Annotated in this window: 92 protein-coding genes, 3 tRNA genes, 3 rRNA genes and 7 pseudogenes (2 of these 105 cut by a window edge); 53 read left to right on the top strand and 52 right to left on the bottom strand. The window is 57.4% G+C overall.

The window, feature by feature from the left end:
* The 7 genes from KP808_RS04540 to KP808_RS04510 form a co-directional block, all read right to left on the bottom strand.
* Positions 1–355, bottom strand: partial view of a glycosyltransferase family 2 protein gene (locus tag KP808_RS04540; protein ID WP_011167814.1) — the 5' portion only. The gene continues 608 nt to the left of window position 1, outside the view; only the first 355 of its 963 coding nucleotides appear in the window; it begins with the start codon at positions 353–355; the stop codon falls past the left edge of the window.
* A 26-nt stretch (positions 356–381) separates the two neighbouring features.
* Positions 382–1,197 (bottom strand): NAD-dependent epimerase/dehydratase family protein, encoded by an 816-nt coding sequence (locus KP808_RS04535; RefSeq protein WP_230017527.1) that lies wholly within the window; start codon positions 1,195–1,197, stop codon positions 382–384.
* A complete protein-coding gene (gene rfbG, locus KP808_RS04530) occupies positions 1,194–2,276 on the bottom strand; it encodes a CDP-glucose 4,6-dehydratase (protein WP_230017526.1) in 1,083 nt (360 codons plus the stop codon). Before rfbG ends, KP808_RS04535 begins: the two co-directional genes overlap by 4 nt.
* Positions 2,277–2,493: 217 nt before the next feature.
* Positions 2,494–5,019 (bottom strand): glycosyltransferase family 4 protein, encoded by a 2,526-nt coding sequence (locus KP808_RS04525; RefSeq protein WP_230017525.1) that lies wholly within the window; start codon positions 5,017–5,019, stop codon positions 2,494–2,496.
* Positions 5,019–6,575, bottom strand: coding sequence for a class I SAM-dependent methyltransferase (locus KP808_RS04520; protein ID WP_230017524.1), 1,557 nt, complete (start codon positions 6,573–6,575; stop codon positions 5,019–5,021). The genes KP808_RS04525 and KP808_RS04520 overlap by 1 nt, the downstream gene beginning before the upstream one ends.
* Positions 6,572–7,789 carry an ABC transporter ATP-binding protein gene (locus tag KP808_RS04515; RefSeq protein WP_054071294.1) on the bottom strand — a complete coding sequence of 406 codons (1,218 nt, stop codon included), beginning with the start codon at positions 7,787–7,789 and terminating at the stop codon, positions 6,572–6,574. Before KP808_RS04515 ends, KP808_RS04520 begins: the two co-directional genes overlap by 4 nt.
* Entirely contained in the window at positions 7,786–8,580 is a 795-nt protein-coding gene (locus KP808_RS04510) for an ABC transporter permease (protein ID WP_004663883.1), read from the bottom strand. The genes KP808_RS04515 and KP808_RS04510 overlap by 4 nt, the downstream gene beginning before the upstream one ends.
* A gap of 532 nt (positions 8,581–9,112) precedes the next feature.
* Between KP808_RS04510 and gmd the strand changes: the two genes are divergently transcribed.
* The 3 genes from gmd to KP808_RS04495 all read left to right on the top strand — a co-directional run bounded on the left by gmd (position 9,113) and on the right by KP808_RS04495 (position 12,268).
* Positions 9,113–10,144, top strand: coding sequence for a GDP-mannose 4,6-dehydratase (gmd, locus tag KP808_RS04505; protein ID WP_122281293.1), 1,032 nt, complete (start codon positions 9,113–9,115; stop codon positions 10,142–10,144).
* Entirely contained in the window at positions 10,144–11,040 is an 897-nt protein-coding gene (locus KP808_RS04500) for a GDP-mannose 4,6-dehydratase (RefSeq protein WP_122281292.1), read from the top strand. The genes gmd and KP808_RS04500 overlap by 1 nt, the downstream gene beginning before the upstream one ends.
* 115 nt (positions 11,041–11,155) lie before the next feature.
* Positions 11,156–12,268, top strand: coding sequence for a glycosyltransferase family 4 protein (locus tag KP808_RS04495; protein ID WP_122281291.1), 1,113 nt, complete (start codon positions 11,156–11,158; stop codon positions 12,266–12,268).
* Between the two features lie 64 nt (positions 12,269–12,332).
* Here the strand turns inward: KP808_RS04495 and KP808_RS26320 are convergent, their stop codons facing one another.
* The gene (locus tag KP808_RS26320) at positions 12,333–13,280 is read right to left on the bottom strand and encodes a methyl-accepting chemotaxis protein (RefSeq protein ID WP_456107282.1); all 948 of its coding nucleotides are present in this window, start codon (positions 13,278–13,280) and stop codon (positions 12,333–12,335) included.
* 1,448 nt (positions 13,281–14,728) lie between these two features.
* Here KP808_RS26320 and KP808_RS04485 point away from each other — a divergent pair.
* Positions 14,729–15,850, top strand: coding sequence for a J domain-containing protein (locus KP808_RS04485; RefSeq protein WP_230017522.1), 1,122 nt, complete (start codon positions 14,729–14,731; stop codon positions 15,848–15,850).
* A 117-nt stretch (positions 15,851–15,967) separates the two neighbouring features.
* Positions 15,968–16,044, top strand: a tRNA-Met gene (locus tag KP808_RS04480).
* Between the two features lie 218 nt (positions 16,045–16,262).
* Here KP808_RS04480 and KP808_RS04475 read toward each other — a convergent pair.
* Together KP808_RS04475 and KP808_RS04470 are read right to left on the bottom strand one after the other, a co-directional pair.
* Entirely contained in the window at positions 16,263–18,347 is a 2,085-nt protein-coding gene (locus KP808_RS04475) for a hybrid sensor histidine kinase/response regulator (RefSeq protein WP_230017521.1), read from the bottom strand.
* Positions 18,337–19,836 carry an ATPase domain-containing protein gene (locus tag KP808_RS04470; protein WP_230017520.1) on the bottom strand — a complete coding sequence of 500 codons (1,500 nt, stop codon included), beginning with the start codon at positions 19,834–19,836 and terminating at the stop codon, positions 18,337–18,339. The genes KP808_RS04475 and KP808_RS04470 overlap by 11 nt, the downstream gene beginning before the upstream one ends.
* A 300-nt stretch (positions 19,837–20,136) precedes the next feature.
* Here KP808_RS04470 and KP808_RS04465 point away from each other — a divergent pair, with 300 nt between their 5' ends.
* Positions 20,137–20,400: a hypothetical protein gene (locus KP808_RS04465; RefSeq protein ID WP_058400541.1), complete on the top strand. Its 264-nt coding sequence runs from the start codon at positions 20,137–20,139 to the stop codon at positions 20,398–20,400.
* Between the two features lie 151 nt (positions 20,401–20,551).
* Here the strand turns inward: KP808_RS04465 and KP808_RS26090 are convergent, their stop codons facing one another.
* Positions 20,552–21,340, bottom strand: a complete 789-nt coding sequence (locus KP808_RS26090; protein ID WP_371875228.1) for a methyl-accepting chemotaxis protein — start codon at positions 21,338–21,340, stop codon at positions 20,552–20,554.
* Between the two features lie 117 nt (positions 21,341–21,457).
* Positions 21,458–22,432, bottom strand: a pseudogene (locus KP808_RS26085) (cache domain-containing protein); the annotation flags it as partial.
* A 327-nt stretch (positions 22,433–22,759) separates the two neighbouring features.
* On the opposite strand from KP808_RS26085, the pseudogene KP808_RS26080 reads away from it, so the two are divergent.
* Together KP808_RS26080 and KP808_RS26075 are read left to right on the top strand one after the other, a co-directional pair.
* Positions 22,760–23,830: pseudogene (locus KP808_RS26080) on the top strand (methyl-accepting chemotaxis protein); the annotation flags it as partial.
* 39 nt (positions 23,831–23,869) lie between these two features.
* Positions 23,870–24,733, top strand: coding sequence for a methyl-accepting chemotaxis protein (locus KP808_RS26075; protein ID WP_371875227.1), 864 nt, complete (start codon positions 23,870–23,872; stop codon positions 24,731–24,733).
* A gap of 138 nt (positions 24,734–24,871) precedes the next feature.
* Here KP808_RS26075 and KP808_RS04450 read toward each other — a convergent pair whose 3' ends face one another.
* A complete protein-coding gene (locus tag KP808_RS04450; protein WP_122259017.1) occupies positions 24,872–25,636 on the bottom strand; it encodes an SDR family NAD(P)-dependent oxidoreductase in 765 nt (254 codons plus the stop codon).
* A gap of 464 nt (positions 25,637–26,100) precedes the next feature.
* Between KP808_RS04450 and KP808_RS04445 the strand changes: the two genes are divergently transcribed.
* The 8 genes from KP808_RS04445 (at position 26,101) to KP808_RS04410 (ending at position 34,205) form a co-directional block, all read left to right on the top strand.
* Positions 26,101–27,369, top strand: coding sequence for an OprD family porin (locus tag KP808_RS04445; protein ID WP_058400537.1), 1,269 nt, complete (start codon positions 26,101–26,103; stop codon positions 27,367–27,369).
* 191 nt (positions 27,370–27,560) lie between these two features.
* Positions 27,561–28,388, top strand: a complete 828-nt coding sequence (locus KP808_RS04440) for an NAD-dependent epimerase/dehydratase family protein (RefSeq protein ID WP_230017518.1) — start codon at positions 27,561–27,563, stop codon at positions 28,386–28,388.
* A 55-nt stretch (positions 28,389–28,443) separates the two neighbouring features.
* The gene (locus KP808_RS04435) at positions 28,444–29,343 is read left to right on the top strand and encodes a glucurono-1,5-lactonase (RefSeq protein ID WP_122281287.1); all 900 of its coding nucleotides are present in this window, start codon (positions 28,444–28,446) and stop codon (positions 29,341–29,343) included.
* Positions 29,344–29,399: 56 nt separating this feature from the next.
* Positions 29,400–30,425: a TRAP transporter substrate-binding protein gene (locus tag KP808_RS04430; protein ID WP_058400534.1), complete on the top strand. Its 1,026-nt coding sequence runs from the start codon at positions 29,400–29,402 to the stop codon at positions 30,423–30,425.
* Between the two features lie 61 nt (positions 30,426–30,486).
* The gene (locus KP808_RS04425) at positions 30,487–31,014 is read left to right on the top strand and encodes a TRAP transporter small permease (protein WP_058400533.1); all 528 of its coding nucleotides are present in this window, start codon (positions 30,487–30,489) and stop codon (positions 31,012–31,014) included.
* On the top strand, positions 31,015–32,295 hold the full coding sequence (locus KP808_RS04420; protein ID WP_122281286.1) for a TRAP transporter large permease: 1,281 nt from the start codon (positions 31,015–31,017) through the stop codon (positions 32,293–32,295). It begins immediately after the preceding gene.
* Positions 32,296–32,377: 82 nt separating this feature from the next.
* Positions 32,378–33,361, top strand: a complete 984-nt coding sequence (locus tag KP808_RS04415; RefSeq protein ID WP_230017517.1) for an EamA family transporter — start codon at positions 32,378–32,380, stop codon at positions 33,359–33,361.
* A complete protein-coding gene (locus KP808_RS04410; RefSeq protein ID WP_230017516.1) occupies positions 33,336–34,205 on the top strand; it encodes an aldose 1-epimerase in 870 nt (289 codons plus the stop codon). Before KP808_RS04415 ends, KP808_RS04410 begins: the two co-directional genes overlap by 26 nt.
* Before the next feature lie 33 nt (positions 34,206–34,238).
* Here KP808_RS04410 and KP808_RS04405 read toward each other — a convergent pair whose 3' ends face one another.
* Positions 34,239–34,808 (bottom strand): hypothetical protein, encoded by a 570-nt coding sequence (locus KP808_RS04405; protein ID WP_161936578.1) that lies wholly within the window; start codon positions 34,806–34,808, stop codon positions 34,239–34,241.
* Positions 34,809–35,142: 334 nt separating this feature from the next.
* Here KP808_RS04405 and KP808_RS04400 point away from each other — a divergent pair, with 334 nt between their 5' ends.
* Together KP808_RS04400 and KP808_RS04395 are read left to right on the top strand one after the other, a co-directional pair.
* Positions 35,143–35,652 (top strand): sigma-70 family RNA polymerase sigma factor, encoded by a 510-nt coding sequence (locus tag KP808_RS04400; RefSeq protein WP_031595881.1) that lies wholly within the window; start codon positions 35,143–35,145, stop codon positions 35,650–35,652.
* Between the two features lie 2 nt (positions 35,653–35,654).
* Complete coding sequence (locus KP808_RS04395) at positions 35,655–36,317, top strand: ChrR family anti-sigma-E factor (protein ID WP_058400528.1); 663 nt, start codon at positions 35,655–35,657, stop codon at positions 36,315–36,317.
* Between the two features lie 21 nt (positions 36,318–36,338).
* On the opposite strand, the gene aroA is transcribed toward KP808_RS04395, so the two are convergent.
* From aroA to KP808_RS04380, 3 genes are all read right to left on the bottom strand, one after another.
* Positions 36,339–37,595, bottom strand: a complete 1,257-nt coding sequence (gene aroA / locus KP808_RS04390) for a 3-phosphoshikimate 1-carboxyvinyltransferase (protein ID WP_004663868.1) — start codon at positions 37,593–37,595, stop codon at positions 36,339–36,341.
* A gap of 96 nt (positions 37,596–37,691) precedes the next feature.
* On the bottom strand, positions 37,692–38,174 hold the full coding sequence (locus KP808_RS04385) for a PAS domain-containing protein (protein WP_002556144.1): 483 nt from the start codon (positions 38,172–38,174) through the stop codon (positions 37,692–37,694).
* A gap of 3 nt (positions 38,175–38,177) precedes the next feature.
* Positions 38,178–39,182 (bottom strand): response regulator, encoded by a 1,005-nt coding sequence (locus KP808_RS04380; protein ID WP_122281282.1) that lies wholly within the window; start codon positions 39,180–39,182, stop codon positions 38,178–38,180.
* A 267-nt stretch (positions 39,183–39,449) separates the two neighbouring features.
* On the opposite strand from KP808_RS04380, the gene KP808_RS04375 reads away from it, so the two are divergent.
* The 4 genes from KP808_RS04375 to KP808_RS04360 all read left to right on the top strand — a co-directional run bounded on the left by KP808_RS04375 (position 39,450) and on the right by KP808_RS04360 (position 42,857).
* Positions 39,450–39,899, top strand: coding sequence for a DUF2384 domain-containing protein (locus KP808_RS04375; RefSeq protein ID WP_004663867.1), 450 nt, complete (start codon positions 39,450–39,452; stop codon positions 39,897–39,899).
* Positions 39,896–40,357 (top strand): RES family NAD+ phosphorylase, encoded by a 462-nt coding sequence (locus KP808_RS04370; protein WP_004655447.1) that lies wholly within the window; start codon positions 39,896–39,898, stop codon positions 40,355–40,357. The genes KP808_RS04375 and KP808_RS04370 overlap by 4 nt, the downstream gene beginning before the upstream one ends.
* A gap of 300 nt (positions 40,358–40,657) precedes the next feature.
* A complete protein-coding gene (locus KP808_RS04365) occupies positions 40,658–42,595 on the top strand; it encodes an S-type pyocin domain-containing protein (protein ID WP_230018801.1) in 1,938 nt (645 codons plus the stop codon).
* 1 nt (position 42,596) lies between these two features.
* A complete protein-coding gene (locus tag KP808_RS04360) occupies positions 42,597–42,857 on the top strand; it encodes an immunity protein (RefSeq protein ID WP_230017515.1) in 261 nt (86 codons plus the stop codon).
* 435 nt (positions 42,858–43,292) lie between these two features.
* Here the strand turns inward: KP808_RS04360 and mltA are convergent, their stop codons facing one another.
* The 6 genes from mltA to KP808_RS04330 all read right to left on the bottom strand — a co-directional run bounded on the left by mltA (position 43,293) and on the right by KP808_RS04330 (position 50,182).
* On the bottom strand, positions 43,293–44,495 hold the full coding sequence (gene mltA / locus KP808_RS04355; RefSeq protein ID WP_230017514.1) for a murein transglycosylase A: 1,203 nt from the start codon (positions 44,493–44,495) through the stop codon (positions 43,293–43,295).
* Positions 44,496–44,720: 225 nt separating this feature from the next.
* Positions 44,721–45,962, bottom strand: a complete 1,242-nt coding sequence (locus KP808_RS04350; RefSeq protein WP_230017513.1) for a phospholipase D-like domain-containing protein — start codon at positions 45,960–45,962, stop codon at positions 44,721–44,723.
* Positions 45,963–46,025: 63 nt separating this feature from the next.
* Positions 46,026–46,676, bottom strand: coding sequence for a MotA/TolQ/ExbB proton channel family protein (locus KP808_RS04345; RefSeq protein WP_057430520.1), 651 nt, complete (start codon positions 46,674–46,676; stop codon positions 46,026–46,028).
* Between the two features lie 25 nt (positions 46,677–46,701).
* The gene (locus tag KP808_RS04340) at positions 46,702–48,984 is read right to left on the bottom strand and encodes a TonB-dependent receptor (RefSeq protein WP_230017512.1); all 2,283 of its coding nucleotides are present in this window, start codon (positions 48,982–48,984) and stop codon (positions 46,702–46,704) included.
* Positions 48,985–49,004: 20 nt separating this feature from the next.
* The gene (locus tag KP808_RS04335; protein ID WP_230017511.1) at positions 49,005–49,772 is read right to left on the bottom strand and encodes an energy transducer TonB family protein; all 768 of its coding nucleotides are present in this window, start codon (positions 49,770–49,772) and stop codon (positions 49,005–49,007) included.
* A 2-nt stretch (positions 49,773–49,774) separates the two neighbouring features.
* Positions 49,775–50,182, bottom strand: coding sequence for an ExbD/TolR family protein (locus KP808_RS04330; RefSeq protein ID WP_002552107.1), 408 nt, complete (start codon positions 50,180–50,182; stop codon positions 49,775–49,777).
* Positions 50,183–50,370: 188 nt separating this feature from the next.
* On the opposite strand from KP808_RS04330, the gene KP808_RS04325 reads away from it, so the two are divergent.
* From KP808_RS04325 to ycaC, 3 genes are all read left to right on the top strand, one after another.
* The gene (locus KP808_RS04325) at positions 50,371–50,934 is read left to right on the top strand and encodes a GNAT family N-acetyltransferase (protein ID WP_230017510.1); all 564 of its coding nucleotides are present in this window, start codon (positions 50,371–50,373) and stop codon (positions 50,932–50,934) included.
* The gene (locus KP808_RS04320) at positions 50,931–52,502 is read left to right on the top strand and encodes an alkaline phosphatase D family protein (protein WP_230017509.1); all 1,572 of its coding nucleotides are present in this window, start codon (positions 50,931–50,933) and stop codon (positions 52,500–52,502) included. The genes KP808_RS04325 and KP808_RS04320 overlap by 4 nt, the downstream gene beginning before the upstream one ends.
* Before the next feature lie 155 nt (positions 52,503–52,657).
* Positions 52,658–53,284 carry an isochorismate family cysteine hydrolase YcaC gene (gene ycaC / locus KP808_RS04315; RefSeq protein ID WP_005746486.1) on the top strand — a complete coding sequence of 209 codons (627 nt, stop codon included), beginning with the start codon at positions 52,658–52,660 and terminating at the stop codon, positions 53,282–53,284.
* A gap of 10 nt (positions 53,285–53,294) precedes the next feature.
* Here the strand turns inward: ycaC and KP808_RS04310 are convergent, their stop codons facing one another.
* The 4 genes and pseudogenes from KP808_RS04310 to KP808_RS26065 all read right to left on the bottom strand — a co-directional run.
* Positions 53,295–54,155: an SH3 domain-containing protein gene (locus KP808_RS04310; RefSeq protein ID WP_230017508.1), complete on the bottom strand. Its 861-nt coding sequence runs from the start codon at positions 54,153–54,155 to the stop codon at positions 53,295–53,297.
* 25 nt (positions 54,156–54,180) lie between these two features.
* Positions 54,181–55,446 carry a hypothetical protein gene (locus tag KP808_RS04305; RefSeq protein WP_230017507.1) on the bottom strand — a complete coding sequence of 422 codons (1,266 nt, stop codon included), beginning with the start codon at positions 55,444–55,446 and terminating at the stop codon, positions 54,181–54,183.
* Between the two features lie 174 nt (positions 55,447–55,620).
* A pseudogene (locus KP808_RS26070) lies at positions 55,621–56,055 on the bottom strand (methyl-accepting chemotaxis protein); the annotation flags it as partial.
* Between the two features lie 162 nt (positions 56,056–56,217).
* Positions 56,218–56,844, bottom strand: a pseudogene (locus KP808_RS26065) (PAS domain-containing protein); the annotation flags it as partial.
* A gap of 389 nt (positions 56,845–57,233) precedes the next feature.
* Between KP808_RS26065 and KP808_RS04295 the strand changes: the two are divergent.
* Complete coding sequence (locus tag KP808_RS04295; protein WP_230017506.1) at positions 57,234–58,427, top strand: GGDEF domain-containing protein; 1,194 nt, start codon at positions 57,234–57,236, stop codon at positions 58,425–58,427.
* A gap of 83 nt (positions 58,428–58,510) precedes the next feature.
* Positions 58,511–58,948, top strand: coding sequence for a GNAT family N-acetyltransferase (locus KP808_RS04290; RefSeq protein ID WP_058400514.1), 438 nt, complete (start codon positions 58,511–58,513; stop codon positions 58,946–58,948).
* 8 nt (positions 58,949–58,956) lie between these two features.
* Here the strand turns inward: KP808_RS04290 and KP808_RS26060 are convergent.
* A pseudogene (locus KP808_RS26060) lies at positions 58,957–59,556 on the bottom strand (methyl-accepting chemotaxis protein); the annotation flags it as partial.
* 306 nt (positions 59,557–59,862) lie between these two features.
* Positions 59,863–60,597, bottom strand: a pseudogene (locus KP808_RS26055) (MCP four helix bundle domain-containing protein); the annotation flags it as partial.
* Between the two features lie 265 nt (positions 60,598–60,862).
* Between KP808_RS26055 and KP808_RS04280 the strand changes: the two are divergent.
* Positions 60,863–62,872: a metallophosphoesterase family protein gene (locus tag KP808_RS04280; RefSeq protein ID WP_058400512.1), complete on the top strand. Its 2,010-nt coding sequence runs from the start codon at positions 60,863–60,865 to the stop codon at positions 62,870–62,872.
* Positions 62,873–62,959: 87 nt separating this feature from the next.
* The gene (gene pcsA, locus KP808_RS04275) at positions 62,960–63,679 is read left to right on the top strand and encodes a phosphatidylcholine synthase (protein ID WP_003433808.1); all 720 of its coding nucleotides are present in this window, start codon (positions 62,960–62,962) and stop codon (positions 63,677–63,679) included.
* Positions 63,680–63,746: 67 nt separating this feature from the next.
* Here pcsA and KP808_RS04270 read toward each other — a convergent pair whose 3' ends face one another.
* The 3 genes from KP808_RS04270 to KP808_RS04260 all read right to left on the bottom strand — a co-directional run bounded on the left by KP808_RS04270 (position 63,747) and on the right by KP808_RS04260 (position 66,112).
* Positions 63,747–64,955, bottom strand: coding sequence for a sugar transporter (locus tag KP808_RS04270; protein WP_058408036.1), 1,209 nt, complete (start codon positions 64,953–64,955; stop codon positions 63,747–63,749).
* 269 nt (positions 64,956–65,224) lie between these two features.
* On the bottom strand, positions 65,225–65,659 hold the full coding sequence (locus KP808_RS04265) for a thiol-disulfide oxidoreductase DCC family protein (RefSeq protein ID WP_002552091.1): 435 nt from the start codon (positions 65,657–65,659) through the stop codon (positions 65,225–65,227).
* A 108-nt stretch (positions 65,660–65,767) separates the two neighbouring features.
* A complete protein-coding gene (locus KP808_RS04260; RefSeq protein ID WP_032613429.1) occupies positions 65,768–66,112 on the bottom strand; it encodes a zinc ribbon domain-containing protein YjdM in 345 nt (114 codons plus the stop codon).
* Between the two features lie 253 nt (positions 66,113–66,365).
* Here KP808_RS04260 and KP808_RS04255 point away from each other — a divergent pair, with 253 nt between their 5' ends.
* From KP808_RS04255 to KP808_RS26045, 4 genes and pseudogenes are all read left to right on the top strand, one after another.
* Entirely contained in the window at positions 66,366–68,387 is a 2,022-nt protein-coding gene (locus KP808_RS04255) for an acyltransferase family protein (protein WP_230017505.1), read from the top strand.
* A gap of 65 nt (positions 68,388–68,452) precedes the next feature.
* Complete coding sequence (locus KP808_RS04250; protein WP_122281331.1) at positions 68,453–69,112, top strand: HD domain-containing protein; 660 nt, start codon at positions 68,453–68,455, stop codon at positions 69,110–69,112.
* A 119-nt stretch (positions 69,113–69,231) separates the two neighbouring features.
* Positions 69,232–69,990 (top strand): annotated as a pseudogene (locus KP808_RS26050) (MCP four helix bundle domain-containing protein); the annotation flags it as partial.
* Between the two features lie 42 nt (positions 69,991–70,032).
* The gene (locus tag KP808_RS26045; RefSeq protein WP_407692675.1) at positions 70,033–70,896 is read left to right on the top strand and encodes a methyl-accepting chemotaxis protein; all 864 of its coding nucleotides are present in this window, start codon (positions 70,033–70,035) and stop codon (positions 70,894–70,896) included.
* Positions 70,897–70,967: 71 nt separating this feature from the next.
* Here KP808_RS26045 and can read toward each other — a convergent pair whose 3' ends face one another.
* The gene (gene can / locus KP808_RS04240) at positions 70,968–71,606 is read right to left on the bottom strand and encodes a carbonate dehydratase (protein ID WP_002552086.1); all 639 of its coding nucleotides are present in this window, start codon (positions 71,604–71,606) and stop codon (positions 70,968–70,970) included.
* Positions 71,607–71,776: 170 nt separating this feature from the next.
* Between can and KP808_RS04235 the strand changes: the two genes are divergently transcribed.
* Complete coding sequence (locus tag KP808_RS04235) at positions 71,777–72,184, top strand: serine kinase/phosphatase (protein ID WP_230017503.1); 408 nt, start codon at positions 71,777–71,779, stop codon at positions 72,182–72,184.
* 9 nt (positions 72,185–72,193) lie between these two features.
* Here KP808_RS04235 and rimI read toward each other — a convergent pair whose 3' ends face one another.
* On the bottom strand, positions 72,194–72,646 hold the full coding sequence (gene rimI / locus KP808_RS04230; protein ID WP_002552084.1) for a ribosomal protein S18-alanine N-acetyltransferase: 453 nt from the start codon (positions 72,644–72,646) through the stop codon (positions 72,194–72,196).
* Entirely contained in the window at positions 72,639–73,442 is an 804-nt protein-coding gene (locus KP808_RS04225; protein ID WP_230017502.1) for an energy transducer TonB, read from the bottom strand. The genes rimI and KP808_RS04225 overlap by 8 nt, the downstream gene beginning before the upstream one ends.
* A 144-nt stretch (positions 73,443–73,586) precedes the next feature.
* Here KP808_RS04225 and mksB point away from each other — a divergent pair, with 144 nt between their 5' ends.
* The 4 genes from mksB (at position 73,587) to KP808_RS04205 (ending at position 79,798) form a co-directional block, all read left to right on the top strand.
* Positions 73,587–74,864, top strand: a complete 1,278-nt coding sequence (mksB, locus tag KP808_RS04220; protein WP_002552082.1) for an Mks condensin complex protein MksB — start codon at positions 73,587–73,589, stop codon at positions 74,862–74,864.
* Positions 74,854–75,561 carry an Mks condensin complex protein MksE gene (gene mksE / locus KP808_RS04215; protein WP_002552081.1) on the top strand — a complete coding sequence of 236 codons (708 nt, stop codon included), beginning with the start codon at positions 74,854–74,856 and terminating at the stop codon, positions 75,559–75,561. Before mksB ends, mksE begins: the two co-directional genes overlap by 11 nt.
* Positions 75,558–78,377 (top strand): Mks condensin complex protein MksF, encoded by a 2,820-nt coding sequence (gene mksF / locus KP808_RS04210; protein ID WP_058400505.1) that lies wholly within the window; start codon positions 75,558–75,560, stop codon positions 78,375–78,377. The genes mksE and mksF overlap by 4 nt, the downstream gene beginning before the upstream one ends.
* Positions 78,378–78,550: 173 nt before the next feature.
* On the top strand, positions 78,551–79,798 hold the full coding sequence (locus KP808_RS04205) for a right-handed parallel beta-helix repeat-containing protein (protein WP_219170956.1): 1,248 nt from the start codon (positions 78,551–78,553) through the stop codon (positions 79,796–79,798).
* Positions 79,799–79,928: 130 nt separating this feature from the next.
* Here the strand turns inward: KP808_RS04205 and rrf are convergent.
* The 11 genes from rrf to KP808_RS04150 form a co-directional block, all read right to left on the bottom strand.
* Positions 79,929–80,044, bottom strand: a 5S ribosomal RNA gene (rrf, locus tag KP808_RS04200).
* A gap of 148 nt (positions 80,045–80,192) precedes the next feature.
* Positions 80,193–83,085 (bottom strand): 23S ribosomal RNA (locus KP808_RS04195).
* A 239-nt stretch (positions 83,086–83,324) separates the two neighbouring features.
* Positions 83,325–83,400, bottom strand: a tRNA-Ala gene (locus KP808_RS04190).
* A gap of 55 nt (positions 83,401–83,455) precedes the next feature.
* Positions 83,456–83,532 (bottom strand) — tRNA-Ile (locus tag KP808_RS04185).
* A gap of 83 nt (positions 83,533–83,615) precedes the next feature.
* Positions 83,616–85,154: ribosomal RNA gene (locus KP808_RS04180) — 16S ribosomal RNA — on the bottom strand.
* Together the 16S, 23S and 5S rRNA genes with 2 tRNA genes alongside form the textbook arrangement of a ribosomal RNA operon.
* Positions 85,155–85,652: 498 nt before the next feature.
* Entirely contained in the window at positions 85,653–86,285 is a 633-nt protein-coding gene (gene msrQ / locus KP808_RS04175) for a protein-methionine-sulfoxide reductase heme-binding subunit MsrQ (RefSeq protein ID WP_058408989.1), read from the bottom strand.
* Positions 86,285–87,298: a protein-methionine-sulfoxide reductase catalytic subunit MsrP gene (gene msrP / locus KP808_RS04170; RefSeq protein ID WP_058408990.1), complete on the bottom strand. Its 1,014-nt coding sequence runs from the start codon at positions 87,296–87,298 to the stop codon at positions 86,285–86,287. Before msrP ends, msrQ begins: the two co-directional genes overlap by 1 nt.
* Positions 87,299–87,361: 63 nt before the next feature.
* On the bottom strand, positions 87,362–88,213 hold the full coding sequence (pssA, locus tag KP808_RS04165) for a CDP-diacylglycerol--serine O-phosphatidyltransferase (RefSeq protein ID WP_019741330.1): 852 nt from the start codon (positions 88,211–88,213) through the stop codon (positions 87,362–87,364).
* A gap of 144 nt (positions 88,214–88,357) precedes the next feature.
* Positions 88,358–89,374, bottom strand: a complete 1,017-nt coding sequence (gene ilvC / locus KP808_RS04160; RefSeq protein WP_002552076.1) for a ketol-acid reductoisomerase — start codon at positions 89,372–89,374, stop codon at positions 88,358–88,360.
* A gap of 47 nt (positions 89,375–89,421) precedes the next feature.
* On the bottom strand, positions 89,422–89,913 hold the full coding sequence (gene ilvN, locus KP808_RS04155) for an acetolactate synthase small subunit (protein ID WP_002552075.1): 492 nt from the start codon (positions 89,911–89,913) through the stop codon (positions 89,422–89,424).
* Between the two features lie 2 nt (positions 89,914–89,915).
* Entirely contained in the window at positions 89,916–91,640 is a 1,725-nt protein-coding gene (locus KP808_RS04150) for an acetolactate synthase 3 large subunit (RefSeq protein WP_058400386.1), read from the bottom strand.
* Between the two features lie 397 nt (positions 91,641–92,037).
* On the opposite strand from KP808_RS04150, the gene KP808_RS04145 reads away from it, so the two are divergent.
* Complete coding sequence (locus tag KP808_RS04145; RefSeq protein ID WP_058400377.1) at positions 92,038–92,454, top strand: DUF4124 domain-containing protein; 417 nt, start codon at positions 92,038–92,040, stop codon at positions 92,452–92,454.
* A gap of 9 nt (positions 92,455–92,463) precedes the next feature.
* Here the strand turns inward: KP808_RS04145 and KP808_RS04140 are convergent, their stop codons facing one another.
* From KP808_RS04140 to mrcB, 3 genes are read right to left on the bottom strand one after another with little or no spacing between them, the layout of a single operon-like run.
* Positions 92,464–92,793, bottom strand: a complete 330-nt coding sequence (locus KP808_RS04140; protein ID WP_230017501.1) for a YqcC family protein — start codon at positions 92,791–92,793, stop codon at positions 92,464–92,466.
* Entirely contained in the window at positions 92,793–93,533 is a 741-nt protein-coding gene (locus KP808_RS04135; RefSeq protein ID WP_161936596.1) for a tetratricopeptide repeat protein, read from the bottom strand. The genes KP808_RS04140 and KP808_RS04135 overlap by 1 nt, the downstream gene beginning before the upstream one ends.
* A 17-nt stretch (positions 93,534–93,550) precedes the next feature.
* A complete protein-coding gene (mrcB, locus tag KP808_RS04130; RefSeq protein ID WP_058400374.1) occupies positions 93,551–95,872 on the bottom strand; it encodes a penicillin-binding protein 1B in 2,322 nt (773 codons plus the stop codon).
* A gap of 130 nt (positions 95,873–96,002) precedes the next feature.
* On the opposite strand from mrcB, the gene KP808_RS04125 reads away from it, so the two are divergent.
* Both KP808_RS04125 and KP808_RS04120 read left to right on the top strand, forming a co-directional pair.
* Positions 96,003–97,541, top strand: a complete 1,539-nt coding sequence (locus tag KP808_RS04125) for a bifunctional aminoglycoside phosphotransferase/ATP-binding protein (protein ID WP_230017500.1) — start codon at positions 96,003–96,005, stop codon at positions 97,539–97,541.
* Positions 97,542–97,642: 101 nt separating this feature from the next.
* Positions 97,643–97,987 (top strand): pentapeptide repeat-containing protein, encoded by a 345-nt coding sequence (locus tag KP808_RS04120; protein ID WP_002552068.1) that lies wholly within the window; start codon positions 97,643–97,645, stop codon positions 97,985–97,987.
* A 355-nt stretch (positions 97,988–98,342) separates the two neighbouring features.
* Here the strand turns inward: KP808_RS04120 and deoC are convergent, their stop codons facing one another.
* Positions 98,343–99,122: a deoxyribose-phosphate aldolase gene (gene deoC, locus KP808_RS04115; protein WP_230017499.1), complete on the bottom strand. Its 780-nt coding sequence runs from the start codon at positions 99,120–99,122 to the stop codon at positions 98,343–98,345.
* Positions 99,123–99,336: 214 nt separating this feature from the next.
* On the opposite strand from deoC, the gene KP808_RS04110 reads away from it, so the two are divergent.
* The gene (locus tag KP808_RS04110; RefSeq protein WP_080394953.1) at positions 99,337–99,675 is read left to right on the top strand and encodes a Rieske (2Fe-2S) protein; all 339 of its coding nucleotides are present in this window, start codon (positions 99,337–99,339) and stop codon (positions 99,673–99,675) included.
* Positions 99,676–99,695: 20 nt separating this feature from the next.
* Here the strand turns inward: KP808_RS04110 and sfsA are convergent, their stop codons facing one another.
* A complete protein-coding gene (sfsA, locus tag KP808_RS04105; protein ID WP_230017498.1) occupies positions 99,696–100,409 on the bottom strand; it encodes a DNA/RNA nuclease SfsA in 714 nt (237 codons plus the stop codon).
* Positions 100,409–101,581: a pyridoxal phosphate-dependent aminotransferase gene (locus tag KP808_RS04100; RefSeq protein ID WP_230017497.1), complete on the bottom strand. Its 1,173-nt coding sequence runs from the start codon at positions 101,579–101,581 to the stop codon at positions 100,409–100,411. The genes sfsA and KP808_RS04100 overlap by 1 nt, the downstream gene beginning before the upstream one ends.
* 349 nt (positions 101,582–101,930) lie before the next feature.
* Here KP808_RS04100 and dksA point away from each other — a divergent pair, with 349 nt between their 5' ends.
* The 11 genes from dksA to KP808_RS04045 form a co-directional block, all read left to right on the top strand.
* Positions 101,931–102,371 carry an RNA polymerase-binding protein DksA gene (gene dksA / locus KP808_RS04095; protein WP_002552063.1) on the top strand — a complete coding sequence of 147 codons (441 nt, stop codon included), beginning with the start codon at positions 101,931–101,933 and terminating at the stop codon, positions 102,369–102,371.
* 652 nt (positions 102,372–103,023) lie between these two features.
* On the top strand, positions 103,024–103,911 hold the full coding sequence (gene gluQRS / locus KP808_RS04090; protein WP_230018799.1) for a tRNA glutamyl-Q(34) synthetase GluQRS: 888 nt from the start codon (positions 103,024–103,026) through the stop codon (positions 103,909–103,911).
* A gap of 98 nt (positions 103,912–104,009) precedes the next feature.
* Positions 104,010–104,186 (top strand): hypothetical protein, encoded by a 177-nt coding sequence (locus KP808_RS04085; protein ID WP_002552060.1) that lies wholly within the window; start codon positions 104,010–104,012, stop codon positions 104,184–104,186.
* Positions 104,170–107,124, top strand: coding sequence for a sensor histidine kinase (locus KP808_RS04080; protein ID WP_230017496.1), 2,955 nt, complete (start codon positions 104,170–104,172; stop codon positions 107,122–107,124). The genes KP808_RS04085 and KP808_RS04080 overlap by 17 nt, the downstream gene beginning before the upstream one ends.
* A gap of 22 nt (positions 107,125–107,146) precedes the next feature.
* Positions 107,147–108,583 (top strand): sigma-54-dependent transcriptional regulator, encoded by a 1,437-nt coding sequence (locus KP808_RS04075; RefSeq protein WP_230017495.1) that lies wholly within the window; start codon positions 107,147–107,149, stop codon positions 108,581–108,583.
* A 699-nt stretch (positions 108,584–109,282) separates the two neighbouring features.
* Positions 109,283–110,686 carry a polynucleotide adenylyltransferase PcnB gene (locus tag KP808_RS04070; RefSeq protein WP_230017494.1) on the top strand — a complete coding sequence of 468 codons (1,404 nt, stop codon included), beginning with the start codon at positions 109,283–109,285 and terminating at the stop codon, positions 110,684–110,686.
* Positions 110,679–111,185: a 2-amino-4-hydroxy-6-hydroxymethyldihydropteridine diphosphokinase gene (folK, locus tag KP808_RS04065; protein ID WP_122281795.1), complete on the top strand. Its 507-nt coding sequence runs from the start codon at positions 110,679–110,681 to the stop codon at positions 111,183–111,185. Before KP808_RS04070 ends, folK begins: the two co-directional genes overlap by 8 nt.
* Before the next feature lie 227 nt (positions 111,186–111,412).
* On the top strand, positions 111,413–112,213 hold the full coding sequence (panB, locus tag KP808_RS04060) for a 3-methyl-2-oxobutanoate hydroxymethyltransferase (RefSeq protein ID WP_058400366.1): 801 nt from the start codon (positions 111,413–111,415) through the stop codon (positions 112,211–112,213).
* On the top strand, positions 112,210–113,061 hold the full coding sequence (gene panC / locus KP808_RS04055) for a pantoate--beta-alanine ligase (RefSeq protein ID WP_219170952.1): 852 nt from the start codon (positions 112,210–112,212) through the stop codon (positions 113,059–113,061). Before panB ends, panC begins: the two co-directional genes overlap by 4 nt.
* Before the next feature lie 253 nt (positions 113,062–113,314).
* Positions 113,315–114,979 carry a glucose-6-phosphate isomerase gene (gene pgi / locus KP808_RS04050; protein ID WP_004658628.1) on the top strand — a complete coding sequence of 555 codons (1,665 nt, stop codon included), beginning with the start codon at positions 113,315–113,317 and terminating at the stop codon, positions 114,977–114,979.
* A 204-nt stretch (positions 114,980–115,183) separates the two neighbouring features.
* Positions 115,184–115,343: the 5' end (the start) of an oxygenase MpaB family protein gene (locus KP808_RS04045; protein WP_230017493.1), read on the top strand. The gene runs 710 nt beyond the window's last position; 160 of the gene's 870 nt are visible here — the first part of the coding sequence; its start codon is at positions 115,184–115,186; its stop codon lies beyond the right edge, outside the window.

Genomic DNA, 115,343 nt, shown 5'->3' with positions numbered 1-115,343 from the left:
CTTCCTGCCAGCGAGCAAAAAACTCTTCGAGCATTTCCGGTGGGTCTTGAAGGTCGGCGTCAATCTGCATCACCGCATCGCCCTTGGTGTGCATATAATTGGCGAGAATAGAACGCTGAAAACCGTAGTTTCGAGAGAAACGAATGGCCTTGACCCTTGGATCTTTCGCAGCCAGCTCTGCCAGCATCATCCACGTGTTGTCATCGGAGTGATTATCTGAAAATACAAACTCCAGATCACACCGGTCTTTCATCCTGGTCGCAAGCGCGTCCAGCCGACTGTAAAGGGCTTCAATATTTCCCGACTCATTGAGCACCGGGATCGAGATTGATACCAAGGGGCGCTTGCCTGACATTAAATTTTCCATGACGAATTTTGCACTCAAGCGGTTATCTGTTTTTTCATATAATCAACTACCGACTCTGTGCTGTCGCGAAACACGAGGCCCTCTAGAACTTCAGGGCGCTCAAAGACGTGGCCAAAATTCTCTTGAGTCGGCTCAGGTAACGCACCGAGGCGAAGTAGATGAGTTTTGTCAAATGCCTTGAAAATCGCCTTGGCGAGGTCACCAAGGCTGACAGGCATGCCATGGCTTAACTCAATGATGCCCTCGACATGATTATCCACCAACGACTTGATGGCCACAGCATCGTCCATCACATGATGATACTCACGCAGTTGCCGACCTTGGGTCATCTCAAAAGGTGTGCCTGCACGCAGAGCACTCAATATCTGTCCGAGAAACATGAAAGGGCTTGGCTCGGCCAAACCGTAAAGTGTATGAATCCGGATATGAGCGGGCCTAAGGTCGCCACCCCCAACGCTTTCCACAAACTGACTCAACAACAGTTTGCTTTGTACATATGGATTGGAGGTCAGCGTTCGTTCCATTGCAGTTCCGAACGTGACAACCCTGACGCCTGCGGAAGCGACAGCGGTAATTATGTTGTGTGGCAGCCTGAAGTTTACGTCGTGCAACTGCTGAGCCGGTAGCCGAGGGTCAAGCAAACCGGAACAGATGTACACCACAGAACCAACCTTCGCACATTTCGAAAAATAGGTGGTAATAGCCGGTATTGAATCAGGCTCAGCCCATCGTTCATAGACAGCTCGATCAATACAGGTTACTTCATTCGCAGGATATTGCTCAGCGATTGCCTGCCCGAGTCGACCGCGGCTGCCTATGATGAAATTCATTCCTGAATGCCCGCTCGCCACCCATCGATTTGAGCGAGTGTGATTGCCCGGGCACTGCCAGGACGGGCGTAGAAATCCCGGTACCAGGAGGCCGTTTTCTCCACAACTTCTTCCGTGTTCCACACCGGAATCCAGTTCAGTTGATTTCTCGCGATTGAACTGTCCAGCGCCAATGCGCCTGCCTCAGGCAATGGGTTGTCCATGAACTCGAGATTCGGACGCTGCCAGTCAGCACTCATCAGTTCGAGCACATCTCTGACCGAATACTGCTTGAGCTCCTGAGGCCCGAGGTTCCAGGCTTTAGCAACACGGCCCGGGTTTTCAGATAGCAGCCCTGCAAGAATGACGAGATAACCGTGCACGAGTGCCAGAACATGCTGCCAGGGCCTTGTGGCATCAGGGTAACGAAGGGTCATGACCTGCCCTTCGTTCACAGCACGAACGAAGTCAGGAATAAGACGGTCTTCAGACCAATCCCCGCCGCCGATTATATTGCCGCCCCGTGCGGTAGCGATGGCAGGACCGAGCCCTTGAGAGAAGGGGTAGGAAGCGCCATAGCTCTGGATAATCATTTCCGCAGCGGCTTTGGATGCACTGTAAGGATCTTTGCCGCCCAGTGGGTCGTTTTCGCGGTACGGCCATGCCCATTCGTTGTTTTTATAGACTTTGTCTGTTGTGACACAGAGCACGCCGCGAACACTTTTTACCAGCCGAGCCGCTTCAAGAACGTGCGCAGTCCCTTGAGCGTTGACCATGAACGTCTGCACGGGCTCGCGGTAAGACTTGCGAACGAGGGGTTGAGCGGCGAGATGCAAGATCAAATCCGGCTGGAAGGCTTCGACAGCCTGCAGCAGCTTGTCAAAATCACAAATATCACCCAATACGCTGGTGACATCGTCTTCAAGACCTATCTCTTCAAAAAGAGAAGGTTTGGTCTCAGGCGCGAGCGAATAGCCTGCAACATGAGCACCGATAGACTTCAGCCAAAGACATGCCCATCCCCCGGTGAACCCGGTATGACCGGTGACTAAAACCTTTTTTCCGGCAAGGCTGTCTTCAAACTTGAGTTTTGCTGTCATTTTCCTACGCCATCGGTGTTGTGCGAATAACTTGCCTCTGATACGCGGTGATCAGAGGCATCAGCAATAAAATAAGCCAACAAGAATACATGGCTCTTGTAGCTTTGTGGAGATAAAGGGCCGGACAGCGAAACAATTGACCTTCTCCATCTGTCAGGCTCGCGACCGACCATCATACGCAAAAGCCTGAGCACCTTATGTTTTGTTGGCTGACGCTTTAGAGCGCATACTTTTCCATTTCACCGATAAGCTGCTGCGCACTGCCTTTCCATGTGAGCCAAGGCATTTCTCCAGATTGCGGATGTTGCTGCTGCTCGTACAGGCTCAGCCACTCCGTCAGACTGTCAGCGACATCCTGAGCACTCGCGCCGGTGAAGTACCAGGCAAACTCACCTGCCACCTCGCGGAACACAGGCAAATCTCTTGCAATAATCGGTAGCTTGTATTGCGCGGCTTCGATCAGCGGCAAACCAAAGCCTTCACCATATGAAGCGGCGATAAGGCAGTCGGTATGGTTGTAGAGATGCTCAAGATACTCATCACTTACACCGTCCAGCCAAAGCAGTTGCTTACCCAGCTGTTCATGACTCATCAACCTTGCCGCCAGATCATCTACCAGCCAGCCATGCTTGCCAACGATGATAAGGTTTGCCTTGATACCTGCGGCCCAGAGAAGCTCAAACGCATCCAGAGTCTGCGCATGCCCTTTGCGCGGCTCCAGTGTGCCTACCATCAGGAAATGCGGGGACGGCTCAAGCGATTCAATGCGAAGCGCCGGATTTTCCGGGAAACCTGTGGAAGGCATCGACTGATCAATGTCTGCACCAAGATGAAAGGCGCCGATGCGAAATGGACGAGTACGCGGGGGCGCATTGTGCTCCAGCCATTCGCGCAACTCGTCTGCGACGGCGTGGGAAATACACATCGCGCCGTCGTACTGGGCGACTGCGTGAATCCATTTGACATAATGCGCTTGCAGACTGTCCACAAAACAGTGTGGCAGTTGAAGAATCAGCAGATCGTAGACGACGAAGAAGATGTTTACGCCGTGAGCGCGCATCGTATCCAGATAAGTCTGCTTGTGAGGCAGCACGTCCATCAGCAAATCCAGGCACAGGTACGCATCACCTGCCCGGTAGCTGATCGTTTCGTCTTCTTCTGCTTCGCTGGCCTCTTTACCCAGAAACAATGTCGTGAACTGAGCCGCATAGCGGTAGAACGGTTCACCGGCCTTGGTGTAGACAGGTTTGATGACGTAGCCTTCTGGCGGGCAATTCAACCACTCAGCCAGGATACTGCGTACAACTCGCTGGATACCGCTTTTGCCGTCGTGCTTGCACAGTTCGGAGATATCAACAAACAACGTTGGTTTATCAGCCGGGCCCTGCAATGAAAAATCAATGGCTTTGGCAAGACGCGGTATGTCCAGCTCACCGGAGTTCAGATGTCCTGTTGCAGCCAATGCGTCGACCAGAGCCAATGCACTGTCTTTCTCTGAAGAAACTCTATCCACTGGACGTTTGAACGTCGCCAGAGACTGTTCAAATGCTTTAACGGAAGCAATGCCGGTGCGGTCCCATGAGAACTGCTCCGCGCGCTGCAAACCGTGCTTGGCCAAAGCGGTGCGAAACGAATCATCTGTCAGTACGACACGTATTTTGTCGGCAATCGCACTGACGTCGAACGGATCGAATGTTGCGTCTTCCCAACCGATGACTTCCGGCACGCTGGACGTATTGGCACCTATTACTGGAGCGCCGCACTTCATCGCCTCAAGCGGCGGAAGGCCGAAGCCTTCATGCCACGAAGCAAACACGTACAGCTGGCAGGAGCTGTACAACGCAACCAGCTCTGCATCCGTGATATAGCCAGTAAGCACTAGGTCGGTTCGGCTCAGGCCAAGCTCCTGGGCGAGCGCCAGGTAAGCATTGACATGAAACTCGGGCATCTTGCCGGCAAAAACCAGTTGAATATCGTCCTGCTCCGCTTTGACTTCGGCAAAAGCCCTGATCAATTGAGGTAGGTTCTTGCGATCATCAGCGCCGCCCGAATACAGCACGAACTTTTCTCGCAAGCCGAACTTTTTCTCAAGCGCAATACGCTCGTCGATACTCATTACGACCGGACGGAAAATATCGTCGGCGGCCGTAGAGACATTTACGACACGGGCTTTGTCCAACGGCAACAGCGACAATGCTTCTTCTCGAGCGAACTCGGAAATGGACAGCAGCAGACCGTAGTGTTTGAAGTCTTCCACCTTGTTCAGGTAGTGCTTTTTGTAAGCGGGGTTGCCATCCAGATATTGCTTGGGGCTGACCAAGGGGATCAGGTCATACAGTGTCGAACTAACCAGCGCTCTGTTGTCCAGCAGCGGGCTGCCGATGACCGCATCATCGCCATAACCCTCAACGGCGCTGGTCACATGCACTACGTCAGGCTCAAGGTCACTGATACAGGCTTGACGAATCTGCTGCGCCACTTCTCTTCTGGCATTGTTGGCTGGATCGTGGCTACCCACTGGTCCTTGGGCATACCACACCCGGATATGGCTTTGAGGAAGCAGTCCTGCGAAGGCGGCTCGAATATTTTCGATACTCTCGTCCAGCATGCCGTTGAGCACCAGATAAACTTCGTGGTCCCCACGGTTACGCACTATCCCCAACGCCAGAGAAAGACTGTAACGGCCAATGCCGCGGAATCGGCTTTCGGTTTGTGCGCCCTGCATGTCAATTACGATACGCATTATTTCTGGCCCTTCATGATGGCTTCCCTGAGGGCATTCTCGATCGTGCGGCCTCGCTGGGTCAGTGGTGCGTGATCAATCACGCCGTGCTGTAGATCACTGGCAACTGTTTCAGGCGCAGGGTTCAGAGTGGCCTGGTGCATGTTGCTCAGCTTGGAATGCAGCCATGGGTTGCATTTCAGGATCGCCAGAACCGGGCGTTCGATAAGGGGTCTGCGCGCAAGCCATAGGCGGGCGTGGGGCACACTGCGACGTAGTACCTGGCTGAAGGTCGACCGACTGGTACGGAATGGCCAATAGATAACACGGGCGGCGAAGCGCAATGGAGCAGTGATGCGCCAGGACGTGCTGCGGTGTATCGCTGTCAGTTGTTGCTCGTAAGCCGTAGCGCGAAGCCACCAATGGTGCGCATTGCCCAACGATGCGTTGAGTTGAGCATTAATATCGTCCAGGTGCGCCTGCGCATGTGCCTGGGCCTGTGCTTGCTCGACCTGCCCTTGGGTCAATGTGTGCTGCGTCAAATGCTCAAGCCGGATCTGGAGTTGCTCGATGACTGAAAATGCTTCATCAAGACGGGTTTCGGCCCCCTTCAGATTGCCGAGCGTGTTTTCCTGCAGCAATTGCACGGTGTGAAAACGCGACTCGGCCAGATCAGCGCGCAGACTCACTTCACTTAGTTGAGTCGTCATTTGAGCTAGCTGAATAGTCATTTGTGCGTAATTGTTATCGCTGCGCCCCCCAAGCTCATGAATAACAATTTCCAGCTGCTGGCTGTGCTGCTCTAGCTGCTCGAGCTTATTCAGCTCATTAAGCACCTGCTCATCATAACGCTTGGCAAGCGTGTCCAGTGCCAGGCCATAGTCGGTAGCAAAAGCGGCATCAAATTTTTCGAGATGATCATCTGCCGCTGCTTTTTGAGCGACTATCGCATAATCCGGGCTGGCACCGCCCAAGACATCCATTAAGCCAACCGACCCGCCGCCTGCCAATGCCGCAGGCTCATGCAAACGCATAAGTGTTGATCGACCGAACCCTGAAAATTCGATTAGAAAATCCAGTAGCAAGTGCGGGATAGGGCGTTCATGGGTAGGGTCAAGATAAAAATTCTGGGTGCCCACTACCACATTTTCTGCATTAGGCGTTTCCAGAATCAGCAATCCAGCGGGTTTCAGCACACGCAGCGCTTCGGCGACCAGCACCTTCAAATCATCGAAAGGGATATGTTCGGCAATATGAAAGCCTGACACGAGCGCCTGGCTTTCGTCTGGTAATTTTCTTAACGCACTCAGCGCGTCATCCAGCTCTACAGGTAGCCCCAGCTCGATACAAGCGTCCAGCATACCTTTGTCGAGATCAACGCCCAACGGTTTCAGGCCAACCTGAATCAATATCTCCAGCCATTCCCCACGGCCGCATCCAAGATCAAGAGCTCCGCAAGCCGGATAGAGCTGTTGGAGTGGTTTGATAAAGGGAAAATAAGCTTTCTGACGCTCGCGGATCAGTTCGCGTGAGCCACGGTGCCGATCTTCAAAAGCACGATAGAACGGAATGCTCATCGGCTGCACTCCACGACAGGTGGCAACCAGGCCATTCCGACAAACTCACTTTGTGAAATATTGACGACGTTGAACACGAGCGTTAAATCCACCCATTCATAGTTACGTGATAGATGACTGTCGGTTGTATGCAGTGCCACGGCAACCGAATACGAACCGGGCCCAAGATTAGCGGTGAAACTGAACGAGTAGTCCAGCGACTCACCCGCCTGTAAATCACTGACCTTGCAGCCCATGTGATGGGTATTGGTGCCATATACCGGCTGACCCAGGCGATCCTTGATCAGATAACCCACAACCAGCTCGGGTATTGCGCTATTTACCTGAGCGTTGATACGCAAGGAAACAGTCTCGCCAACGGAGACATATTCAATACGTTCGCCCGCAGCATTATGTAACGTGACAAGACCTATTGTGGCCTCGCCGCTGCCCGAACGGGTTTGCACCCCCCCCTCTTCCAGCTCTCGTGTCTGAACAGTGGAGTTCTCTTTTTCAGCGATCAGGGCATTGTAGAAGTCCATGACTTCTTCAGGCTTGCCGTCTTTTATGACGGTGCCTTTTTCAAGCAGGATAGCCCGATTGCACAAGGCCTGAATCGAGCCGCGGTCGTGCGAAACGATGAGCAGCGTCGTGCCCTGCTGCTGAAACTCGCGAATGCGATCAAAGCTTTTATGCTGGAAGTAGCTGTCGCCGACCGACAGAGCTTCGTCGACAATCAGGATTTCGGGCCTGATAGCAGTGGCTACAGCAAACGCCACACGCATTTGCATGCCGCTGGAGTAGGTGCGCACCGGCTCGTCGAAGTAGGTACCGATTTCGGCAAACGCTTCAATTTCCTTTATGACTTCATCAATACGGTCAGCATTGAAGCCCATCAGGCCCGCAGCGTGATACACGTTCTGACGACCGGTGAGGTCAGGGGTAAAGCCCATGCCCAGCTCAAGAATTGCAGCGATACGGCCATTGACCTGCACATTGCCTTCGGTTGGCTGCAATGTACCGGTAATCATTTTCAGCAGTGTTGATTTGCCTGCACCGTTTTGCCCGACAATACCGATGGCCTCACCGGCATGAATCGAGAAATTGACGTGTTTGAGGACCCAGTGTTCTTCCTTGGGTTTGGTGCTGATTCCGAACCAGCGACCAATACGCTGAAACTCGGAGGCGTAAACACGATAGGCCTTGCCCAGGTTCTTGACAGTCAACAGACTCATAGTACGTCCACCATTTCCGGTGCTGCACGGCGAAACATGAACAGCCCCAACAGCATCAGGCCAACGGCAACCGCAGCGGTTACAGCCATGCTTTGCAGATCAGGCGCTCGCGCGTAAACCAGAACATCGTGATAAGCACTGACGATCGGGAACATGGGATTGATGCCCATGACGCTTTTGAATTGCTCGGGAATGATGTTGAGCGGGTACACGATAGGGGTGAACCAGAACCAGACCTGCAAGAGAATCGGGATCACCTGGCCAACATCGCGCACAAATACGTTCAGGACGCCAAGGATCAGACCCAGGCCGACAGCCAAAGCAGTCACCACCAGAGTCAGCGGGATCAGCCAGAGCATCTGCCAGTGCGGCCATTGCCCCAGTGCAGCAAAGACCAGCAGTATCGCAGCGAACAGCAGGACATAATTGAGCAGGCATGAACCCGCGACAATCACCGGCAATGTGATGCGTGGAAAGCGCATCTTCTTCATCAAGTTGCCCTGGTCTATGAACAGCGTCAGGCAACGACCGATGATTTCCGAAAAATAGCTCCAGGCCAGCATACCGGCCATCAGGTAGACCGCGTACGCGTATTTGTTATCGATGCCGGGCAGTTTGGCAGCCAATACGTTGGACAGCACCAGCGCGTAGATCGCAACCTGTGCCAGCGGGTTGATGATCATCCACAGTCCGCCAAGGCGGCTACGGGAGAATCGTGCGGAAAACTCATTACGTATGGATGAAAAGACGAATCCCCGGTAACCCCAAAGGCTTCTGAACAGCTCCAACATTGATGACTCCTGAAAAGGGTGAAGTCGTGCTTACCCTGAGTGTTCCTGTTTCGTGCAGTTGACATGCAAGGTCCCGACGACAGTGCGCGGGGCGATGGTTTTACCTGACCACGAAACACAAAAAACAGAAAAAGGTTTCTGGGGGCGCACTATATCGCCTTCGCTGAAATAGTCACCGTTTAGTCTATAAATCGGCACCTTGCAGACGAATTATTCATGAACCCCGTCGCCCGAAAATGATGAAATCCATCTGGAAATCAGCCAATTGGAGAACACCCGCGCATCCACACCGTTATGAGTGGCGACGAATGGTCAGGGCAGGATAATTCCCTTTGGCCACGTTAATAATTACGGCAGGCGGTCGATACCAGAGGGTTGCGGTGTTCAAATTGGCATAATATCTGCCAGACAACCGGGTGCGGCAGTCGTCTACACGCTTGCTAACCTGTATCATCAGCCGCCTCGAATACAGCACAAGCCCCCCGTGAACAAGCTGGGGCACCCGATCTTTGATGGAGTTAAAAAATCTAGCATGAAAGCAATCATTACCGGCATTACTGGTCAAGACGGCGCTTACCTGGCTGAGCTGCTGCTCGAAAAAGGCTATACCGTTTACGGCACCTACCGCCGTACCAGCTCCGTCAATTTCTGGCGTATAGAAGAGCTCGGGATTCAGAACAACCCTAATCTGCATCTCGTCGAGTATGACCTGACTGACCTGTCTGCCAGCATTCGCTTGCTGCAAACCACTGGCGCTACTGAGGTCTACAACCTCGCGGCACAAAGCTTCGTGGGTGTGTCGTTCGAACAGCCGTTGACCACTGCCGAAATCACCGGCATTGGGGCGGTCAACCTGCTGGAAGCCATCCGTATCGTCAACACGAAGATCCGCTTCTATCAGGCCTCGACTTCCGAGATGTTCGGCAAGGTCCAGGAAATCCCGCAAGTAGAGAGCACTCCATTTTACCCACGCAGTCCGTATGGCGTCGCCAAGCTCTACGCTCACTGGATGACCATCAACTACCGCGAGTCGTACGACATCTTCGCCACCAGCGGCATCCTCTTCAACCACGAGTCACCACTTCGTGGCCGTGAGTTCGTTACCCGCAAGATCACCGATTCGGTTGCCAAGATCAAACTGGGCCTGATCGAGTCGTTCGAACTCGGCAACATGGACGCCAAGCGCGACTGGGGTTTTGCCAAGGAGTACGTCGAAGGTATGTGGCGCATGCTGCAGGCTGACGAGCCGGATACCTTTGTACTGGCGACCAACCGCACTGAAACCGTACGTGACTTCGTCAGCATGGCGTTCAAGGCCACTGGCGTGACCATCAAGTGGGAAGGCGAAGCCGAGTCGGAAAAAGGTATTTGTGAAGCGACTGGCAAAGTGCTGGTTTCGGTCAATCCGAAGTTCTACCGCCCTACCGAGGTGGAACTGCTGATCGGTAACCCTGCGAAAGCCAAGGACGTTCTGGGCTGGGAGCCCAAGACCAACCTGGAAGAACTGTGCCGCATGATGGTTGAAGCGGATCTGCGTCGAAATGAAAAAGGCTTTTCGTTCTGATGAGTATTGCCGGCAAGCGCGCCCTGATCACCGGAATCAACGGCTTCACGGGCCGCTTCATGGCGGCCGAGCTTGCCGCCCAGGGCTGTGAAGTCCTGGGTGTCGGCAGCCAGCCTTCCGACAGCCCTGGCTACTATCAAGTGGATCTGGCAGACGTGGCCGGTCTTCGCACGCTGCTGGCAGACACTCAGCCGGATATCGTTGTGCACCTTGCGGCGCTGGCATTCGTCGGGCATGGCGCAGCGGACGCGTTCTATCAGGTCAACCTGATAGGCACCCGCAACCTGCTTGAGGCCATTGATGCCTGCGGCAAGGTGCCTGACTGCGTGTTGCTGGCGAGCAGCGCCAATGTCTATGGCAATGCTTCATCCGGCATGCTGGATGAAACAACTCAGCCTGCGCCGGCCAATGACTACGCCGTGAGCAAACTGGCGATGGAATATATGGCCAGCCTTTGGCATGCCAAACTGCCCATCGTCATTGCCAGGCCGTTCAATTACACCGGCGTCGGGCAGGCAGAAAACTTTCTGCTGCCCAAGATCGTTTCGCACTTCACACGCAAGGCCAGCACTATCGAGCTGGGCAACCTTGATGTGTGGCGTGACTTCAGCGATGTGCGTGCGGTTGTCAGTGCCTACCGTGGCCTGCTGGAAGCCTGCCCGGTGGGACAGACGATCAACGTCAGTTCCGGTGTGACGCACTCGCTACGTGAGGTGATCGACATGTGCAGAGAGATCACTGGTCAGGATATAGACGTTCAGGTAAACCCTGCGTTTGTCCGGGCCAACGAGGTCAAAACCCTGTGTGGTAACAACGCTCGCCTGCGAGCGCTGGTCCACGACTGGGAGACCCCGCCGCTTCGCGAAACCCTTGGCTGGATGTTGCGTGCCGATTGAATCGTTGGCAGTTACAAAATAAGGCCTGTCTACCCGGTAGACAGGCCTTTCCTTTTTAAACACCCTTAAAGCCCGTGGTGAAAGACTCAGCACGCATGGCTGAATCAGGCAGACGATGATCAAGGTTCTTCACTTCTTCAAAACCTACTACCCGGACACGACAGGCGGGATAGAACAGGTCATTTTCCAGCTCGCACAAGGCTGCCGGGCTTTCGATGTGGAAAGTCAGGTGCTGACGCTAAGTCCGTCTCCCTCCCCCGCTCGCCTCCAGGTCGGCGACCATCAGGTCACGCGGGTGAAGGAGAACTTCAATCTGGCGTCTACCGGCTTTTCCGCCAGGGTCTTCAGTCAATTTAGGGAAATGGCCGCAGAGGCTGATCTGGTTCACTTTCATTTTCCGTGGCCATTGATGGATCTTGTGCATTTCGCCACTGGTCATGGCAGACCGACGGTGCTCAGTTATCACTCGGACATTATCAAGCAGCGCACATTGCTGAAGCTGTACGGCCCGCTGATGAACCAGTTTCTCAAGCGCATGGACCGCATTCTGGTGGCCTCGCCCAATTACTTGCGGACCAGCGAAACCCTGAAGCCTTTCGCTGACAAGACGGTGGTCGTTCCTTACGGGCTTGATCAGTCGGCGTATCCGCTGGTCCCGAGTCAGAAGCGAGTAGAATGGCAGCAGCGTGTGCCCGCCAGGTTCTTCCTGTTCGTCGGTGTGCTGCGTTATTACAAAGGCCTCCATACCTTGCTCAGTGCTCTGGAGGGCGTTGATTACCCGGTGGTTATTCTGGGTGGCGGGCCTCAGGAGGCAGAGCTCAAAGCGCAGGCCGAGAAGCTGCAGCTACGCAATGTGCTGTTTCTCGGCCGACTGGATGATGAAGACAAGGCGTGCCTGCTACAGATGTGTTACGCGCTGGTCTTCCCTTCCCACTTGCGCTCGGAAGCGTTCGGTATCTCGCTGCTTGAAGCGTCGATGTACGGCAAGCCGATGATCTCCTGCGAGATTGGCACGGGCACTACCTACGTGAACATTGACGAAGAAACCGGCCTGGCAGTACCACCAGAAAATCCGCTGGCCTTGAGCGAAGCGATGCGTCGCCTGTGGGAAGCCCCGGACGAAGCTTCAGGTTTCGGGGAAAACGCTTTTGCACGGTTCCAGCAGCTGTTCACTGCCGAGCGAATGTGCGCGTCAACCGTGCAGGTTTATCAAGACCTGCTGAAGTGAATGCCTCTCGCGCCATTCTATGAAAAGCCCCATCAATGGGGCTTTTCATTGATAGCGCGATGCATCACCCCAACCGGAACCGCGCTGTATTGTCATTCAACGCCCGACTGCCCTGGCTCAGGGTATCCGCCGCCTGATTGACCGCTCGCGCACCTTCGAGCAAACGCCCGGCTGCCTGATCGACCTGCTGGATGTTGCTGCTGACCTCGTCGGCGGTCGAGGCCTGCTCCTCCACCGCCGTCGATATTTGCGCCAGCGTATCGGCAACGCCCTGCACTGCCGTGGCGATTTCACCCAGACGAACACCCAGGCCGGTTACCGACTGCGCATCGTTGACGGCTTGCCCACAGGCGGCTTCCATCAGGTTCACCGCCTGAGTCACGGTGGAGCGCAAGCTGTCGACCGTCCCGGCGATCTGAGCGGTCGAGGCCTGCGTACGTTGCGACAGGCTGCGCACTTCATCAGCAACCACCGCGAACCCGCGCCCTTGCTCACCTGCCCGCGCCGCTTCGATCGCTGCGTTGAGCGCCAGCAGGTTGGTCTGCTCAGCGATACCGCGAATGGCGTCCACCACCGATTGAATCTGTTGCCCCTGCTCGCTGACCCGGCCCAGGGCAGCGGCGGTTTCGGTCAGGCGCTGATTGAGCTGCTGGATGCTGTCGGTGGTGCGCTGGCTGTCCTGGCTGCTTTGCTCGGCGATACGCCGGGTATGCCTTGCGCTTTCAGATGCCTGCTCACAGCTTCTGGCCACACCTTGAGAAGTAGCGGCCAGCTCGGTTGCTGCCGCAGCGATCTGGCTGATCTGCTGTTGCTGGTCTTCGACCTCGGTCAGCGTCCCGCTGGACTGGGCATTCAGCGTCAACACTGCATCGCCGACGCGTACGGTCTCCTGATTGACGCCCAGCAGGCTGGTACGCAGCTGCACAACCGCGACATTGAGCGCCCTGCTGATAGCGGCAAGCTCGTCACGCCCCTGCACAGCCACTTCGACACACAGATTGCCGTCACGCATGGATTCAGCCAGCGTGGTAATGCCGCTGGCGCTGTTACGAATCGAGGATTGCAGGCAGGCGAACAGATAGATAGCCATGATCACCAGAACACCGAAGATCACCGCCATCGGGATGAACTCCATATTGGAGGTTTCATGGTAGTAATCGAGGCGACCATTGAGCGCATCAAGCGACTGCCTGCGCAGATCCGCCGTACTGCCGGTCAGGGTGTCGATGCTTTTTTCAAACTCTTCCGGCTTGAGCTTGATGCTGCCGCCAAAAACCCCGTCATCAATGACCTTCAGTTCGGTTTCCAGCACTTGCTTGACCGCAGCGTACTTGTCGGCCCAAGGCTGCAACTGCTCGGGGAGTTTGGATAACAGCAGGCTAGCAGCCTTCTGCATCTGATCCTTGGAGTCATCGATACGACCGCGCAGATCGCGCATCTGCAAGCGGCTCTGCAGGCTGAACTGACCCGACGCCACCGACGTCTGGCCCACACTCGACAGGCGGCCGATACGCTCGATCAGATCCGGTACTTGCTGGGTGGAAAGCTGCATGAGCATGTAGGTTTCAAGCCACGGGTCGAGAATCAACCCGCTGTCCATTGCGATTTGCTCGCGCAGCGCCTGAACCAGGTTCAGCACCGTCGTGAAGCGCTCGTAACCATCGGGCCACCAGCCCACCGTACGCAATGACGCAGTGTCCAGACCGGTGACTGCCGCCTGAAGCGCCTTGAAACGGTTCATCGTGTCGGCAGGCGCGTTTTCCCGCTTCAATGCGGCATCAACGCCCTCCAGGGCTTTGGTGATACGCGGGATGCCTGCATCGACGTTGGCCATCGCAGCCTTCGCAGCCGGGGTCGGCTCGCGCAGAATGTCGGCAGCTTTCCAGCGTGCGGCATGGTCGCGCTGGGCAGCCAGTTCAATGTTCAGATCATCAAGCGCCAGCAACTGACGCACGCCCGATTGCTCTCCGGAAATGACATCGAGCTTGTTGCTGTACTCCTTGGTGATGACCCATGCGCTGCCCGCCAGCGGCAACATGAACAGCAGGAACAAGACCTGAAACTTGCGAGCAAAACCAAAATGTCCCATCAGGCGCATGCCTGGTGACAGAAGACTGTTCATGTCCTGCGACTCCCCGTGAACACCTGCCGGATCTGAGCAAACAGAGGCGATGCTTTTTTTAAAAAAACGCTAACAGCAAAATGCCATGTTCTTGTTTCAATGGCGATACGTGTCGCCTCACATTGGTACGAAAAGCACGGCCGATGATGGGTTTTCGTACCATATGGCGCAGCAATTGACGTATCACCGACACTGAAGCAAGAACCGGACCGTACACGAGGCTGGAAAGGTTCTTTCAGGGCAGCACAATATTCATCCCGAACAGGGCACTGGAAACGTAAACTTCGGCAAACCGATTGAACCTGTCCTAGCGGTCCCCTCGTCAAGGAGGTCTTGCCATGACCACAACGCCCGCCTCACCGCGTATCGTCGCGCAACCGTCCAGGCCTCAACTGAGCGCCGGTCAGAAGAAATTCAACACGTTGATGGAAAAGCTCGAAGCCAGGCGCAAACTTCTGCAGCAATGGCTCGTTATTTCAACAACATGCGAAAAGCTCTGGGTCGAAGAGCTGGTCCCGATGCTCAGCGAGCAGGCCGAAAACGAAATTACCAAGCTGCGCTTGCTCGACGTGGCCTTCGATCAGTTCCGTCTGAGCAAGAAAGACAGAGCCACGTTACTGGAGATCATCTGTGTCATGACCATGTCGCTCATGGGCGGCGAACACGATGAAGAACTGAAGCAGCTCTACTTCAAATACACCGGCAGCGATTACGACGAGGATGAGCGCCTGCAAAACCAGTTGCTCAAGTCCTCACTGGAAGAAGAGCTAGGCGTGGAACTGGGAGACGATGTCGACCTGAACTCCATAGATGATGTGACCCAGCACATTGAAGAGAAACTGCGCGAGCAGGCCGAACAGGCGCAAAGCACCCAAAAGCCGAAGAAACCCACTGCCAGCGAGATACGCCGTGAACAGGAAGAGGCAGAAGGCAGCCAGTCATTGCGCGAAATCTACCGCAAACTGGCCAGCGCACTGCACCCGGACCGCGAGCAGGATGCCGATGAGCGCGAGCGGAAAACGGCGCTCATGCAACGGGTCAACGAAGCGTACGAAAATGACAACCTGCTGGCGCTGCTGCAGATGCAAATGGAGATCGAGCAGATCGACCAGACGCATATCGATAACATCACCGACAAACGCCTGAAGCACTTCAACCGTATCCTGAGCGAACAACTCAGAGAGCTGGAAGACGAGATCCACGACCGCAAAATGCTGATCAGGGAACAATTCCTGATGGACCCCTATGAGGACATCAGGCCCAAGACGGTCAATGCAAAATGTGCGAAGCAGCTCAAGGCCATACGTGAACACCTCGACGACGCGCAGGATGAACTGGACGCACTGACTGACCCGAAAAGCCTTAAAGCCTGGCTCAGGGATCAGCGCGACATGGCAGAGATGCTGGAGCGGGTAGAAGAATTCGATGATCTGGAGCTGCTGGACACCCTGCTCCGGTAAAAGCCCGAAAAACGTGCCTTGCGCGAGGTCAGCCAGCTAACCGGTTGATCGCACGCAATTATTTTTCACAACAACGCTTGACACATATGCGTTCTCCGCGAATAATGCGCGCCACTTGGCTACATAGCTCAGTTGGTTAGAGCATAGCATTCATAATGCTGGGGTCCGGGGTTCAAGTCCCTGTGTAGCCACCAAGTACCGAATGACAGATTTCAACTGAAATCTGTCATTCAACAAGAAGCCCGCCTCGTGCGGGCTTTCTTGTTTCTGGCTTCCATCCGGGTCTACCCCCGACCATCGCTCCCGTGTATGCCCTCTCCAATGTTTCAATAAAAATTGAACCGGGAAGTGGGTAAAAGGTTAACGACACGGGGCATGTTCACCGAATGGCTACAAACGTATGCCGGAACGCCTACTCCAGAACCGCAATCGCATCGCCTTCCAGCATGCTCGCCACCCTGATGGCAAGCGACTCCAGTGTGAAGGGCTTCGTCAGGAGCTGCATATAGGGGCCGAGAAAGTCAGCCCTGGTCAACGCGCCCTCCGCGTAACCTGTCAGAAATAAAACCGGCAGGCGCGGCCTGAATTGTTGGAGAATTTCGGCCAGTTGACGACCGTTCATTCCTGGCAACCCGACATCCGTGAGCAGAAAGTCGACCTTTTCCAGGTCGTTGAAAACCCTCAAGGCCTCTTCGCCGTCACGTGCGACGTGAACCCGGTATCCAAGCTCCTCCAGAACTTCCTGGTTGATCAAGCGCACAGAGTCGTCATCTTCGACCAGAAGAATAACCTGGCCCTGCCCCGTGCTGAATTCCGGGGAAGTAAACGGTGGGTCCGATTCAACTTGCTTATGTTTGGGCAAGCAGATTGAAACGGTCGTTCCTATTCCGACGGTGCTTTCGATTGAAAGACGTCCATTGCTTTGATTGGCAAACCCATAAACCATCGATAGTCCCAAGCCTGTGCCTTGACCAATAGGCTTGGTTGTGAAGAAAGGCTCGGTTACCTTATCCAGCATATCCTTGGGAATACCATGCCCTGTATCGCGCACCTGCACGCACACATGCCGTAAAGGGTCGTCCTGATCGTCCTGTTCCACGCACGCAGCAATGGTTAACTCACCGCCATGCGGCATGGCGTCTCGCGCGTTGATCACCAAATTGAGTACGGCGTTTTCCAATTGGTTGGCGTCTGCAAAAATCCAGGGATCTTCGCGACTCAAATCGAACCTGATAATGATTTTTTCATTGACTGTTTTCTGCAGCAGATCAGCAAGAGCGTTGATGAGTTTATTGACCGACACCGCTTTTTCATCAAGGGACTGGCGTCGGGAGAACGCCAGCAATCTATGAGTGAGTGACGCGGCCCTTTGGGCTGAAACGAGTGCGGCGTCCATGAATCGCTCAACGCCCTCAAATCGCCCCCGGGCCATTCGGAGCTTGATCAGATCAAGCGAGCCGATCACCCCGGTCAGCATATTATTGAAGTCGTGAGCGATTCCGCCGGTCAATTGACCTACGGCTTCCATCTTCAAGGACTGTCGTAACTGCTCTTCGGCGCGGGCTCGCTCTTCACTCTCGGCCTTGAGCTGCTCAACCGCAGCGTTCAGCTCTTGCGTTCTGGCTTTGACTTGAACCTCTAGTTCTTCATTGAACCTGCGTAAATTCAGCTCAGCCTGTTTTTCGTCGTTGATATCGACGATGACGGAGGCCGCACCAATTATGTGGTGCTTTTCGTCATACAGAGGCACAGCACTGACACGCATCCATGACTCCCCACCTCCATCCTGGCGATGATAAAAGTCCACGCCGGTTGCCGCATCCCCTCTCAATGCCCTGGCACCAGGGAACATGACGGGCTCCAGGCGCTGACCTTGCGCATCGAGCCCTACCCAGCGTGCGGCACCATCTGGCTGCCTGGAAGGGATCACATTCTCCGGCACATATTGGCGATACAAAGGATTGCTTACCAGGGAGGTCCCTTGAGTGTCCATGAAGCACACTCCAACCGGGATGTTTTCGAGCAGGATCTGCAACCGGGTTCGTTCTTCAGCCAATTGAATGAGACTTTGGCGCATCTCGAACTGACGCTCACGTGCTCGCCAGGCTGCGGCGATCGCGCTCAATAACGAGGCCGAGCTGAGAGGGCGCTCCAGAACGATTACATGTCCTGCCGATTTTGGCAGCCTGCGCCTGGCCATCTCGGTGTCTCGCCCAGAACGCCCTTTATTCGACGCGAGCAAGATGACAGGGATCTCCGACCATCGCGGTTGCAGGTCCAAAGCGTTTCCGAAACTCAGCACATCCCCGGAAAGGCTCTCTTCCGTGAGTATCACCAGGCCGGTGCTTTCACCCAGGGCAATTGAAAGCGAGGTCAGGTCGTGGTGGGCTTGAACGGGGTAAATATCGCCGAGCAGTTTACCAAGGCTGATCGCATCGCCCTTGAACGGCGCCACAACCATCAGGGTCTTGCTTTCAGATAATTGTTCAGTCGCCACGCTTTCGCTCTTCCATCAGCGGAAGGTTGGCACCGAAATACTCTGGAGTACCCGTCAAGACGCCGCGAAAATCGACTAATGGTGCACCGACACGAATACCCTTGGAATCAATCCGGAGTTCGCGAATCGCGTCCTCATGGGCTCCGGTGCGGTGTTTCAGAACAGAGATGGCTTTGCGCAGACGCCCTTGCGCCTCGAAGAAGCGAATGAGGATGACTGAGTCCGCGACATAGGAAATATTCAGGTTGGTTGACATCGACCCTACCAGACCATGCTGAGGGTTGATCAAGAAAGTAACGACACCCAGTTGGCTCAGGTATGAAAGCAACTCGTGCATCTGCAAGATCAGTTGCTGTTCCTGCGGCATCGCCGCCATGTAGCCGTTAAGGCTATCAACAACGATCATGGTACTGCCGCGCTCTTCGACCTCTGTGCGAACCCGCCACGCAAATTCCCCGGGAGAAATCTCGGCAGGATCGATTTGTTGAATGAGCAACTGACCGCTCGATACATGGCGACTTAGCTCCATGCCCATGCTGTCCGCCCGGGAGATCAAAGTAGCGATGCGCTCATCGAATTCGTAGATGGTGCATTTTTCACCTCGTGCGCAGGCTGCCGCCAGATAGGCAAGGGTTACGGTGGTCTTTCCAGAGCCAGCAGGCCCTGTGACCAAGGTACTGGTTCCCCTGAGCGGGCCACCGACCAACAAGTCATCCAGTTCCTTCACGCCGCTAGGCACAGGCTCCGCTTTGAATGGGACATGGTGAGTGGCCGCAATCAACCTCGGATACACCTCCAACCCGCCTCTGCGAATCGTGAAGTCGTGAAAGCCTGCAACAAAGTCAACGCCTCGTAACTTTTGCACCTGAAGTCGCCTGCGGGCGGCACCGAAATCCAGCGTCAGCCTCTCAAGCGTGATCACTCCGTGGCATAAGCTGTGAAGATGGTTATCTCGTTCACCCGTGGAAGCCGTGAGATCGTCCACAAGCAGGACCGTGATGTCCCGACCTGCAAAATATTGCTTGAGCGCCAACACCTGGCGACGATAACGCAGAGGATCCTGAGCCAGGAGCCGCATCTCGGAAAGACTGTCGAAGACTAGCCGCCTGGGCTGAAGCTTATCGACTCGCTGCTGAATAAGCTTGATGGTATCACCCAGCTCCGCCTCCCACGGATGCAGGATAGACTGCTCGTACTCATCGCCCAGCACTTCCTCCGTTGAGGAAAACTCGAACAAATCAATGCCGTTTAATGACCAGCCATGTGAGTGAGCGACGCTTTCAAGCTCTTCGCTGGTTTCTGAAAGCGTGATGTACAAGACAGGCTCGCCGGCCTTGACCCCATCGAGCAAGAACTGGAGACCCAGCGTCGTCTTGCCTGCTCCAGGCGTGCCCTCGAGTAAATAAAGCCTGTTGTTTGGCAGACCACCTTTAAGGATCGAGTCAAATCCGGCATTGCCAGTTGAGACAATCGGGCGAGGTAGCTTCATTTTAGCCTCAAGGAATAATGTGAGAGCACGTGCAGGCCCTGCAGTATGGGGCTCCCCTCAAAGCTGCGCCATTGGCAGATGAACCTTTTTCAAAATAAATTGAACTTTAAGCGAAAAAAGATTTCGTCAATTAAAATCGATAGCTCTCGTGAATATGCAATGACGCTATATTCCGCAGTTTATTCGCACTGTCGGTGCTTAAGCTGGAAAGCTGAATCAGCGCATTCAACGTCGTCTGCCTGGTCTATGCTCGAAAATGATGGTTCATGAAGGGCCAGCATTTTTCACAAGGAGCAAAGCATGCGCAAACTCGTACTCTCAATGACTGCCGCTCTCTTCCTCGCTGGCGCTGTGGTGCCCGCGGCCTTTGCAGAGAGTGAGCTGGAAAAGGGCGTCCGACACGATAACCGTGAGCTGGATAAAGGTGTTGATCATGACGCCAAACAAGTGGACAAGGGCGTCAAGCACGATGCTGACGAGGTCGACAAAGGTGCAAAGCATGATGACAAGGAGCGTCACAAGGCTGACAAGCACGTCGATAAAGAGGTTAAAAAAGATCTGTAAAAAAAGCCTGCCACTGAGCAGGCTTTTATAGTCGGACGATGTGGGGCGGTTCAGCGAACCCGCTAAAACACTCACACTATCGCTTGCAGATTACCTGCCGCAAAAGCCGGGCCCCGTATAAAGGGCCCGGCCTCTGTCACTGGATGTACGGTCAGATCTTGAAGCTGTCGACCAGTTGCTTCAAACGACCTGCTTGTTGCGAAAGCGCAGCACAATCCTTGAGGGTTTCATTAAGATTGGCCACACCTTGCTGATTAAGTGTGTTGATCTGGTTGATATCGATATTGAGTGTTTCCACAACCGCGGTCTGCTCTTCCGTGGCCGCGGCAACTGACTGGTTCATGCCATCGATATCACCGATGCGGCGCGTTACATCGCGCAGACGACTGCCCGCCTGATTGGCAACTTCGACACTTTCCTGACTCGACACCTGGCTTTCGTTCATGTTGAGCACGGCATGCTGAGACCCTGTCTGCAGGCCGCCGATCATCTTGTGAATTTCATCGGCCGATGTCTGCGTGCGATGCGCAAGGTTGCGCACTTCGTCGGCCACCACGGCAAAACCGCGTCCGGCTTCACCCGCGCGGGCCGCTTCGATGGCAGCGTTGAGCGCCAGCAGGTTGGTTTGCTGGGAGATGCCTTTGATCACATCCAGAATGTGGCCGATGTTGTCGGTACTGGCGTTGAGCTGCTCGATCTGTGTGCACGAGTCACTGATTTTGGCGGACAACGTACTCATGGCGTGGATGGTTTTTTCGACCACCACCTGACCGTCTTCAGCCTGGGTGCGGGCCTCACTGGCCTGAATCGAAGCGTCCGAGGCGTTGCGAGCAATCTCCTGAGTGGCCGCACCCAGTTCGTTGATCGCAGCGGCAACGCTGTTGGTACGGGCGCTCTGCTCGTCAAAGCCGACGATTGAAGAGTTGGAGGAGTTGACCACTCGCTGCGACAGGTCATGCACCTGCAGCGTTGCGGAGGAGACTTCCGCAATGGACGCGTGCACGCGCTCCACGAACTGATTGAACGAGCCACCCAGCTCGGCGAACTCGTCCTTGCCCTGAATGCGCAGACGGCGGGTCAGATCACCCTCGCCCTGGGCGATGTCCTGCATCGCACGACCCATGTCGGTCAGCGGCCGCATCAGCGCACGGATCAGCAGGCTCAACAGCAAGGCAATCACGGCCACCGCAATCAGTACGGCGACCATCGCCGAGCTGCGGAACTGGCTCAACGGTGCATAAGCCTTGTCCTTGTCGATCGACAGACCAATGTACCAGTCGGCCGAAGGCAGCCCGGTGATCGGGGTAAACGACAGCAACCTCTGCTGACCATTGAGCGTGACCTCACGCAGGCGCGCGTCCAGGCTGAGGGGCTGGCCCGGGTAGACGTCCTTGAGGTTTTTCATCACCTGTTCCTTGTCCGGGCTGACAATGATCTGCCCGTCCCCGCTGACCAGAAAGGCGTAACCGAGCCCGCCGAACTCCACCGAGTTGATGATCTTGACCAGCGTGTCCAGGCTCAGGTCACCGCCAGCCACGCCAGTTATCTGGCCTGCAGTCTTGACCGGGCTGGCGATAGTCACCACCAGGCCGCCCACGGAAGCCAGATAAGGCGGACTGAGAATGGTTTTACCGGCGTCGACGGTGGACTTGTACCAGGGCCGCTGACGCGGATCGTAACCCGCCGGCATATCGACATTGGGCCGCTGGGTGAACGCACCTTTGCTGTCACCGACGTAGGTGAACTGAAAGGTCGACACCAGCGAAGACTGCGAAACCAGCCCGCTCAGATCGGAATTGACGCCCTGGAAGGCTACGTTCTGGGTGAGGTTTTCCAGCACCAGAATGCGTCCGCTCAGCCAGTTCTGCACGCTGCTGGCTGTCAACTGACCCGCCTGGCTCACCGAGGACTCAAGGTTCTGATTGATGGTGGTGCGTTGCAGGTAGTCGTTGTACAGGGTGAACAAGGCAAAGGCCAACACCACAACACCGGCCGCAGCCAGAAGAATTTTATGACGAAACTTCAAATTCATGACAAGGCATCTCAACGTGACGGGAAGAAGGTTCAGAGGCCAGAGCAACTTGCGACATAAAAATGTCACGCACTGCAAAAAGCAATGAACCTGAAGCGGATAAGGTTTCCACTGTCGCGAGCATAGACAATATTTTGCCGCACCCTATGAAAGGCGGCGCTCTATTTCAGTCTTTTCAGCGGTTCTTTATAGCGGTTCGTCTCCGCAGACGATAGGGCTTGAAAACGTATTTCAAGCGTCTTGAAACTTTCTCTTTTTTTTATTTCAGCTTGGCCAGCACCTGCCGATAGTGTCTGTATAACATACCCCGCCCCTGACCTGTATGCCATGCCTTTCAGGGGCTCTACTGCTTTTAAATGGCTGTTGTTGGAGAATTCAATGAGTAGCTGGTTTGCAAACATCAGCGTCAATATGAAACTGGCCCTCGGTTTCGGTCTAGTACTTGTTTTTACTGCGATTCTTGCGCTGACTGGCTGGACCAGCATGAGCGGACTGATCAATCGCAGCAACTGGATGAGTGACATTACTTCGCTCAACTCCCAGTTGACCAAACTGCGCGTTACCCGTCTGCAATACATGGTCGCTGACGGTGACGAGAAAGTCGCCGAAACCGTTCAGGTCTCGCTGGACGGCTTCAAGAACTATCAGCAAAAGCTGCTGACCTCGTTCAAAAGCCCCGAAAACGTAAAAATGCTTGAGCAACTGGGAGTGGTGATCGCTGACTACCAGAAGTCCCTGAACAACATGCGCGGCGGCTACAAGGCAAGCATTGTGGCGCGTGATGAGCTGGCCACGTATGCCGGCAAAAGCATTGATGTGTTTGAGCTGCTTCAGGCTGAAGTGAAAAAAATGGACCCTGCCGATGCCAATCGGTTCGAGCAATACCAGATCGTCACCGACGCAAAGGAAAACCTCAGGCTCGCGCGTTATGAGGTGCGTGGCTACACCACCAACCCTACGGCCGAAACTGAACAGACCGCCGTTGCAAGGCTGGATTCTGCCATCAAGGATCTGGATACGCTGAAAACGACGTTCAGCGGCACCCAGGCTGATCAGCTCAAGCAGCTGGAAACCTCGCTGGCCGCGTACCGAAAAGCCCTGCAGAGCTTCAAGGCCGCAACTGCCGACATCGCTCAGGCTCGCAAGGAGATGACCGTACAGGGCCAGGATATCGTCAAGATCAGCGAAGCCATGTACCAACTGCAACTGGATCGTCGTGATCAGGAAAGCGCACAGGCTCGCACCACGCAGATCACCTGTACGCTGCTGGCAATTATTCTGGGCATGATTGCAGCAGTGATCATCACCCGGCAGATTACCCGCCCCCTGCAGGAAACCCTGGCAGTGGTCGACCGTATTGCATCCGGCGACCTGACCCAGACTCTGGCAGTCACTCGTCGTGACGAGTTGGGCGTTCTGCAGCAAGGCATTCAACGCATGGGCAGCACCTTGCGCGAGCTGATTGGCGGTATCCGCGACAGCGTTGTGCAGATCGCCAGTGCTGCCGAAGAGCTGTCAGCGGTTACCGAGCAGACCAGCGCCGGCGTCAACAGCCAGAAAGTCGAAACCGACCAGGTGGCGACCGCCATGCATGAGATGTCGGCCACGGTTGCAGAAGTGGCGCGTAACGCCGAACAGGCTTCGCAGGCAGCGTCCAACGCCGACCGCGAAGCGCGCGACGGTGACAAGGTCGTGGGCGAAGCGATTGTGCAGATCGAGCGTCTGGCCAACGAAGTGGGTCGCTCGGCCGATGCCATGAACCAGCTGGAGCAGGAAAGCGACAAGATCGGCAAGGTCATGGACGTCATCAAGGCTGTGGCCGAACAAACCAACCTGCTGGCCCTTAACGCAGCCATCGAAGCGGCCCGCGCCGGGGAAGCCGGACGTGGTTTTGCCGTGGTTGCCGACGAAGTCCGCGGCCTGGCACAACGCACGCAGCAGTCCACAGTCGAGATTGAAACGCTGGTTGCAGCCCTGCAAAGCGGTACGCGTCAGGTTTCCAGCATCATGCTGAGCAGCCGCGAACTGACCGTCAGCAGCGTACAGCTCAGCCGTCAGGCAGGTACATCGCTGGGCAGCATCACCGAGACAGTCTCCAACATTCAGGCAATGAACCAGCAGATCGCTGCCGCAGCCGAAGAGCAGAGTGCTGTAGCCGAGGAAATCAGCCGCAGCATTATCAATGTCCGCGATGTGTCCGAGCAAACCGCCTCGGCCAGCGAAGAAACCGCTGCCTCCAGCGTCGAACTGGCACGCCTTGGCGGGCAGTTGCAGACGATGGTCAGCCACTTCCGGATCTGATATTCCGCAACAACCTTCAAGCCCGGCTTTTGCCGGGCTTGTTTGTTTCAGGCAGGTGTAAAAACAGGTTTGAATTCAACATAGCGAAGCAGCCCGGAACGTTTCCGGGCTGCGGGCATATGACCTTCGTCGACGGCATCAAGCCTGCGGCGGCTGTCCGTTGGACGCTGACAATCCGCCATCCACCGGCAAATTCACGCCAGTCACGAAGCGTGCGTCTTCACTTGCCAGAAAGGCGATGACATCGCCGACATCTTCAGCTTCGCCTGGACGCCCCAGCGGGATGCGCTCCATGAATTTGGCCATCAGTGCCTTGTCGCCGAGCATGTCTTCCGTCAGCTCGCTGCGAGTCAGTGACGGGCAGACGGCGTTGACACGCACACCGTCGGCACCGTGGTCCATCGCCAGCGCGCGGGTGAAATTGGTGATTGCACCTTTGGCCGCGTTGTAGAAGCTCATGCCCCAGTCGCCGCCCAGGCCGGAAACCGACGAGACGTTGATGATGTTGCCTTTACTGGCTATCAGCGCCGGCATGGCGGTACGGGTGCAATAGAACACGCCATCCAGGTCCACTGACATCAGTTCTTTCCAGTCGTCTACGCCCAACTCGGTCACTTTGCCGGACTTGACGATACCGGCGTTATTGACCAGCACATCCAGACGCCCAAAGTGTGTGGCGACTTCCTTGAACAGCGCTTCCACATCGCTTGGGTCCGCCACATCGGTAGCACGGACCAAATGCCCTTCGCCCGACAGTTGCGCGGCGACTTTGTCCAGCTTGTCGCGATTACGGCCTACCAGTACAACGCTTGCACCTTCCTGGGCAAAACGCTTGGCGGTAGCTTCGCCGATCCCGGAACCGGCCCCGGTCACGACAACAACTTTCTGGGTAAAACGATTCATGCAGCAGCTCCAAAAAAATAATGGGGTTATGAGGTGGACTGCCCGGTTGCACGCAGCGTTCAGTCAAAATCATTCACTGCTTTATGAGGGGTTAAAATCAGGTGAATCGGTAAACCTCGACTAACAGCGCGTTGACAAATCGAGACTGCGCTGCAAATATCACTGCGGTTGTACGACAACCTATAACGCCAAAAATAAAAACAAGACTGGGCCAACCATGAAAACTCTCGTCTGTACGTCTGCGCCACCGATTATCAAAGCCTCATCTATTCCGGCCGTTTCGCAGCACCCGACATCCTTTCAGATTCACAACATTCGCTGATACATGGCGAACGGTACTCGGCCGTCTGTCGGTCGAGGCCATGCCTGGCAACAGGCATCACGTAATCCTCAAAGGTGTCGGCTGCTGCTTGCGCGCGGCCAGAAAAGAGGACGGTTTCGATAAACGAGGGAGCAAAACAATAATGACATCTCACACTTCCCGCTCACGCATCCTGCTGGGTGTTGGCGGCATGGCACTGATTTTCCCGATGCTCGGCATGGCAGAAGGGTTCGTCGACGATACCAAAGCCACACTTACGCTGCGTAATGCGTACTTCAACCGCAACTTCACCAACCCGGCCTTTCCCAACAGCGCAGCGCCGCAGAACAAAGCCGAGGAATGGACACAAAGCTTCATTCTCGACGCCAAGTCGGGCTTCACCCAGGGCGTGGTCGGTTTCGGGGTTGACGTGCTGGGCCTGTATTCGCTCAAGCTCGATGGCGGCAAAGGCACCGGGGGCACTCAGTTGCTACCGATCCACAGCGACGGTCGCCCGGCCGATGATTTCGGCCGTCTGGGCGTTGCAGGCAAAGCGCGGGTTTCCAAAACCGAACTGAAAGTCGGCGAATGGATGCCGGTGCTGCCGATTCTGCGCTCCGATGACGGTCGTTCGTTGCCGCAGACGTTCCGCGGTGGTCAGGTGACGTCCAAGGAGATCGACGGCCTGACGCTGTATGGCGGGCAATTCCGTGGCAATAGCCCGCGCAACGATGCCAGCATGGAAGACATGTCGATGAACGGACGAGGCGCGTTCACGTCCGATCGCTTCAACTTCGGCGGTGGCGAGTATGTCTTCAACGACAAGCGCACTCAGGTCGGTGTCTGGTACTCGGAGCTGCAGGACATCTATCAGCAGCAGTTTTTCAACCTGCTGCATAGCCAACCGCTCGGCGACTGGACCCTGGGGGCTAACCTGGGTTACTTCATCGGCAAGGAAGACGGAAACAAACTGGCCGGCGACCTCGACAACAAGACCGCCTACGCACTGCTCTCGGCCCGCTATGGCGGCAGCACGTTCTATGTCGGCCTGCAAAAGCTCACCGGCGATACCGCATGGATGCGCGTCAACGGCACCAGCGGTGGCACGCTGGCCAACGACAGTTATAACTCCAGCTACGACAATGCCAGGGAAAAGTCCTGGCAGTTGCGCCATGACTATAACTTCGCGGTGCTCGGCGTACCCGGCCTGACCCTGATGAACCGCTATATCAGCGGCGACAATGTGCATACCGGCAACATCACCGACGGCAAGGAATGGGGACGGGAGTCTGAACTGGCGTATACCGTACAAAGCGGTGCGCTCAAGAACCTGAACGTCAAATGGCGCAACTCCAGCCTGCGTCGCGACTTCAGCACCAACGAGTTCGACGAGAACCGCGTGTTCATCAGCTACCCTATTTCGCTGCTGTGAAACCTGTGGCAAAGCCTGCCTGAAAGCTCGTCTGCAGGGGCAGGTTTTGCCTTGTTACAAATGTGTTCGCACAGGCGGGCATACAGGTCGTTTTTATACTTTGGCCGCGTTGACAATCAGCGTATGCGGTGCCGATAATTCGGCAAGTCATACGACAACAGATGACAAAAATAACAATCGGGACTTTTCTCATGGCATCGGCTCATACCACTCAAATTCCCTTCAATCGCCTCCTGCTGACCGGCGCGGCAGGTGGCCTGGGCAAGGTATTGCGCGAAACACTGCGCCCTTACACAAAAGTGCTGCGACTGTCCGACATTGTCGAGATGGTACCGGCAGTCGACGACAGTGAAGAAGTTCAGGTCTGCGATCTGGCCGACAAGAACGCCGTGCACCAACTGGTCGAAGGCGTCGACGCGATCGTGCACTTCGGCGGTGTGTCAGTCGAACGCCCCTTCGAGGAGATCCTCGGTGCCAACATCTGCGGTGTGTTCCACATCTACGAAGCGGCCCGTCGTCATGGCGTAAAACGCGTGATCTTCGCCAGCTCCAACCACGTAATCGGTTTCTACAAGCAGACCGAGACCATCGACGCACACTCCCCTCGCCGCCCGGACAGCTACTACGGTCTGTCCAAGTCATACGGCGAAGACATGGCCAGCTTCTACTTCGATCGCTACGGCATCGAAACCGTCAGCATCCGCATCGGCTCGTCGTTTCCTGAACCGCAGAACCGTCGAATGATGAGCACCTGGCTGAGCTATGGCGACCTGACCCAGTTGATCGAGCGCTCCCTGTACGCGCCAGACGTTGGCCATACCGTGGTCTACGGTGTTTCGGACAACAAAACCGTATGGTGGGACAACCGCTTCGCCAGCAAACTGGACTACGCCCCCAAGGACAGCTCGGAAGTTTTCCGCGCCAAGGTTGAAGCCCAGCCGGAGCCTGCGGCCGACGACCCGGCGATGGTTTATCAGGGCGGTGCGTTTGTGGCCTCAGGCCCCTTCGGCGATCAATAAACAGCCCCTACCTGTTGAAGAACTCTGCTTGCAGACGTTGGAGATACGACCTGTCATGGATGCCGAACTGATTGTCGATGCACAAAACGCCACAGGCGAAAGCCCGGTCTGGAGCGCACGTGACCAGGCGTTGTACTGGGTAGATATTCCGAAAGGCACGCTGCAGCGCTGGAGTTTCGCCGACGGCAGCATACGCACCTGGAAAGCGCCGCAGATGCTGGCCTGCATCGCGGCCGACAGCCGCGGCGGCTGGATAGCCGGGATGGAAGACGGCATTTATCATCTGCAGCCCATAGAAGACGGCAACCAGAAAAACGGCAGCCTGATCAGTACTCTTCTGGCTAGCGTCGAACACGCACAGACAGGCATGCGCTTCAACGATGGCCGATGCGACCGGCAAGGACGCTTCTGGGCCGGCACCATGCTGATGGACATGGCAGCAGGCGCAGTGGTAGGTGCGATGTATCGCTACAGCGCCGGGCAGAAGACACTCGATGCCCATTTAAAGGACTTCATTGTCCCCAACGGCCTGGCGTTCAGCCCGGACGGCAAGACCATGTACCTGTCCGACTCGCATCCCAGCGTGCAGAAGATCTGGGCTTTCGATTACGACACTGATAGCGGTACGCCGCACAACCGTCGCCTGTTCGTGGACATGAACCACCACCTGGGCCGCCCCGACGGTGCAGCAATCGACACCGATGGCTGCTACTGGATCTGCGGCAACGACGCGGGCCTGATCCACCGTTTTACGCCCAACGGCAAACTCGACCGCTCGCTGGTCGTGCCGGTCAAAAAACCGGCCATGTGCGCCTTTGGCGGCCCCGATCTCGAGACCTTGTTCGTAACGTCCATTCGCCCGGGTGGCGATATCAGCGACCAGCCATTCGCCGGTGGTCTGTTCGCTTTGCGCCCTGGTGTCAAAGGCCTGGAGGAACCCGTGTTTCAGGGCTGACAGTGCCCACCGAAAATCCCATAGCTCGACCAAAAATAACAACATCGGAGATATCCATGGATTTCAAACGCAAGCTTCTCATCGCTGCACTTCCGTTGGCCTTCTGCGTGTCAGGCATGGCCCAGGCAGAAGTCAAAATCAAGTTCGCCGAGGTTCACCCCGCAGGCTACGCGCCGGTCGTGGCGGAGCAGAACATGGGCAAGAAACTCGAAGAACAGTCCAAGGGCGAGATCAGTTTCAAGATGTACGCGGGTGGCGTGCTCGGTTCCGAGAAGGAAGTCGTTGAACAGGTCCAGAGTGGTGCCGTGCAGATGACTCGCGTCAGCCTGGGCATCGTCGGCCCGGTCGTACCGGACGTCAACGTCTTCAACCTGCCGTTCGTGTTCCGTGATCAAGCGCACATGCGCACGATTATCGACGGCGAGATCGGCCAGGAAATTCTCGACAAGATCACCAACTCGCAATTCAACATGGTCGCGCTGGCCTGGATGGATGGCGGCACACGCAACCTGTACACGAAGAAACCGGTACGCCAGATTTCCGACCTCAAAGGCATGAAAATCCGCGTACAGGGCAACCCGGTATTCATCGAAACCATCAACGACATGGGCGGCAACGGCATCGCCATGGCCACCGGCGAAATCTTCAGCGCGCTGCAGACCGGCGTGATCGATGGCGCGGAAAACAATCCGCCGACCTATTACCAGCATAACCACTACCAGAACGCGAAGTTCTTCACGATTACCGAGCACTTGATTCTGCCCGAGCCCATCGTGATGGCGAAAGCCACCTGGGAGAAGCTCAAGCCGGAGCAACAGGCTCTGGTGAAAAAGCTCGCGCGTGAAGCGCAAATGGAGGAGCGCGCGCTGTGGGACAAGTCGTCAGCCGACGCGGAAACCAAGCTCAAGGCTGCTGGCGTGGAGTTCATCACCCTGACGCCGGAGCAGAAGAAAGCCTTCTACGACGCCACCCAGCCGGTGCGTGACAAATTCGGTGCGCCCTACAAGGATTTGATCAGCCGTATCGAAGCGGTCCAGACCAATCCGGCACTGGCTGCACCGAGCACCCAAGCGGCCCAATAAGCCTGTCCGATTATGCTGCGCGAATGAGTGAAAGCTCGTTCGCCGCCGCAGTGGTGAGCCCATGAAAAATACGCTATTGCGCATCAACGACACGATCTATCGGGTCTGCATCGGCATTGCCGGTCTGTCCGTGCTGATCATGACCCTGATCATCCCCTGGGGCATCTTTGCCCGTTACATACTCGGCAGCGGCTCCAGTTGGCCGGAACCCACGGCCATTCTGCTGATGGTGGTATTTACCTTCTTCGGAGCCGCAGCCAGCTATCGCGCCGGTGCGCACATGGCCGTTTCTATGGCCGTGGACCGTATGCCGCAACAGGTACGCCGCAGCGCTTCATTGCTCGTGCAGATCCTGATGGCGATCGTCGCCCTGTTCATGATCTTCAAGGGTTTCAAGCTGTGCGCCACCACGTGGAATCAGTTTGTCGGTGAGCTGCCGTTTCTGAGGGTCGGCATCACTTACTTGCCAATCCCCATTGGCGGCATCGTAACCCTGATTTTCGTGTTGGAAAGACTGTTTCTGGGCGACCAGAGTCATCGCGCGGTGATGCGCTTCGATGTCATTGAAGAAAGCGAAGGTGCCGCATAAATGGACGCTTTTATACTGCTGGGCAGCTTCATCGCATTGATCCTCATCGGCATGCCTGTCGCCTATGCGCTGGGGCTTTCGGCCCTGATAGGCGCCTGGTGGATCGATATTCCGGCCGATGCGCTGATGATCCAGATTGCGGGCGGCGTGAACAAGTTTTCGCTGCTGGCAATTCCATTCTTCGTGCTGGCCGGGGCAATCATGGCCGAAGGCGGCATGTCCCGACGGCTGGTCGCCTTTGCCGCTGTGCTGGTGGGTTTCGTGCGCGGCGGGCTGTCGCTGGTCAACATTGTGGCCTCGACCTTCTTCGGCGCGATTTCGGGCTCTTCGGTGGCCGATACCGCGTCGGTAGGCTCGGTGCTGATCCCGGAAATGGAACGCAACGGCTATCCTCGGGACTTCTCGACGGCAGTGACCGTCAGCGGTTCGGTTCAGGCCCTGCTGACGCCACCCAGTCATAACTCGGTGCTCTATTCCCTGGCGGCGGGCGGCACGGTATCGATTGCTTCGCTGTTCATGGCCGGGATCATGCCGGGGCTGTTACTCAGCGCAGTGATGATGGGCCTGTGCATGATCTTCGCGCGCAAGCGCAATTACCCCAAGGGTGAAGTGATTCCGCTGCGCAAGGCACTGAAAATTGCCGGGGAAGCGCTCTGGGGCATGATGGCCATGGTCATCATTCTCGGCGGCATTCTGTCGGGGATCTTCACCGCCACCGAGTCGGCTGCCATTGCTGTGCTCTGGTCATTCTTCGTCACCATGTTCATCTACCGCGACTACAAATGGCGCGATCTGCCCAAACTGATGCACCGGGCTGCACGGACCATTTCCATCGTGATGATTCTGATCGGTTTTGCCGCCAGCTTCGGTTACATCCTGACGCTGATGGAAATCCCGATGAAGATCACCACGGCATTCCTGACCCTGTCAGATAACCGCTACGTGATCCTGATGTGCATCAACGTCATGTTGCTGCTACTGGGCACCGTGATGGACATGGCCCCGCTGATTCTGATCCTGACTCCGATCCTGTTGCCGGTCATCGTCGGTGTCGGCGTCGACCCGGTGCACTTCGGCATGATCATGCTGGTGAATCTGGGGATCGGGCTCATAACGCCGCCGGTGGGTGCGGTGCTGTTCGTCGGTGCCGCGGTGGGCAAAGTCACCATTGAAGCCACCGTGAAAGCCTTGCTGCCGTTCTATGTCGCGCTGTTTGTGGTGCTGATGCTGGTCACCTACATTCCCGCCATCTCGCTGTGGCTGCCGAGCGTCGTGCTCTAACGTCATCCGTTGCAACGCTACCGGAGCGCTCAAACCGCTCCGGTATGCACCTCTGTTGTCCAGCCAAGGAGGCTGGTTGCATATGTCTGCCCCTGCCCTGTTTCCCCGCCACATTGCCGTGCTGATCCTGGCATTGCTGGCCTGCTCGTTTGCCGGCAACCACATTGCGGCACGCATCGCTTTCGATCATGACACCGGCTTGCTGCTGGCCATTCTTTGCCGCTCCGGCGTCACCCTGCTGGTGCTGGTCAGCCTGGTGCTCTGGCAACGTGAAAAGCTCAGTCTTCCTGCCAGCACCTGGCGCTGGCAATTGCTTCTGGGCTTGCTGATCGCGACTCAGAGTTTTTGCATTTATTCGGCGGTAGCCCGTATTCCGGTGGCGCTGGCATTGCTGGTGGTCAACGTCTCGCCGATTCTGCTGGCGCTGTTGACCTGGGCACTGGGCGGCGCAAGGCCCACACGACGTGCCGCAGGCCTGATGGCGTTGATTCTGTTCGGCCTGACGCTGGCGCTGGATGTGCCGCATCGGCTGTCAAACCCTGGCAGCAGCGAACCGCAGTGGCTGGAAGGTATCGCCTATGCGTTTACCGCAGCGGTGGTGTTCGCCTTTGCGCTCTGGATCACCGACAACAAACTGGCCAGCATGCGCGGCACGGTGCGCAGTATGCTGACCATGGTCGTGGTGTTCGCGGCGGCTGCGCTGGCCGGTGCCAGTGGCCTGTTGCCCGGTGGCGTGGATCTGCCGTCAAGTCGCATCGGCTGGACTGCGCTGGCCAGTCTGGTGGTGCTGTACGGGTTGGGCTTTTCGCTGCTGTTCATCTGTATGGCGCGGCTGGACATCGCCCGCAATGCGCCGGTAATGAACATCGAGCCGGTGGCGAGCCTGCTGTTCGGCTGGCTGATTCTCGATCAGTTGCTCAGCAGCGGCCAGGTCATCGGCGGGCTGATCGTCGTCAGCGGTATCGTCCTGTTGACCTGGCGGCGCGCCACGCCACCTGCCTCTCAATCATCCGGCCCGTCATCCACGAAGGTTTTGCATCATGCCCGCGAACGTACTGACCCTTGAAGATGGTCTGACCCGCCTCACTCTGGCCCCCGACATCGGCGGCAGTATCGTCAACTGGACCATATTGGCCAGCGGGCACCCCTTGCTGCGCCCGAGCGACGAACAGGCACTGGCTGCCGGTACACCTCGCCGACTGGCCTGCTACCCGCTGGCGCCCTGGTCGAACCGGATAGGCAACGGCGGTTTCGACACCCCGGATGGCTGGCTCGCACTGGCCCCCAACAGCGCCAACGACCCATTACCGATTCATGGCAGCGCCTGGCAACAGGTCTGGAGTGTTACCGAGCAGACCGCAGAGCAGGTCTGCCTGCAACTCGACAGCCAGAAGCCGTTCGCCTACCGCGCGCAACTGCGCTACACCCTGCAAGACGGCAAGCTGGGCATCGAACTGACCACTACCCACCTGGACAGTCGTGCCGCCTGGCACGGGCTGGGCTTGCACCCTTACCTGCCGCGCACGCCCCACACACGCCTGCAGGCCAAGGCTGCGCAGGTATGGCTGTGCGACGAAGCCGGTTTGCCCAGCGCCTTGCAGGACCTGCCAGCAGAATGGGATTTCCGACACGGCAACGCGCTACCCGACACACGTCTGGACAACGGTTTCACCGGTTGGGATGGCGGCAGCCTCATCAGCCAGCCGGACCTGGGCTATGAACTGCACTGCCAGGCTACCGGCAGCGACTACTTTCTGGTGTTCTGCCCGCCAGGGTTGGATTTCTTCTGCTTCGAGCCGGTCAGCCACCCAGTCAACGCACATCATTTGCCCGGGCGGCCGGGATTGAGCCTATTACGTCAGGGGGAGTCGATGGAGTTAACGATCAGTCTGCATTACAAGCCCTTGTAGCAGGCTTTATGCGTGCATGCTCCATGCCTTTCGTTACGGGGTAATCAACAGTGTTGAAAGACCGCTGACGCGGGTAACGCCGGTGGCGGTGTCGCAGCTGTCGTTCAACGTTGACTGAAGATTGCCAAGTAAAAATGTACTTGTCGCATTGGCGCCTTTATAACGGCCATCCACAATTGCCCCGACACCAACAATGGTCGTGTTCAAAGTACCAATATTATTGATCGTCGCGTTGAACTTGTAAGTGCTGGTGACTCCATCGCTCCAGCTAATGACCCATGTTCTGCTGGATGTTGGTAGCAGTAACGACTCGCAGGAAAACGTAGACTGGAAGCTTTCGCTGGACGAAGCGCTGGCAGCCAAAGGGAATGAGAGCGAAACACACGGGTTCCAACTGCTCGTCGTCGATACAACAATCGTCTGACTGGTGTTGGTCAATCCTGGCGACCAGTTTGTAGTATGGGTTCCTTTACAGGTAACCAGATTTACAGCCTCAGCCTGAGCTCGCCAAGGTGCAAAAAGAAGCCCCATACAAATGATAACCAGCAGTACACAGGCCAGCTTGGCCAGCGTAGATGAAGCACGTGCAACGTGAGTGTCCATAATGGTCTCCCTGACCTTGATAGCATCCAGATCACAGGTTAAGCAGCCAGCTGCTCATAGCGCTACTGGCAGAAATGACAGCGACTGTCTGCATGACTGGACCGTGGTCATTGTCATGGCCGCACCTGTAAAATTCCTCCACGCCGCTCGTCATATCCTGTGATCCACTCCCCATCCCGTTGCGTAACACCTCTGCATTGCGAACCAAAACCAGACAATGGTGATCAGAAGGTGGATCATGCGCACTACTGCCAGTCTCAGGATCTTCTGTCACTTGTCCCCCCCTCACAGCGAACCGACAATAACCCGACTTTGGATTGATGAAGTCACCGCCGTGGCCCGCCAGAGGGACCGCGAAAGCTTCATGCGCATCTACGATTACTTTGCGCCGCGCTTATTGCGTTATCTGACCGGGCTGAATGTGCCGGAGGGGCAGGCTGAAGAATTGGTGCAGGAAGTGCTGCTCAAGCTGTGGCACAAGGCCGACTCCTTCGACCCGACCAAGGCCAGCCTGGGAACATGGCTGTTTCGCATTGCCCGCAATCTGTACATCGACAGCGTGCGCAAGGACCGCGGCTGGGTGCAGGTGCAGAATTCGCTGGAACAACTCGAGCGCCTGGAGGCCCCGGTAGATCGAACGCTCGATTATAGCCAGCGTCAGGAGCAACAACTGAACATTGCCATTCAGAACCTGCCTCCCGATCAGGCCCGGGTGTTGCGCATGTCGTATTTCGAAGCGCTCAGCCATCGGGAAATTTCCGAACGCCTTGGTATGCCACTGGGCACGGTGAAATCGTGCCTGCGCCTGGCGTTTCAAAAATTGCGTTCGCGGATAGAGGAATAATGATGAGCCCACGACATCATCCGGATGACGCGACTCTGGTCAGCTATGCAGCGGGAGCGCTGTCGCAGGTCCTCGCGGTGGTGACTGCGGCACACCTCGAACGCTGTGCCGAGTGCCGTGCGCGACTCAGGCAGGCCGAAGAGATTGGCGGTGTGTTGATGCAGCAGCACATCAGCAGCGTGGTGCCACTCAAGGGCAGGTCGGCAATGCTCGCGCGTCTCGATGAACAGCAAACGGGCGCTGAACCGTCAATGTATTCGATGCCGGCAGCCAATCAGGACCCGGACTTGCTACCTGCCTGCCTGCACGCGCATTTCGGTCGACAGCTGAGCACACTGAAATGGAAGACACTGGTTCCTGGCGTGCAACGAGTGCGTGCGCAAGGTATTGAACAAGGCAAGTTGATGCTGCTGAAAATCGCCCCCGGCGTCAGCATGCCGGTGCACAGCCACGACAGCGGCGAGATGACCATGGTGCTCAAGGGCGCGTACCACGACATACAGGGAGCGTTCGGGCTCAATGACGTAGCCGATCTGGACAGCCACATCCAGCATCAGCCCGTCGCCTACCCTGACCGGGAATGCATCTGCGTGCTGGCGACGGAATCAAGGCTGCGCTTTCACGGGCTACTGGCGCGGATGATGCAGCCGTTCTTCGGGATCTGAAAAACGGCTCCATAGTTGCTCTCAGCGCTGGACACTCACCCCCAGCGAAGCCAGTGCATCCCAGTAACCCGGGTAGGTCTTGCCGACACAATCGGGGTCGAGAATGCGGATACCGGCGATCTTCAAGCCTGCCAGCGCAAAACACATGGCGATGCGATGGTCGGAGTGGGTGTCGATCAATGCATCTACCGTAGTACCTGCCAGCGCCGGGTTGGCGTGCACCAGCAGATCGTCGCCCTCTTCTACCGCAAGGCCCGGTGCGATGGCGCACAGGCCGTGGGACAGTGCTGAAATACGGTCACATTCCTTGACCCGCAGGTTGGCGATGCCGACAAAGCGCACTGGCTGACGGTTGAAGGCGGCGAGTACCGCCAGCGTCGGAATCGCGTCCTGCATTTGCGAGCCGTCGATCACGGCAGGCATGTTCGGGAAGCTTGCGATGATCTGACTGGCCAGGGCATCAGGCTGAGTGAATGCGTCGCTGGCCACGCCGAGGTCGATATCGCCCTCGGTCAATGCTTGCGCGGCCCACAGGTAGGTGGCCGCCGATGCATCCGGCTCGATATGGAAGTCCGTAGCGCGATAACCAGTGGCCGAGACTTTCCAGGCGGTTTCGCCGATGGCCTGAACCTCGGCGCCGAAGGCCTGCATGGCCGCCAGGGTCAGGTCGACGTAACCACGTGCGCCAATCTCGCTGCCGGTCAAGGCGACTTCGACCGGGCCCTTGCCGCAGGCTCCGGCCATCAGCAACGCCGACACGTACTGGCTGGACAGATTGCCATCGATTTCAATACGTCCGGCTTCCAGGCCGCCCTTGCCCTTGATCGCCACCGGAGGGCAACCGCTGGGCGCACTGACTTCCACACCCATGCGCTGCAAGGCATCGACCAGCGGGCCGATCGGGCGCTTGCGCATGTACTCGTCGCCGTCGACCACAAAGTCGCCTTCGAAGTTGGCCAGTGCAGCGGTCAGAAAGCGCGTTGCGGTCCCGGCGTTGCCGAGAAACAGAGCCTGCTGCGGTGCCTGCCAGTGCCCGCTGCTGGTGACCACAAAGGTGCTGTCATCCGGCTCGTCGACCTGCACGCCCATCAGACGCAGTGCTTCGGACATCACGCGGGTGTCGTCACTCTTCAACGCGCCGGTCAGGCGGCTGGTGCCTTTGGCCAGCCCGGCCAGCAACAATGCGCGGTTGGTGATCGACTTGGAGCCCGGCGGGCTGACGCGCCCGACCAGCGGGCGCTCGACAGGCAAAACAGTGAGGGTGGCTTGAGGTCGCATGATGTCCCTGAGCGTCAGCGGAAAAATCGCGATCCTAGCACGAGCGGGATCAAGCCCGCAGTGCGGTTTTGCTGCCCCGACGAGCCAGACAGCCGTTTACTTTTGTTCAGCACCCGACAGTTGCTGCAGCTTGTCATTGGCTGCCTGCAATTGATTGCGGTTGGCTGCCACGTCGGTGACGTCATAGATCACCAGGCACACATGGCTGATCGCTCCGGTGGTTGAACGCAGCGGAAACAGCGTGGTGTTCTGGTACATGAACTCTTCGTGCCCGGTGATCGGCTGGTAATTCTTGAAGCGCACCAGATACGGCCGCTGTTCCCAGATGGTGAACGCCGGTGTGCCAAGGGTCACGACGTTATCGATTTTCTTGCTCAGCCATTGGCGGTTAACCTCCGGAAACAACTCGAAGAAGGTCTTGTCGATGGCCACATAGGGCACCACACCGGAGCGGTTTTCCATGAAGGTATTCCAGACCGTCACCCGGTAGTTCAGGTCCAGCACCACAATGCCTACGTCAATGTTCTGCGTGACGGCCAGCAACCAATGAAGCTCGTTGATTTCGATAGCGTTGCTCATGGGTCAGCTCATCATGTAGGCGAGTTTTTTGGTAAGCAGCTCGACCGAATCTTCGGTGAACAGCATCAACAGATCGAAATGAATGTTGTGGCCTTCCACGCTGTAACTGATTTCAACCGCCAGGGTCTTTTTCCAGCGTTGCTGATTGATGCGGATAAGCTCGTCGATGCCACCCTGCGCGCCCAGCAACTGCGGATGGCCTTGCGAAAACGCGATGTCGATCTGCTCGGCAATACCGCTCAGGCAGGCACCGATCAGGATCGTGGACAGGTCCAGAAGCATCTCCATGTTGGAGCTGTCGGAGTTATCGTCGCCCATCAGTTTCGACATGCCGGATATTTCCGAGTCATGGAAAATCAGCAGCGCTTCACCTGCAATGCCGCCACCGATGTAGCCCTGACACACCGCCGTCAGACGCTGATCAGCATGGGCATCGGCCAGTGCCATGTGCAATTCGCCGACTTCGAGCATGTTGACGTTGGGCACCGGCAACTGCACGAACACGCCCAGCACCTTGGCCAGCAACGCCGCAGCGCGGCCCATGGCAACGTTGATGGTTTCGCGGAAGGCATCCTGAAAGCTGATCACCCCGCCCTTATTGTTGAGGGCCGGCAGCGCAACAGGTGACGCCGCCGGCTTGCCCAGCAGGCCCAGGCGTTCCAGCGTGCTCTTGAGTTCGTCCGGGTCGGCAGGTTTCTTCAGAAACGCCAGCGCGCCCAGCTCCATGACCCGGCGCACCGCTTCGTCCTGCACGTCGCCCGACACCACAATGACTTTGGTGTCGAGGTTTTCGGCACGAATCGCCGTCAAGGTCTGGTAACCGTCCATCACCGGCATGGTCAGGTCGAGCAGCACCACCTGGCCCTGGCCTTTACGGATGGCCTCAAGACCTTCCTGCCCCTGGGTAGCGAGCGTTACCGATACATCCCAATCAGCAGGCAGGGCGCGCAACAGCTGCTTTCGCGCCATGTTCGAGTCATCGCATATCAATAGTGCAAGCGTGGACATCGTGTGGTTCTCACTGCAAAAAAATCAGGCTGACAACGGCGGACAGCACGTATACGTTCGACAGCACTATCGAAATCGACTGACACTGAGCCTATAACGCTCGATCAGCAACATTCAAACTAAACCTATAGCCTTAAGTCGGCGATGTTTGCAGTTTCTGTAATTTAAGTCGCTTTCTGTTGCTGCAAATCACTACCGCGACCACCCAAACCAGCCTATTATCAAGTGATAGATTTAATAGTAATCACTCGATAGACAGGTGTGTCCATGTCTCTGCCTATAAGCGACTACCATCCGGCCCTGCCCCGGCAGGACGATTTCTGGCAGCATCTGGGTATTCCGGCCCGTGGCACGCGGCTGTACTCGGCGCTGCACGACGGTTTGCCGTATGAAGTCTTCGAACGTCTGGCGCATTACACCGACCTGAACCGCTCGACCCTGGCCGAGCACTTGGGCATCGCTCCCGCCACCTTGCAGCGACGCCTCAAGGTGCGCCGCTTCAATGCCGAGGAAAGCGATCGGCTGTTCCGCCTGGCAGCGGTTTACAAAGCGGCGCTGGACCTGTTCGAAGACGATGCCGAAGCGACCCGCCTGTGGCTGGCCAACCCGGTCTATGGGCTGGGTAATCGCAGGCCGCTGGAAATGCTCGCTACCTCAGCCGAGGCGCAGGCAGTGCTCGACCTGATCGGTCGGCTGGAACACGGTGTCGTGGCGTGATTGCAGTCTATCGACTGGTAAAGCGCAAATGGCTGGCTCAGGCGTTCGACGGTGAAGGCGCCAAGCTCTATGGCGGACGCTGGAACAGCAAAGGCAACGCCTGTGTGTACTGCGCAGGCAGCGAATCGCTGGCGCTGCTGGAAGTGCTGGTGCACCTGGGCAACGCTGGCGTGGCCCGGCATTACGCGATGCTTGAGCTGCAGATTGGCGAAGAGCACATCCTCAATGCACGGCCGGACACCCTGCCCCCCGACTGGCGCGAAGAGCCCGCACCACCGGCAACCGCCTCGTTCGGCGACGACTGGCTTGCCTCGGGTCAAAGCCTGGCGCTGGCGGTGCCCAGCGTGATCATTCCGCGTGAGTCCAACTACCTGCTCAACGTCCAGCACCCGGAATTCCTGGCCGTTGTGGCAACGGCCAGGGAGCTGGAGTTTGTGGTTGATCCGCGTTTGGGGTGAGTTGGCTGCACGGTTAGCTCGGCTATGGGAGGCTCTTGCTGCTCCATGGGTTCAAAGCAATATACGCCGCGACCAATGCATTCAGCACCTGATGTAACGCCTGAACACTGCGATGGATTATAAAACCGGCAACACTACGTGCGGCCGCTGACCAGTCCTACACCAGCACGCGTTTCAATCGCATGCCTGAAAGCCTGAACAAAAAAGATTGACTATATCTATGTACCGCACTTAGTGATTATCAATACACCTAATATCAAGGAGACATTATTAGGCGATTTAAACCTTAAGGATAAGCACATGCCGCAAAACGTCATTACTCTTCCACCCACCATCATAACACCTGGCCAGCCGTTGCCCAGGCCATTAGGCCCCCTATCGGGAGCCGGAGTAATCGCCAGACCGCTGCGATGGGACGGCACTATTCCTGCAAACCATGAGATGGATGCATTCTTCAATAAAAGGGGTATAAGAAACGAGCAGTACACGATATCCATTATCGTGACGGCCTCTTCAACACAGCGAAATATCGATCAGTCTTACAGAGATTTTTTGCCCCTCCTTCCGGCTGACGTTGACGCGGAAATTTCTGCCGGCGTAGGAGATTACCCCTTCTCTGAGTTAGAAAAGTCTACGATTGAAAAAAACGTGGTGGACAGCCTGATTTCACAGCGCGCTGCTGAGTTAGCCAAAAGCAACGAAGGCGCTCATGCGTTCTTTGGCAGGCATGCATTGGCGGTAGATATTAAAAAAAACGCTGTGGATTTTTTAAATATCTTTCAAACAAGAAGAGACCTGGGCTCTCCCCTTGACGTTTATAAAAGCTGGGAAGCCTCAGTTACGGCAGCCTACAGAGCAAAAATTCTTGAAGAGAAAATCAGGATTCTCACAGAGAGGTCTGTATCACTGAGCCATACTATTGCTGCAGCGCAGGCCAGGGAGGACGCACGTATCGCGGCAGAAACCGAGTCGACGAGGCTGGCCGTTGAAGCTGCAGAGCACGCTCGACTTGCTGCCGAAACCGCTGAACAAGCTCGTATGGAGGCGGAGGCAGAGGCGCAGGTCCAGCGTGACGCTGACGAGCACGCGCGCGTGACGGCAGAAGCTCAAGCGCTAGAAGCGGGCAAGACGCTCAAGCTCCAGGAAGCTGCTACACCGCAGTTGGGTGCAGTTGCAGGAGTCATTTCCGTTACAGCAGGATCCGGCCTCTTTCTGGACGCTACCATTCAAGCCGCTATCGAAATATTAACGGCTCTCGCAGGCACGGCTGTCAGCGCTACCACAGCCGTAGGCATCGGCACGTTGCTGTACTCTCCTTCGCTTGGCAATGGAGAGTTACCGGGAAGAATGCTAGACCTTCCGGCCAGGGTTCTTATGCCTGATCTGCCCGACGCCTTGAATGACGTGGCGGCAACAGGTGGAACGATCGATATGCCCTATAGAATTTACGGCGATCGGTCGAAGTATTCAGTCGTGGCAACACAAGCCGAAGGCGGATTTTCTCCTAGGGTGCCTGTGAGGGCTCTGACACTGGACCCAGTGGCCAACGCCTACACATTTACCACTTCGAACACCCCGCCCATCACCTTGACGCTCCCAATCGCTGCACCAGGAAACAGCTCAACGACGACAGTGGCGCAACCGTTAGAAAATCCGGCATACACTGGAATTACGCTGGAACCTATCGAGGTGAAAGCCGAACCTTTACCCGCAACCATCCAGCTGGACATTCGGGACGCCATTTACGTTTACCCGGTACATTCGGGTTTACCACCTATTTATGTGGTGTTCAACAGCCCCTATGACGGAGCAACGACCAGAGGGGAGCATAGCGGTCGAATGTACGATCCTGAAAAAGCGGGCGGCCCCACCCAAAAACTCGACTGGACAACCGCCTCAGTCACTCAGGACGGCATTGATCTCGTTAAGCTGCACACAGGCCGATTCGGAGCATCAGATGCAAATACTATAATGATTGATCGTCTGGAGAAAATTTTGCGGGGCGAGTTAGTCGTGACGGATACTGATAAAAGATTTTACACCCACGAGCTCAGGGAATTAGAACGTTACAGGGCACTGGGGGTGGCTGATGGCGTGCAAGGTAACGTATGGAATAACGCTCATACGGCAGCCCTTGAGGATTACAGAATTAACGAAAACCGTGATTTTCTTTACACCGAAGCGGCTCAATCGGCTGGTGACAGACAAGATCATGCTGACGCATTGAGAGGCCTATAAAATGACTAACATCAAAGACATTATCATTAACGAAACCGTGGCAGATGTATTGGCGGTCCTTGCTCTAAATTCATCCCAACCACGAATAGACAGACTCTACACCGCTTATAAATTTGAAGCTCTCCAGTCCGGTGAACTCTGGGGCACTCATACCAGACTTTTCCGTGAAGGCATTCTGGCTTTAGATGAAAATGGTCGCACGGCTAAAGGACCTAACTGGAAAGAGCCCGCTTTCATCGCTGAGAAAAAATATACTTTTTAATAAACATCACCACCTCTAAAGAGCGCCCGACGTCGACCGGGCGCTCTTCCATCTGGAGCTTGATATCGTAACAGTGCCTCGAATAGCGTATGCCCGACGTCTATTTTACAGTTACATCTGACTTGTCGATCCCCCGATTCCGCTCGGGGATTTCACATATGAGCAGGTTGGATGGCGTCTGGCGGAATGCCGGGTGTCGAAGTAGGACAGTGTAAAAGCCTCAATACCAACGCGCAATATTATTGTGCCCCGATAATCCGATGTATTTCTTCCCTGATTTATATATGAACGTTAAGTTTTCTTTTCTGTATATATTTCTGTTTCTGAAAAACGTGCATTAGGCTGTTTCAAATGCGTTTGGAAGGAAAACGGGGGTGCTCAATGGATAGCTACCTATCCATTGAGCAGGACGGTAGCTATCGAGGTGATAGGATGTCAGTGACTGGCAGGAGCCGGGGTTGTTGCAGGAGCTGTTTCAGTGGACTGAGGCAGTGGCATACCCTTGGGCCACAGCAACCAGATATTGCCTTTCTGTTTCATGTCACCTGCCAGCTTCCCGGCCTCATCGCCAGTGCCCCAGAACAGATCAGCGCGGACTTCACCGGCAATCGCACCGCCCGTGTCCTGCGCAGCAACCGGGCGCACCACGCTGCTGCCATCCGGCCGCGTGGTAGAGAGCCAGAGCAGACTGCCCAGAGGAATCACCTTGCGATCAATGGCTACGCTGTAGCCTGGTGTCAGCGGCACGTTGAGCGAGCCGCGCGGGCCTTCATTGCTGTCGGGGTTACGGGCAAAAAACACATAGCTGGGGTTGCTGGCCAGCAACTCGCTGACCCGTTCCGGATGCGCTTTGGCCCAGGCTGCGATGCTGCCCATGGTCACGTCTTCCTTCTTCAACTGGCCCTGCTCCACCAGCCAGCGACCAATCGCGCGATACGGGCGGCCGTTCTGATCGGCATAGCCCAGACGCAGCTGCGAGCCATCCTCCAGGCTCACGCGCCCGGAGCCCTGAATCTGCAGGAACTGCACATCCATCGGGTCGGTCAGCCAGGCAATCACCGGCGCATTCAACCCCTGCGCGTTGATCGTCGCGGCATCGTCGTAAGGCTTGAGCACCCGCCCTTCGAGCCGACCGCGCAGGCGCTTGCCCTTGAGTTCGGGATAAATGCTGTCCAGATTGACCACAATCAGATCATCCGGAATACCGTAAACCGGCACGTTAGCCGTGGCGGTCTGAGTCAGGCTGCCGGGGTAGACAGGCTCGTAATAACCGGTGATCAGGCCATCGGCACTGCCGCCGTCAGCGCGCAGGCTGTAGACCTGCAACTGACTCTGCAAAAACGTGCGGATCTGCGCCGCATCCGGAGCCGCCACAAGGCTGCCCGCCGCCGTACAGGTCGGTCCCCACACGGCATCAGCCTTCAGACGAACACACGCACTGCGCCATGAGGCAAACCCGGCTTGCAAGTCGGCGTCCGACACGGCTGGCAGCGCGTCCCAACCAGCCTGGCTATAAGTGGTGTGCGGCGGCGCAGGCGGCGTCACCGGCTTATCGGACTTGTCACATGCGGTCAGCAGGGCAGCCAGCGGCAAAGCCAGCGCCAGCCCCCGAAACCATGGCTTGAAAGAGAGCATCATCAGCAGCAATCCTTTTACAGCCCACAGCAGGCTGGAGGGTAAAAGGCGTCATTGTGGCTGAAGCGGGCAGAGGGGCCTAGTGGGGAGCTTCATTCATCAGCAGAGCCGGGCATAGCGCTCCTCGCCAGACCTGTTCCGTCCGGCCCCAGACGCATTCTGATTGTCGATACAACCCGCCATGCTTAACGCCCGGCGTCGCCCTTCCGGCTGCCCGTCTGTTTACTGTCAAGGCCGGCCCGGATGCGGTTCCGGATAGTCGCGGTTGATGTCGATTGGTTTGGCATACGGCCCATCCCATAGCTGCTCATGCAGAGCGCCGATGCGCTTGGCCATTGTGCTGTCGTGCATCACCACTTCCAGGTTGCGCGAGTTGTCGAGATAACCGCCGAGCCAGTTGCTGGTGCCAACCCATGCGACCTGATCATCAATGTCCATGGTCTTGCTATGGATCACGCGTGCATACGGGATGAACCCCTCGGCGGCTACGGGCAGTGTGACGATGCGCACCTGCACGTTGGGCACCAGGGCCAGACTCTTCAAATAGGCAACTTCGGGCATGCCTGTGTTCCAGTCCGACACCATGAGCTTGATCGAAACGCCACGAGCGGCGGCGCTGCGGATGGCGTTATCGATGACCGCATAGTAAGGCCGGGTTTTGTCAGGCCCGTAGGACAAGGGCGCGTAATCCAGTAACTGGACGCGAACCTCGCGGCTGGCTTGCGCCAGTAAACGCGGCAGCTCGGCCTGGGAGTCGAGTACGCCGGGCGGGTTATAGCGCTGCGGACTGGCGACCAGATAGTTGCCAGCGGGCAAAGCATTCTTGTTCGAGTGTGGCGCCGGAATCGGTTTGCCTTCGGCGATGGCGGCCTGGGCAAGCCAGTCCTGATCGAACACGGCCTGCGCCTGGCGCACGACATTCGGCTCGTCAATACGCAGGCCGGTTTCATGGATGTGCTCCAGAGAGCGCCAATCGAAATTCTGACTGCCTATGAACGCCTGCCGGCCATCCACGACGATGAATTTGGCGTGAATGATGCCGCTGCCCGTGAGCTTGGCGTAGGGCAGCACGCGCAAAGTGAGGTTAGGGATCGCCCGCAACCGTTCAAGGGTCTGCGGATCGGACATTTTCAGGCCTTTTTCTTCCAGCAGAAAACGGATTTTCACCCCGCGCTGCCCCGCTGCTGTCAGGCTTTCAAGCACCTTGTCCATCACTGAGCCGGCCTGGTCTGCGACATAGAACTGCTCGATATCGATACCCTTGCGGGCCCCATCGAACAGTTCACGCCAGACCTCGCCGGGCGCTCGCAGATCAGGCGTCTGCAGGTCGGTTCCGAGCGGAACGGTGTGTACCAGCTCGAAACCTGGAATAGCGAAGTCGGCCTGAGCAAACGAACTCGTCAGCAGTAACGCTGCGATCAAGGCGCGGGAGCGCGCAAGTACCCTACGACCTGGAAGATTAAAGAACATGCGGGCCTCATCGCCGGACACAGGCAGGAAGGCGCATGCCAGAGGCACACGCCGGCAGGTTGATCAGGCAGTGCGGTATTTCGGCTGGACCGGGGCAGCCGAATGCTCGGTTTCATCCTGCACCCGTGCACCGCTGGAAGCGCGGATCAACAGGATCTTGAGTTGATCGTTGATGCGTTCCAGGCTGTCCTGAAAGTAGTTGTGAAAGACCACGCAGAACAAGGCGATGGCAATACCCAGCCCGGTCGCGAACAGCGCCGTGCCGATACCGGCAGAAATCTGCCCGGGATCGGACACCCCGGCACTGGCCAGAGCCTTGAACGTGTCGATGATGCCCAGAATGGTGCCCAGCAACCCCAACAGAGGTGCAGCGGTAGTGATGGTCTCGATCAGCCAGAGGCTGCGGGCCAGCGGCGCGCGAGTGCTCAGGTACTGGGTTTCGATGACATCGTCCAGATCCCTGCGCGAGCCCTGAGCATTTTTTTGCGCAAGCACCGGCAGGACCATGTTCAGCGGCAAACCGGCCCGGCGTGTCAGCGCCTCCGGCAGGTCCTTTTCACTGTGCACCGAAGCACTGAGTGCCGCTTGCAGCGCCCGTGCCTGACGGCGTACGTAAGCAAAGTAGATACCCCGTTCGATCGCGACAAAGATCGCTACCGCGATGGCGGCGTACATCACATAAAAGGTGATGTCGTGAAGCTGATTCATGTCCATGGCACAGACCTCTGGTCAATGAAGATTAGAAATTGGCTTCAAGAGAAACGGTAACGGTACGCTCGACGCCGACGATGTACGCCGGGTCGCCGTCGCGGAAACCGCTGTAAGTGCCCGCGTTGGTTTTGGTGGTGTACACGCCGTCCAGGTACTCCTTGTCGAACAGGTTGTCGACGTTCAGACGCAAGGTGGCGTCCTTGACGATTTTCTTGTCCACCGGCAGATAGATGCCCGCGCCCAGATTGAAGATGGTGCGCCCCGGAATGCTTTCGTCATTGGTCAGGTCGCCATACAGCTTGCTGGTGAGCTTGGCGCCAAAGGTCCCGTAATAACTGCCGTCGTCGTAGCCGATGTTGGCGGCCAGCATGTTCTTCGGCACGTTGGCAAACTGCTTGCCGCTGGTAGGCAGCTCGATGGCGGCACCGTTATTGAAAACGGTCAGGTCATCCTTCTGTTTGGCACGGGTGTAGGTGTACGAGGTGTAGTAATTGAAATGGTGCGGCAGCAGGCCGCTCCACTCCAGTTCCAGCCCGCTGTTATCGACTGCACCGGCATTGATGTCGGCAAAGTCACCATTGATGTCTCTTGATGACACCTGACGGTCCTTGAACTGCATGTAGAACAGGGTGGCGGCCAGCGTCATGTCCTGTTCGGTAAAGCGCCAGCCCAGTTCGTGGTTCCAGCTGGTCTCCGGCTTGCTGTTGATGGAACCAGTGCCTGGGTCATAAAGGACGTAGTTCTGCGGTATGCGCATGTTGCGCGACAGGCTGTAGAACAACTGGTCACGCTCATCCAGCTGATACTTGAGGCCTACGTTCGGCAGCAGTTTGTTGTAGGTCTGGTCACGTTTTTCCGGCCGCTCGGTAAGGCTGCCGTGGTTATTGCCTTCACGCTCGACATTCATGTAGGCCAGGCCGCCGACCAGCGTCCAGTCCGGGGCGAAATACCAGGTGTCCTGAGCCCATACTTTTTGTGCAGGCGTCACGGTATAGCGATCACGGCCCTGAATCTCATTGCCGTTGGCATCGACCATGTAATCCGAGTCTGGCCAGATGCTTTCCGGCTTGCCGTTGCTCTTCAGACGAATGAAAGGCTGAGTCTGCAACTGACGCGCGCGCTCATACCAGTAGCCGACTTGCACGCTGTGCTCGTCGTTGACATCCCAATTGAGTTTGGTGGTGATCCCCGGACGCCAGGTCTGCGTCCGCGAAGGCCGGTAATACACGCCAGTGGTCGATGAACCATCAGCGTTATAAGCGGCAGCCGTCGGCAAGTTGCTCAGGTCGAATACACCGTTCTGGTTCGAACCGCGGTTGAGCGCATAGGAAGAACTGTTCACGCCGCTACCATTACCCCAGAAATAATAGGGGATGACGGAAAGAGACAGATTGTCAGCCAGTTTGAATTGGGTGTTGAGCACCGCGGTGAAGGTCTGGAACGGGTTTTGCGCCAGCTCGTAGTAGCTGGACAGTTTGCCGTTGCTACCCCGCGCAGGAGTCGAAGGATAGGGGTCAAACTTGCGCCCGTTCTGCTGGAACTGGCTCTTGGTGAGCTGGCTGTAGCTGTTGTTGTCCTGCTCGTGATACTTGAGGATCAGGTTAGCCGTATTGCCCGAGCCCATGTCGAAGAAGCTGCTCCACTCCACCTTGTCAGCGCGCACGGCACCGTCGCCGCGCCATTTCTGGCCTTCGGTGTGGGACATCGATAGCCAGTTGCTCAGCCCGTTGATTTCGCCGGTATTGAGCCGCGCAAAGGTCTTGTAAGTGCCATTGCTGCCTGCACTTTGTTTGACGAATGCGCCGGTTTCCTTGGTGGGCCGAATGGTCACAATGCCGATGTTGCCGCCGCTGGAACCGATGTGCGGGCCGTCACTTTCGGCAGAGCCCTGGGTGACGAAGATCTGATCGATGTTTTCCGGGTCGCCCAGCAGGTTGGAATACAGTGCATAGTTGCCAGAGTCGTTGATCGGCATACCGTCTACCGACATGCCGACCTGATCGGAGTTGAGGCCGCGCATGGTAAAGCGAAACCCCGACAGGCCGGTGGCATCTTCACTGGAGATATTCAGGCCCGGTGTGTACTTGAGCTTATCGATCGCGTTACCTGTTGCGGTCTGCTTGTCGAGCGCCTCCCTGGTTACCGTGGAGCGCGCCTTGATGCTCTCCTCCTGCACCATGTAGCCACCGCCAACCGTCGCCTTCCCTTGTACGCCAATGGTGCCGACGTCACTGGCACTCGAATCAGCCATGGCCATGCCGTGGCTCATGCCAGCGGCGACCAACGCAAGGTGAATTCTGGAAAACTTCATCACTCTGTTCCTTGTCAGTGCTATTGCACGCTGTAGTTGAAGGTGGCGGTGAAGCGCTGTTCGCTACGCCCGCCGAAGGCTTGTTCGGGAAACGGTTTGACTTGCTTGATGCGTCGCAGACTGTTGGCTGCCGCGCGGTTGAGCAGCATGCTGGACGCCTGGGTCTGAATGCCGGAGTCCAGCACTCGCCCCTGGCGATCAACCAATAACCACACCACGACTTCGCCGCTCGGACGCTCCAGTGAGGCCTGGCGTCCGGTCGGGTACTGTTTGTAGCCATCCAGATCGTTACGCAGCCCTTTGAGGTAGCCGCCTTCGAGGCCCTGCGTGTCTACTTTCGGCTGCGCCGGTGGCTGAGGCGGCGCGACGGCAGCGCTGGCCACAGGCTTACTGGGGGCCTGGACCGGCTCGGCGGGCTTTACTACCGCCGGGGCTGGCTTGGGTACAGGTTCCGGGCGCGGCTTGGGTTCCGGCTTGGGCTTGGGCACGGGCTTGGGGACAGGTTTAGGCGCAGGCTTGGGCGGTGGCGGAGCCGGCTCGGCGTCTTCGCTTTCCACCACGGGCGGCGGCGGTGGCGGCTCTTCAGGCTGAACCGGAAGCGGCTCGGGCGGCACCACGGGCTCTGGCGCTGGAGGCTCGGGCTCGATCAACGCCAGCTCCACGGCTGACTCGTCGTAAACCGGCTCGACCTTCAGGGCCCGCGTTTGCACGCCCATCACAATCACGATGAGCGCCACCAGCGCTGGCAGGCCTGCGAGCCACTGACGTACACGAAACAGGACATACATGGTCAGGATTTACGCGTGGCAATGGAAACCGAGGTAAAGCCACCCAGACGCAAGGTGTCCATGATCTCGACCAGACGTGCGACCTCAACACCCTTGTCACTGTTGACGATAATGGTGGTTTTAGTATCGGGCTTTTCCAGCGCCTTCAAGGCAGGCACCAGAGCCTCGACTGTGGTCGCCTTGCCATCAAGCTGTAATTCGCCGTTGAGGCCCAGGGTCAGGATCGATTTGTTCTGCGGCTTGAGCTGCTGTGAACTGCTGGCGCTCGGCAACTGGGTTTTCATCCCCAGAGCCGGAATCACGTTCAGGCTGACCAGTACGAAAAAAACCAGCAGGAACATCATCACGTCGATCATCGGGATCAGTTCGATGTGCGCCTTGCGTTTTTTAGGTTCGTCCCACGTTCTCATACCGTCCGCCCTTCTTGTCAGAGGCCGAGAATCTAGCAACCGAATATGACCGATCAGTTAGGTTTACATGACTGTTACATGGCCTTTGTAAGCACTTTTGATGGCACTAAAATGTTTCTCGCGGCTGTCACACAACCGCCATGGAAACGCGGCAACTCTTGAGCATTCAACTCAACGGAAAACCCGGGATGCGTCTCGATATGCCCAGTATCCGCACCTCACGACTATTGCTCTGCCCGTTGCAAGCCGAACAGGCCAGCGCCTTGTCGCGACTGGCTGACGACCCCGTGATTGCGAGCATGACGGCCACAGTCCCCTCGCCCTATACCCTGGAGCATGCACAGGCGTTCATTGCCGATGCACCGGAACAATTCGCCGCCGGACGAACATTGAGCCTGGGGGTTTATGCCCAGGAAACCGGGGAACTGACCGGGGTCGTCTCACTGCGCCTGTCGACCTCGCATCGTAGCGGCAACCTGGGTTACTGGATCGGTGCCGATTACCGAAAGCAGGGCTACACCAGCGAGGCGGTGCAGGGTTTGCTGATGCATGGCTTCACCGTCATGAACCTCAACCGCATCGCCGGTCAGTGCTTTGCCGACAACATGGCCAGCGCCAGGGTGCTGGAGAAGTGCGGACTGTCGTATGAAGGCTGTATGAAAGAAGCATTTTTGAAGAACGGTGTTTTCAAAGACATGTTGCTGTTCGGGCTGTTGCGCTCGCAGTACGAACGATCAGAGGCCGCGCAATGACTGACTTCAACCCGGATCGCCGACGCATCATTACCGGCGTAGCCGGTGCCACGCTGTTATCGATCCTCAGCCCGTTTGCCCGCAGCGCGGGTGTCGATTATCCGTTCACGCTGGGCGTGGCATCCGGCGACCCGCTACCTGACGGCTTCGTGATCTGGACACGCCTGGCGCCACAGGTGATGACAGCCACGGGCGATGGCGGACTGAAAAAACCCGTCGAAGTGCGCTGGAAAATCGCCAGCGATGCAGCGATGACTCGTGTAGTACGTACAGGACAAGTAACCGCCCAACCGCGCTTTGCCCATTCGGTGCATGTTGAAGTAGGCGGTTTGCAGCCTGGACGCCCCTATTGGTATCAGTTCGAAGGTCTGGGCGCGCAAAGCGCCGTGGGTCAGGCCTGCACTGCGCCTCTGGCAACCGCCATGGTCTCGGCACGGTTCGGCTTCGTGTCATGTTCGCATTGGGAGGCGGGATATTTCAGCGCTTACAGGCACCTGGCTGCAGAGCGACCTGACATGGTGTTCTTTCTCGGCGACTACATCTATGAAATGAACGTCTCTCCCACAAACATACAGTTCCCGCGCCGCCATGCCACCTCAGACCCGATGGACCTGGCGGGCTATCGCAACCGATACGCCCAGTACAAGACCGACCCGGACCTGCAAGCGCTGCATGCCTGCGCGCCGAGCGTCGCCACTTGGGATGATCACGAAGTACAGAATGACTACGCCGCGCAGTGGTCCCAGGACCCGAACGTTCCGGTGGACAGCTTTCTGCGTCGCAGAGCCGCCGCTTATCAGGCGTTTTACGAGCACATGCCCTTGCGCGCCAGCAGCCTGCCCAAAGGACCGGACATGCGTATTTACCGGAACCTGGATTATGGCCGCCTGGCACGCTTTCATGTGCTCGACGGTCGGCAGTATCGTTCCGAACAGGCGTGCATCCAGGCCAACGGCAGCCGTCGAGGCTACGTAGCGCCCAGCGACTGCCCGGATCTGAGTGACCCGAAACGCACCATGCTCGGCTGGGAACAGGAAGCCTGGCTGGACCGCAGCTTCGCTGAGTCACCTGGACAATGGAATGTCATTGCCCAGGACTTGCTGGTCGCTCCACTGGAACAGCGCAATCTCAAAACACAGGCGCTGGGCCACTGGACCGACGGCTGGGACGGCTACGCGGCGACCCGCGAGCGCATGCTGGCATCCCTGCAACGCCAGCAGACCCGCAACCCGGTGTTCTGGGGTGGCGATATCCATTCGTTCTGGACCACCGACCTGCACGCCGATGCGGGCAATCCGGACTCAGCCGTCGTCGCCACTGAATTCGTCGGCACCTCGGTGACATCCAGCGGACCGCCATTCGACGCCTTCAACAGCATTCTGGGGCTCAACCCCCACGTGAAATTCTTTGACAGCCGCCAGCGTGGCTATGTGGCGTTGGACCTCAGCGAACAGCAGATGCTGACGCGCTTCCAAGTGGTGTCGGATGTGCTCGACCCTGCTGCCAGTGTGTCGACGCTCAAACGCTTTGCGGTGGAGGCTGGCAAGGCCGGGGCGGTTTCTGGGTAGGCGATTCTTGGGGAGGGCAGCACTTGGGACAGTTATTGTCCACTGTGAAGAGACAGTAAAACGCACTTCAGGCGCTTTTTCCGTTTCCGGTGAACTACTAATCTGAGCCCACGTTGAACGCCACACCTTACCTACCCAAACGAAAGGACTTGACCATGAAAAACGCCCCTTACAGCCGCCTGAACAAAGATGACGCCATCGTGCTGCTGATCGATCATCAGACAGGCCTGATCTCGCTGGTACAGGACTTCTCGCCGAACGAGTTCAAGAATAACGTCTTGGCCCTGGCTGACCTGGCCCGCTTCTTCGAACTGCCGACGATCCTCACCACTAGTTTCGAACAAGGCCCCAACGGCCCTCTGGTGCCGGAACTCAAGGCCATGTTCCCCGATGCGCCATACATCGCCCGTCCGGGCCAGATCAACGCCTGGGATAACGAAGATTTTGTAAAGGCGATCAAGGCGACCGGCCGCAAGCAGTTGATCATCGCCGGGGTCGTGACTGATGTGTGCGTGACCTTTCCGACCCTGTCGGCACTGGCTGAAGGCTTTGAAGTTTTCGTGGTCACCGATGCCTCCGGCACCTTCAACACCACTGTCCAGCAAGCCGCCTGGTCGCGTATGACCCAGGCAGGTGCGCAGTTGATGAACTGGTTCTCGGTGGCCTGTGAGCTGCAAGGTGACTGGCGCAACGATATCGAAGGGCTGGGCAACCTGCTGTCCGAGCGGATCCCGAACTACCGTAACCTGATGAACAGCTATTCGGCACTGACTGCTCGGTAGAGGCCCTGCGTCAAATCAACTCCCAGGTATCATTGGCCTGCCTGCAGAATGTGTTCTCCTGCTTTTCAGTGGTGCCACCGTTGGCTTCCAGGCTTACAGAAAGCGGTCGACAAGTAGTCTCGGCCGCTGTTTTGCCGGAGGGCAAGGAAGAGATTGAGCCCAGATCGAATGCTTCAGTCTCTTTGCTGGCCGCTACGTTCATATCATCGAACCTGACTGCAGCAAGCCTCTTTCTGGTGTCGGCATCGGACTGCGTCATCACGTAGTCCTTGTGCACGTAGCCCACGGTCACGCCCTTGCGCCCTACCAGAATCCAGTCACCGGTAGAGCCCACGGCAGTGAATTGCGTATTGCCCGGCAGGCTGCCTACCTTGTCAGCGTTCATGTTCGGTGCAGAGCGCACGTTGAGGGTAGACCGGGTGACATAGGGTTGATTGATCAGCTTCATCGACGGCACGCCCTGAATGTTGGGCGTACGTTTGACATCGATGGTCCGGACCGCCTTGAACTCCGGGCCTGGCGTGATCCGGGCGCTTGCATTGGAGTGATCGGAACGCCAGATGGCAGTGGGCTGTGCCACAGGGGTTGCGGGCTGACTCAGAATTTCCTGAGTGCGCAACGCCAGTGCCTGCTTATCCCTGTCGTCGAGTAACTGACCGATGCGGTTACCGATATAGCCGCCGATGCCTGCAACGATCAGCGCGGCTGCGATCTGACCGTTGCCCTTGCCCATCGTTGCACCGACCGCCAGACCGGCAATACCGCCGATCACAGTGCCCGCCTGTTCCTTGCTGATGCCCATCTGCGCGCATCCGGTGACTGAGGTGGCGATGCTTACCGCCAGAATTGATGCAACGAGCTTCTTGCGCACGGGGCTTACTCCCTTTTGAAACGTTTCACTCGGCGTTGAGCAGAGGTCTGGTCAAGTTGTACAGCATGGCTTCTGCAGACATTGCCCAATGAAAGATACCGGCCATAAGTGTCGGGCCGGCCTCGATGTCCTTGAACGCAGTGCGATAGCCTGGCGATTGAATGATTGCGTTGCCGGCGAGCAGTGGAACCACCACGATCAGGACCACCGATGCTGCTCTGACGGCGAAAAGCCTCTTCTGCATGAAGGCGCGCTGCTCGACGGTCGACAACAGCAGCCCGACGATATTGAGTGCTCCCATGAAAAGACCGCTCAGCAACGACCAAGGTACGAACCACATGTTTTTGAGGACGCTCAGGCTCTGAGCGCCATGCACATCAGTGCGCGCGACGTCGCTGGCCATGTTGCTGGCGATGCCATTGAGGTACGTGTTGAACTGACTGGGCGTGGCAAGCAGGTCCATTCCCTCTACGTAGAGCGGGCCCAGGACCTGACGCGCCATGCCGCGCACCTGCGCAGTGTTGGCCATCGCCTGACGGCTACGCAGGCCTGAAGGCATCGCCAATGCGTAGTCTTCAGCGCTCGGCTGATCCTGTTGCAGGGCTGCGTTCGGGACGGCAAGCGGCTTGCGTTTATTGCCCGCTACGCCAGAGCGCCGCAAAGCTTCTACCTTTGCGTACTCTCGGGCGATATCGTCAAAGACCGGGATGACTTCCGCTTGCAAACGGCTGTAGAGCCTATCGGCATTGCGTCGGGTATAGCCCTTGAAAACGGTTTGGGCGAAGCCCTGGAAATTGTGGCCAATCTGCTCGACGTACGAGCCCTGAACACTCATGAGTACGCCAAGGTTGGCGATGAAGGCCTTGCCCTCGCCCTTGTCGCGATATTCCTGATAGGGAATGCCGGGTATCTGCACCGAATCGTAGAGCAGACCTTTTTTCGTCACGTAGGCGTAAAGGCTGTAAACCCGCAGATCGGCTGGAAACGCTTCAGCAATCGCGTCCGGGACCACACCCTGGACCCACCAGGTCAGCGGGGCCAGTACCAAGGTACTGAGCAGGATGGAGCGCGTGAGATGCTGCTGATGTCCCCATTTCCCATGGGCCCAGATACACAGGCGCCAAGCGGCCAGGCACACGCTCACAGCAGCAAGGCTCTGCCCGTATATTTCCAGCGCCTGCAGGTTTTTGAGGGGAATATCGGCGCCGGCCTTGTTCAACAACTCTGCGTTGAACAGCAAGCCACCGATCAGGCAAAGAGCATTGAGAACCGTAAGTACAGCAAGCAGCATCCAACCAATCCTTGTCAGAGTGGAACCAGTGATTCACAACACTTGAGTGCGAAGGTGACCACTGACCAACTGCGGGGCATTCTGCCTGCCGTCCAAAAATGATGCCAGAGCTATCAGGTGTTGCCGGTCGTCCGTGCCCTGCAACACCTGAAATACCGCCAGTGACGTCAGCCGCTACTTCAACTGATTGGCAAACCGACCCACGGCGCCCACCACCTGTTTGGCCCCCTCCTGAATCTCGACGATCACAGCGCCTGCCTCATTGGCCAGCAAAAGACCCTGTTCCGCTTGAGTGCGGCTGTTGGCCATGCCGCGTACCGCCTCATCGGCCAGCGACTGGTTTTGCTGCACGACGCTGACGATTTCTTCGGTTGCGGCGCTGGTGCGGCCGGCCAGTTGGCGGACTTCATCCGCGACCACGGCAAAGCCCCTGCCCTGCTCACCGGCACGCGCGGCCTCGATGGCGGCGTTGAGTGCCAGCAGATTGGTCTGCTGGGCGATGCCGCCGATGGTCTGCACAATGGAGCTGATCAACAGGGACTGCTTGCCCAGTGCTTCGATGCCTGAGGAAGCCGACTGCATCTCTTCGGATATCTTGCGCATGGTCTGCACAGTGTTCTGCACCACATCCGCGCCGCGCTGGGCGCTGACGTCGGTCTGCTGGGAGATTTCGAACGCCACGCTCGCGGCCTGGCTGACTTCATCTTCGCGGGCCACTTGATCGGTCACCAGCGTGGCGAACTTGACGACCTTGTAGAGTTTGCCCTGAGCATCATGAACCGGGTTGTAAGTAGCCTCCAGCCAGACCTCACGCCCGCTGCTGTCGATACGCTTGAAGCGCCCTGCGACGAACTCGCCGCGGTTGAGCATCGCCCAGAACTCCCGGTACGGAGCCAGTGAAGTTTCTGCCGGATCACAGAACATGCTGTGGTGCTTGCCCTTGATCTGCGCCAGGTTGTAACCCATGCCACGCAGAAACTGGTCATTGGCCGTGAGCACGTGGCCGCCAAGATCGAACTCGATCACTGCGGTTGAGCGCAGCAATGCCTGAATGAACGCAGAGTTCTCGGCAGCGGTCTCGACGGTCTGGGTGATGTCCGACCCGTAGCATTGCAACGTCACCAATTTGCCCTGGTCATCCAGAACCGGCTGCCACATGGCACGAATCCACACCAGACTGCCGTTGGCGTGCAGAAAACGGTAGTTGTCGATCACCGACTCGCCTTTCTGCACCGCCAGCTTGAGGTTACGGTAGCAATCGAGTTGTTTGACGTAGGACGGCACCATCTGGTCCAGATCCTTGCCCAGCAACTGCTCGGCGGTGTAGCCGAGTGCCCTGAGGAAGTTGTCATTGGCATGGGCAATGCGATTGTTGGCGTCCAGACTCAACGACACCATGCGCGCGTCCATCCCTTTCTGCATTTGCCGATACATCGATAATTCGGCGTGTTGTGCCTGTAATTCCTTTTTCAAGCGAGTGTTGAACATGGCGGCACCAGTAGTGGGTTGTACTTATGTATCGGCATAAGCGTAGACGGGATTAATGCGTTTCGTCTGATGATGGCAGATTGAATTGATGTGGGTTGCCCAGCACATATACCCGCCTCCAGGCCCCCTCATGCGGCTTGCCAATGAATGCCTAAAGCGGCTTGAGCCTGCTGCCATCGCTCAGTCAGCAACAACAGGAACCGCCGGTCGACTTCAAGACCCACACACCACACACTAATAGCACTAAGACATCATTCATGATGTCCTAATATCTCTCGATGTTAATGTACCGGTGTCACATGCTCGTTTCCGCCCTTGAACGCCCCAGCCCTGAAGATGCACAACTCCTTGCGGAGGTTGAGCAGACGATTACTTCAGGTGTGGGTGCGCTGCGCTTCAGCCGTGTGCTTGAGCGACGCTACCAGGCGGAAACCAGGCCACAGCGGCGCGAATTCCTGACGGCGGTGGGGATTGGTGGCAGCCTGATCTACAACCTGTTTCTGATCAGTGACTGGTTGATTCTGCGGGATGTATTTGTCTACGTGGCGCTGGGGCGTCTGTGCCTGATAACGCCGATGTTTATTGTGCTGTTAGTGCTGGCGCAGCGCTTTTCCACTCGCTGGGCAATGGAAACGACCGCTGCGACCGCGACGGTACTGTGCTCGCTCATGCCCATGCTGGTGATGATTCACAGTCAGAGCCCGTATCAAATCTTTTATCAACTGGGCATGCTGTTGATCATGGTCTATTGCACCATGATCCAGCAATTGCCCCTGCGCCATGCAGCCGTCGCGATGTCATGCATGCTGATCATCCAGCTGGTGACAACCTACATTGCCAATTTCGCGGACTTTGTGATCTGGCAGGCCAATGCAGTGCTGTTCGTCTCCACGGTAGCGCTGCTGTTGATGGCTTCGTATTTTCTGGAGCGCGCCAGCCGCATGAGCTACCTGTTCGCGCTTCGCGGACGCCTGCTGCAAGTGCAGTTGATGGAGTTCGCACGCACCGATGGTTTGACCCGCCTGTTCAATCGACGCTATCAGGACGAAGTGATGACCTCGGTCTGGGAACGCGCGCGTAAAACACCGGCGAACGTGGCCATCATCCTGCTGGACATCGATCACTTCAAATCCTACAACGACAACTATGGACACCCACAAGGCGATACCTGCCTCAAGTTGCTCTGTCAGAAAATCCAGCAAAGCGCGCATGAAAATGGAGCCGTGGCGTTTCGCTTCGGCGGTGAAGAGGTTCTTGTTCTGATGAATGGCGATGCCGGACAGGCCAGAGAAATGGCCGACGCCCTGCAGGCCGCTGTCGCGGGGCTCAAGTTACCGCACCCGGTGCTGGGCGAAAGCGCGTTCGTGACTGTCAGCCTGGGGGTCGCTTGTGCAACCGCGCCGCAGACCACTGCCGACCATCTGATCAGCGCTGCTGACAATGCCCTCTACGCCGCTAAACGCGCCGGGCGTAACTGCGTGTGCTTTGCGTGAAATGACGCTTTGCAGGGCCTGGCTTTACCCCACATCCAGGCCGCTTTAAGCTCGTCGCGCAAACTAAGGCTAGGAGCCAGCGCATGAGCGTTCACATTGACGTCAATAACAACCCTACAGAAGAAGATCGCCTGGCGATTCTGGAACCCCTGAAGCGCTTTAACGCCGAGCAGGCGGGTGACGGCAAGGCCGAGAAGGTGGCAATGTTCATTCGCGATGATCAGACCCGGGAAATTCTCGGTGGCCTGCACGCACGCATTCTTTATCAATGGTTGTTCATCGAGCTGCTGGTGGTGCCGGAGCAAACCCGGGGGCAAGGTATGGGCTCGCGTTTGATGCAGATGGCTGAGGACCTTGCGGTCGAGAAAGGCTGTGCGGGAATCTGGCTGGATACCTTCGACTTCCAGGCTCCGGATTTCTATCGCCGCCACGGTTACACCGAGTTCGGGCAGATTGACGACTATCCGCCCGGCAGCAAGCGCTTCTTTTTCCAGAAGCGCCTGCCGGTATCAGCGTCCTGACGCTTGCGTCAGACCTTGAACTTGCCTACCAGGTTGTTGAAGGAAATCGCCAGACGAGACAGCTCCTGACTTGAAGCGCTGGTCTGATGAGCGCCAGCAGCGGTCTGGGTGGAGAGGTCCTGAATGTTGATCAGGTTGCGATCCACCTCGCGCGCAACGTGGGACTGCTCTTCGGACGCGGTAGCAATCAGCATGTTGCGATCGTTGATTTCGGCAATGCTCTGCGCAATGCGCTCCAGCGACTGACCAGTGGCCTGAGCCAGGGATTGAGTATTGCTGGCGAGGGTACGGCTGTTGCCCATGGCTCGCACAGCCTGATCGGCACTGGCCTGCACGCTGCCTATCATGGTTTCGATTTCACCTGTGGACGCCTGAGTACGAGCGGCAAGCGCACGTACTTCGTCGGCCACCACGGCAAAGCCGCGGCCCTGTTCACCGGCGCGCGCAGCCTCGATGGCGGCGTTGAGGGCCAGCAGGTTGGTCTGTTCGGCGATACCACGGATCACGTCCAGCACCTGACCAATCTCACGAACCCGCCCGGCAAGCTCTTCAACCATTGAGGTGGAGCTGCTGATCTCGGCGCTGACGTTGTTGATCGCACTGACCGCATCACGCGCCTGATCACGCCCGGTAGCCGCTTCGGTACTGGTCCGCTTTGAGGCGTCAGAGGTAGACATGGCGTTACGCGCCACTTCTTCGACCGCAGCGGTCATTTCGGTGACCGCCGTGGCAGCCAATTGAATCTCGTCGTTCTGTCGCGTCAGGCCACGGCTGCCTTCTTCGGTAACGGCATTGAGTTCTTCAGCAGCCGAAGCAAGCTGGTCGGCAGCGCTGGAGATCTGTCCGATGGTGCTCTTCAGGCTGTTCTGCATATCACTGAGCGCCGTAAGCATCAGGCCTGCTTCATCACGGTGAGTGCTGACGATCGGCTGGGTCAGATCGCCACCGGCAATGCGCTGCGCACTGACAAGGGCAGAGGAAATGGGCGAACTGATCACACGACTGATAAACAGTGCCAAAAGGAAGGCGGCCACGAAGGCGATACCGATCCCCATATACAGATTGAGATTGGCCGATGATTCTGTTTTTCCAGCGGCGATTGCACCTTCGCCTATCTGACGGTTGTTGGAGCCGACTATGATGTTCAGCTCACCCATCACGGTCAGATAGGCCTTGCGAACGTCGCCTTCGACCAGCGCCCTCGCGGCTGCAACGTCTCCGGAAAAGGCAACAGCCACAGCCCGATCGACCAGCGTCTGATAGACGGGCCAGTCCTTGTCCATCTGATCACCTGCAGCGCGCTCGTCATCTTCAAGCGGTGTCGCACGATAGGTCGCGTAAGCTTTTTCTGCTTCTGCGCGATTGTTTTTCATGCTGGCGAGAACTTCATCCTTCGCGCTTTGCGACGCATCGCTGGCGGCGACCGAAAGCAAGCGATACAAATCACGATTCTGCTCGACAACATTGATGGTGGCCTCGTTGGTTTTCGACACCGACACCAGGTTGTTGGAGAACGCAAGTTTCAGGTTGCTGGCGAGCTCACCGATCCCCCGGCTGGCAACCATGCCCACCGCGAGGGTGATAACCGCGCAGAGTGCAAATGAGATAAACAGCTTGGTGGAAAGCTTGGCGTTGTAGAACCAGTTCATGGAGAAATCTCTAGTTTTAACAGCTGGCTGAGGCTGAGCTGCGATGCTCGAGGACCGGCAGCTTCAGGCTCTGTATAAAAGTGGCTATCGGCAGCATCAAGCACCACTGAAGTGACGCTCATCCGATTGGCCGCCAAGGGCTCAGGGCGACTGGCGCAATGCTTTGAAACAGGCTGAAGGTAACGGCCCAGCGGTGTAACAAGAACTTTCCGCACTGACTGCGTTAGTATTTCCCGCCTACGATCAGTCAGAGCCATGAATCAGGATGCCGTCTTCGCCCGCCGAAAAACGTCCATTACCGTCCATCCTTGCCGGTCCGCTGTTACGCCGCCAGGAAGCCGGCCGCCTGGTACTGTGGCTGGTGGGCTCGCGCCCGCTCAAGCTGACACTGCGTCTGCGTCATGACGTTGAGAATGCAGCAGATGACTTCAACGACCATTCACTGACTGATCAGCAATGCCAGATCGTCGCGGTAGGTCGCCACGCATTCATTCATCTGATCGACCTGCAACTGGAGGCCGAGCTGCCCCTGGACACCTGGATCGATTACGACCTGTTGGTAGATGGCGAACCGGGCGGTATCGCCGAGTGGGCTCCGCATCTGCTGTACGACGGTGCCCGTTATCCGAATTTCGTAGTGCGCAGCAGTATTGATCAGCTCTTGCATGGCTCGTGTCGCAAGCCACATCACAGCGCGGCCGAGGGTCTGCTCTGCGTGGATCGCCTGTTGGCCGACAACCAGGACCCGTTGCAACGCCCTGCGCTGTTGATGATGAGCGGCGATCAGATCTACGCCGACGATGTCGCCGGGCCGATGCTGCGCGCCATTCATGTGCTGATCGAACGGCTGGGGTTGTTCGATGAGCAACTCGACGGTGCGGTAGTCGATGACAGCACCAGCCTTTATGCGCACCCGGCCAGCTATTACCAGCGTGCCGACCTGCTACCCGCCCTGAAAAGCAACGACACGCTGCGTGAGCGGTTCTTTGGTGGCACCAGCAAGCCGGTATTTACCAGCAGCACCGCGGATAACCATCTGGTCACTCTGGCGGAAGTGGTGGCGATGTACCTGCTGGTCTGGTCACCCACGCCCTGGACCCTGATCGAACCCGGCACGCCGCATCTGGAAACCGACGAAGTCGAGCGTTATGCCAGAGAGCAGCAACTGGTCGAGGATTTCACTGCGGGGCTTGAAGGCGTGGCGCGTGCGATGGCTCACCTGCCGTGCATGATGATTTTTGACGACCATGACATCACCGATGACTGGAACCTGTCGGCAAACTGGGAAGAAACCGCGTACGGCCATCCTTTCTCGAAACGCATCATCGGCAATGCCCTGCTCGCCTATCTGCTCTGTCAGGGCTGGGGCAACAATCCTGACGCACTCAATGACCTGGTCCGGCAGGCACATGAACTGAGTGCAGCGGCTGTGCGCAAGGATAACTGGCTGGACAGCCCGTCCCAGGACGCGCTGATCGATCAGTTGCTGAAGTTTCAACAGTGGCATTACGTTCTGCCAACCAGCCCGGCGCTGGTGGTACTGGATACGCGCACCCGGCGCTGGCGCAGCGAATCCAATTTCAATCACCCGTCCGGCCTGCTGGACTGGGAAGCACTCAGTGAACTGCAACAGGAGCTGATCGATCACAAATCGGCGATTATCGTGTCAGCTGCCCCCGTGTTCGGCGTCAAGTTGATTGAGGCGATACAGCGTGTCTTCAGCTGGTGCGGCTATCCGTTGCTGGTCGACGCGGAAAACTGGATGGCGCATCGTGGCGCAGCCAACGTTATTCTGAACATCTTTCGCCACTCCAGAACTCCGGGCAATTACGTGATTCTGTCGGGTGATGTGCATTACTCGTTCGTCTACGAAATCCTGATCCGTCAACGCAGTGGCGGGCCTCACATCTGGCAAATAACCAGCAGTGGCATCAAGAATGAATTCCCCCGTCGTCTGCTGGACACTTTTGATCGACTGAATCGCTGGTTATACTCTCCCCGCTCACCTCTTAACTGGTTCACCAAGCGCCGCCTGATGAAGGTTGTCCCGCGCACGCCCGAGCACAGCAAGGCCGGTGAACGCTTATGGAACTCGGCAGGTGTCGGGCAGGTAATGTTCAATGAACAAGGCCAGCCGACCCTGATCAACCAACTCAATGCCAACGGTGACGCGCCTACCTGTTTCGTCAAACCGCAAGACTACAGAGACGAGCGGTCTGACACAGATCGCGGTTTTCTGGAAAGCAACCGGGAAACAAGGGATAGTCACCGCTAAACTTATCGGCAATTGCCGGGTCGATAGTTGCTACCGGTCAGGTTTGCGGCACACCCTGGCAAGCATTATTTCCTGGAGAGCGCCCCCGTGATAACCAATCAACGCATAGCCAGACTCAACGCCTGGGGCGCGCATGGCTTCACCGCCACCGGCGTCGTCCTTGCGTTCCTGGCTACCATTGCACTATTCAACAACGAACCCAAAGCCTGCCTGCTGTGGCTGGGCGCTGCCCTGATCGTGGATGGCGTAGACGGCTCACTGGCTCGCAAGGTCAATACCACATCGGTACTGCCGCACTTCGATGGCTCGGTGCTGGACCTGGTCATCGACTATCTGACCTACGTGTTCATTCCGGCACTGTTCATCTATCGCTACATACCGGTGCCGGATTACACGTTGCTGCTCAGCGTATCGGTGATCCTGGTGTCGTCGCTGTTCTGCTTCTGCAACGTCGACATGAAAAGCAAGGACAACTACTTTCAGGGCTTTCCCGCCGCATGGAACGTAGTCGCCCTGTGCCTCTACATTCTTTCGCCCGCGCCGTGGCTGACGTTCATCACCATCATCGCCCTGGCATTGCTGACCCTGACCCGCATGAAGTTTCTGCACCCGTTTCGTGTGCGTCGTTTCATGCCGATCAACATCGCAGTTACCACCGTGTGGTTGTTGTCCAGCGCGCTGCTGATCATCAACCACCCGCACAATGGCCCTGTAGTCATGGGCCTGTGGCTGGCGATGTCGGCGTATTTTCTCGGAATTTGTATCTGGAGAACGTCGCTGGAATGGCTGGGCCGGCTTAAAGCCTGACGCCGAGGCCAGAACAAAAAGCTCGCTGATCGCCTTGCACGGTCAGCGAGCTTTTTTTATGTGTGCTCTATTTACTCTCGGCCTGCACCTCGGCAGCAGGCGGGATTTTACCGAAGTAATGCGTCGTAAAGCAGCAAAGCCCCAACCCGCCAAGGGCCAACAGGCCACCGACGATACCGACATTGGCAACCCCGAGATGGCTGCTGACCACGCTGCCGAGCAGCGCACCGCCACCAATACCGATATTGAAGATGCCCGAGAACAGCGCCATCGCCACGTCGGTCGCATCCGGCGCCAGCGAGAGTACACGCGCTTGCAAGGTCAGCCCGAAGCACATGATTGCCATGCCCCAGATAATAGTCAGCGTGCCGAGCGTCGCTGCGTCACCGGAAAGGGGCAACAGCATCAGCAGGCAAACGGTCAGCGTGCCAATGGCGGTGATCAATAGCCCGTTAGGGAAGCGGTCGCTGAACAGGCTGAAGATGATCGAGCCCATGATTCCTGCACCGCCAAAGACCAGCAGCAGAATCGTGGTCATTTCGCCGCTGAGTCGGGACACAGTCTGGGTGAACGGCTCGATATAGCTGTAGGCGGTGAAATGAGCGGTCACCACAATCGCGGTCAGCAGGTAGATCGCCATCAACCGTGGGCGCTTGAACAGGATCGGCAGGCTGCGCAACGAGCCGGAGTTCTGGCTGGGCAGCAAAGGCAGCGCACGAGCCAACAGGAAGACTACCAGCGCAGCAATGCCGGCGATGCCCAGAAAGGTAGTCCGCCAGCCCAGGGCTTCACCCAGCACGCGGCCCAGCGGAATACCCAGCACCATCGCCAGCGACGTACCGGTTGCCAGCAGGCCAAGCGCCTGAACCTGCTTGCCGGGCGGTGCGATACGCACGGCCAGCGACGCCGTGACCGACCAGAACACCGCATGTGCAAAGGCGATACCGACCCGGCTCACCAGCAGGATTGCGAAGCTGGGGGAGATTGCGGAGAGTACATGGCTGACCACAAACAGGCCGAACACGAACATCAGCAACTTGCGGCGCTCGATGTTGCGCGTCGCCAGCATCATCGGCAACGACATCAGCGACACGACCCAGGCATAGATCGTAAGCATCAGCCCGACCTGGGCCGGGGTCATCTCGAAGCTCTGGCCGATGTTACTCAGCAGACCGATCGGCACGAACTCGGTGGTATTGAAAATGAAGGCCGCCAAGGCCAGCGCGAATACGCCAAGCCAGCTACCTGCCTGCTCGTTTGGAGGTGAAGTTATCAAGAATCGCAACGCCCTGAAAATGTTCCGACCCGAAGGCCGATCGCCACGCATGAACACGCACGCCTGACACCTGTATGGAAAACCGCGGCTTGCCCCCACTGAAAAACCAACGCAAAAACGCTCCGCTCGACCTTCTGAATCGGGCGCAGTGTGCAAAGTGGATTATTGTGGATATGGGGAGTGAAGCCAGATGACACGAATTCTACGGACCGCCAGAGTGGATCACAACCCGTACAGTCATGACAGACTTTACAAATGACCGCCGGTCGTCAGCCGTCAAGGAAGCGCTGGCGGTTCTCGGGCGACGGCAACAGACAGTGATCATAGCGCCCGAACAGGCGATATCGGTTGAGCGCGATACGGTTGTAGGCCCAGTCCCTTAAAAAGCGTGGAAAAATACCCAGCACTTTCAGCAGCGGCCACGGCGCAGGCAGCAGCCCCATGATGTGCAGAAAGGCATCCGAGCGTACGAACACCCGATTGTTAACGATGACTGCGATGGTATGAAAATCGTCGAGCGGCAGCCCGGCCCACTTCAGCAATGCCTGCCCTTGCTCCGACTGTACGGCGGCCAAGCGCAGACGCTGGTGCGGATCATGGCGAATCAGAAACTTCACCACACCATTGCACAGTTTGCAGACGCCATCGAACAGCACGACACATTCATCGGGTTTCAGATACGGGGCGGGGGTAGTCGTCGGCACGGTATTCACCTGTTCAGGAAAAACAGCCCTGGCGCGCCCGGAAACATGAACGCCCCGCCAGTCGAAGGACCGGCGAGGCGTTCAGGCTAAAGCCATTGCCCGACAGAATCAAACCTTGCGGACGAACTCGGACTTCAGCTTCATCGCGCCGATGCCGTCGATCTTGCAATCGATGTCATGGTCGCCATCGACCAGACGGATGTTCTTGACCTTGGTACCGACCTTGACCACCAACGAAGAGCCTTTGACTTTCAGGTCCTTGATCACGGTAATGGTATCGCCGTCCTGCAGCACATTGCCCGTGGAGTCCTTGATGACTTTCACGTCGTCGGCTGCATCGGCGCCAGCAGCGTCTGCAGACCATTCATGGGCGCATTCCGGGCAGATCAGCAGGCTGCCGTCTTCGTAGGTGTATTCGGAATTGCATTTCGGGCAGGACGGTAAGCTCACAATGGTTCTCGCATCGAGGAGGGTAAAACCATGCATTATAAAGGGCTTTTCCTGTTTCAGGTGGGAAGAGACTGATCTGTCGTCATAAACCGGCTTCCGACATTGGACAGAAGCGAATACCTGAACTAAAAAATACACCACTCTCTCCTGCAATTCCCTTCTGAACCTTCATCGCCGACGCCTGCGCCCCGCGTTGGCGGTAGCTATTGCAGCGCGCATTTACCGCCTTTACCACTTCCTGTATCGAGCACACTTAATGGGCATTCCTCATAACCCGGCGCTCGCCTATCGACCCGAAATCGATGGTCTGCGCGCGTTCGCGGTGATCCCGGTCATCCTGTATCACGCGGGTTTACCGTTATTCAGCGGTGGATTCGTAGGGGTCGACATCTTTTTTGTGATCTCTGGCTATCTGATCACCTCGATCATTCTTGCGCAGATGCTCAAAGGCAGATTCTCGCTGATCGATTTCTACGAACGGCGCGCCCGGCGCATTCTGCCAGCGCTGTTCGTGATGATGCTGGTCTGCCTGCCTGTCGCGTGGTTGACGCTCGACCCGTCTGACCTGAAATACTTCGCCAAGAGCCTGGTGTCGGTGCCGACCTTCTCATCCAACCTACTGTTCTGGCTGGAAAGCGGCTATTTCGACGCAACCGCTGAACTCAAACCCTTGCTGCACACCTGGACGCTCGCAGTAGAGGAGCAGTACTACCTGTTTTTCCCACCGCTACTGATGCTGGCCTGGAGCATGGGCCCCAAGTGGCTGGTTGTACTGCTGATCGCCGCCGCCCTGACGAGCCTGGCGCTGGCGGAGCTGGGGGCGCGTCATAACGCCAGCACCGCTTTTTATCTGTTGCCTGCACGCGCCTGGGAATTGCTGACGGGCTCGTTCATCGCCTTCTACTTTGCCTGGCGCACGCGTAGCGTCGATAGCGCCAGCCATCTTGATCAGGCGGCGACGCTGCTGGGCATTCTGCTGATCGGTTATGCCGTGGTGTGTTTCGACAGCAGTACACCTTTCCCTGGCCTCAACGCGCTGGTGCCTGTGCTGGGCGCGGCGTTGATCATTGTCTTCGCCAATCGCCAGACCTGGGTCGGCAGAGCACTGAGTTCACGATTACCAGTCCTGATCGGGATGATCAGTTACAGCGCTTACCTGTGGCATCAGCCCGTCTTTGCCTTCACTCGTCAGCGCAGCCTGATTGAGCCGGACCTGTCGCTGATGCTGGCGTTGACCGTGCTCTCGCTGCTGCTGGCCTGGCTGAGCTGGCGCTTCGTCGAGCAGCCTTTTCGCAAGGCCGGTGCATTCAAACGTCGTCAGATCTTCGCCTCGGCAGGCGTTGCTTCGACGCTATTTGTCGCGCTGGGGCTGGTCGGTTATCTCAATAATGGCTTTAGCCAGCGCTTCGCTGTCGATCCGGCGATGCATCAGGCATTTGTCGACCCGCAGATACGCGAAAGATGCGACCGGAACCTTGATAGCCAAGGCTGGAATGTCGATTTTTGCCTGTTCGGCCTTGCCGACAGCAACGTCGTACCGGAGATGGCCCTGTTTGGTGACAGCCATTCCGAGGCCCTGTTATCGACGTTTGACGCCGCCGCGCGGGATTTGGGCAGAACAGTCGCGCATATCGGTCTGGGCGGCTGCCTGCCCTTGCTCGGCGTGGACATCGCCAATGGCAACTACCCTGCCGGGGTATGCGAGACGCTGGCCAATCGCGAGTTTGAATACGTGAAGCAGCGTCAGATCAAAAAGGTCGTGCTGGTGGCACGCTGGACGCTGTACACCGACGGCGATTACGGCGAACGGAAGATGAGCAAGTATTTCCTGACCTCCCGCAGCCACCCGGAAAAAAACCGGGAAACCTCGCGAGCAGTTTTCCGGCAGGCATTTGAAACCACGATAAAGGCCTACCGCGATATCGGCACCGAGGTATTCATCGTCGCGCAGGTGCCGCAGCAATTGATCAATCCCGAGAGCCTCTACTACCGCCTGGCCCGGGATGCCTCGGGCAGTGATGCGCAGAAACTGCAGCGGGTCAGTGAACTGTCGGTGCCAGTCGAAAAACATGCTCTGTTGCAACGCTTCACTCGAGAACTGTTCCTGCACGCCAGCCAGGCGAAGCAGATCAGGTTGATCACCCTGGATGACGCCTTTTGCAAGGACAAGCAATGCCTGATTGGCGACATGAACTCGTACTACAAGGACTTCAATCACCTCAACGCCAAGGGCGCAGGCCTGCTTGCTGGTCAGATCAGCCATATTCTTGACCAGTGACAGGGTTTTATCAGGCGGCATTGTCTGTAATGCTGATATCCGCACAGACGCCCGAGGACCATCGCATGACCGCCGCCAGCTTCGCCCCGTTTCAGGATCTGGCCAGCCTGCTGATCCCGCACACTCATGCAGAGAAAATCGATGGCGCGCACGACGTCTCGCACTTGCTGCGCGTCTGGAAAAACGTCTGCGCTATCCGTGACCGGGAAGGCGGCGATGCCCGCGTACTGATCGCCGCCACACTGTTACACGACTGTGTTTCGGTCGAGAAAGATTCACCGTTTCGCTCCAGCGCTTCGCGACTGGCGGCAGTACGGGCCAGCGAATTGCTTACCGAGATGGGGTGGGACGAAGAAAGTATCGCTGCGGTTGCCCATGCTATCGAAGCGCACAGTTTTTCGGCGGCGATAACTCCGTTGACGCTGGAAGCCCGAATTCTGCAGGACGCCGACCGCCTGGACTCTCTGGGCATGATCGGCGTAGCTCGAACCTTTTACGTATCGGGGCGGATGGGCAGACAGCTTTACGAACCGAACGACCCGCATGCCAGCCAGCGCCCGCATGACGACATGAACTTCGCCGCCGACCATTTTCATACCAAGCTGCTGCACCTCGCCGACAGCTTTCAAACCGATACCGGGACACAGATGGCGAAGATCAGGCACGACCGGCTGAAGCGCTTTCTGGATGAACTGATGGAGGAAATCGGTGCGCCCAAGCCATGAGTGCTTGCCTGTTTTCAACATAAACATCAGATGTCACAAAGACATCACACAACTGCCCTATAAACGGCTCTCCGAGAAGGTCTGTGTGTTTATAGGGGTTGTGTGCCGTGAAAAGATTTATGCCTCGTTTCCTGCGTCGGCAAACCACAAGGCCAACACTATTGCGCCGCTTCAGGATCACCCTGCGTTTGGTGATCTGTTTCGGTATCACTTCCCTGCTGATGGTCGCGCTGGGGGCTTTCTGCCTGCTGCAGATGCAGGAGATCCGCAATCAGGGCGAAGCCGTTGAGAGTGGAGCGCTGCCCAGTATCGCCATGGCCGATGCCATCGCCATCGGCCTGGTCAAACTGCGCAGCGAGACCACCCGGCTGATCGCCAATGCCGACGATCCGGGTGCGGTCATCAACAGCAAGATCAATGTCGAACAGCTCAAGAACGAAGTCGAGAAAGGTTTCTCGGAATACCTTGCGCGCGTTCAATCGGGCACTGAACATGACTCTATCGTCGCCTTGCAGGATGCCTATAAGGCGTTCATGCCCGGCTTGCAGGATCAGATCACGCTGATCGAGCAGAACAAGCTGGACGAGGCCAGAATGCTGGCCAATACCATGCTCGCGCTGCAAGGCGACCTTATGGACATGCAGGTGCAGTTGCTGCGCGAGCTGAACAAACAGAGCGCTGCCGCCGCCGTAGAGTCAGCAGGCACCCGCTACGAGCAGGCACGAATCATTGCGCTGAGCGTCATCGCCGTCGTGTTGGCTCTGACCCTGCTGCTGGCCTGGCGGCTGAGCGTCAGCATCATTCACCCGGTCCGCCAGGCTTTACACATTGCCAGCACCATTGCCGATGGTGATCTGACAGAGCACCGGATACCGGATGGCAAGGACGAGACCGCGCAGTTGCTGATCACGCTGGGGCGCATGCGCACTAACCTGCACGGCACGATTGATCAGATATATGCAGCGGCGACGCAGTTGTCGCAGTCGGTCCAGGAGATGGGCACCATCGCCGAAGCCAGTGCGCTCAATCTGCAATTGCAGAACAACGAAATCGAGCAGGCCGCGGTCGCCGTCAACCAGATGAGTCAGGCGGCCATCGAAGTAGCAGGCAACGCCAGCAGCACCGTGACCGAATCACAGGCGTCGACCCAGGCGGCAGCGCAAGGACAGGAAAAACTGTCGGCGACGATTCTTTCGATCAAACAACTGACTGAAAACGTGCTGGACTCCTCGCATCAGGCTGAAGGACTGGCCGAGCGCACACAGAGCATCAGTAGCATCCTCGATGTGATTCGCGCAATCGCTAACCAGACCAACCTGCTGGCCCTGAACGCCGCCATTGAGGCAGCCCGGGCGGGCGAAGCCGGGCGCGGATTTGCCGTGGTAGCTGACGAGGTTCGTTCACTGGCGCAACGCACCAGCGCCTCGACAGCAGAAATCGAAGGGCTGATCAGCGGCGTGCAGCAAAGCACTCAGCAAACGGCCAGCTCGTTGCGCCACACGGCAACGCAAGCCAGCCTGACGCTTGAGCAAGCTGCATCAACCGGCGAAGCATTGACCGTGATCATCCATTCAACGGGCACCATCAACGACCGCAACCTGCTGATTGCCAGTGCCGCAGAACAGCAAGCCCAGGTTGCGACTGAAGTAGACCGCAACCTGAGCAGTATCCGCGACCTGTCGAGCCAGACAGCGTCAGGCGCGCAGCAGACCACCGTGGCGAGCAATTCGCTGTCGATGCTGGCGGCTGATCTGAATCTGATGGTGCAGCGTTTCGTGCTGTGATGCCCTGCCTGCCGCCAACCAGTCGTCGCGAAAACAGACTGGCTGGCGATAGTGCAACCTGAGGGCGGCTATCAGTCCTGCGGACGCAGACGGTACTGCGGCGGCAACTGCTCGAAACCGCTGATGGTCACGTCGAGGCTTTTCCAGCGACCGTCCTTGATGCCGTAGATGCAGCCATGCACAGACAGGCTCTGCCCACGGTGCCAGGCGTTCTGCACAATGCTGGTGTGACCGACGTTGGCCACTTGCTGAATCACGTTCAGCTCGCACAGACGGTCGACACGTTCTTCCTCGGTCGGCAGCTTGGCCAGCACTTCACGGTTTTCGTAATACAGATCACGAATCGTGCGCAGCCAGCCGTCGATCAGGCCGAACTGGCGGTCCTGCATGGACGCGCGTACACCGCCGCAACCATAGTGGCCCGTCACCAGAATGTGTTTGACCTTCAACACGTCCACCGCGTACTGGATCACCGACAGGCAGTTGAGATCGGTGTGCAACACAACGTTGGCCACGTTGCGATGGACGAACAGATCACCGGGCAGCATGCCGACGATCTCGTTGGCCGGGACACGTGCATCCGAACAACCGATCCACAGGAACTCAGGTGTTTGCTGGCGGGCCAGCTTGGCGAAAAACTCTGGGTCTTCCTGCTTTATCGCATCGGCCCAGCGTGCATTGTTATCAATCAGGTCTTGTAGCTCGTTCATGCTTTGACGCCTCGATAATGATGCCCAGCCTTGGACTGGAGTCGAATCCTTCAAGTCACGCCTATTTGCCACTACTGAAAAAATTCACCAAAGCTCGTCGGTCAACAAAAAGGAATCTTCAAAGTCATGGCCGGTCCATTTTTTACGACCACCTGAAATGAGGATTTCCCATGAACGATTCACGCCGTCCGTTCGGTGCTACCGAACCGGAACCCATCGACGATAACGAAGACCGTATGGGCTCCGTGGAAACACTCGACTTCGACGAAGAAGATCCTGCCCGTATTGGTGATCTTATCCCTGAAGACGAACTGCAACATGAAATTCCGGATCAGCGTGTGCGTGAGGCAGGCCTGACCGGTGCCTCGACTGACGATCACCATTCGACCGATGACGATCTGTCTCCGGAAACCCTGATCCGCGAAGACGGTGCCCGTTCACCGAATGAGCAGGGCGAAGACGATCCTGCCGACCTGGAGCTGACGGTAGTCGATGAAGATGACATCGGTGGTGGCAACGGTCTGGACGAGGAGGAACTGGCAATCATCGACCCGCTGGATGGCAACACCCAGCGCTGACAGCCAGCACTATTCGAAAAGCGTGCAGGCCATGACCACAGCGTCTTCGCGGCCGCCGACTGCCGGGTAGTAATCGCGACGCCGGCCTATCTCGTTGAAACCGTAGTTTTCATACAGACGATAGGCTGGACGATTACTGTCACGCAGCTCCAGAAAGCATTCCCGAGCGTTTAGCTGATAAGCACGCTTCATCAGATGGTCCAGCAGCAGCAAGCCAAGACCACGGCCCTGATTTTCAGGTTTGACGGTGATGTTGAGCAGATGCGCTTCATCGATGATGACCTGAATCACACCGTGCCCGACCTGCTGCGCGCCCTCGAACATCAGCCAGATCTCGTAGGACTTGAGGCCATCGAGAAAGATGCCGCGTGTCCAGGGATGGCTGAACGCTGCGTATTCGATTTTCAGCACCGCATCCATGTCGGCTTCGGTCATGGGGCGGAAGGTTACGGCATCACTCATCGATCGATTTCCAGCGCGTCATCAGCCGACGCATGGCTTTCCAGACATCGGCCTTGCGCTCAGGCTCGTCCATCATTAATTCGAGACCCGGCAACGCCCAGGCAGTACCCAGACCTTCGATCTGCAATTCGCGGTTATAGGATTCGGCGTCGGCTTCACCGGCGAACTTCATCGACGGCAAACCGATCAGCCACAGGCACGCACAGGGTTCGTCCTCAAGCCGGGCACCGACAAAGCCTTGCACGAAGTCGCGCGCCGCTTCCGGGCCCTGATCCATCTGACCACGCACCAACAACGGCCAGCGCACCGGTTCGCCGATAATCTGCGGGCTGTCGGGCAGACCGGCAGCCCGCAGCATGTCCTTGAGCAGCAGGTAGGACGGATCGCGGCTCTGAAACGGCTGGCCGGTGGTCAGCTCTACCAGCAGCATGCAACGCCCGGCACGCAGCAATTGCAGGGCAAAACGCGGTGGCGGCACAACCGCGGCCTTGGGCGGCGCAGGCGCGACCTCTTCGACCGGAGCAACCGTGCGCGTGCTGGCCAGTGACGGACGCGGCACCTCGACCTTCGGGCGCTCGGGCTGCCGGGCGATCGGCACAACGTTCGCAGCTTCGACCGGCGCAGCGTACGCAGATGGCGCGGCAGCAGGCGCAATGCTCTGCACCTCGAGCGGCAGCGGTAACGGCGCAAGCAGCTCCGGACGCGAGGGCGCAGCGAATGGCAGTTCTGTGCGCGGCAGCCAGTTGACCACCTGCATGGCGGTCAAATAAGCGCGGCGACGGGACTCGTTGAGCAAGGGTCAGCCACCTGTGGATAAGTTAAGCGCGCAATTCTAGCGTTGTTCGCCTTTTTGCGCTGCAGCATATCGCCCGCAGGTGAAATATCAGGCGACTGATGCAGTACAATTGCCGCTTTTCACTTGCCAACAGTCGGCCTAACGATGATCGAACCCAAGCGCGTCCTGCGCGCCCTTGCCGAGCACTGGGCGCTACTCGAGCCCTTATGCGAACACTTCGACCAGGGTACGTTGAGCCTGAGCGAGCTGCGCCTGCAATTGGGCGCTCAGCAGCAGGACAGCACCCCGCAAGACATCACCAACCTGCTGGACGTGTGGATTCGTCTGGACATTCTGGTGCCCGTCGCGAAAAGTCCGAACCGCTTTGAGCTCAACGCACAGATCCATGACTTCCTGTCCTACCTGCGCCGCGAGCACCGGCTGGGCCTGTGCCTGGAAATCGAGGCTTATCTGCGCCATCTGGAGCGCCTGGCCGGTTACATTCAGGACGCGTTCGATATTCGCGATGCCAATGATCTGGCCAGGCAGCTGCGACTGCTGGACATGCGCGTGCGCGACGTTCTCAAGAAGCTCGCCAACGATGAACAGGCACTGGTCGCGGTAGCCGACCGGGCCAAGACCAGCGACCGGCAGATCCCCTTGCGCCAGCGGTATGCAGAAGTTCTGGCCACCTGGGACGAATACGTCGAGCCGATGATTCAACTGGTCAATGCCGACGGCGCTTTCGAACAGGGTGTGCGCAAGGTCGAGAATGTGCTGCTGCGCCTGCTGACCGAGCAACAACGCCTCGGTCATCTGGTCGATGACGACATGCTGCTGCGCACCCATGCGCGCATTCTGGAGATGCAGACCAGCGCCCAGCTGACCTTGCGTCATGCACGCGAGCTGCTGTTGCCGCTGCGCGAGGAGGCACGTCGCCACAACGCGGTGACTCGTGGCGCGGCGCTGGCCCTGTCGGCGATTCGGCGCAAGGGCCTGGACGCAGTGCCACAGGCTGCCATGCCATTGTTTACCCGCCCGCAAAGTACCTTTCTGGGCAGTGCGAGTCAGGTCGAGGCTTACGTCTATGCCTTGGCGCGCTTTGAACCCAAGCCTGCGAAATTCCCCAAGGCCAGTGGTACACGCAAGGGCGAACCGCCCCGCGCGCCACGTACGGTCAAGGAAATGCTCGAGCGCTGCGAAAGCGCCCTGCCGATGCCTGACCTGATGGTCTGGCTGCTGGAGCAGGAGCCGACTGGCGAAACCGACGAGCTGTTGTACTGGTTCTCGCGGTTGTCGCGGGACAAGCGCTTCGCCCGTGAACGCCTCGAGCGTCGCGAATATTTCACCCGGGAGCACCGCGTCAGCCTGCGCTCCTTTGCCCTGCTCGCCGCAAAAGACGAGCAGCCAGAGCATTCCGAGAGCCCTGTTCATGCATCTTGATCTATCCGAAATGTCCCAGCTCGCGCCGATCTTTCGCGAGCTGTTCAAGGGCTATCACATCAGCCGCCGTGACCCGGAGCTGTATGCCCAACTCTCCAACTGCCAGGACCAGTACCGCGCGCTGTTCAAGGCACTGGGCTACGAACTGATCTGCGACACCCGCGGTTTCTACTATTTCGTGCCTGAACTGGCCGCCGCGCAGGTCAACAAGACCGCTCAGCGTCTGGCGCTGTTCACCTTCATCCTCGTCGAGCATCTGGCCGATCAGGGCCGTGACCCGATGGCCGTGCTGGATGGCGGCAGTCTGGGCCGTGACGAACTGCCTTCGATGCTGGAAAAGTACCGGGACCTGTTTCTTCAGGCGGAAGTGCAGACCCAGGAAGAGCTTGAAGAGAAGATCATGCGCCGCATGACGCAACTGGGTTTTGCCAGTGAAGAGGTCGGTATCTACCGCTTCCTGCCGCCGATGCACCGTTTTCTCGATGTATGCCTGTCGGTGCAACAGGACCGCGATCTGGCGGCCAGCCTGCATAGCGCCCTGCCACTGCCAACGCCTGTGCTCATCGATGATGACAGCGACGAGAAGCTGCTGGAAACCGATGACCCTCTGGACCTGGCTGAATTCGGTGAAGAAACCGAGGAAGAGGCACTGGCCCGGGCAATCGCCGATGAGCAACGACAGGAGATGGACACATGAGCCAGGAACGTTATGGCATCCGCCGCTTTGCCCTGTTAAACACTGCCGGTTACAGCCTCGGCCTGTTCCCGCTGGAAAACCCGCTGTCGGTGTATGGCGCGAACAACCTGGGCAAGAGCGCCTCAATCAACGCTCTGCAATTCCCGATTCTGGCGCGCATGTCGGACATGAGCTTCGGCAAGTACAGCCTTGAGCAGTCCCGGCGCTTCTACTTTGCTACCGACACCAGTTACATTCTGGTGGAAGTCTCCCTGCCCCACGGCCCGCATGTAATTGGCGTGGTAGGCCGCGGCCCGGGTGGCGGTTTCGGCCATCAGTTCTTCGCCTATGCCGGCGAGCTGGACCTGGGTCATTACCAGAAGAACGACACCTGCCTGCGTCAGAAAGAGCTGTTCAGCAACCTGGAAAGCCAGGGCCTGAAAGCCTACGAACTCAAGCCGGACGAGCTGCGCCGCCTGTTGGTAGGCGGTCATACCTCGATCCCGCTGGACCTGACCCTGATCCCGCTGCGCTCCACCAGCGAGCAGAGCCTGAAGACGTTCCGTGCGCTGTTCATCAACCTGCTACACATGCGCGAAATCACGGCAGCCAAACTCAAGCAGCTGTTTCTCGATGCCTTCGAGCACAGCCTGCGCTCGGGCAGCGTCGACTACATTGCCGCCTGTGAAGAAGCTTTCCGCGACGTGCGGCGCATGGAACAGGATTACAACTCGCTGGTACTGGCTGGCCCGCTGGTCGAGGCGCTGGCTGCCGGGGTCAAACAGCGTGATCTGTTGCGTGGCAAACTGCATCGTCTGTCGCCAATCCTTGATTCACTGCTTGGCACCTGGTCGGACTACTCTGGCGCGCGCAAGGAAGAACTGGTCGCTCAGGCCGAGCATTACCGTGCTCAGCAGGATGAGATGCAGAACGATCAGCGCAGCAGCACTCAGGAACTGATGCGTCTGGAGCGCGAGATCAGCAGCATCCAGCGCTGGGTCGGCGAGCTGTCGGTGCTGAAGAATCGTTTCGCGCTGGTCGATGACGTCAAGGTGCTGGAGCAGCAACTGCTCGCAGCCAAGGATGCTCACGATGAACTGGCCGGTGCACTGGCCCAGTCGCGGCAGTTCAGCGCCGAAGATCTGGACGAGCGTCTGCGCGATCTGGAGAAACGCCTCAAGTCGGTCAAACAACAGCTCGACCATGCGGACAACAACAGTTACGCCCGTCTGCGTGAAGAGTTCTCCCAGCCGGATGTAGAACGCCTGATGCGCCTGTTCAACAGCGCGCTGTTCAGCTTGCCATTGGGTGAGCAAGGCATTGCGCTGGACGATGGCGATGCGTGGGTAAAATCGCTGGAGACCATTCTGGATGGCTTCAAAGGCGATCAATTCACCGTACCCGGACTGACCATCAACCTGTCGAGCATCGAACCTCCTGCCCTGCAGGCGCTGGCCGATCGTGCTGCGCTGCGCGATCAGAAAGAGCGCCTGGAAAAAGAACTCAAGCAACTGAAAACCCAGCAGGCTGTGGCCGCCGACCGCGCGGCGAGCAAGACCCAGACCGAGGCGCTGTATCAACAGGTGCTGGATGCTCAAAAAGCACTTGAAGACTTCCGCCGCTGCCAGACCTTGAGCGCGGAGGAGTCCGGCAAGCTGGAAGAGCTGGCGCAGATGGAAGCCGCTCAGGATGAACTGAAACGCTCCAGCGATGCATTCACCGAACGCGTCCAGCAGCTCTCGGCCAAGCTGCAACTGATCGCCCGTCAGATTGGTGACATGGAATCCAAGCAACGCACGCTGGACGACGCGCTACGTCGCCGCCAGTTGTTGCCTGCGGATCTGCCGTTCGGCACGCCGTTCATGGACCCGATTGATGATTCCATGGATAACCTGTTGCCACTGCTCAACGACTACCAGGACAGCTGGCAAGGTCTGTTGCGCAGCGATGGGCAGATCGAAGCGCTGTATGCCCAGGTTCGCCTCAAGGGCGTGGCCAAGTTCGACAGCGAGGACGACATGGAGCGTCGCCTGCAACTGCTGATCAATGCCTACGCACACCGTACCGATGAGGCGCTCACACTGGGCAAGGCTCGTCGCGCTGCGGTTACTGACATCGCCCGTACCCTGCGCAATATTCGTAGCGACTACGACAGCCTCGAGCATCAACTGGCGCTTTTCAACCGCGAGATCAACAAACGTCAGGTGTCGAACCTTGCAAGCTTCCGTATCGTGCTCGCCCCTAACAAGGAAGCGCTCAAGCACATCGACCAGATTATCCACAGCGCCGGGCAATATGAAGAAGGCGAGACGCTGTCGGTTTTCGACCTGAGCCAGAGCGCCGAGCAGGACAACAAGAACGAAGAGGCCAAGGAGTATCTGGCGCGACTTGTGGCTGCCAACCATAACCAGTTGGGCTTGAAGGACTTGTTCGAGCTTGCATTCGAGATCACCAAGGTCAATGGTCAGCCGGTTATCCACACCGATATCGACGGCGCAGCTTCAAACGGTACGACGATGACCATCAAGGCATTGACCAACATGTACCTGTTGCTGCACTTGATGGATCGGGATCAGGCTGGTCGGGTGCGCCTGCCTTATTACCTCGACGAAGCAGCAGACATTGATGAGAAGAACCAGGCTGCGCTACTGGAAACGAGCCTGCAGCTGGGCTTCGTTCCGATTCTGGCCAGTGTGAAGCCACAGGTATCGGCCCATGTGGCCATCGACCTGGAAGGTGGCAGCGGGCCTAACGGGATATACATCGATGAAGCTGACTGGAAATACATTCAGCGTCGTGACGACGTCAAGCCAGCGGTGCCAGAGTTGGCTTCGTAAGGGCCGTTAGCTGTAGCAAGAAGGCCGCATGAGAATGCGGCCTTTTTTATTGTCTTCGAATTGAGTGAGGCCATAGTGCAGGCCTTGCACAAACAGACTCTTTATTCATTGAATTCACAATGGGGTGCAGCAAACACGCATACGATTACGAGAGGCTGGCCTGGAGTGACCTCATGAAAACCATACTGTTGACGGTCTTGCTGACCGTTGCTGCAACAGCGCATGCAACCGACTACTACGTTGCCCCCAATGGCGATGATTATGCTGCCGGTACAAAAGCCGCACCGTTGCGATCCATCATGCGTGCACAGCAAGCCGCAAAAGCTGGCGACACGGTGTACTTTCGCGGCGGAGTCTATGCCTACACAGCAGGCATCAACAGCTGCGCTACCCGTACAGACACCGTCAATGCCATCACCCTGAACAACAGCGGCAGCGAAAACAAACCTATACGTTACTGGGCCTATCCGGGCGAAACACCAGTGTTTGATTTCTCGGCCATGAAAGACGATTGTCGCGTCAAAGGCTTCAACGTTACCGGTAGCTGGTTACACCTGAAGGGGCTGGAGGTAACGGGCGTGCCGCAGCAGCCGGATAACCATCTCAATCACGAGTCCTGGGGCATCTGGAACAGCGGCAGCCACAACACTTTCGAGCAACTCAACTTGCATCACAACATGGGGCCAGGCCTGTTCATTCAGAACGGCGGTTATAACCTGGTACTCAATACCGACTCCCACCACAACTACGATCCTTACACCTCAAACGGCGCAGGTCAGAGCGCTGACGGCTTCGGCGCACACATCAAGGCGGGGCATCCAGGCAACGTATTTCGCGGTTGCAGAGCCTGGGCCAATTCCGACGACGGCTTTGACCTGATCAATGCCTTCTCGCCGGTAACCATCGAAAACTCGTGGGCATGGCAGCAAGGCTACCTGCCTGGCACGCACACCAAACTTGAAGCGGGCAACGGCAATGGCATCAAAGCGGGCGGATACGGTGGCAAGTATGTGCCCAACGGTGTGAAACATATCGTCCGTAATTCAGTTGCCTTCGACAACAAATCCGCCGGTTTCTACGCCAATCACCATACATTGGCACTGGACTTCATCAACAACACGGCTTTTTCCAATGGCGCAAACTACAACATGGCAGGTATCGCGCCAGATGGCTCGCTGATTCCTCTCGGCCACCTGCTCAACAATATTGCCTACAAGGGACGGTTGACCGTAAACAGCGAAGGACTGGATATGGCCCACAACTCATGGGCATTGCCAACGCCTGTAACCGACGCTGACTTTGAAGATGTCTCGGAGACTGGTTGGGATGCGAAGCGCCAGCCAGACGGAAGCCTGCCAGTACTGAGCAGCTTCCATCTGCGGCCCGGCAGCAGGCTGGCAGGCATGGGGGCGTTCAACTGAGCTGGAGGGGGACTCTCTGGCTTCAGTACTGAAAGGTGGGGTTATGAGTTCAGGAGAATGCAGAGGTTTGTGGAACCCCAGACAAACAAAAACCCTCAACGCGTAAGCGATGAGGGTTTCTGGAATTTAATCTTGACGATGACCTACTCTCACATGGGGAAACCCCACACTACCATCGGCGATACATCGTTTCACTACTGAGTTCGGGATGGGATCAGGTGGTTCCAATGTTCTATGGTCGTCAAGAAATTCGGGTACCGAATCGTGCCGTGCGGCGCGCTTCAGCAAATCGGGTATGTGATAGCTCGGTGCGGTTGTGACGCAAACTTTCGGTTCGTGTCGTCTTCACAGTCACCGCAATCTGGTCGTTCGACTCAAATTGCTTGGGTGTTATATGGTCAAGCCTCACGGGCAATTAGTATTGGTTAGCTCAACGCCTCACAGCGCTTACACACCCAACCTATCAACGTCGTAGTCTTCGACGGCCCTTTAGGGAACTCAAGGTTCCAGTGAGATCTCATCTTGAGGCAAGTTTCCCGCTTAGATGCTTTCAGCGGTTATCTTTTCCGAACATAGCTACCCGGCAATGCCACTGGCGTGACAACCGGAACACCAGAGGTTCGTCCACTCCGGTCCTCTCGTACTAGGAGCAGCCCCTCTCAAATCTCAAACGTCCACGGCAGATAGGGACCGAACTGTCTCACGACGTTCTAAACCCAGCTCGCGTACCACTTTAAATGGCGAACAGCCATACCCTTGGGACCGGCTTCAGCCCCAGGATGTGATGAGCCGACATCGAGGTGCCAAACACCGCCGTCGATATGAACTCTTGGGCGGTATCAGCCTGTTATCCCCGGAGTACCTTTTATCCGTTGAGCGATGGCCCTTCCATACAGAACCACCGGATCACTAAGACCTACTTTCGTACCTGCTCGACGTGTCTGTCTCGCAGTCAAGCGCGCTTTTGCCTTTATACTCTACGACCGATTTCCGACCGGTCTGAGCGCACCTTCGTACTCCTCCGTTACTCTTTAGGAGGAGACCGCCCCAGTCAAACTACCCACCATACACTGTCCTCGATCCGGATAACGGACCTGAGTTAGAACCTCAAAGTTGCCAGGGTGGTATTTCAAGGTTGGCTCCACGCAGACTGGCGTCCACGCTTCAAAGCCTCCCACCTATCCTACACAAGCAAATTCAAAGTCCAGTGCAAAGCTATAGTAAAGGTTCACGGGGTCTTTCCGTCTAGCCGCGGATACACTGCATCTTCACAGCGATTTCAATTTCACTGAGTCTCGGGTGGAGACAGCGCCGCCATCGTTACGCCATTCGTGCAGGTCGGAACTTACCCGACAAGGAATTTCGCTACCTTAGGACCGTTATAGTTACGGCCGCCGTTTACCGGGGCTTCGATCAAGAGCTTCGCTTGCGCTAACCCCATCAATTAACCTTCCGGCACCGGGCAGGCGTCACACCCTATACGTCCACTTTCGTGTTTGCAGAGTGCTGTGTTTTTAATAAACAGTCGCAGCGGCCTGGTATCTTCGACCGGCGTGGGCTTACGCAGTAAATGCTTCACCCTCACCGGCGCACCTTCTCCCGAAGTTACGGTGCCATTTTGCCTAGTTCCTTCACCCGAGTTCTCTCAAGCGCCTTGGTATTCTCTACCCAACCACCTGTGTCGGTTTGGGGTACGGTTCCTGGTTACCTGAAGCTTAGAAGCTTTTCTTGGAAGCATGGCATCAACCACTTCGTGTTCTAAAGAACACTCGTCATCAGCTCTCGGCCTTAAGATCCCGGATTTACCTAAGATCTCAGCCTACCACCTTAAACCTGGACAACCAACGCCAGGCTGGCCTAGCCTTCTCCGTCCCTCCATCGCAATAACCAGAAGTACAGGAATATTAACCTGTTTTCCATCGACTACGCTTTTCAGCCTCGCCTTAGGGACCGACTAACCCTGCGTCGATTAACGTTGCGCAGGAAACCTTGGTCTTTCGGCGTGGGTGTTTTTCACACCCATTGTCGTTACTCATGTCAGCATTCGCACTTCTGATACCTCCAGCAAGCTTCTCAACTCACCTTCACAGGCTTACAGAACGCTCCTCTACCGCATCATCAAAAGATGATACCCGTAGCTTCGGTGCATGGTTTGAGCCCCGTTACATCTTCCGCGCAGGCCGACTCGACTAGTGAGCTATTACGCTTTCTTTAAAGGGTGGCTGCTTCTAAGCCAACCTCCTAGCTGTCTAAGCCTTCCCACATCGTTTCCCACTTAACCATGACTTTGGGACCTTAGCTGACGGTCTGGGTTGTTTCCCTTTTCACGACGGACGTTAGCACCCGCCGTGTGTCTCCCATGCTCGGCACTTGTAGGTATTCGGAGTTTGCATCGGTTTGGTAAGTCGGGATGACCCCCTAGCCGAAACAGTGCTCTACCCCCTACAGTGATACATGAGGCGCTACCTAAATAGCTTTCGAGGAGAACCAGCTATCTCCGAGCTTGATTAGCCTTTCACTCCGATCCACAGGTCATCCGCTAACTTTTCAACGGTAGTCGGTTCGGTCCTCCAGTTAGTGTTACCCAACCTTCAACCTGCCCATGGATAGATCGCCCGGTTTCGGGTCTATTCCCAGCGACTAGACGCCCTATTAAGACTCGCTTTCGCTACGCCTCCCCTATTCGGTTAAGCTCGCCACTGAAAATAAGTCGCTGACCCATTATACAAAAGGTACGCAGTCACCCAACAAAGTGGGCTCCCACTGCTTGTACGCATACGGTTTCAGGATCTATTTCACTCCGCTCTCCGCGGTTCTTTTCGCCTTTCCCTCACGGTACTGGTTCACTATCGGTCAGTCAGTAGTATTTAGCCTTGGAGGATGGTCCCCCCATATTCAGACAAGGTTTCTCGTGCCCCGTCCTACTCGATTTCATTGCAAAGGGATTTTCGCGTACAGGGCTATCACCCACTATGGCCGTCCTTTCCAGAACGTTCCGCTAATCCCAATACAACTTAAGGGCTGGTCCCCGTTCGCTCGCCACTACTAAGGGAATCTCGGTTGATTTCTTTTCCTCAGGGTACTTAGATGTTTCAGTTCCCCTGGTTCGCCTCTTGCACCTATGTATTCAGTACAAGATAACCATCTTATGATGGCTGGGTTCCCCCATTCAGACATCTCCGGATCACAGTCTGTTTGCCGACTCCCCGAAGCTTTTCGCAGGCTACCACGTCTTTCATCGCCTCTGACTGCCAAGGCATCCACCGTATGCGCTTCTTCACTTGACCATATAACCCCAAGCAATCTGGTTATACTGTGAAGACGACATTCGCCGAAAGTTTGCATTCACAAACTTTACCTTAGCCCGGACACACACCAGTGAAAGAGGTGCCCGGTCTATTTCTTTCTATCACATACCCAAATTTTTAAAGAACGATCTAATCAAAGACTAGAAATCAACATTCATGCATTGATCGTCAGGATCAATGGAATGCTCATTTCTAAGCTTTCAAACAGAAGCAGTAAGTGGTGGAGCCAAGCGGGATCGAACCGCTGACCTCCTGCGTGCAAGGCAGGCGCTCTCCCAGCTGAGCTATGGCCCCGTATTTCTACATACCGTGGAGGCGTCTACTCTGACCAGCTATCTCACCAGTAAACTGGTGGGTCTGGGCAGATTCGAACTGCCGACCTCACCCTTATCAGGGGTGCGCTCTAACCAACTGAGCTACAGACCCGAACTCGGGCGCTGCTTCTAATCGTCTTCTTCAATGAATCAAGCAATTCGTGTGGGTGCTTATGGTGCAGCTGAGTCGTCGATTAAGGAGGTGATCCAGCCGCAGGTTCCCCTACGGCTACCTTGTTACGACTTCACCCCAGTCATGAATCACACCGTGGTAACCGTCCCCCCGAAGGTTAGACTAGCTACTTCTGGTGCAACCCACTCCCATGGTGTGACGGGCGGTGTGTACAAGGCCCGGGAACGTATTCACCGCGACATTCTGATTCGCGATTACTAGCGATTCCGACTTCACGCAGTCGAGTTGCAGACTGCGATCCGGACTACGATCGGTTTTGTGAGATTAGCTCCACCTCGCGGCTTGGCAACCCTCTGTACCGACCATTGTAGCACGTGTGTAGCCCAGGCCGTAAGGGCCATGATGACTTGACGTCATCCCCACCTTCCTCCGGTTTGTCACCGGCAGTCTCCTTAGAGTGCCCACCATAACGTGCTGGTAACTAAGGACAAGGGTTGCGCTCGTTACGGGACTTAACCCAACATCTCACGACACGAGCTGACGACAGCCATGCAGCACCTGTCTCAATGCTCCCGAAGGCACCAATCCATCTCTGGAAAGTTCATTGGATGTCAAGGCCTGGTAAGGTTCTTCGCGTTGCTTCGAATTAAACCACATGCTCCACCGCTTGTGCGGGCCCCCGTCAATTCATTTGAGTTTTAACCTTGCGGCCGTACTCCCCAGGCGGTCAACTTAATGCGTTAGCTGCGCCACTAAGAGCTCAAGGCTCCCAACGGCTAGTTGACATCGTTTACGGCGTGGACTACCAGGGTATCTAATCCTGTTTGCTCCCCACGCTTTCGCACCTCAGTGTCAGTATCAGTCCAGGTGGTCGCCTTCGCCACTGGTGTTCCTTCCTATATCTACGCATTTCACCGCTACACAGGAAATTCCACCACCCTCTACCATACTCTAGCTTGCCAGTTTTGGATGCAGTTCCCAGGTTGAGCCCGGGGATTTCACATTCAACTTAACAAACCACCTACGCGCGCTTTACGCCCAGTAATTCCGATTAACGCTTGCACCCTCTGTATTACCGCGGCTGCTGGCACAGAGTTAGCCGGTGCTTATTCTGTCGGTAACGTCAAAACAGTCACGTATTAGGTAACTGCCCTTCCTCCCAACTTAAAGTGCTTTACAATCCGAAGACCTTCTTCACACACGCGGCATGGCTGGATCAGGCTTTCGCCCATTGTCCAATATTCCCCACTGCTGCCTCCCGTAGGAGTCTGGACCGTGTCTCAGTTCCAGTGTGACTGATCATCCTCTCAGACCAGTTACGGATCGTCGCCTTGGTGAGCCATTACCTCACCAACTAGCTAATCCGACCTAGGCTCATCTGATAGCGCAAGGCCCGAAGGTCCCCTGCTTTCTCCCGTAGGACGTATGCGGTATTAGCGTCCGTTTCCGAGCGTTATCCCCCACTACCAGGCAGATTCCTAGGCATTACTCACCCGTCCGCCGCTCGCCACCAGGTACAAGTACCCGTGCTGCCGCTCGACTTGCATGTGTTAGGCCTGCCGCCAGCGTTCAATCTGAGCCATGATCAAACTCTTCAGTTCAAACATCTAACTGGGTTTTGAGAAAACCCTAAACTTGGCTCAGCAATCGTTGGTTACATCTTTGATTTCTCGCGGAGTAACTTGGGTTGCTGATAATCTGTTGACTTCAGTCGACACCACAAGCACCCACACGAATTGCTTGATTCAGTTGTTAAAGAGCGGGTGGTTAAGAGCTTTCGTCTCAACCGAGGCGCGCATTCTACAGCGTCTCTTGTATCTGTCAAGCGGTTATTTTAAGAAGTTTTCAAAGTTTCCTTTGCAACTTCAACCACTTGCGCTTCGATCAACTCTGCAGTTGCTCATCAGCGGGAGGCGAATTCTACAGCGTTACAACCGCGTGTCAAACTCTTTTTTCTCACCGCTGTCGATCACTGCTGACTCGACCTCCTTCCTCGCTGACTCTTCACTCCAAACCCTTGTAAACTATTGATCTACAAGGCTTTTTCGTTTCCGTCTGCGCCGGAAGTGGGGCGAATTATAGACAGATCACAGAGGGCGTCAACCGTTATTTTGAACTTTCTTCGATCCTGCCGCCGCAGAACCGCCAAGACGCGGGATTCGCCTTGTAATCACTGGAATCCGCAGCAGCAACAGGAACGCACCTATCCCCGCATACAGTGCCCATTCCTTAAGGTCAGCCCTGACAATCCAGAACATGTGCAGCAAGCCCAGCCCCAGAATCACGTATATAAGCCGGTGCAGCTTCTTCCAGCGCGCCCCGAGTCGACGCTGACTATAGCGATTGGACGTCACCGCCAAAGCCAACAGCCCGAGAAACGCCAACGCACCCACGATGATATAAGGACGCTTGACCAGCTCCACGCCCAACTGGCCTAAATCCAGCCCGAGGATGAACAGCGCATACATCGTCATGTGCAGCACTACATAAGCAAAACACCACAACCCCAGTTGACGACGGACAACGATCCATCCCGGCCAGCCGGTCAGACGCTGCAAAGGCGTCATGGACATTGTGATCAGCAACATCACCAGAGTCGCCAGCCCGAAGTTCTCTACCAGAACCTTGCCCGGATCAGGACCCAGGGCAAAGATCCATGCCTGATAGAGCCACCAGACCGGCGCAACACACGCGGCGAGAAATACAGCCAGACGCCAGAACGGGTATCGCATCAATAGTCCTTCCTCAGATCCATACCGGCATACAAGGCACCCACCTCCTCCTCATAACCGTTGAACATTTTCGTGTCGCGCAGATTCGGACTGAATAGCCCACTCGGCAAGCGACGCTCTCGGGCCTGGGTCCAACGAGGGTGATCCACCGTCGGGTTAACGTTGGCATAGAAGCCGTACTCATTTGCCGCAATGCTTTGCCATGTGGTCTTCGGCTGCTCACTGACCAGACTGATACGCACGATGGACTTCACACTCTTGAAGCCATACTTCCAAGGCACCACCAAACGCAGCGGCGCGCCGTTCTGATTAGGTAATTCACGCCCATACATGCCCACCGCAAGGATCGCCAACGGATTCATCGCTTCATCCAGTCGCAGCCCCTCTACATACGGCCAGTCGATGAGGGCAAAGTCAGAGCGTTGCCCAGGCATGGACTTTGGGTCTTCAAGCGTTTCGAAGCGAATGTATTTGGCCTTCGAGGTCGGCTCTACCTGCTTAAGCAGTGCAGAGATCGGAAAGCCCATCCAGGGAATGACCATCGACCAGGCTTCGACGCAGCGCAGCCTATAGATCCGCTCCTCCAACTGGTAAGGCTTCATGAAGTCTTCCAGCGCATAGCGGCCCGGCTTGCCGACTTCACCATCGATCACGACGCTCCACGGTTCAGTCTGCAAGGAACCGGCATTTTTTGCCGGATCGCCCTTGTCGGTACCAAACTCGTAGAAATTGTTGTAGTGGGTGGCGTCCTTGAACGGCGTGATCGCCTCATCCTTGACATTGACCGCCTGCCATTTAGTGGACGCAAGTTTGTCGGCGAACCACCCCGGCGCTTTCCCGGGCTCTACATCCGCATAGCGCGAAGCATCTGCAGCGCTTGCCCAGCGCGGCAGCGCCGTGACGGCCAGACCCGCAAGCGAGCCGCCGAGCAATGTACGTCGAGAGAGATAGATGGATTCAGGCGTGACGTCCGACTCTTTGGAGTCGGACGCAGAAGGAAGCTTGATTAGCATAATGACTCCACAGCCTAAGGGAACTGATGCACCAGTAGACTACGGAGTATGGTGGAAATTAGATCATTGAGAGGCTTTATGACGACGCAATAGATACTGAATAGGTCCCGACAGTGCGTAGGCGAGGAATATCAGCAGCAGAATGCGTGGCGGGTCGCTGAATACCACGGCAAACACCAGCACCACGGCCAGAATCGCAACAAAAGGTACACGCCCTTTCAGGTCCAGCTCCTTGAAGCTGTTGTACTTGATGTTGCTGACCATCAGCATGCCTGCAGCCGCAACCAGCAAGGCCACCAGGAACGACAACTTCGAACCCTGAATCCCGAAATCACTGAACGCCCAGACCGTGCCAGCTACAACACCTGCCGCAGCAGGGCTAGCCAGGCCGATAAAGTAGCGTTTGTCAGCCTTGCCGACCTGAGTGTTGAAGCGCGCCAGACGCAATGCCGCGCCCGCCACATAGATGAAGGCCACCATCCAGCCCACCTTGCCCATGTCACCCAATGCCCAACCGAATGCCAGCAACGCGGGTGCCACACCAAAGGCGACCATGTCGGACAAGGAGTCGTACTCGGCACCAAACGCGCTTTGGGTATTGGTCATGCGCGCAACGCGACCATCCAGCCCGTCGAGGACCATGGCGACGAAGATCGCAATGGCAGCGAACGCGAAATACTTGCTCGCACCAGCGGTATCACCTGCACTCATCGCGCTTTGTGCACTCATGGAACTGATGATGGAGTAAAAGCCAGCGAACAGGTTCGCGGTGGTAAACAGGTTGGGCAGCAGATAGATACCGCGATGCCGGACCTGCCGGCCTTCGGCGTCATGGCCTTCTTCCACATGTTCATCGATAGGTAGCAGACTTTCAGCGTCGGAGGCCTTGTTGGGCTCCTCGGGACGTTCGCTCATGGAGATTACCTTGCAGCGGTATGAAAAGGTTCGACAGAGGTCTGCCGCGAGGGTTCGGCGGCAAACGATGCAGCTTTATACCAGAGCCTGACCCATAACGAAAAAACGCGACCGATTGGCCGCGTTTTTTTGCGAAGCTAAAGCTTAGTTCTTGTCTTTGTCGACGATTTTGTTGGCAGCGATCCAAGGCATCATCGAGCGCAGTTTCTCGCCGATGATTTCGATACCGTGGGCAGCGTTGTTACGACGCTTGGCGGTCATCGAAGGGTAGCCGGTAGCGCCTTCGCTGATGAACATCTTCGCGTATTCACCATCCTGGATGCGCTTCAGAGCGTTGCGCATGGCCTGACGGGATTCAGCGTTGATGACTTCAGGGCCGGTCACGTACTCGCCGTATTCGGCGTTGTTGGAGATCGAGTAGTTCATGTTGGCGATACCGCCTTCGTACATGAGGTCAACGATCAGCTTCAGTTCGTGCAGGCACTCGAAGTAGGCCATTTCCGGCGCGTAGCCAGCTTCAACCAGTGTTTCGAAACCAGCTTTTACCAGCTCGACAGTACCGCCGCACAGAACAGCCTGTTCGCCGAACAGGTCGGTTTCGGTCTCGTCCTTGAAGGTAGTTTCGATGATACCGGTACGGCCGCCGCCAACGCCCGAAGCGTAGGACAGGGCAACGTTCTTGGCGTTGCCGGAAGCATCCTGATAAACCGCGATCAGGTCAGGAATACCGCCACCCTTGACGAACTCGGTACGTACGGTGTGGCCCGGAGCCTTTGGCGCGATCATGATCACGTCGAGGTCAGCGCGCGGTACAACCTGGTTGTAGTGAATCGCGAAGCCGTGGGAGAACGCCAGTGTTGCGCCCTTTTTCAGGTTCGGCTCGACTTCGTTCTTGTACAGCTGGGACTGGAACTCGTCCGGGGTCAGAATCATGACCAGGTCGGCAGCAGCAACGGCGGAAGCAACATCAGTCACTTTCAGGCCATGAGCCTCGGCCTTGGCGACAGTAGCCGAACCTTTACGCAGGCCAACAGTGACATCAACGCCGGAGTCTTTCAGGTTGCACGCTTGAGCGTGGCCTTGCGAACCGTAACCGATGATGGCGACTTTCTTGCCCTGGATGATCGAAAGGTCACAGTCTTTGTCGTAGAAAACTTTCATGGAAATCCCCTGTTATCTTGGCCGTTCAGGCCATTTGCTTAATTGATTTAAATGCTCAGCACTTTGTCGCCACGGGCAATGCCCGTTACGCCACTGCGTACTGTTTCCAGGATAGCGGCGGTGCCGATGGCCTGAATGAAGCTGTCCAGTTTGTCGCTCGTGCCGCTCAGCTGCACGGTATAAACGCTGGCGGTCACGTCGACGATCTGCCCGCGGAAGATATCCGTGGTGCGTTTGATCTCGGCACGCTGCGCGCCAGTGGCCTTGACCTTGACCAACATCAGCTCGCGTTCGATGTGAGCGCTTTCCGACAGGTCGACCAGCTTGACCACTTCGATAAGTTTGTTGAGGTTCTTGGTGATCTGCTCGATCACCTCATCATGGCCTACGGTGGTGAGCGTCAGACGCGACAGGGTCGGGTCCTCGGTCGGCGCAACCGTCAGGCTTTCGATGTTGTAGTTGCGCTGGGAGAACAGACCGACGACGCGAGACAATGCACCCGGTTCGTTTTCCAGCAGCAGGGAAATGATATGGCGCATGATTATGTCCGCTCCGTCTTGCTCAACCACATATCGCGCATGGAGCCGTCCTTGATCTGCATCGGGTAGACGTGCTCGGTCACATCGACCTGAATATCCATGAACACCAGACGATCAGTCATGGCAAAAGCTTCTTCCATCTTCGGCTTCAAGTCCTTCAGGTCAGTGATACGCATGCCGACGTGGCCATAGGCTTCGACCAGCTTGACGAAATCAGGCAGCGATTCCATGTAGGAATGCGAGTGACGCGAGCCATAGCTCATGTCCTGCCACTGACGGACCATGCCCAGAACACCGTTGTTGAGCAGGATGATCTTCACCGGCAAGCCGTACTGCAGGCAGGTCGACAGTTCCTGAATGTTCATCTGGATACTGCCTTCGCCGGTCACACAGGCAACGTGCGCATCCGGAAAGCTCAGCTTGACGCCCATCGCAGCCGGGAAGCCAAAGCCCATCGTGCCCAGACCGCCCGAGTTGATCCAGCGGTTCGGCTTGTTGAAACGGTAGTACTGCGCAGCGAACATCTGATGCTGGCCGACGTCGGAGGTGACATAAGCGTCGCCATTGGTGACTTCGCACAGCGTTTCGATAACGGCCTGCGGCTTGATGACCGTGCCATCGCCATGGTTGTAAGGGAACAGATCACCCGTACCGCGCCACTCGTCAATCTGCTTCCACCACGCCGCAACGGATGCCTTGTCGGGTGTTTCGCCGATCTCTTTCAAGGTGGCGACCATTTCGGTCAGCACGCTTTCGACAGGACCGACGATAGGCACGTCGGCCTTGATGGTTTTGGAGATCGAAGCCGGGTCGATGTCGATGTGGATGATTTTTGCGTTCGGGCAGAACTTGCTCGCGCCATTGATGACACGGTCATCAAAGCGCGCGCCTACAGCCAGAATGACGTCAGTGTGGTGCATCGCAAGGTTGGCGGTGTAGCTGCCATGCATCCCGAGCATGCCGACGAACTGGCGGTCAGTGCCCGGATAGCAGCCAAGACCCATCAGGGTATTGGTGACCGGAGCGTTGAGCAGTTGTGCCAGTTCGGTCAGTTGCGCCGACGCATTGCCCATGATCACCCCGCCACCGGCGTAGACGATAGGACGCTTGGCCGCCAGCAGCATCTCGACGGCTTTGCGGATCTGACCGGAATGGCCACGAACCGCAGGGCTGTAGGAGCGCAGCTTGGCTTTTTTCGGGAAGACGTATTCGAACTTCTCGGCCGGGTTGGTCATGTCTTTCGGAATGTCGACTACTACAGGACCCGGACGACCGGACTGCGCCAGGTAGAAAGCCTTTTTCAGGACTTCCGGGATTTCCGACGGGTGCTTGATCATGAAGCTGTGCTTCACGATCGGCCGGGAGATACCGATCATGTCGGTCTCCTGGAACGCATCGGTACCCACCAGCGTGCTCGCTACCTGACCGGACAGAACCACCATCGGAATGGAGTCCATGTACGCCGTGGCGATACCGGTAATGGCATTGGTTGCACCCGGGCCGGACGTCACCAGCACCACGCCCGCCTTGCCGGTAGCCCGCGCATAGCCGTCGGCCATGTGCGTGGCAGCCTGCTCGTGGCGAACAAGGATATGGCTCACCGCCGGTTCTTTGAACAGGGCATCGTAAACATGCAGGAGGGCACCACCCGGGTACCCATAGATATGCTCAACGCCTTCGTCACGCAAAAAGCGGACGACCATTTCAGCGCCAGATAAAAGCTCCACGTTGTTCACCTCTAAAACGCCAGAATACCGCCCACTCCGGGACGGGTCTTAATAGGTTTACTGCCAGCAGAGCATGAGCGACGGTGGTCGCCGACTACGTCAGCACTGACTGAGCAAGTATTGGGAGGTCCCTGAGTGTTGCGGAACATTCCCACCCAGCGCGAGGTAACGCGTTGCGGGTGTTACAGGTCGGCGCGGGTGTGCGCCTCATGATCTACTGAGAGGGTCTGCTTCTGGCAGTCCTTCTACAGCGAACTTTGGATTGTTGTGATTCCCCCCCTTCAAGTCAAGTGATCCGTGCGCTTTCTTGACAGCGGACTGGCGAAATCGCACCGTTTCGGACTGAAATGCACCGTTATGGTAGTTTTCTGTATGCACAGACTCTCAAGGACACGACATGCATTGGATGATTCTCGCAGCCGCACTGGCCCTCAGCACAACCAGCCAGGCCGCCTCAATCTATAAGTGGGTCGACGCCCAGGGCGTGACGCATTTTGATGCTCAACCCCCCACCGGCCAGCAGGTACAGGAAATCAATGTGCAGAAGCCGCCGCCTGCCGCTGCACCGAGCACTCCTGCGGACGACGGAGCCGCACAGCAACGCGCCATTGAGCAGAAAGTCAAAAGTCAGGTGAAAGCTCAGGAAGCGAAACGCGCGGAAAATTGCGAAACCCTGCGCACCAATCTTGCGCAGTTGCAGAACAATCCGCGAGTGCGCGAGCAGGTTGGAGGAGAATCGAGGCGTCTTACGGAAGAAAACCGCAAGACGCGTACCGAAGAAACCGAGAAAGCCATCAGCGAATTCTGTCGCTAGAGGATTGGCTCAGCGAGCGGCCGTAATCAACTGGTCGAACCGTGCCAGATGCTGTTGCAGCAACCGGGTTTCATCCAGGCGCCCGGCATAGACCATCTCGGCCATCTCCAGAATGCCGGACGCATTGGGCAGCGGCAGGTCGCGCTCAAGAATGACTTTCATGCGCGGCAGGAAGATCCATTGCAGCCACTGCGCGAACTCAAGCGTATCGACGCTGAACGGTTCCTGACTCGCAAGCGCCTGCTCGCTGGGCGGCGTCGCATCCCACCAGCCCAGCGCGCGCAACTCGCGCTCTATCAACAGCAACTGCTCGGCCACCTCAGGCAAACGCACGTCCATCAGCGAGCCTTTTGGCGAGCCAGCGCAGCACCGGCCGCATCACCCTGCTTTTCGCGAGATTGAGCGATCAGACCCCAGAGGCTGGCCTGAAGGCTGGTACGCCCGTTGGCGTAGGTCAGACCGCGACGAGCCAGTTGCTCGGCCTGGGCTGCATCGCCCTGAGCCAGACGCACCTGAGCCAGACGATAAAGCACCTGAGGCTCACGCGGGGCAACACGCTGCGCACGCTCAAGGCTTGAGGATGCGCCGTTGAGGTCGCCACTGCTTTGCTGTTGCTGTGCCGTGGTCAGCAACGCCAGTACCGGACCGTCAAGCTGCTCGTCCTCTGACAAACCGCCGCCACTGGACGGAATCCCGGTCGGTGCAGAGGCAGCCGGCATGCTGTAAGTGTTGTTCGCCGGAGCCGGGCTGATCGGGGCCTGATTGACCGGAGCCGCGTCGACAGGCGGCGTGTTGACACTGAACGGCGCCTGACTGGCCGGCGCAGAGAAGCTCTGCCCTGCATCAGCACCACCAGCGCCCGGCACCATCACCACGACACCCGAATCCTGCGGCACGGCTTGCGGCTGCTGGACTGGAGCGGTGTTGGTTCGATAAGTGCCATTACGCGACGCTGCCGCGCGCTCGCCGTTGGACACCTTGGAGCTCGAATCCACGACCGGAATCGAGCCGCGTTCCACACTGGCGCAGCCGTTCAGCAAGGCCAGTGCCGTTAAAGCGGGAATCCACCATTTATTCACTTCAAAACCTCGATTGCCTAGTTCAACCAACCCTTGACCCAGTCCATCACCTCAGTGGCAGGTGCCGGAGCGCCGCCGCATGTCGCGCCGGGCTGGGGCTCACTGCCGCGAATATACGGCATCTGCACTGCATTCGGGCAGCTTGAGTCAGAACCCTGACCGGTCTGCGCATCGACCCACGCCTGAACGACGTTATCCGGCATCGCCATGTCCAGCGGCAGCGGATTGGCCTTGCGCATAAAGCTGGTCCAGACCTGCAAGGCACCAGTGGCACCGGTAAACGGAGTCTTGCCGTTATCATCACGGCCCATCCACACCACGGCCAGCAGATCCTGACTGAAACCGGCGAACCAGCTGTCGCGCGAGTCGTTACTGGTGCCAGTCTTGCCCGCCAGGTTCAGCGAGCTTGGCAACACGTTGTAAACAGATTTGCCCGTCCCTTCGCGCATGACACGCTGCATCGCATTCTGTACCAGATAAATGGCACCCGGATCGAAACGCTGCTCGATCTTGAACGGATAACGCTTGAGCGGTTCACCTTCGGCGGTCAGCACACTGCGAATACCGCGCATCGGCGTATTGAACCCGCCACTGGCGATGGTCTGGTACATGGTGGCGACTTCCATCGGGCTCAAGCCGCCCGCGCCCAGCAGCATCGACGGATAAGCAGGCCACTCACGCGTTACACCCAGCTTGGCCAGTGTCTTGAACACAGTCGGAATACCCAGCTCAAGGCCCAGCTTGGCAGTCGACAGGTTGTAGGAGTGCGCCAGCCCTTGATACAGAAAGATGTTGCCATGCGACTTGTGATCGTAGTTCTGCGGTTTCCAGATCTGGCCATCAGCACCCTTGACCTGAAACAGTTCGTCGGCAATCCAGCTGGTCAGCGTGTACTGGCTCGGACGCTCCAGTGCGGTCAGGTAAATAGCCGGCTTGACCAGCGAGCCAATCGGACGCACTGCATCGATCGCCCGGTTGAAGCCCGAGAACCCGGCCTCGCGACCGCCAATCAGCGCCTGCACTTCACCGGTCTCCGGGTTGGTGACGACCATACCCGCCTCTACTTCATCCACACCCTTGCGCCCGGCGAGCTTTTTGAACGTGTCGTCCATGGCGGCCTGGGACTTCATCTGCAGGATCGGATCGAAACTGGTAAAGATCCGCAGCCCTTCTTCGGTCAAGTCTTCATCGCGGTAGTCTTCGCGTAACTGGCGCTTGACCAGATCCAGAAAAGCCGGGAACGAGCTATCGGCGAGCGTGCCGGTTTTGGTCACACCCAGTGGCATTTTCTTCGCGGCGGCCACCACTTCGGGGGTGGCCACACCTTGCTGTTCAAACAGGTCGAGCACCAGATTACGACGTTCCAGAGCACGCTCGGGGTTGCGCCGCGGGTTGTAGAAGGACGGCCCCTTGACCAGCCCGACCAGCATCGCCACCTGATGAATCTTCAGCTCGGAAAGCGGCTGACTGAAGAAATACTGACTGGCCAGACCGAAACCGTGCACTGCACGCTGACCGTCCTGACCGACAAATACTTCATTGAGGTAAGCCTCGAGGATTTCCTGCTTGCTGTAATGAATCTCCAGCAAGACCGCCATCATGGCTTCGGTGAGCTTACGGGTCAGGCTGCGCTCGTTGGTCAGGTAGAAGTTCTTGACCAACTGCTGGGTCAGCGTACTGCCGCCCTGGCGCATCTGTCCTTGCGAAGTATTCACCCAGATAGCCCGGGCAATGGACTTGGGTGACACGCCGAAGTGGTGGTAGAAATCGCGGTCCTCGACCGCCACCAGCCCGTCGAGCAGATACGGCGGTGCCTGATCAAGCTTGATCAGGATCCGGTCTTCGAGGTTCTTCGGGTAAAGCCCGCCAATCAGCAAGGGCTCAAGCCGCGCCACGGCAAGCTTGGCACCATTACCTGATGACAGGTCGGCGACGTAATCGCCGGAAAAGCGCACGCGCACCTGCTGCGCCGCATCAGTGCCCTCGTAGAACTGGAAGCCACGCGTGTTGAGGTCGACGGTATTGCCATTCACCGCCGCAGCGCCGGGGCCATTCGCGACGCTTTCGCGGCGATAACCCAAGGCGTCGAGTTCGATGAGAAAATCGTCACGGCTCAGCTTCTGCCCGACGAACAGCTCCAGCGGTCGTGCATAGACCTTGGCCGGAATGGTCCAGCGCTTGCCGGAGAACTTCTCCTGAACGATTGCATCGAGGTAAATGGCCAGGCCGCCCAGCAGAACCAGGCCGACAATACCGAGCTTCAACGCCCAGCCCAGCCACTTGTTCAGGCTGCGAGGAGGTTGCTTTTTAGGAGAACGAGAGGTGCGGGATCGAGTCATGGGCGCGGATTATACGCACTTTAGCAAGGATCGACAGACGCCCGAGTCTGCGGTTTGCAGCCTCGCGCCAAGCGGCCATAATGGCGGCATCGCTTACTTACATTTTGAACACATTCCTGAAGGATCACCCGTGAGCCAGTCTTTGATTGCTGCCCTGCAGAACCCTGCTCTTTTCCCACATCCGGTGGAAAATTTCCAGCTCATCGAAACGCACATTTCGTGGGTTCTGCTGACTGGCCCGTATGCCTACAAATTCAAGAAACCGATGAACTTCGGTTTTCTGGATTTCACTACCCTGGCTCTGCGTAAGCATTTCTGTCACGAAGAGCTGCGCCTCAATCAGCGCCTGACCGACGACCTCTACATCGAAGTGCTGCCGATCACCGGCACAGCCGACGCGCCGCAATTGGGCGGCAACGGCGAAGTCATCGAATACGCCTTGAAGATGAAGCAGTTTTCACAGGACGGCTTGCTCAGCACCCTGCAAGCCAACGGCGAGGTGACCACTGCGCATATCGACGAACTGGCGCGCCAGATCGCAGGCTTCCACCTCACCTCACCGCAGGTCGGAACCGAAAGCGAACTGGGCTCGCCTGACAGCGTCATGGCCCCTGTGGTACAGAATTTTGAGCAGATTCGTCCACTGATCAGCGAAAAATCCGACCTGACACAGCTCGACGCCCTGCAGGCGTGGGCAGAGTCAAGCTTTGCGCGACTCAAGCCACTGCTGGCTCAGCGCAAGGCCGATGGATTCATCCGCGAATGCCATGGCGACATCCACCTCGGCAACGCGACGGTGATTGACGGCAAGGTCGTGCTGTTTGACTGCATCGAGTTCAACGAACCGTTCCGCAAGACCGACGTGTACGCCGACATCGGCTTCCTCGCAATGGACCTTGAAGACCGCGGTCTGAAATCCCTCTCCCGGCGCCTGATCAGCCAGTACCTGGAAGTCACCGGCGACTATGCGGGCCTGGAACTGCTGAATTTCTACAAGGCTTATCGGGCGATGGTTCGTGCCAAGGTGGCGCTGTTCAGCCAGCCATCCGATGCCGACGGTGTGCAGCGCGCAGCGACGCTTCGTCAATACCGCAACTACGCCAATCTGGCCGAAAGCTATAGCGCCATTCCCTCACCTTTTCTGACGATCACCCACGGTGTATCAGCCGTCGGTAAAAGCCATGTCGCAATGCGTCTGGTGGAATCGCTGGGTGCCATTCGCCTGCGTTCGGACATAGAGCGCAAGCGTCTGTTTGCCGGGCGAGCTGAAGAGATGTATGGCGCGCAAGCCAACGATGCAACCTATGCACACCTGCACGAACTTGCCGGTATCACCCTGCGCGCAGGCTTCTCGGTGGTGATCGATGCCACCTACCTCAAGCACGGGCAGCGTGATGCAGCGGCGAAAGTCGCCGAAAACACCGGCGTGCCGTTTCTGATCCTTGATTGCGAAGCACCACAGGCAGTGATCGCTGGCTGGCTTGCCCAGCGTCAGGCACAGAACAATGATCCTTCCGACGCAACCCTGGAAGTCATCGAGGCCCAGCAGGCCAATCGCGAACCGCTCAGCGCAGAGGAAACGCTGCGCAGCAAGAAGGTTGCCACCCACATCAGCAGTGAGCTGGACAGTCTGATCGACAACCTGCGCCAGCGCCTGCCGGGGCTGTAAAACCAGTACATGGCCGTTGAGCGGGTAATGCTTCACGGCCCCATAATGATGGCGATATAATGGCGCCATAATTCCAACGCAACCACATGTCCGAGGCCATCATGAGCCAGCCCAAACAGATCGACTCACCGCTTTATATGCTGCTGCGTAAAGATGATGTCGAAGGTTTCAACCAGGAAAAACCGCGGACCGGCACCATTGATATGGCCGGGGGTGACTTTCGAGGGCTGGACCTGCGGGCACTGGACACCGCCGGTATCGACTTCACCGACGCCTACTTTCGGTCTGCCGACCTTCGCGGCCTGGACCTGCGGCACACGCCGATGGAAGGTGCGAGCATCGCTCACGCACAGATTTCAGGCGTGTTCTTCCCCGCCGAGCTCTCGGCTGACGAGATTCTGATGTCGGTAAATTTCGGTACGCGCCTGCGCTATCGCACCCGCTAAAACTGTAAAACCGTCGCAGCCTGCATGCGCAATGCATGTCAGGCTGGCGCTGTGTCGCTTCATTTCTGAAACTCTCCCCCTCTAAAATATCGCGGCCATGCGCAGCCAGCCGTTATGCCGTGCAAGGCATTTTTGGCCTATGGATAGTTGTCAGGTGAAGAGCATGGACAGGGTCAAAAGAACTGTTGACTTACAAATGAGAATCGTTATGATTATCACATCCGGTCGCGAGACTGGACGGTAACTGAAAGACCTTGGTTCGGACTTTCAGATTATCTCCTCATCAGGCTAATCACGGTTTTTGACCCGGCTCTTTGCCGGGTCTTTTTTTGTCCTTCAAAAAGCTGCCCACCTCTCAAAAACCGTTGCCATACGACTCATACAGGCCAAGTCTGGCCAGCAAATCGTCCAGCAAGCTTGAGCCACCCAACCGCACGCGCCCGGCATTCATCCATTGCCGACCAAAACGGGCACGCGCCAGCATCATGTAAAAACGTGCCTCGTCGAACGTCCGGATCCCTCCCGCAACCTTCAACCCCACCTGCCCGCCGACGTCCGCGATAGACTCGAGCATCACCCGCGCAGCCTGCGGTGTAACGTGGGTGGCTGATTTGCCTGTGCTGGTCTTGATAAAGTCGGCACCCGAAACAATCGCATCGCGGCAAGCGTTGAGGATCATTTGGGAATCGCGCAGATCGCCGGTTTCAAGTGTCGCAGTGAGTTTGACCCGCCCTGCACACAATGAGCTGCACGCCGATATCATCTCAAGGCCGGGCTGCCGATCTCCGCCGAGCAGTGCGCGAAAGGGATACACGACATCTATTTCGTCCGCGCCGGACAGCAACGCGGCGCGAACTTGCGAGGTCACTGACTGAATGTTGCTGCTGCCGTGAGGGAAATTGACCATGGCGACAACCTTGATGTCATGCGCCTGCATACGGTCCAGGGTGGTACGCGCCAGACACACGAAACGCGGCTGCACGCAAACCGCGGCAACCTGGCCCACAGGCGTCCATGCGCGCTGACAAATGCCGACGATGCGCTGCTCCGTGTCGTCGGCATTGAGGGCAAACAGCTCAAGCAGCCTTATGACCTGACGCGCCAGCCGCTCATCATCTGCTGTCATCTCTTTCATGGCGTATTCGCTCTGCAAAACATAGGCAGAACGATATACGGGCTTGAAGGCCAGCAGGCGTGAGCACCATGCTCAGAGAAAAAAGCCACAGGAAGACAGGAAAAAACTGACGCAGCCTGTAACAAGCCCGGCGTACGACAACGCGACAATCCAAAGAAGCTGTCAGACTACCCAGGTCGGGCGTCTACCCAAAAAACAGGCCTGTGGAGGCTTCTTGAAATTCCTTTGCACCTCAAGTCACTTGCACGAAGCCCAAAGCAGGGGTTTTGAGCTGGGCGAACACGCATTGCTGGCAGTACGTCGTCAGGGTGAAGTGTTCATCTACCAAAACCGCTGCCCGCATCGCGGTATCGCTCTGGAATGGCAGCCGGATCAATTCCTCGACAGCAGTGCCAGCCTGATCCGGTGCGCTACGCATGGGGCGTTGTTTCTGATCGAGAATGGCGAATGCGTTGCCGGCCCCTGCGAAGGCCAGTCATTGACGGCAATCCAGAGCCGTGAAGATGCTGAGGGGATATGGGTGTCGCTGCCCATGGAGGATGACGAGGGCTGACTCGCCACGCCCAGAACGCTTCAATCCAGCCAGTGCAGCTGCAGTCGTCGGTCAATAACAATTTCGTCCGGCGTCAGGTGCACACCGTAGGCAAGAATTTGCACACCGGCGTCAATGGCTTCGCGCAACGCAGCCGCATAAGCCGGATCAATCTCCTTTGCTGGCCGCACAGCGTCGATACCGGTGAGGTTGACGCAGTACAACAACACAGCGCGCACGCCCTCGCGCGCCAGCGTGGCCAGTTCACGCAGGTGCCGCGCACCACGCTGGGTAACCGCATCGGGAAACGCAGCCACATTGGAATCATCGAAACCCAATGTGACACTTTTCACTTCCAGATACAGATAGCCATCAGGGTATTCCAGGCGAAAGTCCACACGACTCTTTTCCTGCCCGTAAGCCACCTCGCGCTTGAGCGCCGTAAACCCTTCAAGTTCGCTGATAACCCCGGCGCGCAAGGCCTCTTCAACCAGCGTATTGGCTCGCCCGGTGTTGATACAGGCCAGCCTGCCCTGCGGCGTCTCGCTGATTTCCCAAGTGCCCGGCAGCTTGCGCTTCGGGTCACTTGAACGGCTGAACCACACACGCCCACCGGGCATCATGCAGTTGAGCATCGAACCGGTGTTGGGGCAGTGAATGGTCAACAGCTCGCCGCTGTCGGTTTCGATATCAGCCAGAAAGCGTTTGTAACGGGTCAGCAGGCGTCCCTGTTCAAGCTGCGGAGCAAAGCGCATCAGGCACCCCAGCTACGCAAACCGCGAGCAATTCGCTCGACTGCCTGCTGAAGGCGCGGCAGGCTCTGTGTATAGGCAAAGCGCACATGATGCCCAGCCTGATGGCGACCAAAGTCCAGGCCTGGCGTAAAAGCGACATGCTCGGTTTCGAGAAAATGCCGGCAGAACGCGAAGGCATCGCCGCCAAACGCCGAGATGTCGGCGTACAAATAGAATGCCCCTTCCGGCTCGACGGCAATACCGAAACCCAGTTCGCGCAGCGCAGGCAACAGGAAGTCCCGGCGACGGCCGAACTCGGCGCGCCGCTGCTCGAATATTTCAAGTGTCTGCGGCTCAAAGCAGGCAAGCGCGGCATGTTGCGCCATGCTTGGTGCGCTGATGTAGAGGTTCTGCGCCAGTTTTTCCAGATCGGCCACGGCGTCTTGCGGTGCAACCAGCCAGCCGAGGCGCCAGCCTGTCATGCCGAAATACTTTGAAAAACTATTGAGGACAAACGCTTCGTTATCCACCTCCAGCACACTGCTGGCCTCCACGCCGTAGGTCAGGCCGTGGTAGATCTCATCCACAACCAGGTGGCCGTTGCGAGATTTCAGCGCCTGGGACAAGGCTGCCAGCTCGTCGCGATTCAACAGCGTGCCAGTAGGATTGGCAGGTGATGCTACCAGCGCGCCGACACTGTTCTGGTTCCAGTGAGCCGCCACCAGTTCGGGATTCAGTTGATAGCGTTCTTGCGGACCGACCGGCACCAGTTGCGCCTCACCCTCGATCAAGCGCAGGAAGTGTCGATTGCAAGGGTAGCCAGGGTCGGCGAGCAACCAATGCTTGCCCGGATCGACCAACAGGCTGCTGGCAAGCAACAACGCGCCCGAACCGCCCGGAGTGATCAGAATGCGCTGGGGATCAATATCAACGCCGTAGCGTCGGGCGTAAAATCCGGAAATGGCTTCGCGCAGTTGCGGAAGGCCGCGAGCGGCGGTGTAGCGGGTCTTGCCGTCTGCCAGTGCAGCCTGGCCAGCCTTGATGATGGGCTGCGCAGTCGTAAAATCGGGCTCACCGATTTCAAGGTGAATAACGTCATAACCCGCTGCCTGCAGTTCATTGGCACGCGCCAGCAGCGCCATCACATGAAAAGGTTCGATGGCGCGACTACGTGCACTGTAAGGCTGGGTCATGGATATTCCTTTATGGTGCGGGTATTAAAAACATGATTGTCATGACGACGCGGCATGATTCTACCGAACCGACCGCCCTACGGTGCGTTAACGGGCTGAAAAACCCGTTCATCAAACGCTGAATAAAAGAAAGCTACGACGGTGCGCATCGACTAGAGTTCATTTAACTGAAGGGCAGATGTGAAATAGCCATCTCTGTAAGCGGACGGCGTCGTCATGCTCGACAACCGGGAGTAGCGCACTCCGATTTGATCTGGTAAGTTCGCCCGCTTGCAGCTGCAGGGCCGACGGGTGTCGGTGATGGAACAATCCTGCGCAATAGATTAGAAGAGTGAGAGGCGGTCCAGACATGCCCACCCCAGAAAAGCAACACAGCCATCTAATCGGCGGCTTTGCACCCTACCCGGAAACAAAGGGTGAGGAGTACATGAGCGAGCCCATGCGCGCGCACTTCACCAAGATCCTGAACAAGTGGAAGCAGGACTTGATGCAAGAGGTCGACCGAACGGTAGATCACATGAAGGACGAAGCTGCCAACTTCCCCGACCCGGCCGACCGTGCCAGTCAGGAAGAAGAGTTCAGTCTCGAACTTCGTGCCCGTGACCGCGAACGCAAGCTGATCAAGAAGATCGACAAGACGCTGCAACTGATCAAGGACGAAGAATACGGCTGGTGTGAATCGTGCGGCGTAGAGATCGGCATTCGCCGTCTTGAAGCGCGCCCGACTGCCGACCAGTGCGTCGACTGCAAGACACTTGCAGAAATCAAGGAAAAACAGGTCGGTAAATGACCTGGGGCCGCCTTTGACTGAAAAGACGCTTCGGCGTCTTTTTTTGTGCCTGCTCGAATCGCGCCCCTAGTGCCAGTGCGCGCGTTGCCTCGCGTGCCGACGCTTCACTTCGGTTCGTCGTTCTGGATTTGCGTCCGATCTTGAATATGCGGTGCGGCGAAGATCTGTGACGCCGAGCGTCACGCACGGCATTCCTACGCTGGAGAGTGAGGAACGATAATCTCAACTATCGTGCGACGCTCTGCGTCACATGGCAGTTCTGTGATGTCAGGTGGGTTGGATTCTGCTCAAGTCCCCTTTTCGCCCCTCGGCGAGTTGCTTTGATGGGGCCAAAGTAACCAAAGCCCCTCGCTCCTGTTTCCGGCCCGACTTCGTCGGGTTCCTTCGCCCTGGCACTGATCCGTCACTAACGTCGCAATTTGCGTCGCCAGTGCTATCGCGACCGAAAAGCTTTGCGTTGGCAGCGGCTGCGTGTAGGGCGTGACAGTATTAACTATCGTGCGACGCTCTGCGTCGCATGCCGTTCTGGACGCTCTGCGTCCGGTCTTGAACGAGCAACGTGGCACAGAGTGAACATCGTCACGAGAGCCCGCGTGAAGACCAACCGCGTTTCGCTTGCCCACTCAAGCCAGCCACCCGTAACATCCCGCCCATGAAAAAACCGGCCTATATCGGGCGCTTTGCGCCGACTCCCAGTGGTTATCTGCATTTTGGTTCGTTGGTCGCAGCACTGGCGTCCTATCTGGACGCTCGTGGAGTGGGCGGCCAGTGGCTGTTGCGCATGGAAGACCTCGACCCGCCGCGCGAGGTGGCCGGCGCGCAAGCCGCGATTCTTGAAACCCTTGAGCGCTACGGCTTTGAATGGGATGGCGAGATGGCTCGGCAGAGCGAGCGCCATGATGCCTACGCCGAAATCCTCCAGCGCTGGTTCAATCATGGCCTGGCTTACGCCTGCACCTGCTCGCGCAAACAGCTTGAAGACTTTCAGGGTGTCTATCCGGGTTTCTGCCGCAATGCAGGACATTCTCCGGAAAACGCCGCAATCCGCATCCGGGTCCCGGAGCTTGAATATCGCTTCGAAGACCGTGTGCAGGGCACATTCAAGATGCACCTGGGGCGCGAAAGCGGTGATTTCGTGATCCGCAGGCGCGACGGCCTGTATGCCTATCAGCTCGCCGTGATCATTGATGACGCCTGGCAAGGCGTGACCGATATCGTACGCGGTGCCGACCTGCTGGATTCGACGCCCCGCCAGTTGTACTTGCAGGAACTGCTGGGCCTGCCCCAACCGCGCTACCTGCATGTGCCGCTGATCACCCAGCCGGATGGCCACAAGCTCGGCAAATCCTATCGCTCGCCACCGCTGCCGGCCGAACAGGCCACCCCTCTGCTGATTCGGGCATTGCGGGCACTGGGGCAACCACTCGATACGCACATGACCGATGGCACCGCGCAGGAAGTGCTTGCCTGGGGAATCCGCAACTGGAACGCCGACCTGATCCCCAGACTACGCAATATTGAAGAAGCCCGGATAGACTGATCCAGAGCGGTCGCCGCAAACTGCGACGCAAGGATGCTTGCAGGTTATCCGGCATCCGTTAACATGCCGCTCCTCATCTACCAGCGCAGGGAGACCAGATGTACATATACCGGTTGGTTTTGCTTCTGGTGGTAGGCATCTATCTGTTCTCTCCGGCCATCATGGACTGGTGGATCGATGCGACCGGTGCCTGGTATCGCCCCTACATGCTGTGGCTGATCCTGATCGTGGTGACGTTCATTCTGCAGAGCCAGCGAGATGCCGATGAGCTTTAGTCTGACGCAGATGCTGATGGTCAGCGCCGCGTACCTGCTGTTGCTGTTCGGCGTAGCCTGGGTCAGCGAGCACGGCCTTATTCCGCGCTGGATCATCCGTCATCCATTGACCTACACCCTGTCACTGGGCGTGTACGCCAGCGCCTGGGCGTTTTATGGCACGGTCGGCCTGGCCTATCAGTATGGCTACGGCTTTCTGTCCAGCTACCTGGGGGTTTCCGGCGCATTCCTGCTTGCGCCAGTGCTGCTCTACCCGATCCTCAGAATCACCCGCACCTACCAGCTTTCATCGCTGGCCGATTTGTTTGCCTTCCGCTTTCGCAGCACCTGGGCTGGTGCGCTGACAACCGTATTCATGCTGATCGGTGTACTGCCGTTGCTGGCCTTGCAGATTCAGGCAGTCGCCGACTCCATCGGCATTCTGACCCGCGAACCGGTGCAGGATCGAGTGGCCGTGGCGTTCTGCGCACTGATCACCCTGTTCACTATTTTCTTTGGCTCACGGCACATCGCGACCCGTGAGAAGCACGAAGGGCTGGTATTCGCCATCGCCTTCGAATCGCTGATCAAGCTGATCGCACTGGGCGGTGTCGGGCTGTACGCCTTGTATGGAGTATTCGACGGCCCGCAACAGCTGGAACTGTGGCTGTTGCAGAACCAGACTGCCCTCGCCTCGCTGCATACGCCGTTGCAGGAAGGCCCCTGGCGCACCCTGCTGCTGGTGTTCTTCGCCTCGGCGATTGTCATGCCGCACATGTATCACATGACCTTCACTGAAAACCTCAACCCGCGCTCGCTGGTCAGCGCCAGTTGGGGGCTGCCACTGTTTCTGCTGTTGATCAGCCTCGCTGTCCCGCTGATTCTCTGGGCCGGGCTCAAGCTCGGGGCCACGACCAGCCCGGAATATTTCACCCTCGGGATCGGTATCGCGGCCAACAGCAAGTCGTTGGCCCTGCTCGCCTATATCGGCGGGCTGTCGGCGGCCAGCGGGCTGATTATCGTGACTACGCTGGCGCTGTCCGGCATGGCCCTCAACCATCTGGTGCTGCCGCTTTATCAGCCGCCAGCCGAGGGCAACATCTACCGCTGGCTGAAGTGGACGCGACGCGGGCTGATCGTGGCGATCATTGCCCTGGGTTACGGCTTCTACCTGTTGCTGGGTGCCCAGCAGGACCTGGCCAATCTGGGCATTGTCGCGTTCGTTGCGACGCTGCAATTCCTGCCGGGCGTACTGTCGGTGTTGTACTGGCCGACCGCCAACCGGCGAGGCTTCATCGCAGGCTTGCTGGCCGGCATTGCGGTCTGGGCAGTCAGCATGCTGCTGCCGCTGATCGGCAACCTGCAGGGCTTTTATATCCCCTGGCTGAACATGATCTACGTGCTGGACGACACCAGCTGGCACATGGCAGCTATCGCGTCCCTCGCGGCCAACGTGTTGTTGTTCACCCTGATATCCCTGTTCACCAATGCCAGCCTTGAAGAAGTCGGTGCCGCCGAGGCCTGCGCGGTCGATAACGTGCGCCGCCCGCAACGCCGTGAACTGCATGCCGTGTCGCCCCAGGAGTTCGCGACGCAACTGGCCAAGCCGCTGGGCGCGAAAGCCGCCCAGAAGGAAGTAGAGCAAGCGCTGCGCGATCTGTACCTGCCATTCGACGAGCGCCGTCCTTATGCCCTGCGCCGTCTGCGCGACCGGATCGAGGCCAACCTGTCCGGGCTGATGGGGCCAAGTGTCGCCCAGGACATGGTGGAAACCTTTCTGCCGTACAAATCGGGCAGCGAAAAATATGTCACCGAAGACATACATTTCATTGAAAGCCGTCTTGAGGACTACCACTCGCGCCTGACCGGCCTTGCCGCCGAACTCGATGCCTTACGCCGCTACCACCGCCAGACCCTTCAGGAACTGCCGATGGGGGTGTGCTCGCTGGCCGAAGATCAGGAGATCCTGATGTGGAACAGGGCCATGGAAGAGCTGACCGGTATCGTCGCCCAGCGCGTGGTCGGTTCGCGACTGGAAACCATCGCCGAACCCTGGAAAAGCCTGCTGACCGGCTTTACCAGCCTGCCCGATGAGCATCTGCACAAGCAGAAACTCGGTCTGGACGGCCAGACCCGCTGGCTCAACCTGCATAAGGCAGCCATCAACGAGCCTCTCGCCCCAGGCAACAGTGGCCTGGTGGTGCTGGTCGAGGACCTGACCGACACGCAGATGCTTGAAGACAAGCTGGTGCACTCGGAGCGGCTGGCCAGCATTGGTCGACTGGCAGCAGGCGTGGCGCATGAGATCGGCAACCCGATCACCGGCATTGCCTGTCTTGCGCAAAACCTGCGTGAAGAGCGCGAAGAAGACGGCGAACTGAAAGAAATCAGCAGTCAGATACTTGAACAGACCAAACGTGTATCGCGCATTGTCCAGTCATTGATGAGCTTTGCCCACGCGGGGGCTCATCAGCATAGCGACGAGGCTGTTTGTCTGGCTGTGGTGGCTCAGGATGCTATTGGTCTGCTGGCACTGAACCGGCGCAATTTCGAAGTACACTTCTATAACCTGTGCAACCCCGAACATTGGGCTGTCGGCGACCCGCAGCGCTTGGCACAAGTGCTGATCAACCTGCTCTCCAATGCCCGCGATGCGTCCCCGGCAGGCAGTGCGGTCAGGGTCAGAAGCGAAGTATCCGAGCACACGGTGGACCTGATCGTCGAAGACGAAGGCAGTGGGATTTCAAAGGCAATCATGGACCGATTGTTCGAGCCGTTCTTCACTACCAAGGAGCCTGGCGAAGGAACCGGACTTGGCCTCGCGCTGGTCTATTCCATCGTTGAAGAGCATTATGGACAAATCACTATCGACAGCCCGGCCGATCCCGAGCAGCAGCGTGGAACCCGTATTCGGGTGACCTTGCCACGTCATGTCGACGCGACGTCCACCGTGAACTGAGACCGTCGAGAGAACTGAATCAATGCCGCATATTTTGATCGTCGAAGACGAAACGATTATCCGCTCAGCCCTGCGTCGCCTGCTTGAACGCAATCAGTATGAAGTCAGTGAAGCCGGCTCCGTTCAGGAAGCTCAGGAGCGCTTCAGCATTCCGTCTTTTGATCTGATCGTCAGCGACCTGCGCCTGCCAGGCGCGCCCGGTACCGAACTGATCAAGCTCGGCGAAGGCAAACCGGTGCTGATCATGACCAGTTACGCCAGCCTGCGCTCAGCGGTCGATTCGATGAAGATGGGGGCAGTGGATTACATCGCCAAACCCTTCGATCACGATGAAATGCTGCAGGCGGTCTCACGAATCCTGCGTGATCGCCAGACGGTAAAGGGTCTTCAGGACGAGCGTAACGCCCTTGCCAAGGCTAACGGCGCTGAAAAAGGCCCGGCACAGAATAATAATAATGGCGAGATCGGCATCATCGGTTCTTGCCCGCCCATGCTGGATCTCTACAGCAAGATCCGCAAAGTGGCCCCGACCGATTCCAATGTTCTGGTTCAGGGCGAGTCGGGCACCGGTAAAGAACTGGTCGCCCGCGCCCTGCACAACCTGTCACGCCGTGCCAAGGCGCCGATGATTTCGGTCAACTGTGCGGCCATCCCTGAATCGCTGATCGAGTCTGAATTGTTCGGTCACGAAAAAGGCGCGTTCACCGGTGCCAGTGCAGGTCGTGCAGGCTTGGTTGAAGCTGCTGACGGAGGCACGCTGTTTCTCGATGAAATCGGCGAACTGCCGCTGGAAGCCCAGGCACGCCTGCTGCGGGTATTGCAGGAAGGCGAGATTCGGCGTGTCGGCTCGGTGCAATCGCAAAAGGTCGACGTACGCCTGATTGCCGCAACCCACCGTGACCTCAAGACGCTGGCCAAAAATGGCGAGTTTCGTGAAGACCTGTTCTATCGCCTGCACGTCATCGCCCTGAAACTCCCCGCGCTGCGCGAGCGTGGCAGCGACATTCTGGAAATCGCCCGTGCGTTTCTGGTACGCCAGAGCGCCAAGGTCGGTCGCGACGACCTGAAGTTTGCCCCCGACGCCGAACAAGCCATTCGTCATTACAGCTGGCCAGGCAACGTACGCGAACTGGAAAATGCGGTGGAACGCTCGGTGATCCTGTGCGAAAACCCGGAAATCACTGCAGACCTGCTGGGCATCGATATCGAGCTCGACGGTCTGGATGACGACGAGTACATGGGCATGGCACCGCTGCCAGGGTCTTCCGGCTCGACGGGCAATGAGCCAGCCGAAGACCTGTCGCTTGAGGACTATTTCCAGCACTTCGTTCTGGAGCATCAGGACCACATGACTGAAACCGAGCTGGCGCGCAAACTGGGCGTCAGTCGCAAGTGTCTGTGGGAACGTCGTCAGCGTCTGGGCATTCCGCGTCGCAAGGGCGTCGCCAACGAGACGTAAAAAGCGGTAAAGGCTCTGGCACGCGGTGCGCAGAGCGGGCAGAAACTGTTACCGCAAACACTTCACGTAACAAAAGCCGGGTCTTACGGTAACGCAGACCCGGCTTTTTTATGCCTGCAACAACCGCCTTTCGCCCGCAAACGCCCGGTTTACGGGGCTTCGCAAAAGTTGGCACAGCTTCTGCTATATGCTTAGTACAAGAAAAACAACAAGCAGTACGACACCCATAATAAAAACAACACGAATCGACTCACGCATAACAAGAACAACACGGCGGAGGCGCAGCTAACTGATTCTTTTGGAGAGGAGTTGTATTTGGGGCTTGCCCCGCAACCAGGCCGAGAACAACAAAAACTACCCTTAGGTAGAGCCTGAACTGGTTGGATCGAATGATCATTGCAACGCAGCGACCAAAGCAATCCGTTTGCTCTTGACTCCCGATTGGGAGGTTTCACAGACGAAGGTCTCGTGAATGGGCACTCAACAAAAACAAGAAGCCCATACAGAAAACAATAATAAAGAGCACACACTTTGGGGGAGCTTCGGCTCCCCCAGTAGCTTCCCCAGCGTTAATACACGCCATCGTTTGTCCTTCCGCGACAGCTTCCTACACCATCCCTCGACTAAATGCTAGAATCCCCGCCCATCATGCGGTCATTCCACGTTTTTGGCCGAATATTCCTTCAAACAGTGCATCCCATGCTGAAGAAGTTGTTCCAGTCATTTCGTTCCCCACTGCGCAAACCGCAGCAACATACGCGTACCACGCCTGAAGTGCTCAATAGCAGCCAGCATTCGCTGCAACGCAGCCAGTTCAGCCGTTATGCCGTTAATATCGTCGAGCGCCTGCAGAACGCTGGCTACCAGGCCTATCTGGTCGGTGGCTGTGTACGCGACATGATGCTCAACATCACACCCAAGGATTTCGACGTCGCCACCAGCGCCACGCCGGAACAAGTGCGTGCCGAATTCCGCAATGCGCGGATCATTGGCCGCCGGTTCAAGCTGGTGCATATCCATTTCGGTCGTGAAATCATCGAAGTGGCGACCTTCCGCGCCAATCATCCACAGGATGACGAAGAAGAGGACAGCAACCAGTCCTCGCGCAATGAAAGCGGGCGCATTCTGCGTGACAACGTGTACGGCACGCTCGAAGAGGACGCCCAGCGTCGCGACTTCACGATCAACGCGCTGTATTACGATCCGGTCAGCGAGCGTGTTCTGGATTACGCCAATGGCGTACACGACATTCGCAACCGTCTGATCCGTCTGATCGGCGACCCCGAGCAGCGTTATAAAGAAGACCCGGTGCGCATGCTGCGTGCGGTGCGCTTCGCTGCCAAGCTGGACTTCGGCATCGAAAAGCACAGCGCGCAACCGATTCGCTCGCTGGCACCGATGCTGCGCGATATTCCGTCGGCACGCCTGTTCGAAGAAGTGCTCAAACTGTTCCTCTCCGGGCATGCCGCTCCCACCTTTGAAATGCTGGTGGACCTGGAGCTGTTCGAACCGCTGTTCCCGGCCAGTTCCAAGGCGCTGGAATACAACCCGACTTACACCCATACACTGATCAGCAATGCCCTGATCAATACTGACCTGCGCATCAAGCAGAACAAACCGGTCACACCGGCGTTCCTGTTTGCCGCGCTGCTCTGGCCTGCCTTGCCGGCCAAGGTGCTGCGCGCTCAGGAACGTGGCATGCCGCCGATTGCAGCGATGCAGGACGCCGCTCACGAACTGATTATCGAGCAATGCCAGCGCATCGCGATTCCCAAGCGTTTCACCCTGCCGATCCGCGAGATCTGGGACATGCAGGAGCGCCTGCCGCGCCGTTCGGGCAAACGTGCAGACCTGTTGCTGGACAACTCAAGGTTCCGCGCGGGTTACGACTTCCTGCTGCTGCGTGAAACAGCGGGCGAGCAGACCGATGGTCTGGGCCAGTGGTGGACCGATTATCAGGACTGCAACGACAGCGAACGCCGCGACATGATTCGTGACCTGAGCAACAAGCCCGAAGCAGCGGGCGCAGCGCCACGCAAGCGTCGTCGTAACAGCGGTGCCAAACGCAAGCGCACCACCGGCGAGGCGCAAAGCGGTGAATGAACCGCTGTTGACCACTGAACGCGTTTACATCGGCCTGGGCAGCAATCTCGCTGACCCGGCCGAGCAACTGCGCAGTGCCCTCAAGGCAATGGCGCAACTATCCGGTTGTGAACTGACCAGCGTGTCATCGTTCTATGTCAGCGACTCGCTGCTGCCCGGCCAGCCGCGCTTTACCAACGCCGTCGCAGCACTCGACACCACCCTGACGCCACTGAGCCTGCTTGACGCGCTACAGGCCATCGAGCTGGATCAGGGCCGCGAACGCCACGAACGCTGGGGGCCTCGCACGCTGGACCTCGACATTCTGCTGTTCGGCAATCGCCTGATCGATGAACCGCGCCTCAAGGTGCCGCATTACCACATGCAGGCGCGGGCATTCGTGCTGTACCCGCTGGCAGAGCTGGCCCCAGGCCTTACGCTGGCCGACGGACGCGAACTCGACCGTCTACTCGACGACTGCCCGTTTACAGGCCTTGAGCGCCTGCCCGCCGAGGCATAAAGCCTGTCTGTCACCGCACATGTGTAACCGGTCCGACACACAGGTAACACCTTCAATTGACTTCACGCCCCCTCCTCACGAAGATAGGCCTCCCGCCGCCGCACCACAGGCGAACGGGCGCGAAACAGGCCTTTGCAAAACACCGCGACACGACGGTGTGCCTGCTTTTCCAGGATGACTCTCACGCGCTGAACACCCGTCTTCACAGCGCCTGATGGAGGACTTACATGCCGAACATAACCGTTACGTCGCTGCTGGCCATGAAACAGAAAGGTGAGAAAATCACCATGCTGACCTGCTACGACGCAACCTTCGCCCACACCGCCTGCCAGGCCGGTGTCGAAGTGCTGCTGATAGGCGACTCGCTGGGCATGGTCCTGCAAGGTCACGACAGCACCCTGCCCGTCACGACCGCCGAAACCGCGTACCACGTTGCGTGTGTGAAACGCGGTAATCAGGGCGCGATGATTCTCGCCGACCTGCCGTTCATGGCCAACGCCACGCTGGAGCAGACCCTCATCAACAGCGCGACGCTAATGCAGGCAGGTGCGCACATGATCAAGGTTGAAGGCGCAGCATGGCTGGCCGAGTCGATCCGTCTGCTGGCAGAACGCGGGATCCCGGTGTGCGCGCACATGGGCCTGACGCCGCAGGCAGTCAACGTACTGGGCGGCTACAAGGTTCAGGGTCGACTGGAAGCACAGGCACGGCAGATGCGTGCCGACGCGATCGCGCTGGAACAGGCGGGCGCAGCGATGATCCTGCTGGAGTGTGTGCCGAGCGAACTCGCCGAAGAAATCACCCAGGCGGTGAAAATTCCGGTCATCGGTATTGGCGCGGGCAGCGCTACCGACGGCCAGGTACTGGTGCTGCACGACATGCTGGGCCTGTCCATCAGCGGGCGCGTACCCAAATTCGTGAAAAACTTCATGACCGGTCAGCCCGATATCCAGTCGGCTATCCGGGCCTACGTGGCCGCGGTCAAAGACGTCAGCTTTCCGGCAACTGAACACGGATTCTCGGCATGAACACAGTAAAGACCGTACAGGAACTGCGTGCCGCCGTTGCGCGGGCACGCAGCGAAGGCAAACGGATCGCGTTGACCCCGACCATGGGCAACCTGCACAGCGGCCACGCCGCACTGGTCGCCAAGGCGGCCCAACGTGCCGACTTCGTGGTCGCCAGCATTTTCGTCAATCCGCTGCAGTTCGGCCCCAACGAAGACTTGGCCACTTACCCTCGCACCCTGGCGGCCGATCAGGAAAAACTTCTGCAGGCCGGGTGCAACCTGCTGTTCACCCCAAGCGTCGAGGAAATATACCCGCACGGCATGGCCGACCAGACACTGGTCAGCGTGCCACACCTGTCGCAAGGCCTGTGCGGTGCGAGCCGTCCCGGCCATTTCGAGGGCGTTGCTACGGTCGTCAGCAAGCTGTTCAACATGGTGCAGCCAGACCTGGCGATTTTCGGCGAAAAAGACTTCCAGCAACTGGCGGTGATTCGCGCCATGGTCCGTGACCTGAACATGCCGATCCAGATCATCGGCGAACCTACCGTGCGTGCCGACGACGGGCTGGCGCTGTCCTCGCGTAACGGTTATCTGAATGAAGCTCAGCGCGCTGCGGCACCCGCGCTGTATCAGGCCATCCGCCAGACCGCCGACGCGATCAGCGCAGGCGAGCAGGATTTCGACGCGCTGCTGACGAGCAAGAAGCAGCAACTGGAGGCTGCCGGTTTTCGTATCGATTATCTGGAAATACGTGACGCCACCAGCCTGCGTCCGACCACTGCCGAAAATCGCGACGTGGTCATCCTCGCCGCCGCATTCCTGGGTAAAACCCGCCTGATCGACAATCTGCACCTGACCAGAAGCTGACGGGATGCGCCGGGGCAATGAACTAAGCCACACCGGCAATGCCATACCGGTACAGGTTGCCTGAACCACAACCGACAGCATTTGAGCGCAAGCCCCGGTTTCTTGTGTGCGAAAAAGTACCGGGGTCATGTAAGGCGAGGCGCAGACAAACGGGTACGCGAAGGGTAGTCTGCTATGTATAGCCCGTGAGAAAGCTTGCGACCTCGCCCCAAGAATATCCAAAGACAGAACCAGTTAAAGGAAACCCGCAGCGATGGCGTACTACCGCAATCCTTCCGATGTGACCGCTCTGCCCGCCTGGCAAGCGTTGAGCAAACACCGCCAGTCCATGCAGAATTTCAGCATGCGCGAAGCGTTCAATTCTGATCCGCAGCGCTTCAGCCAATTCACCCTCAGCAGCGCCGGCCTGTTTCTCGACTACTCCAAAAACCTGATCACCACCGAAACTCGTGATCTGTTGGTCAGCCTGGCGGGCGAAGTGAACCTCAAGGACGCTATCAAGGCTCAATACGATGGCGAGCTGGTCAACTCATCCGAAGGTCGCCCGGCGCTGCACACCGCTCTGCGCCGGCCGGTCGGCGACAAGTTGAAAGTCAACGGCGTCGATGTGATGCCGGACGTACACCGCGTACTCAATCAGATGACCGAACTGGTCGGCCGCATCCATGACGGCCTGTGGCGCGGTTACACCGAAAAGCCGATCACCGACGTGGTGAACATCGGCATCGGCGGCTCGTTCCTCGGCCCGGAGCTGGTCTCCGAAGCGCTGGTGGCCTACGCGCACAAAGGTGTCCGTTGCCATTACCTGGCGAACATTGATGGCAGCGAGTTTCATGAACTGTCGATGAAAATTCGCGCCGAGACCACGCTGTTCATCGTCTCGTCGAAGTCCTTCAACACGCTGGAAACCCTGAAAAATGCTCAGGCTGCACGCGCCTGGTATCTGGCGCAGGGCGGCTCCGAAGTTGAACTGCATCGCCACTTCATCGCGGTTTCCAGCAACAACGCCGCGGCCGTAGCCTTCGGCATCCGTGAAGAAAACATCTTCCCGATGTGGGACTGGGTTGGCGGTCGCTATTCGCTGTGGTCGGCTATCGGCCTGCCTATCGCGCTGGCCATCGGCATGTCCAACTTCAAGGAACTGCTGTCCGGCGCCTATACGATGGACCAGCATTTCCAGAGCGCACCTTTCGAACAGAACATGCCGGTGCTGCTGGCGCTGCTGGGCGTCTGGTACGGCAACTTCTGGAACGCACAAAGCCACGCGATCCTGCCGTACGATCACTACCTGCGTAACATCACCAAGCACTTGCAACAACTGGACATGGAGTCCAACGGCAAAAGCGTCCGTCAGGACGGTACGCCGACCTCCACCGACACCGGCCCGGTCATCTGGGGCGGCGTAGGTGCCAACGGTCAGCATGCTTATCACCAGTTGCTGCATCAAGGCACACAGATGATTCCGGCCGACTTCATTGTGCCGATCGTCAGCTTCAACCCGGTTGCCGACCATCACCAGTGGCTGTACGCGAACTGCCTGTCACAAAGCCAGGCTCTGATGATGGGCAAGACCCGCGCCGAAGCCGAAGCCGAGCTGCGCGAGAAGGGCATGAGCGAGGAAGAGGTGCAGAAACTGGCACCGCACAAGGTCATCCCCGGTAACCGCCCGAGCAACACCCTGGTGGTCGAACGCATCAGCCCGCGTCGTCTTGGCGCACTGGTGGCGATGTATGAGCACAAGGTGTTTGTGCAGAGCGTGATCTGGGGCACCAATGCCTTTGACCAATGGGGCGTGGAACTGGGCAAGGAGATGGGCAAGGCCGTGTACCAGCGTCTGACCGGCGGCACCGAAGAGCCGGCTGACGATGCATCGACCCAAGGTCTGATCAACTACTTCCGCGGCCGTCACCGCGGCTGATTTGTCCCGCTCATGACATCGTTCCCACGCTGCGCGTGGGAATGCCGTGCGTGACGCTCTGCGTCATAAAGAGGACGCAAAGCGTCCAGAACTGCATGCCGACGCGGAGCGTCGGCACGATAGTCAGCCAGGCGATGGAGCGCTCCGCGCTTCGAACGAGCATCAGTCAGCTTTATCCAAGCCCTCCCGATGCACGAGCACGACATGGAATTCATCCGCACCCGCATCGAAACCCAGGTCATCAGCCTTACCGGTCTGGCCCTGGGCCAGCTGGATCTGGAGAACCCCAAGGGCGACCCTGGTTTGTTTGGTCCTCAGGCAGTGTGCTGGAAGGTACACGGCGATTTCACCAGTATGCTGGTCG

The organism is Pseudomonas savastanoi, assembly GCF_020917325.1.
Classification (GTDB): Bacteria; Pseudomonadota; Gammaproteobacteria; order Pseudomonadales; family Pseudomonadaceae; genus Aquipseudomonas; species Aquipseudomonas amygdali.
This window is presented reverse-complemented; position numbering and strand designations above follow the sequence as displayed.

Bases quoted from the DNA above. Each gene is read 5' to 3' on its own strand.
- KP808_RS04365 (WP_230018801.1), top strand. From the start codon at position 40,658: ATGCCGCAAAACGTCATTACTCTTCCACCCACCATCATAACACCTGGC.
- KP808_RS04320 (WP_230017509.1), top strand. From the start codon at position 50,931: ATGACTGACTTCAACCCGGATCGCCGACGCATCATTACCGGCGTAGCC.
- KP808_RS04375 (WP_004663867.1), top strand. From the start codon at position 39,450: ATGTCTCTGCCTATAAGCGACTACCATCCGGCCCTGCCCCGGCAGGAC.
- pssA (WP_019741330.1), bottom strand. From the start codon at position 88,213: ATGAGCGAACGTCCCGAGGAGCCCAACAAGGCCTCCGACGCTGAAAGT.
- KP808_RS04510 (WP_004663883.1), bottom strand. From the start codon at position 8,580: ATGTTGGAGCTGTTCAGAAGCCTTTGGGGTTACCGGGGATTCGTCTTT.
- deoC (WP_230017499.1), bottom strand. From the start codon at position 99,122: ATGAAAGAGATGACAGCAGATGATGAGCGGCTGGCGCGTCAGGTCATA.
- gluQRS (WP_230018799.1), top strand. From the start codon at position 103,024: ATGAAAAAACCGGCCTATATCGGGCGCTTTGCGCCGACTCCCAGTGGT.
- KP808_RS04535 (WP_230017527.1), bottom strand. From the start codon at position 1,197: ATGAATTTCATCATAGGCAGCCGCGGTCGACTCGGGCAGGCAATCGCT.
- KP808_RS04070 (WP_230017494.1), top strand. From the start codon at position 109,283: ATGCTGAAGAAGTTGTTCCAGTCATTTCGTTCCCCACTGCGCAAACCG.
- KP808_RS04305 (WP_230017507.1), bottom strand. From the start codon at position 55,446: ATGCTGCTTGCTGTACTTACGGTTCTCAATGCTCTTTGCCTGATCGGT.
- KP808_RS04075 (WP_230017495.1), top strand. From the start codon at position 107,147: ATGCCGCATATTTTGATCGTCGAAGACGAAACGATTATCCGCTCAGCC.
- KP808_RS04380 (WP_122281282.1), bottom strand. From the start codon at position 39,182: ATGTCCACGCTTGCACTATTGATATGCGATGACTCGAACATGGCGCGA.
- aroA (WP_004663868.1), bottom strand. From the start codon at position 37,595: ATGCGACCTCAAGCCACCCTCACTGTTTTGCCTGTCGAGCGCCCGCTG.
- KP808_RS04360 (WP_230017515.1), top strand. From the start codon at position 42,597: ATGACTAACATCAAAGACATTATCATTAACGAAACCGTGGCAGATGTA.
- KP808_RS04515 (WP_054071294.1), bottom strand. From the start codon at position 7,789: ATGAGTCTGTTGACTGTCAAGAACCTGGGCAAGGCCTATCGTGTTTAC.
- KP808_RS04405 (WP_161936578.1), bottom strand. From the start codon at position 34,808: ATGGACACTCACGTTGCACGTGCTTCATCTACGCTGGCCAAGCTGGCC.
- KP808_RS04235 (WP_230017503.1), top strand. From the start codon at position 71,777: ATGAACGATTCACGCCGTCCGTTCGGTGCTACCGAACCGGAACCCATC.
- KP808_RS04485 (WP_230017522.1), top strand. From the start codon at position 14,729: ATGACCACAACGCCCGCCTCACCGCGTATCGTCGCGCAACCGTCCAGG.
- msrQ (WP_058408989.1), bottom strand. From the start codon at position 86,285: ATGCGATACCCGTTCTGGCGTCTGGCTGTATTTCTCGCCGCGTGTGTT.
- KP808_RS04280 (WP_058400512.1), top strand. From the start codon at position 60,863: ATGCCGTCTTCGCCCGCCGAAAAACGTCCATTACCGTCCATCCTTGCC.
- KP808_RS04205 (WP_219170956.1), top strand. From the start codon at position 78,551: ATGAAAACCATACTGTTGACGGTCTTGCTGACCGTTGCTGCAACAGCG.
- KP808_RS04500 (WP_122281292.1), top strand. From the start codon at position 10,144: ATGAGTATTGCCGGCAAGCGCGCCCTGATCACCGGAATCAACGGCTTC.
- KP808_RS26075 (WP_371875227.1), top strand. From the start codon at position 23,870: ATGGGCAGCACCTTGCGCGAGCTGATTGGCGGTATCCGCGACAGCGTT.
- KP808_RS04385 (WP_002556144.1), bottom strand. From the start codon at position 38,174: ATGAGCAACGCTATCGAAATCAACGAGCTTCATTGGTTGCTGGCCGTC.
- KP808_RS04395 (WP_058400528.1), top strand. From the start codon at position 35,655: ATGAGCCCACGACATCATCCGGATGACGCGACTCTGGTCAGCTATGCA.
- mltA (WP_230017514.1), bottom strand. From the start codon at position 44,495: ATGATGCTCTCTTTCAAGCCATGGTTTCGGGGGCTGGCGCTGGCTTTG.
- KP808_RS04140 (WP_230017501.1), bottom strand. From the start codon at position 92,793: ATGGACGTGCGTTTGCCTGAGGTGGCCGAGCAGTTGCTGTTGATAGAG.
- msrP (WP_058408990.1), bottom strand. From the start codon at position 87,298: ATGCTAATCAAGCTTCCTTCTGCGTCCGACTCCAAAGAGTCGGACGTC.
- KP808_RS04420 (WP_122281286.1), top strand. From the start codon at position 31,015: ATGGACGCTTTTATACTGCTGGGCAGCTTCATCGCATTGATCCTCATC.
- KP808_RS04445 (WP_058400537.1), top strand. From the start codon at position 26,101: ATGACATCTCACACTTCCCGCTCACGCATCCTGCTGGGTGTTGGCGGC.
- KP808_RS04525 (WP_230017525.1), bottom strand. From the start codon at position 5,019: ATGCGTATCGTAATTGACATGCAGGGCGCACAAACCGAAAGCCGATTC.
- panC (WP_219170952.1), top strand. From the start codon at position 112,210: ATGAACACAGTAAAGACCGTACAGGAACTGCGTGCCGCCGTTGCGCGG.
- KP808_RS04415 (WP_230017517.1), top strand. From the start codon at position 32,378: ATGTCTGCCCCTGCCCTGTTTCCCCGCCACATTGCCGTGCTGATCCTG.
- KP808_RS04100 (WP_230017497.1), bottom strand. From the start codon at position 101,581: ATGACCCAGCCTTACAGTGCACGTAGTCGCGCCATCGAACCTTTTCAT.
- KP808_RS04345 (WP_057430520.1), bottom strand. From the start codon at position 46,676: ATGGACATGAATCAGCTTCACGACATCACCTTTTATGTGATGTACGCC.
- KP808_RS04350 (WP_230017513.1), bottom strand. From the start codon at position 45,962: ATGTTCTTTAATCTTCCAGGTCGTAGGGTACTTGCGCGCTCCCGCGCC.
- pgi (WP_004658628.1), top strand. From the start codon at position 113,315: ATGGCGTACTACCGCAATCCTTCCGATGTGACCGCTCTGCCCGCCTGG.
- KP808_RS04340 (WP_230017512.1), bottom strand. From the start codon at position 48,984: ATGAAGTTTTCCAGAATTCACCTTGCGTTGGTCGCCGCTGGCATGAGC.
- KP808_RS04080 (WP_230017496.1), top strand. From the start codon at position 104,170: ATGCCGATGAGCTTTAGTCTGACGCAGATGCTGATGGTCAGCGCCGCG.
- KP808_RS04425 (WP_058400533.1), top strand. From the start codon at position 30,487: ATGAAAAATACGCTATTGCGCATCAACGACACGATCTATCGGGTCTGC.
- mrcB (WP_058400374.1), bottom strand. From the start codon at position 95,872: ATGACTCGATCCCGCACCTCTCGTTCTCCTAAAAAGCAACCTCCTCGC.
- KP808_RS26045 (WP_407692675.1), top strand. From the start codon at position 70,033: ATGCGCACTAACCTGCACGGCACGATTGATCAGATATATGCAGCGGCG.
- panB (WP_058400366.1), top strand. From the start codon at position 111,413: ATGCCGAACATAACCGTTACGTCGCTGCTGGCCATGAAACAGAAAGGT.
- KP808_RS04255 (WP_230017505.1), top strand. From the start codon at position 66,366: ATGGGCATTCCTCATAACCCGGCGCTCGCCTATCGACCCGAAATCGAT.
- can (WP_002552086.1), bottom strand. From the start codon at position 71,606: ATGAACGAGCTACAAGACCTGATTGATAACAATGCACGCTGGGCCGAT.
- KP808_RS04330 (WP_002552107.1), bottom strand. From the start codon at position 50,182: ATGAGAACGTGGGACGAACCTAAAAAACGCAAGGCGCACATCGAACTG.
- KP808_RS04465 (WP_058400541.1), top strand. From the start codon at position 20,137: ATGCGCAAACTCGTACTCTCAATGACTGCCGCTCTCTTCCTCGCTGGC.
- KP808_RS04325 (WP_230017510.1), top strand. From the start codon at position 50,371: ATGCGTCTCGATATGCCCAGTATCCGCACCTCACGACTATTGCTCTGC.
- ilvN (WP_002552075.1), bottom strand. From the start codon at position 89,913: ATGCGCCATATCATTTCCCTGCTGCTGGAAAACGAACCGGGTGCATTG.
- KP808_RS04410 (WP_230017516.1), top strand. From the start codon at position 33,336: ATGCCCGCGAACGTACTGACCCTTGAAGATGGTCTGACCCGCCTCACT.
- KP808_RS04450 (WP_122259017.1), bottom strand. From the start codon at position 25,636: ATGAATCGTTTTACCCAGAAAGTTGTTGTCGTGACCGGGGCCGGTTCC.
- KP808_RS04430 (WP_058400534.1), top strand. From the start codon at position 29,400: ATGGATTTCAAACGCAAGCTTCTCATCGCTGCACTTCCGTTGGCCTTC.
- sfsA (WP_230017498.1), bottom strand. From the start codon at position 100,409: ATGCGCTTTGCTCCGCAGCTTGAACAGGGACGCCTGCTGACCCGTTAC.
- KP808_RS04295 (WP_230017506.1), top strand. From the start codon at position 57,234: ATGCTCGTTTCCGCCCTTGAACGCCCCAGCCCTGAAGATGCACAACTC.
- rimI (WP_002552084.1), bottom strand. From the start codon at position 72,646: ATGAGTGATGCCGTAACCTTCCGCCCCATGACCGAAGCCGACATGGAT.
- rfbG (WP_230017526.1), bottom strand. From the start codon at position 2,276: ATGACAGCAAAACTCAAGTTTGAAGACAGCCTTGCCGGAAAAAAGGTT.
- KP808_RS04335 (WP_230017511.1), bottom strand. From the start codon at position 49,772: ATGTATGTCCTGTTTCGTGTACGTCAGTGGCTCGCAGGCCTGCCAGCG.
- KP808_RS04145 (WP_058400377.1), top strand. From the start codon at position 92,038: ATGCATTGGATGATTCTCGCAGCCGCACTGGCCCTCAGCACAACCAGC.
- mksE (WP_002552081.1), top strand. From the start codon at position 74,854: ATGCATCTTGATCTATCCGAAATGTCCCAGCTCGCGCCGATCTTTCGC.
- KP808_RS04250 (WP_122281331.1), top strand. From the start codon at position 68,453: ATGACCGCCGCCAGCTTCGCCCCGTTTCAGGATCTGGCCAGCCTGCTG.
- dksA (WP_002552063.1), top strand. From the start codon at position 101,931: ATGCCCACCCCAGAAAAGCAACACAGCCATCTAATCGGCGGCTTTGCA.
- mksB (WP_002552082.1), top strand. From the start codon at position 73,587: ATGATCGAACCCAAGCGCGTCCTGCGCGCCCTTGCCGAGCACTGGGCG.
- KP808_RS04495 (WP_122281291.1), top strand. From the start codon at position 11,156: ATGATCAAGGTTCTTCACTTCTTCAAAACCTACTACCCGGACACGACA.
- KP808_RS04085 (WP_002552060.1), top strand. From the start codon at position 104,010: ATGTACATATACCGGTTGGTTTTGCTTCTGGTGGTAGGCATCTATCTG.
- KP808_RS04120 (WP_002552068.1), top strand. From the start codon at position 97,643: ATGAGCCAGCCCAAACAGATCGACTCACCGCTTTATATGCTGCTGCGT.
- KP808_RS04440 (WP_230017518.1), top strand. From the start codon at position 27,561: ATGGCATCGGCTCATACCACTCAAATTCCCTTCAATCGCCTCCTGCTG.
- KP808_RS04435 (WP_122281287.1), top strand. From the start codon at position 28,444: ATGGATGCCGAACTGATTGTCGATGCACAAAACGCCACAGGCGAAAGC.
- mksF (WP_058400505.1), top strand. From the start codon at position 75,558: ATGAGCCAGGAACGTTATGGCATCCGCCGCTTTGCCCTGTTAAACACT.
- KP808_RS26320 (WP_456107282.1), bottom strand. From the start codon at position 13,280: ATGCGTGACGGCAATCTGTGTGTCGAAGTGGCTGTGCAGGGGCGTGAC.
- ilvC (WP_002552076.1), bottom strand. From the start codon at position 89,374: ATGAAAGTTTTCTACGACAAAGACTGTGACCTTTCGATCATCCAGGGC.
- gmd (WP_122281293.1), top strand. From the start codon at position 9,113: ATGAAAGCAATCATTACCGGCATTACTGGTCAAGACGGCGCTTACCTG.
- KP808_RS04470 (WP_230017520.1), bottom strand. From the start codon at position 19,836: ATGAAGCTACCTCGCCCGATTGTCTCAACTGGCAATGCCGGATTTGAC.
- ycaC (WP_005746486.1), top strand. From the start codon at position 52,658: ATGAAAAACGCCCCTTACAGCCGCCTGAACAAAGATGACGCCATCGTG.
- KP808_RS04520 (WP_230017524.1), bottom strand. From the start codon at position 6,575: ATGAGCATTCCGTTCTATCGTGCTTTTGAAGATCGGCACCGTGGCTCA.
- KP808_RS04290 (WP_058400514.1), top strand. From the start codon at position 58,511: ATGAGCGTTCACATTGACGTCAATAACAACCCTACAGAAGAAGATCGC.